At 43.3% G+C, this 115,343-nt stretch carries 93 protein-coding genes, 2 tRNA genes, 2 pseudogenes and 2 riboswitches (1 of these 99 cut by a window edge); of the genes and pseudogenes, 23 read left to right on the top strand and 74 right to left on the bottom strand.

Annotated elements, in window-relative coordinates:
• Window positions 1-269: 269 nt before the first annotated feature.
• The 18 genes and pseudogenes from gnpA to MUB50_RS03150 form a co-directional block, all read right to left on the bottom strand.
• Window positions 270-2,432: a 1,3-beta-galactosyl-N-acetylhexosamine phosphorylase gene (gnpA, locus tag MUB50_RS03230; RefSeq protein ID WP_118513352.1), complete on the bottom strand. Its 2,163-nt coding sequence runs from the start codon at window positions 2,430-2,432 to the stop codon at window positions 270-272.
• A 32-nt stretch (window positions 2,433-2,464) separates the two neighbouring features.
• Window positions 2,465-3,580, bottom strand: coding sequence for a phosphotransferase enzyme family protein (locus MUB50_RS03225; protein WP_244790066.1), 1,116 nt, complete (start codon window positions 3,578-3,580; stop codon window positions 2,465-2,467).
• Between the two features lie 76 nt (window positions 3,581-3,656).
• Window positions 3,657-5,681: a beta-galactosidase gene (locus tag MUB50_RS03220; RefSeq protein ID WP_118624435.1), complete on the bottom strand. Its 2,025-nt coding sequence runs from the start codon at window positions 5,679-5,681 to the stop codon at window positions 3,657-3,659.
• Window positions 5,682-5,882: 201 nt separating this feature from the next.
• Complete coding sequence (locus tag MUB50_RS03215; RefSeq protein ID WP_174235849.1) at window positions 5,883-6,713, bottom strand: carbohydrate ABC transporter permease; 831 nt, start codon at window positions 6,711-6,713, stop codon at window positions 5,883-5,885.
• On the bottom strand, window positions 6,706-7,605 hold the full coding sequence (locus MUB50_RS03210) for a carbohydrate ABC transporter permease (protein WP_022426329.1): 900 nt from the start codon (window positions 7,603-7,605) through the stop codon (window positions 6,706-6,708). Before MUB50_RS03210 ends, MUB50_RS03215 begins: the two co-directional genes overlap by 8 nt.
• Before the next feature lie 90 nt (window positions 7,606-7,695).
• Complete coding sequence (locus MUB50_RS03205) at window positions 7,696-8,985, bottom strand: ABC transporter substrate-binding protein (RefSeq protein ID WP_138277284.1); 1,290 nt, start codon at window positions 8,983-8,985, stop codon at window positions 7,696-7,698.
• A 320-nt stretch (window positions 8,986-9,305) separates the two neighbouring features.
• Window positions 9,306-9,818, bottom strand: coding sequence for a hypothetical protein (locus MUB50_RS03200; protein ID WP_138277283.1), 513 nt, complete (start codon window positions 9,816-9,818; stop codon window positions 9,306-9,308).
• 87 nt (window positions 9,819-9,905) lie between these two features.
• Window positions 9,906-10,841: a helix-turn-helix domain-containing protein gene (locus tag MUB50_RS03195; RefSeq protein WP_244790064.1), complete on the bottom strand. Its 936-nt coding sequence runs from the start codon at window positions 10,839-10,841 to the stop codon at window positions 9,906-9,908.
• A gap of 157 nt (window positions 10,842-10,998) precedes the next feature.
• Window positions 10,999-12,099 carry a glycerol dehydrogenase gene (locus MUB50_RS03190; RefSeq protein WP_173753297.1) on the bottom strand — a complete coding sequence of 367 codons (1,101 nt, stop codon included), beginning with the start codon at window positions 12,097-12,099 and terminating at the stop codon, window positions 10,999-11,001.
• Between the two features lie 174 nt (window positions 12,100-12,273).
• Window positions 12,274-15,480, bottom strand: a complete 3,207-nt coding sequence (locus tag MUB50_RS03185; RefSeq protein ID WP_244802495.1) for a hybrid sensor histidine kinase/response regulator — start codon at window positions 15,478-15,480, stop codon at window positions 12,274-12,276.
• Between the two features lie 232 nt (window positions 15,481-15,712).
• A riboswitch (cyclic di-GMP riboswitch) is annotated at window positions 15,713-15,803 on the bottom strand.
• Between the two features lie 199 nt (window positions 15,804-16,002).
• Window positions 16,003-16,917, bottom strand: coding sequence for an IS3 family transposase (locus tag MUB50_RS03180; RefSeq protein ID WP_244802494.1), 915 nt, complete (start codon window positions 16,915-16,917; stop codon window positions 16,003-16,005).
• Window positions 16,914-17,198 (bottom strand): transposase, encoded by a 285-nt coding sequence (locus MUB50_RS03175; RefSeq protein ID WP_244802493.1) that lies wholly within the window; start codon window positions 17,196-17,198, stop codon window positions 16,914-16,916. The genes MUB50_RS03180 and MUB50_RS03175 overlap by 4 nt, the downstream gene beginning before the upstream one ends.
• 244 nt (window positions 17,199-17,442) lie before the next feature.
• Window positions 17,443-17,724, bottom strand: a complete 282-nt coding sequence (locus MUB50_RS03170; protein ID WP_244802492.1) for a DUF4368 domain-containing protein — start codon at window positions 17,722-17,724, stop codon at window positions 17,443-17,445.
• Between the two features lie 25 nt (window positions 17,725-17,749).
• Window positions 17,750-17,926 (bottom strand): annotated as a pseudogene (locus MUB50_RS03165) (IS110 family transposase); the annotation flags it as partial.
• Between the two features lie 400 nt (window positions 17,927-18,326).
• A complete protein-coding gene (locus MUB50_RS03160) occupies window positions 18,327-18,884 on the bottom strand; it encodes a hypothetical protein (RefSeq protein ID WP_244802491.1) in 558 nt (185 codons plus the stop codon).
• A gap of 70 nt (window positions 18,885-18,954) precedes the next feature.
• Window positions 18,955-19,083, bottom strand: coding sequence for a hypothetical protein (locus MUB50_RS16930; RefSeq protein ID WP_280520125.1), 129 nt, complete (start codon window positions 19,081-19,083; stop codon window positions 18,955-18,957).
• Window positions 19,084-20,041: 958 nt separating this feature from the next.
• On the bottom strand, window positions 20,042-21,400 hold the full coding sequence (locus MUB50_RS03155; protein WP_117804271.1) for a sensor histidine kinase: 1,359 nt from the start codon (window positions 21,398-21,400) through the stop codon (window positions 20,042-20,044).
• Window positions 21,401-21,404: 4 nt separating this feature from the next.
• Window positions 21,405-22,106 (bottom strand): response regulator transcription factor, encoded by a 702-nt coding sequence (locus tag MUB50_RS03150; protein ID WP_117804272.1) that lies wholly within the window; start codon window positions 22,104-22,106, stop codon window positions 21,405-21,407.
• Between the two features lie 153 nt (window positions 22,107-22,259).
• Between MUB50_RS03150 and MUB50_RS03145 the strand changes: the two genes are divergently transcribed.
• From MUB50_RS03145 to MUB50_RS03120, 6 genes are read left to right on the top strand one after another with little or no spacing between them, the layout of a single operon-like run.
• Window positions 22,260-23,024, top strand: coding sequence for an ABC transporter ATP-binding protein (locus MUB50_RS03145; RefSeq protein WP_117804273.1), 765 nt, complete (start codon window positions 22,260-22,262; stop codon window positions 23,022-23,024).
• The gene (locus MUB50_RS03140; RefSeq protein ID WP_117804274.1) at window positions 23,021-23,746 is read left to right on the top strand and encodes an ABC transporter permease; all 726 of its coding nucleotides are present in this window, start codon (window positions 23,021-23,023) and stop codon (window positions 23,744-23,746) included. Before MUB50_RS03145 ends, MUB50_RS03140 begins: the two co-directional genes overlap by 4 nt.
• A gap of 15 nt (window positions 23,747-23,761) precedes the next feature.
• The gene (locus MUB50_RS03135; protein WP_117804275.1) at window positions 23,762-24,526 is read left to right on the top strand and encodes an ABC transporter permease; all 765 of its coding nucleotides are present in this window, start codon (window positions 23,762-23,764) and stop codon (window positions 24,524-24,526) included.
• Between the two features lie 4 nt (window positions 24,527-24,530).
• The gene (locus MUB50_RS03130) at window positions 24,531-24,827 is read left to right on the top strand and encodes a hypothetical protein (protein WP_117804276.1); all 297 of its coding nucleotides are present in this window, start codon (window positions 24,531-24,533) and stop codon (window positions 24,825-24,827) included.
• A gap of 10 nt (window positions 24,828-24,837) precedes the next feature.
• A complete protein-coding gene (locus MUB50_RS03125; RefSeq protein WP_117804277.1) occupies window positions 24,838-25,320 on the top strand; it encodes an anti-sigma factor in 483 nt (160 codons plus the stop codon).
• Window positions 25,321-25,333: 13 nt separating this feature from the next.
• The gene (locus MUB50_RS03120; RefSeq protein WP_117804278.1) at window positions 25,334-25,681 is read left to right on the top strand and encodes a response regulator; all 348 of its coding nucleotides are present in this window, start codon (window positions 25,334-25,336) and stop codon (window positions 25,679-25,681) included.
• A gap of 306 nt (window positions 25,682-25,987) precedes the next feature.
• On the opposite strand, the gene MUB50_RS17340 is transcribed toward MUB50_RS03120, so the two are convergent.
• Entirely contained in the window at window positions 25,988-26,119 is a 132-nt protein-coding gene (locus MUB50_RS17340; protein ID WP_442863180.1) for a winged helix-turn-helix domain-containing protein, read from the bottom strand.
• A 402-nt stretch (window positions 26,120-26,521) separates the two neighbouring features.
• Here MUB50_RS17340 and MUB50_RS03115 point away from each other — a divergent pair, with 402 nt between their 5' ends.
• The 3 genes and pseudogenes from MUB50_RS03115 to MUB50_RS03110 all read left to right on the top strand — a co-directional run bounded on the left by MUB50_RS03115 (window position 26,522) and on the right by MUB50_RS03110 (window position 28,601).
• Entirely contained in the window at window positions 26,522-26,959 is a 438-nt protein-coding gene (locus MUB50_RS03115) for a plasmid mobilization protein (RefSeq protein ID WP_117804280.1), read from the top strand.
• Window positions 26,931-27,353: pseudogene (locus MUB50_RS17335) on the top strand (relaxase/mobilization nuclease domain-containing protein); the annotation flags it as partial. The gene MUB50_RS03115 and the pseudogene MUB50_RS17335, both read left to right, overlap by 29 nt.
• Window positions 27,354-27,431: 78 nt before the next feature.
• Entirely contained in the window at window positions 27,432-28,601 is a 1,170-nt protein-coding gene (locus MUB50_RS03110) for a hypothetical protein (RefSeq protein ID WP_442863182.1), read from the top strand.
• 62 nt (window positions 28,602-28,663) lie between these two features.
• On the opposite strand, the gene MUB50_RS03105 is transcribed toward MUB50_RS03110, so the two are convergent.
• The 4 genes from MUB50_RS03105 to MUB50_RS17330 all read right to left on the bottom strand — a co-directional run bounded on the left by MUB50_RS03105 (window position 28,664) and on the right by MUB50_RS17330 (window position 42,650).
• On the bottom strand, window positions 28,664-29,488 hold the full coding sequence (locus tag MUB50_RS03105) for a YodL domain-containing protein (RefSeq protein WP_117804282.1): 825 nt from the start codon (window positions 29,486-29,488) through the stop codon (window positions 28,664-28,666).
• A complete protein-coding gene (locus MUB50_RS03100; RefSeq protein ID WP_117804283.1) occupies window positions 29,485-29,718 on the bottom strand; it encodes a transposon-transfer assisting family protein in 234 nt (77 codons plus the stop codon). The genes MUB50_RS03105 and MUB50_RS03100 overlap by 4 nt, the downstream gene beginning before the upstream one ends.
• The gene (locus MUB50_RS03095; RefSeq protein ID WP_244790056.1) at window positions 29,715-34,457 is read right to left on the bottom strand and encodes a DUF3849 domain-containing protein; all 4,743 of its coding nucleotides are present in this window, start codon (window positions 34,455-34,457) and stop codon (window positions 29,715-29,717) included. Before MUB50_RS03095 ends, MUB50_RS03100 begins: the two co-directional genes overlap by 4 nt.
• Window positions 34,458-34,529: 72 nt before the next feature.
• Window positions 34,530-42,650, bottom strand: coding sequence for an Eco57I restriction-modification methylase domain-containing protein (locus MUB50_RS17330; protein WP_442863356.1), 8,121 nt, complete (start codon window positions 42,648-42,650; stop codon window positions 34,530-34,532).
• Between the two features lie 97 nt (window positions 42,651-42,747).
• Between MUB50_RS17330 and MUB50_RS03080 the strand changes: the two genes are divergently transcribed.
• Together MUB50_RS03080 and MUB50_RS03075 are read left to right on the top strand one after the other, a co-directional pair.
• Window positions 42,748-43,011 (top strand): type II toxin-antitoxin system prevent-host-death family antitoxin, encoded by a 264-nt coding sequence (locus tag MUB50_RS03080; protein WP_117804286.1) that lies wholly within the window; start codon window positions 42,748-42,750, stop codon window positions 43,009-43,011.
• On the top strand, window positions 43,008-43,340 hold the full coding sequence (locus MUB50_RS03075; protein ID WP_244790052.1) for a type II toxin-antitoxin system RelE/ParE family toxin: 333 nt from the start codon (window positions 43,008-43,010) through the stop codon (window positions 43,338-43,340). Before MUB50_RS03080 ends, MUB50_RS03075 begins: the two co-directional genes overlap by 4 nt.
• 38 nt (window positions 43,341-43,378) lie before the next feature.
• Here MUB50_RS03075 and MUB50_RS03070 read toward each other — a convergent pair whose 3' ends face one another.
• The 13 genes from MUB50_RS03070 to MUB50_RS03010 all read right to left on the bottom strand — a co-directional run bounded on the left by MUB50_RS03070 (window position 43,379) and on the right by MUB50_RS03010 (window position 64,104).
• A complete protein-coding gene (locus MUB50_RS03070; protein ID WP_244790050.1) occupies window positions 43,379-45,463 on the bottom strand; it encodes a DNA topoisomerase 3 in 2,085 nt (694 codons plus the stop codon).
• Window positions 45,464-45,531: 68 nt separating this feature from the next.
• Entirely contained in the window at window positions 45,532-46,185 is a 654-nt protein-coding gene (locus tag MUB50_RS03065) for a CD1107 family mobile element protein (protein ID WP_244790048.1), read from the bottom strand.
• Window positions 46,163-46,480: a DUF4315 family protein gene (locus MUB50_RS03060; protein WP_244790046.1), complete on the bottom strand. Its 318-nt coding sequence runs from the start codon at window positions 46,478-46,480 to the stop codon at window positions 46,163-46,165. The genes MUB50_RS03065 and MUB50_RS03060 overlap by 23 nt, the downstream gene beginning before the upstream one ends.
• 20 nt (window positions 46,481-46,500) lie before the next feature.
• A complete protein-coding gene (locus tag MUB50_RS03055; RefSeq protein ID WP_244790192.1) occupies window positions 46,501-48,948 on the bottom strand; it encodes a C40 family peptidase in 2,448 nt (815 codons plus the stop codon).
• On the bottom strand, window positions 48,929-49,732 hold the full coding sequence (srtB, locus tag MUB50_RS03050; protein WP_244790044.1) for a class B sortase: 804 nt from the start codon (window positions 49,730-49,732) through the stop codon (window positions 48,929-48,931). Before srtB ends, MUB50_RS03055 begins: the two co-directional genes overlap by 20 nt.
• Window positions 49,729-52,329: a VirB4-like conjugal transfer ATPase, CD1110 family gene (locus MUB50_RS03045; protein ID WP_117804293.1), complete on the bottom strand. Its 2,601-nt coding sequence runs from the start codon at window positions 52,327-52,329 to the stop codon at window positions 49,729-49,731. The genes srtB and MUB50_RS03045 overlap by 4 nt, the downstream gene beginning before the upstream one ends.
• A complete protein-coding gene (locus tag MUB50_RS03040) occupies window positions 52,283-52,693 on the bottom strand; it encodes a PrgI family protein (protein ID WP_117804294.1) in 411 nt (136 codons plus the stop codon). Before MUB50_RS03040 ends, MUB50_RS03045 begins: the two co-directional genes overlap by 47 nt.
• Before the next feature lie 45 nt (window positions 52,694-52,738).
• Window positions 52,739-53,611 (bottom strand): VirB6/TrbL-like conjugal transfer protein, CD1112 family, encoded by an 873-nt coding sequence (locus MUB50_RS03035; protein WP_117804295.1) that lies wholly within the window; start codon window positions 53,609-53,611, stop codon window positions 52,739-52,741.
• Window positions 53,612-53,635: 24 nt separating this feature from the next.
• A complete protein-coding gene (locus MUB50_RS03030; RefSeq protein WP_117804296.1) occupies window positions 53,636-53,851 on the bottom strand; it encodes a Maff2 family mobile element protein in 216 nt (71 codons plus the stop codon).
• Window positions 53,852-54,039: 188 nt separating this feature from the next.
• Complete coding sequence (locus tag MUB50_RS03025) at window positions 54,040-55,854, bottom strand: VirD4-like conjugal transfer protein, CD1115 family (RefSeq protein ID WP_370810286.1); 1,815 nt, start codon at window positions 55,852-55,854, stop codon at window positions 54,040-54,042.
• 139 nt (window positions 55,855-55,993) lie between these two features.
• Complete coding sequence (locus MUB50_RS03020) at window positions 55,994-56,521, bottom strand: PcfB family protein (RefSeq protein WP_117804297.1); 528 nt, start codon at window positions 56,519-56,521, stop codon at window positions 55,994-55,996.
• 392 nt (window positions 56,522-56,913) lie between these two features.
• Window positions 56,914-62,922, bottom strand: a complete 6,009-nt coding sequence (locus MUB50_RS03015) for a SpaA isopeptide-forming pilin-related protein (protein WP_117804299.1) — start codon at window positions 62,920-62,922, stop codon at window positions 56,914-56,916.
• A gap of 180 nt (window positions 62,923-63,102) precedes the next feature.
• Window positions 63,103-64,104, bottom strand: a complete 1,002-nt coding sequence (locus MUB50_RS03010) for a radical SAM protein (protein WP_117804300.1) — start codon at window positions 64,102-64,104, stop codon at window positions 63,103-63,105.
• 414 nt (window positions 64,105-64,518) lie between these two features.
• Here MUB50_RS03010 and MUB50_RS03005 point away from each other — a divergent pair, with 414 nt between their 5' ends.
• Window positions 64,519-64,857, top strand: a complete 339-nt coding sequence (locus MUB50_RS03005; protein WP_117804301.1) for a hypothetical protein — start codon at window positions 64,519-64,521, stop codon at window positions 64,855-64,857.
• Window positions 64,858-64,860: 3 nt separating this feature from the next.
• The gene (vapD, locus tag MUB50_RS03000; RefSeq protein ID WP_117804302.1) at window positions 64,861-65,226 is read left to right on the top strand and encodes a VapD family protein; all 366 of its coding nucleotides are present in this window, start codon (window positions 64,861-64,863) and stop codon (window positions 65,224-65,226) included.
• Window positions 65,227-65,275: 49 nt separating this feature from the next.
• On the opposite strand, the gene MUB50_RS02995 is transcribed toward vapD, so the two are convergent.
• From MUB50_RS02995 to MUB50_RS02930, 14 genes are all read right to left on the bottom strand, one after another.
• Window positions 65,276-65,701 carry a sigma-70 family RNA polymerase sigma factor gene (locus tag MUB50_RS02995; protein WP_117804303.1) on the bottom strand — a complete coding sequence of 142 codons (426 nt, stop codon included), beginning with the start codon at window positions 65,699-65,701 and terminating at the stop codon, window positions 65,276-65,278.
• Window positions 65,701-66,345 (bottom strand): sigma-70 family RNA polymerase sigma factor, encoded by a 645-nt coding sequence (locus tag MUB50_RS02990; protein ID WP_158565826.1) that lies wholly within the window; start codon window positions 66,343-66,345, stop codon window positions 65,701-65,703. The genes MUB50_RS02995 and MUB50_RS02990 overlap by 1 nt, the downstream gene beginning before the upstream one ends.
• Window positions 66,346-66,560: 215 nt before the next feature.
• Window positions 66,561-66,914: a helix-turn-helix domain-containing protein gene (locus MUB50_RS02985; RefSeq protein ID WP_181988433.1), complete on the bottom strand. Its 354-nt coding sequence runs from the start codon at window positions 66,912-66,914 to the stop codon at window positions 66,561-66,563.
• A gap of 52 nt (window positions 66,915-66,966) precedes the next feature.
• Complete coding sequence (locus tag MUB50_RS02980; protein ID WP_158565827.1) at window positions 66,967-67,110, bottom strand: hypothetical protein; 144 nt, start codon at window positions 67,108-67,110, stop codon at window positions 66,967-66,969.
• Window positions 67,107-67,271, bottom strand: a complete 165-nt coding sequence (locus MUB50_RS02975) for a hypothetical protein (protein WP_158565828.1) — start codon at window positions 67,269-67,271, stop codon at window positions 67,107-67,109. Before MUB50_RS02975 ends, MUB50_RS02980 begins: the two co-directional genes overlap by 4 nt.
• A 76-nt stretch (window positions 67,272-67,347) precedes the next feature.
• The gene (locus tag MUB50_RS02970; RefSeq protein WP_117804306.1) at window positions 67,348-67,632 is read right to left on the bottom strand and encodes a DUF6809 family protein; all 285 of its coding nucleotides are present in this window, start codon (window positions 67,630-67,632) and stop codon (window positions 67,348-67,350) included.
• Between the two features lie 2 nt (window positions 67,633-67,634).
• On the bottom strand, window positions 67,635-67,988 hold the full coding sequence (locus tag MUB50_RS02965) for a DUF6050 family protein (protein WP_117804307.1): 354 nt from the start codon (window positions 67,986-67,988) through the stop codon (window positions 67,635-67,637).
• Between the two features lie 2 nt (window positions 67,989-67,990).
• On the bottom strand, window positions 67,991-69,112 hold the full coding sequence (locus tag MUB50_RS02960) for a DUF6017 domain-containing protein (RefSeq protein ID WP_117804308.1): 1,122 nt from the start codon (window positions 69,110-69,112) through the stop codon (window positions 67,991-67,993).
• Window positions 69,093-69,995, bottom strand: coding sequence for a ParB/RepB/Spo0J family partition protein (locus MUB50_RS02955; RefSeq protein ID WP_117804309.1), 903 nt, complete (start codon window positions 69,993-69,995; stop codon window positions 69,093-69,095). Before MUB50_RS02955 ends, MUB50_RS02960 begins: the two co-directional genes overlap by 20 nt.
• A complete protein-coding gene (locus tag MUB50_RS02950) occupies window positions 69,988-70,770 on the bottom strand; it encodes a ParA family protein (protein ID WP_117804310.1) in 783 nt (260 codons plus the stop codon). The genes MUB50_RS02955 and MUB50_RS02950 overlap by 8 nt, the downstream gene beginning before the upstream one ends.
• Window positions 70,771-70,788: 18 nt before the next feature.
• Window positions 70,789-70,956, bottom strand: coding sequence for a hypothetical protein (locus MUB50_RS02945; protein ID WP_181988432.1), 168 nt, complete (start codon window positions 70,954-70,956; stop codon window positions 70,789-70,791).
• The gene (locus tag MUB50_RS02940) at window positions 70,943-71,416 is read right to left on the bottom strand and encodes a DUF6075 family protein (protein WP_117804311.1); all 474 of its coding nucleotides are present in this window, start codon (window positions 71,414-71,416) and stop codon (window positions 70,943-70,945) included. Before MUB50_RS02940 ends, MUB50_RS02945 begins: the two co-directional genes overlap by 14 nt.
• Before the next feature lie 279 nt (window positions 71,417-71,695).
• Window positions 71,696-73,063 (bottom strand): 23S rRNA (uracil(1939)-C(5))-methyltransferase RlmD, encoded by a 1,368-nt coding sequence (gene rlmD / locus MUB50_RS02935; RefSeq protein ID WP_244790042.1) that lies wholly within the window; start codon window positions 73,061-73,063, stop codon window positions 71,696-71,698.
• Window positions 73,064-73,066: 3 nt separating this feature from the next.
• The gene (locus MUB50_RS02930) at window positions 73,067-74,014 is read right to left on the bottom strand and encodes a 3'-5' exoribonuclease YhaM family protein (RefSeq protein ID WP_118514797.1); all 948 of its coding nucleotides are present in this window, start codon (window positions 74,012-74,014) and stop codon (window positions 73,067-73,069) included.
• A 306-nt stretch (window positions 74,015-74,320) separates the two neighbouring features.
• Between MUB50_RS02930 and MUB50_RS02925 the strand changes: the two genes are divergently transcribed.
• From MUB50_RS02925 to MUB50_RS02915, 3 genes are read left to right on the top strand one after another with little or no spacing between them, the layout of a single operon-like run.
• Window positions 74,321-76,702, top strand: coding sequence for an endonuclease MutS2 (locus MUB50_RS02925; RefSeq protein WP_118514664.1), 2,382 nt, complete (start codon window positions 74,321-74,323; stop codon window positions 76,700-76,702).
• Window positions 76,703-76,718: 16 nt separating this feature from the next.
• A complete protein-coding gene (locus tag MUB50_RS02920) occupies window positions 76,719-77,420 on the top strand; it encodes a response regulator transcription factor (protein ID WP_015524367.1) in 702 nt (233 codons plus the stop codon).
• Complete coding sequence (locus tag MUB50_RS02915) at window positions 77,417-78,826, top strand: sensor histidine kinase (protein ID WP_244790040.1); 1,410 nt, start codon at window positions 77,417-77,419, stop codon at window positions 78,824-78,826. Before MUB50_RS02920 ends, MUB50_RS02915 begins: the two co-directional genes overlap by 4 nt.
• Before the next feature lie 101 nt (window positions 78,827-78,927).
• On the opposite strand, the gene trmL is transcribed toward MUB50_RS02915, so the two are convergent.
• The 3 genes from trmL to MUB50_RS02900 all read right to left on the bottom strand — a co-directional run bounded on the left by trmL (window position 78,928) and on the right by MUB50_RS02900 (window position 81,907).
• Complete coding sequence (gene trmL / locus MUB50_RS02910; RefSeq protein WP_118514668.1) at window positions 78,928-79,428, bottom strand: tRNA (uridine(34)/cytosine(34)/5-carboxymethylaminomethyluridine(34)-2'-O)-methyltransferase TrmL; 501 nt, start codon at window positions 79,426-79,428, stop codon at window positions 78,928-78,930.
• A gap of 80 nt (window positions 79,429-79,508) precedes the next feature.
• On the bottom strand, window positions 79,509-80,117 hold the full coding sequence (locus MUB50_RS02905) for an AIR synthase-related protein (RefSeq protein WP_244790038.1): 609 nt from the start codon (window positions 80,115-80,117) through the stop codon (window positions 79,509-79,511).
• A 104-nt stretch (window positions 80,118-80,221) separates the two neighbouring features.
• Entirely contained in the window at window positions 80,222-81,907 is a 1,686-nt protein-coding gene (locus MUB50_RS02900; protein ID WP_244790036.1) for a B12-binding domain-containing radical SAM protein, read from the bottom strand.
• Window positions 81,908-82,225: 318 nt separating this feature from the next.
• Here MUB50_RS02900 and MUB50_RS02895 point away from each other — a divergent pair, with 318 nt between their 5' ends.
• A complete protein-coding gene (locus MUB50_RS02895) occupies window positions 82,226-82,906 on the top strand; it encodes a Crp/Fnr family transcriptional regulator (protein ID WP_021651802.1) in 681 nt (226 codons plus the stop codon).
• Here the strand turns inward: MUB50_RS02895 and MUB50_RS02890 are convergent.
• The 3 genes from MUB50_RS02890 to MUB50_RS02880 form a co-directional block, all read right to left on the bottom strand.
• Complete coding sequence (locus MUB50_RS02890) at window positions 82,903-84,726, bottom strand: DUF6020 family protein (protein ID WP_244790034.1); 1,824 nt, start codon at window positions 84,724-84,726, stop codon at window positions 82,903-82,905. The genes MUB50_RS02895 and MUB50_RS02890 overlap by 4 nt on opposite strands.
• Before the next feature lie 101 nt (window positions 84,727-84,827).
• On the bottom strand, window positions 84,828-85,130 hold the full coding sequence (gene trxA / locus MUB50_RS02885) for a thioredoxin (protein WP_417030033.1): 303 nt from the start codon (window positions 85,128-85,130) through the stop codon (window positions 84,828-84,830).
• A 43-nt stretch (window positions 85,131-85,173) separates the two neighbouring features.
• On the bottom strand, window positions 85,174-86,082 hold the full coding sequence (locus MUB50_RS02880) for an NAD(P)/FAD-dependent oxidoreductase (protein ID WP_244790032.1): 909 nt from the start codon (window positions 86,080-86,082) through the stop codon (window positions 85,174-85,176).
• A 250-nt stretch (window positions 86,083-86,332) separates the two neighbouring features.
• Between MUB50_RS02880 and MUB50_RS02875 the strand changes: the two genes are divergently transcribed.
• On the top strand, window positions 86,333-87,517 hold the full coding sequence (locus tag MUB50_RS02875) for an iron-containing alcohol dehydrogenase (RefSeq protein ID WP_244790030.1): 1,185 nt from the start codon (window positions 86,333-86,335) through the stop codon (window positions 87,515-87,517).
• Window positions 87,518-87,647: 130 nt separating this feature from the next.
• Window positions 87,648-87,720, top strand: a tRNA-Phe gene (locus MUB50_RS02870).
• A 110-nt stretch (window positions 87,721-87,830) separates the two neighbouring features.
• On the opposite strand, the gene MUB50_RS02865 is transcribed toward MUB50_RS02870, so the two are convergent.
• Window positions 87,831-88,910 carry a 3D domain-containing protein gene (locus tag MUB50_RS02865; RefSeq protein WP_244790028.1) on the bottom strand — a complete coding sequence of 360 codons (1,080 nt, stop codon included), beginning with the start codon at window positions 88,908-88,910 and terminating at the stop codon, window positions 87,831-87,833.
• A gap of 162 nt (window positions 88,911-89,072) precedes the next feature.
• On the opposite strand from MUB50_RS02865, the gene MUB50_RS02860 reads away from it, so the two are divergent.
• Entirely contained in the window at window positions 89,073-89,762 is a 690-nt protein-coding gene (locus tag MUB50_RS02860) for a lysozyme family protein (protein ID WP_244790026.1), read from the top strand.
• Between the two features lie 166 nt (window positions 89,763-89,928).
• Window positions 89,929-90,001, top strand: a tRNA-Gly gene (locus MUB50_RS02855).
• Window positions 90,002-90,207: 206 nt separating this feature from the next.
• On the opposite strand, the gene MUB50_RS02850 is transcribed toward MUB50_RS02855, so the two are convergent.
• The 11 genes from MUB50_RS02850 to MUB50_RS02800 all read right to left on the bottom strand — a co-directional run bounded on the left by MUB50_RS02850 (window position 90,208) and on the right by MUB50_RS02800 (window position 103,156).
• The gene (locus tag MUB50_RS02850; protein ID WP_244790024.1) at window positions 90,208-91,392 is read right to left on the bottom strand and encodes a phosphoribosylaminoimidazolecarboxamide formyltransferase; all 1,185 of its coding nucleotides are present in this window, start codon (window positions 91,390-91,392) and stop codon (window positions 90,208-90,210) included.
• A 38-nt stretch (window positions 91,393-91,430) separates the two neighbouring features.
• The gene (locus tag MUB50_RS02845) at window positions 91,431-92,144 is read right to left on the bottom strand and encodes an IMP cyclohydrolase (protein ID WP_138277255.1); all 714 of its coding nucleotides are present in this window, start codon (window positions 92,142-92,144) and stop codon (window positions 91,431-91,433) included.
• An 86-nt stretch (window positions 92,145-92,230) separates the two neighbouring features.
• Window positions 92,231-92,312, bottom strand: a riboswitch (ZMP/ZTP riboswitch).
• A gap of 97 nt (window positions 92,313-92,409) precedes the next feature.
• The gene (locus MUB50_RS02840) at window positions 92,410-93,126 is read right to left on the bottom strand and encodes a peptidoglycan recognition protein family protein (RefSeq protein WP_244790022.1); all 717 of its coding nucleotides are present in this window, start codon (window positions 93,124-93,126) and stop codon (window positions 92,410-92,412) included.
• A gap of 112 nt (window positions 93,127-93,238) precedes the next feature.
• Complete coding sequence (guaB, locus tag MUB50_RS02835) at window positions 93,239-94,693, bottom strand: IMP dehydrogenase (protein WP_118514690.1); 1,455 nt, start codon at window positions 94,691-94,693, stop codon at window positions 93,239-93,241.
• Window positions 94,694-94,761: 68 nt separating this feature from the next.
• On the bottom strand, window positions 94,762-95,265 hold the full coding sequence (locus MUB50_RS02830) for a DUF6106 family protein (protein ID WP_118514692.1): 504 nt from the start codon (window positions 95,263-95,265) through the stop codon (window positions 94,762-94,764).
• 113 nt (window positions 95,266-95,378) lie between these two features.
• The gene (gene groL / locus MUB50_RS02825) at window positions 95,379-96,998 is read right to left on the bottom strand and encodes a chaperonin GroEL (RefSeq protein ID WP_138277254.1); all 1,620 of its coding nucleotides are present in this window, start codon (window positions 96,996-96,998) and stop codon (window positions 95,379-95,381) included.
• A 47-nt stretch (window positions 96,999-97,045) separates the two neighbouring features.
• A complete protein-coding gene (gene groES, locus MUB50_RS02820; RefSeq protein ID WP_015524351.1) occupies window positions 97,046-97,330 on the bottom strand; it encodes a co-chaperone GroES in 285 nt (94 codons plus the stop codon).
• Window positions 97,331-97,627: 297 nt separating this feature from the next.
• The gene (gene codY / locus MUB50_RS02815) at window positions 97,628-98,413 is read right to left on the bottom strand and encodes a GTP-sensing pleiotropic transcriptional regulator CodY (protein WP_015524350.1); all 786 of its coding nucleotides are present in this window, start codon (window positions 98,411-98,413) and stop codon (window positions 97,628-97,630) included.
• A gap of 146 nt (window positions 98,414-98,559) precedes the next feature.
• Complete coding sequence (gene topA / locus MUB50_RS02810) at window positions 98,560-100,632, bottom strand: type I DNA topoisomerase (RefSeq protein ID WP_118514696.1); 2,073 nt, start codon at window positions 100,630-100,632, stop codon at window positions 98,560-98,562.
• A gap of 75 nt (window positions 100,633-100,707) precedes the next feature.
• Complete coding sequence (dprA, locus tag MUB50_RS02805) at window positions 100,708-101,595, bottom strand: DNA-processing protein DprA (RefSeq protein ID WP_118514802.1); 888 nt, start codon at window positions 101,593-101,595, stop codon at window positions 100,708-100,710.
• A 25-nt stretch (window positions 101,596-101,620) separates the two neighbouring features.
• On the bottom strand, window positions 101,621-103,156 hold the full coding sequence (locus MUB50_RS02800) for a YifB family Mg chelatase-like AAA ATPase (RefSeq protein WP_118514698.1): 1,536 nt from the start codon (window positions 103,154-103,156) through the stop codon (window positions 101,621-101,623).
• Between the two features lie 220 nt (window positions 103,157-103,376).
• On the opposite strand from MUB50_RS02800, the gene MUB50_RS02795 reads away from it, so the two are divergent.
• Window positions 103,377-103,592 carry a helix-turn-helix domain-containing protein gene (locus MUB50_RS02795; RefSeq protein ID WP_015524345.1) on the top strand — a complete coding sequence of 72 codons (216 nt, stop codon included), beginning with the start codon at window positions 103,377-103,379 and terminating at the stop codon, window positions 103,590-103,592.
• A gap of 103 nt (window positions 103,593-103,695) precedes the next feature.
• Here MUB50_RS02795 and MUB50_RS02790 read toward each other — a convergent pair whose 3' ends face one another.
• The 6 genes from MUB50_RS02790 to MUB50_RS02765 form a co-directional block, all read right to left on the bottom strand.
• Window positions 103,696-104,454 (bottom strand): hypothetical protein, encoded by a 759-nt coding sequence (locus MUB50_RS02790; protein WP_118514700.1) that lies wholly within the window; start codon window positions 104,452-104,454, stop codon window positions 103,696-103,698.
• A gap of 60 nt (window positions 104,455-104,514) precedes the next feature.
• Window positions 104,515-106,473, bottom strand: coding sequence for a fructose-1,6-bisphosphatase (locus tag MUB50_RS02785; protein WP_118514701.1), 1,959 nt, complete (start codon window positions 106,471-106,473; stop codon window positions 104,515-104,517).
• A 98-nt stretch (window positions 106,474-106,571) separates the two neighbouring features.
• A complete protein-coding gene (locus MUB50_RS02780) occupies window positions 106,572-111,065 on the bottom strand; it encodes a PolC-type DNA polymerase III (protein WP_118514703.1) in 4,494 nt (1,497 codons plus the stop codon).
• Complete coding sequence (gene ispG, locus MUB50_RS02775) at window positions 111,065-112,129, bottom strand: flavodoxin-dependent (E)-4-hydroxy-3-methylbut-2-enyl-diphosphate synthase (protein ID WP_118624366.1); 1,065 nt, start codon at window positions 112,127-112,129, stop codon at window positions 111,065-111,067. The genes MUB50_RS02780 and ispG overlap by 1 nt, the downstream gene beginning before the upstream one ends.
• An 84-nt stretch (window positions 112,130-112,213) precedes the next feature.
• The gene (locus tag MUB50_RS02770) at window positions 112,214-113,362 is read right to left on the bottom strand and encodes a toxic anion resistance protein (RefSeq protein ID WP_244790020.1); all 1,149 of its coding nucleotides are present in this window, start codon (window positions 113,360-113,362) and stop codon (window positions 112,214-112,216) included.
• 71 nt (window positions 113,363-113,433) lie between these two features.
• Window positions 113,434-114,669 (bottom strand): 5-bromo-4-chloroindolyl phosphate hydrolysis family protein, encoded by a 1,236-nt coding sequence (locus tag MUB50_RS02765; RefSeq protein WP_118624362.1) that lies wholly within the window; start codon window positions 114,667-114,669, stop codon window positions 113,434-113,436.
• A 149-nt stretch (window positions 114,670-114,818) separates the two neighbouring features.
• On the opposite strand from MUB50_RS02765, the gene MUB50_RS02760 reads away from it, so the two are divergent.
• On the top strand, window positions 114,819-115,343 hold the 5' portion of the coding sequence (locus tag MUB50_RS02760) for a branched-chain amino acid aminotransferase (protein WP_244790019.1). The gene runs 501 nt beyond the window's last position; 525 of the gene's 1,026 nt are visible here — the first part of the coding sequence; it begins with the start codon at window positions 114,819-114,821; its stop codon lies off the right edge, out of view.

Raw genomic sequence — 115,343 nt, 5'->3', positions numbered from 1 at the left:
ACTGCTTTTTCTGCTTTTATTTTTCGGAGAAAAAGCACTCTTTTTCTGCAAAACAGGGTTTTGATCTTTTTGTTCATAAATCCCTCCTCTTTGTAAGTAAAATTGTTTGTCAGCAATAACAAAAAGCTGCTATAATAGATTTTCTCTATTGTAACAGCTTTGTTTTCCTACTTTTGGAATGGATTTATTATATTATAAGTTTTTTCTCTGTCAACGCCCTCAGACAATTTCACAGCTTTTCTTTATCAGTAAACCTGTATCCTGCTTTCTCAGATCTGATACCAACGAATCTCATTAGCTTCCAGATGAAGGTCAAAGCTCTTTCCATCCCCTGTGTAAACCGTAGTATCCTGTGGCTCATAGGTGTTGTTTACCACACAATACTTTTTATTTTTCACATAAGCATGTACTTCCACATTATAATTGGAAGAAAACCAGCAGAAAAGCTCATTTTCTGCTGCGGCTGACCAGAGCACCGCACGATAAAGGATACGACTGTTGCAGAAGCTGTACGGAAGTCCGCTGATGTAAACACCTCTGCCTTTTCCGAAGGTTTTTACTGCCATCTGGACTTCCTGATTCTTCTGGATAAGAATCTTTGTATCCGGAAGTGCGAAGATATTCTTTTTCCCCTCACCGAAATCTACAGTTTCGTCTGTATCCTCCAGGATAAAATGATCTTTATGCTCTTCCCAGTTGTATTTATCTGTATTAAGATTAAATCCTCTTTCTTCCTCTACACCAAGAATATCATCCAGCTGGAAGAATTTTCCCTGCCACTGATGAGCCGCTGGCTCGCCCACTCCAATGAATCCGCCTCCATTATAGACAAATTTCCGCACAGCTGTAAGAATCTTCGGATCTGCCCAGTTCTCGCCACCGGACTGCGCAGTGTCCGCATCACCTACATTGATGATCACATCAAAATCATTCAGCAGATCTTTATCCTGACGGATGTCATCAAAGCTGATAAAGGACACATCAAAAGGCGCACCACTTAATGCCTCGATGATTCCGAAATAGGAATAATTCTGCTTGTAATAGATGGCATGATGTACCATATGGTTTCCCCAGGAGCGCATTTTTCCCCAGCAATTTAAAACTGCCACACGTTTTACGCAGTACGGTGTGGTTCCCCGGATGTTGTCGTAGAGCACACGGAATTCCTGGCAGACTTCCTTGATATACTGTACAAAATCCGGAAATTCCAGAGCCAGCTTCAGATAACCGCCATATCCAATCCTCTGGATCGGGCTTCGAAGGATGGCTCTTCTTGCAGTCACCCAGTTTACTTTTGCCTCTTTTACAGGATCCCCTCCCTCATGGAAGGTATCCGGGAAAAAGTACGGCAGAAATCTTCCCTCCGTATATTTTACATGTTTAATATCACTGAACAAACGTAAGGTCGCACCGTTTCCAACGCTTCCCACTACCGCATCCAGCCCGATGGAAGCAAACTCATCCATAAAGGGCTCCATTCCGATCCAGTGATCGCCCATGAACATCATGGCTTCTTTTCCATATTCATGAACAATGTCTACCATTTCCTTTGCAAGCTTCGCCACTTCCCGTCTCTGAAAAGCCTGGAAATCTTTAAATTCTTTTGATGGGATCCGATAAGTGTTGTTCATGTATCCCTGATCAATGATAAACTCCGGACGGAACTTATATCCCACTTCCTGCTCAAACTGTTCCAGGATATATGGACTCACCGAAGCGGAATATCCGAACCAGTCTACATATTTTTCCCGTGCCATCTCATCAAAAATCAGTGTGAACTGGTGAAAAAAGGTAGTAAATCGTACTACATTCACATAATCATGGGAATCCAGAAATCTGCGGAGGCGATCCATAGAATGCGCACGTGTTGCAGGCTGACGCACATCAAAAGTGATCTGAGGCTCTACATCCTTCCAGTCATTGACAACTGCATTATACATATGTACCGGATCCCACATGATATATGCAAGAAAGCTTACCGTATACTCATGAAACTCTTTCGCCGGTCTGATCACAACATTTCCGTTTTTTTCATCGTATGACCATTCCTCTGTACTGACAACTTCCCCGGTAGTCCGGTCAATGACTTCCCACCATCTTCTGATATCATCTCTTGTATTCACCGCCAGCATATCCGGATACAGATGATCCATCAGATGGATCTCCAGAGTATCCGACACTGCCGTGTGAAAAGATGTCATGATATACATCTGCTGGATTTCTTCCGGATGAGCCTTTGCCCAGGCATTATCCTTTCTGGTGGTATAATAAGTTGCATAAATCTTTGCGCCGGTTTTCTTCAGCTCTGCCGGAAATTCTGTTCCATCACAGTCACGGATGGCATCTGCCCCCCATTCGTCCAGCATTTTCAGTGTCTCCGGAATCACATCCAGATCTGTCGGAATAGTCACTCTTCCTTTTGTTTCGCTCATCGCTTTACCTCCATTGTAAAAACCTCTGTTTTTTATTTCTGATATTTTTTCACGATCGTCTGCATAGTGTCCCATTTCTGTTCCATATCTGCCACCAATTTAAACTGTGTGCGGCAGCGGTCCAGATTATGTTCTTCCCGGTCGATTTTAAAATAATGATCTCCCTCCAGATAATCAGTAAGAAAGCGAATGCCGCATTCATAGGTCATCACCTTAGCTCCCATGGGAAGCATTTCGATCTCTTTTGCACTAAGCTTATCTCCACAGCTTTCCAGAAAGCCTTTTACATAGATTTCATAGAGTTCCATATCACAGGATACTTTGCTTAAATCTTTCTCATCCTCCAATGCAGTGCTGGCCCCGAAACGAATGGAATCCCCAAAATCATTCATGGCAAGTCCCGGCATAACCGTGTCCAGATCCACTACACAGATTCCCTTTCCTGTTTCCAGATCGATCATAACGTTATTCAGCTTCGTATCGTTGTGCGTTACCCGAAGGGGCACCTCACCTTTTGCCAGAAGCTCACCGAATACATTTGCCAGGTACTCATGCTGAAGCGCAAATGCAATCTCTTCTTTTACAGATTCGGCACGATGGCAGCTGTCCTTCTCTATGGCATTTTTCAAAGTCTGAAAACGTTTCTTTGTATCATGAAAATCCTTTATCGTTTCATGCAGAGTCTCTGCCGGATAATCTGCCAGCATTTCCTGGAATTTTCCAAATGCAACTGCACTTTCATAAAAATCCTCCGGTTTTTCCGCCAGATCATAGCTTACTGCATCGGTAATAAAAATATAAGCTCTCCAGCATTCTCCGTTTTCATCTGTCAAGAATGCCTTCCCTTCTTTCGTTGGAATCAGGTTCAGAACCTCCCGTTCCGGATCTCCTTCCTTCTGAAGAACTTTCTTTTTCAGATGCCCAGTGACTCCGGCAATGTTCTCCATCAGTTCTTCCGGTTTCCGAAAGATTTCCCGATTGATCTTCTGAAGGATCACCTTAATGGACCCCATCTCTCCGATCCGATATCTTAGCATATAGGTTCCGTTAATATGCCCGCTTCCGCAAGGGCCGCACGAAACCAGTTCTCCGGTAAATGCAAACTGATCCGCTATTCTTTTTATCTCTTCTTTTGCTGTACCTTTCATTTTACCTTCTCTTTCCCAGACAACAGTAAAAAGCATACCGTCCGAAAACAAATATGCTTTATACTTTTTGCTGTGATCATTTTTTCCGCTTTAAGATCCTGGTGGCAAGCGGAGCCACATTTTCATCCGATGATCCATAGAGAACTTCGTAATCCCCCGGAACAGAAACTGTTTCTGTCTTTTCTCCGAAGTTCTGGATAAACAGATATTCCGTATCCTCATTTTCTCTGGTTGTCACAGAAATACATTCCGGTATAAATGTAATCGGCATCTTCACGCCTGCTTCCTCTGCTGCCCTTCCCAGAAAGTCCTCATAAAAAGCCGCTTCCATATCTGCCGCCACATAATAAACATGGCCCTTTCCGTATTTCTTGTGAGTCAGCACCGGATACCCCTGATAGAAATCCCTTCCATAACGCAGCAGCACTTCCGCATCGGAAACCTTTGCAAGCTCGCAGAGATTTTTACAGGTATAGCTTTCTGTAAGTCTGAGATGATTTCCTGTTTCCGGAACACCTACGTTTTCTTCCCAGTCATAAAGTGCATCGATCTCTTCCGTACGGATACCGGCTGCCTCCATCAGTCCGTGAGGGGTTCCCTCAAGATAGCATTTATCTGTTTCATCTACAATTCCTGACCAGTAGGAAAGTACCAGAGTACCACCATTTTTTGCAAAAGTGCGTAGCTTTTCGGCATATCCGTGATAAAACATGTAGGCCATCGGTACCGTTAACAGACGGTACTGGGACAGATCATGTTCCATATTGATGATGTCTGTATTATAGCCTTTTCTTCGGAGGGCACGATATTGTTTCTGCACATTTTCCTGATAATGCATATCCTCGTTTCGAGGTCCCTGCGCATCCTTCAGCGCCCAGTCATTTTCCCTGTCATAGAGAACAGCCACCGGAGACTTCGTCACGCTTCCAGCAGTTTCCCGGATCTGCTCCAACGCTTCTCCTACCTCTGTCACTTCGCGGAAAATACGGGTATCATCCCCACCGTAGTGATCGATCACCGCACCATGGAATTTCTCAGAGGCTCCCTGACTCTGACGAAGCTGGAAATACAGAACACTGTCTGAACCATGAGCAACTGCCTGCAGAGAAGCAGCCAGATGTATTCCTGGTTTTTTCAGCTTGTTGACAGGCTTCCAGTTGGTCGCAGAGGGACAGGATTCCATCAGAAGAAACGGTGCTTTCTTGATGCTTCGCATAAGATCATGCTGCATGGCTCCGTCCAACGCTGTGGTATAATTGTCTTTTTTATGCCAGCTTGGGTAATTATCCCAGGATGCAATATCCATAACATCCTTAAATTTTTTATAGTCCAGTCCGTTGTAGTCATACATCAGATTGGCGGTTGCCGGAAGCTCGGAACCACCTGCACGGATCGCAGAAATTTCATGCTTCATAAAATCCACAGTCCTGTCTGTAACAAAACGTTTCCAGTCCAGGGTAAGTGCATGAAGAGCATTTTCCCCTTTTGGCGAAGGACTTTCGATCTGATCAAAGCTGTTATAGGTATGGCTCCAGAATGTTGTGCACCATCTGGAATTTAAATTTTCGATGGTTCCGTATTTTTCTTTCAGCCATTCCCGGAATTTTTCCTGGCACAGAGGACAGTGGCATTCTCCGCCATATTCATTAGAAATATGCCACAAAAGCACTGCGGGATGTTTTCCGAAACGTTCAGAAAGCTTCTTATTAATATTGTAGACTTTTTCCCTGTATACCGGAGAAGTATAACAGTGATTATGTCTTCCACCGAAAAATCTTCTTGTGCGGTCCGAATCCATGCGAAGAACTTCTTCGTATTTATCTGCCATCCATTTCGGTCTTGCTCCGGATGGTGTGGAAAGTATCGTATAAATTCCTTCTTTATACAGATTATCGATCACCTCTTCCAGCCAGTCAAAATTATATCTTCCCTCTTCCGGCTCCAGCACTGCCCAGGAAAACATTCCCATGGAAACGGTATTGATATGGGCTTTTTTGAAATATTCGATATCTTTTTTCAGAATATCCGGTCTGTCCAGCCACTGCTCAGGGTTGTAATCGCCGCCGTGCAGATAATGGTCATATCTGATCTGCTCTGCCATTTTTTTATCTCCTTATAATTTGATTCGCATCAAGCGGACAAAAGCATCCGCTGCGCTGCGAAGCTTTATCCCAGACAACTGCTCTGGTTAAGAAAAGGATGCTGCATAATCCAGTTAAAGCATATTATACAATATACCTAAAGATTTCAGCAGCATCCTTTTTGTGTCAAACGGGTATTCACAATCCACATTCGGTTAAGATTATTTTACAGCTCCCGTAATACCCTCCGCAAACTGTTTCTGCAATACAAAGAATACAATCATAGTCGGAATGGAACAGAATAATACACCGCACATCAGCATACCGTAATCTGTTACATATCCTGTGATCAGATTGGCGATCAGCATCGGCATTGTCATCGCCTTATTATCTGTCATGATTACCTTCGGCCACAGATAAGAATTCCATGCATTCATAAATGTGATAACTGCTGCCGCTGCATAAGTAGATTTCATAGTCGGGATAAACATCTGGAAAAAGATCCTTACCTCGCTTAATCCGTCAATACGTGCTGCTTCAATGATATCAACAGGAAATGCTCTGGCATTCTGGCGGAACATCATGATCATAAATGGTGTGGAGATGATCGGGAGAATAAAACCTACCGCTGTATTTAAGAGTCCTGCTTTTGAAAACATCTTAAATAAAGGAACCATCGTTGCAACCTGCGGAATCATCATGGCAAGAAGTAGGATGGAAAACAGTCTGTCTTTCCATCTGTCATGATATACCTCAAAGCCATAACCTGCAATAGAACAGATCAGAAGGCAGATCACTGTGGTAAGAGCTGCATAAAACAGAGAGTTTCCAAGAGCTCTCCACAGCGGCTGCTGTGCAGTCAGGTTTTTAAAGTTCTGCATAAAATATGTACCCGGAAGGATCCGACCTCTGGATACATCTGTGGATGTATTGGTTGCCGCAGAGATCATCCAGTACAGCGGAAATACAGAGATAAATGATACGATGATCAGAAAAATATATGTAGGGATCAATCTTCTCTGAATTGCGGATTTGTTCTTTTTCTCAGTCACGTGTATCACCTACTTTCAAATTGATAAAGGCCAGGATCGCTACCATGATAAATATGATAAATGACATTGCTGCCGCATATCCGAAGTTTGGCACGTTGATGAAGCATGTATTATAAACATAATGGGACATTGTGATGGTTGAGTTCGCCGGGCCACCTTTTGTCAGGTTGACAGACTCATCAAACAACTGCAGTGTACCATTGATCGACATAATAAATGTCATGATAATTGTCGGTTTCAGAAGTGGTACGGTAATTTTCCAGAAAGTCTTCCAGCCATTGGCACCATCGATCTTTGCTGCCTCGTATACAGAATATTCAATATTCTGAAGACCTGCCAGATAGAACACCATGTTATATCCTGTCCATCTCCAGATCAGTGCGATGATGATCACGATCTTTGCACTTGTGGAGTTACCCAGGAAGTTATAGCCAGTTGTTAAAATTCCAAGTTTGATCAGGATACTGTTGATCAGACCGTCTGTTGCAAACATAGAACGGAAGATCAGAGAATAAGATACAAGAGATGTTGCACATGGAAGAAATACACATGTGCGGAAAAAACCTTTAAATTTCAGATCCTTGTTATTCAGAAGCTGTGCAAGCAGGATCGCAAGGACCAGCATGATCGGTACCTGAATAATAAGATACAGGAACGTATTGACGATGGACTGCTGGAATACCTTATCCATCATGATACGTTTATAGTTACTGAAGATCGGATCCGCAAACCTCATATTTGCTCCGGCACCTGTCTGTAAAGAGATAATAAATGCACGGATCATCGGATAAAAACTCATGACAGCGATCATGATCGTTGCCGGTGCCAGAAAGATCCAGCCCGCCGCTCTCTGTTTCGCCACCAGAGACATGCCACTTTTTTTGGAATTCACAGGAACTCCTCCTTTCAAACATCTAAACCTTTACATAAGACAGGGGACTGCATGCAGTCCCCTGCTCTGTATTTCATTAATATTTCAGCTTTACTCTGTCATCTTGAATGCCAGTGTATCCTGTGCCTCCTGAAGTGCAGATTCTTTGTCTGTACCATTTACGATATTGACAACAGCTGTATTGATGCACTCTCTTGCCTCATAATGATAAGGAGTTTTTGTGAATTCCGGAATATGTGAAGAGTACTCTACAATTGTTGAGAAGATCGGCTGGTTATTGAAGAACTCGCTTGGCTCATTGTAAACCTCAGACTCACCAGCCGGCAGGTAGCAGGAAATCGCACCTGTCTCCGGAAGGATTGCATCATAGAAGTCTGTGCTGGAACCAAATGTGCTTGCAAGGAAGTCCTCAGCAAGCTCTACATTCTTGCAGTTGGATGTAATGTACCAGGAAGATCCACCGTTGTTTGCATAGTTTGTAGCTGTATCAACGCCGTCAACCTTCGGCATTGTTGTGATCTGCCACAGCCCCTTCTGATCCTCTGTTCCCATCAGCGTAGCTGTGATCCAGTTACCGTTAACGATACCGGCAGCCTCTCCGCCTGTGATCGTGGAGATATACTCATCCCAGTTATTTACTAATTTAACAACATTGTTCTTTACAAGATCCACATAAAGATCTACACATTTTTCTGCTACATCATTGCCAACGATATAAGCCTCTCCGTCATCATTTACGAAGTTTGCTCCACAGGACTGGATCATCATCATCAGAGTATCGCCGCCTGTTGCTTCACTTGTAAGGAGATATTTACCGGTTTTTTCATGAACGTCTTTACCGATCTCCATGAATTTGCTCCATGTGATATCTGTAAGGTCATCAATGGTATATCCTGCTTCTTTCAGAATATCTGTACGATAGCAGGCAATTGCTGCACCGTTATCAAACGGAACTCCGTAATGTGTGTCATCTACCATAGAGTAGGACTGTTTCAGTTTTCCGAAATCATCCCAGTTGATATCCATATCTTTCAGATCTGTGAATGCGTCTGGATAACTCTTCAGATATTTCTGATAGCTGTTATCCTGCATCAGGACGATATCCGGAAGTGTACTGTAATCTCCGGCGTTTGCAGCTGTTGTAAGCTTGGTCTGGCAGTCATCGGAAGATGTCTCAACAACATCAACCTTAAATCCCTCGTGATCCTTTGCATACTGCTCACCGGCAATGTTCATAGACTTAATATTGAAATTCTGGTCCCATGCCCATACAGTCAACGTGTTGTCGTCATCACCCTTTGCATATACTGCTGTAGTTGTTGCGGCAAAAGACATTACCATGATACCTGTCATTAACATTGCGAGTAATTTTTTCTTCATTTACTTTTCCTCCTTTATTAAGCACTTCCCGTTTGCTTATGAGTAGATTATAGCATCCGCATTCCGGCCATAGTTTGCAGAACCGTTCATATAATATGCAATTTCAACCATTTTATTGATTATGCACTATTATCACGCTGTATTTCCATAAAAAATATGCACTTTGAGGATTATCTCTTTTCGTGTTCGTCAGAACGCAAAAAAAAAGCCTCCTTTTTCGACATTATACGAACATTTTTCGTCAAAAAAGAAGGTTTTTGTTTCTATTTCATAAAATTTCATATTGTTTTTCATACATTTTTCACAAACATTTGAATGTATTATGCAAAATAAACCTTTTCAGGAAACTGTGTTTTCATCGTATGCAGCATTTCCTCCGTCAGATCAAGAAGAAGTTTTATTTTGCGTCCATTTTCCCGGATGATCATTGTATAGTAAGGTACATCATCTTCATAAGAAGTATAATCGTATTTTTTCAGTTTCTCCGTTCCGGTATTCTTTTTATATTTTGCCACTTTTTCATGATAGTGAGGTACGGTCACTTCCATTTCCTCAAGATTCAGCACGTGAGCTGTTTTGCGATATTTTTTGCCATAGATCACATCTATAGTCAGTTGTCCGTTTTCCATGGTATATTCATAGTCTCTCTGGCTGAATATGTCATAAACAAAATAAAGCAATGCCAGAAGAAATCCCGGAAGCATGAATGCCTGAGAGATCGTGATACCCATCAGTACAAAAATTGCCGCAAAGATCACCATTACTTTTCTGAGAGCTCCTGACATATGTTTCTTTTTTCTGGAGACCTGCTCCACAATCCTGTAATCGTACATTTCTTACCTCTTTCTATCTGCCTGCTCCGCATACAGTCTGATATTTCTATTCTGTCGTGTCAGATCCACAGATCTGGTTTTGTTGTTTTACCAGCCTTCCTCTGAATGGATGTCAAACTTAAGAAGCTGCTGTTCATAGTTCTCCGGACGTTTTCTCCACTCCAGAGGTGTCATTCCCGTAACCTGGCGAAAATTCCGGTTAAATGTGGAATTGGTGGTAAAACCACACTTATGTGCTATATCTGCAATTGGCTGATCTGTTTTTTTCAGATAATCACAGGCCGCCTGGATACGGATCATATTGATATATTCCAACGGGCTCATCTTCATGTAAGTCGTAAATATCCGGCGCAAATGAGTTTCACTGATATGACAGTATTCTGCCAGTTCGTCAATACGAATATCCTCCATGTAATGATCAGAAATATAATCCTGGGACCTGGAGATCATATCCATGACTTTCCCTCTGCCTTCGCTGTAACGTTCTTCGCCTGAATCCCGGTTTATCCTTGCGATTTCCACAAGAAGCGATGCCAAAACTCCCTTAGCTTCTTCCAGATAAAATTCCTCTCCATCCCGCATGATATCCAGAATCTTAAGGATCTTACCTGCCATGGATCGGTTTTCTTTTTCATTCAGAAAAAGCGATCTGGAGTTGATCCGCTGAACGATTTTTTCTCTTTTTACTGAATTATTAATAAATTTATCCAGGAATCCTTCTACATCAATAAAAAGATACTCCCAGCGGCTGATAGTTCCAATATCACTGTTTGTGGTATGTGGATAATTGGCTGGGATCACCGAAAATATCCGGTCATGAAACTGTACCTTATCCTCTCCCAGTATCATAAATCCCTGTCCTTCATAGCAGAACCCGATTTCCAGATAATTATGAAAATGGAGATAATCGATATCGTTCCCATAATTCTGGACCCACTTCTGTCCGAGCAATGCAAGGATGGGACTCCCCTCCGGCATCTTATAATATCGCAGCTCCATTTTGGGTTTTCGTTTTTTTGCCACAGATATTCCTCCGTATGTTTTCTGTTCCGATATTTACTGATCTTTCTGTTATATTACAGCCATACATAAAAAAAAGCAACCTGCAGGATAACAATAATTAATAACTCTTGTTTCTGCAGATTGCAATTTTTATATCAGCTATTTACTTTTTATCTGTTTATTCCTCATCCAGGTAATATCTTCCATATGCATCTGCCGCTTTGATTGCTGCAAATACAGTTTCCGGTGTAACTTCAAATGGCATGTTGTGAAGTGTATCATTCTCCGCACATGCAGTTGTGGCAACTTCCATAAGCTGCTCATCCGTTACCTTCCCAGCTCCAAGCTCTGCCAGAGTAACAGGAAGTCCTACTTCAATGCACCATAAGATGATCTCTTCCAGATCTTCCTGAGGAATATTCTCCAGTACCAGCTGTGTGATGGTTCCGAATGCGACTTTTTCTCCATGATACATATGATGGCATTCTTCCAGTACAGTAAATCCGTTATGGATCGCATGTGCACCTGCAAGTCCTGCACTTTCAAAACCAATTCCAGAAAGAAGTGTATTAGCCTCAATCACTTTCTCAACTGCCGGTGTGCATACTCCTGCTTCCAGAGCTATCTTAGCTTTTACACCCTCATCCATCAAGGTATTAAAGCAAAGTTCAGCCAGTGCCATGGCAGCCTCTGTTGTCTTACCTCCCGCACAGGAAGTCGCGCCGCTTCTCTTGCATGCCCTTGCCTCAAAATATGTTGCCAGTGCATCTCCCATACCAGCCACAGTAAGACGAACCGGTGATTTGGCGATGATATCTGTATCCATCAGAACAAGATTCGGATTTGCCGGAAGAAACAGATATTTTTCAAAAACTCCTTCTTCTGTATAAATAACAGACAAAGCACTGCAAGGGGCATCTGTAGATGCGATCGTCGGACAAATAAATACCGGTGTTCCCGCATAGTATGCAACTGCCTTCGCTGTATCAAAGATCTTTCCTCCACCAATACCAATGGTAAGATCACACTGCTCATCTTTTACGATCTTTACCAGACGATCGATCTCACTGTTACAGCATTCTCCGTTAAAATAATCAAAAACCACCTCACAGGAACTCTCAGCAAAGCTCTCTTCGATCGTTTTACCAATTCTTTTATATCCGCCTTTGCTGATCAGAACCAACGCTTTTTTTCCGCTCTTTGCAGCATAAGTTCCAAGATTCTTCATTTCTCCCGCGCCCTGTAAATATTTGGACGGACTGATTAAAATTTTCGCCATTTTTATATTTCCTTTCTTTGTTTTCAGAAGTCAGCCTCCGCATCCGGCTTTTGCATTTATATTATAATTGCTGTATTTTTTTATTGCAAGGAGTATTTGAGGATTTATACAGCATCACCTGGTTACTGTTCACTCTGTTCCTAGTAATATACTTTGTGATCACATGAAAATCAGTTACAGCCAGCTTTCCAGAACAGCATTCAGCTTATTCATATCCAGCGGTTTCGCGATATGTCCATTCATGCCTGTATTTTTGGCCAGCTGTACATCTTCTGCAAAAGCATTGGCAGTCATGGCAACAATAGGCAGTTTTCCCTTTTCACCCGGAAGGCTCCTGATTGCTGCAGTTGCCTCATAACCATTCATGACAGGCATTTGGATATCCATAAAAACAAGATCATACAATCCTTCCGGAGAAGCTTCCACTTTTTCAACTGCAATTTTCCCATTTTCTGCCGTTTCCACTTTTGCACCTGTCATCTGTAAAATTTCACCAGCAATTTCTCTGTTCAACTCATTATCCTCAACCAGCAGAATCCTTTTTCCCGTGTAGTCTGATTCTGACAGCTTCTCCAGATAATTTCTTGCTATTTTTTCTTTTCTTCCTGAAGTAAACTGCCGCAGTGTTGCCGTCAGCCGGGAACGGAACAGCGGTTTTGCAATAAAAGCATCTACACCTGCAGCCTTTGCTTCTTCTTCAATTTCGCTGAATTCATAGGATGTCAGTACAATGATGGGGATCTCTTTTCCTATCCGTTTCCGGATCTGTCTGGCAGTTTCTATACCATCCATCTCCGGCATCTTCCAGTCTAAAATAACAGCAAAGTAATCATCTTTCAACTCATGCCGTGCATAACAGCGCTCAACCGCTTCCCTGCCAGAGAGAACCCATTCACCCATAATACCGATTTCCTTTAATGTTGCAACTGTACTTTCACAGCATGTCCTATCATCATCCACAACCAGGACCGGCAGATTCATCAGATCTCTGTCCTGTTCTTTTTCTTTTTCCTGAAGCTCCAGATAAATTGTTACTGTGATTTTAGTTCCCTTGTGCAAGGTACTGTCCACTTTAATAGTGCCATTCATCAGGTTCACAATATTTCTGCTGATTGCCATTCCCAGACCAGTTCCCTGGACTCTGGTTGTCCGGTGGTCATCCGCGCGGCTGAACGGCTCAAACATGATTTTCTGGAATTCCGGTGACATACCGATCCCATTATCCTCAATCGTAAATTCATAGCATCCAAGTTCTGAAAATCCATTTGGCTTTTCCTCTATGGAAAAAATAATATTCCCGCCATCCGGTGTATACTTGATCGCATTACTCATCAGATTCACAAATACCTGCTGAATTCTCAAGCTGTCACCACAGACAGCCTCATGTTCAATATGATTGATGTGTATATCAAAATTATGTTTATGTTCATCAAGCACCGGTTTCGTGAGTGTAATAAGATTATCTACCAGCTCTGACAGATTGAAATCTTCCTGTGCCAGTGTCATTTTTCCACTTTCAATACGTGCCATATCCAATACTTCATTGATCAGCCCCAGCAGATGGCGGCTTGATTCTGTGATCTTGCCGAGGCATTCAATGACTCTGTCCTGGCTCTCAACATTTGCTCCTGCGATTGCTGTCAGACCCACAATCGCATTCATTGGTGTCCGGATATCATGGGACATATTGGAAAGGAATTCTGTTTTCGCACGATTTGCATTTTCTGCGGACCGGTAAGCCTCTTTCAGTGCCTGACGGGATTCAATCTCTGCTTTCTTCTCCTGTGTCACATTCATGGATGCCAGCAATACCTTTTCCAGCTTTCCATTCTTCCATTCCAAGGGAATATAAGAAGCGATTTTATAAGTCTTTTCATCCAGGCTGCAATACTCAAACTTATAAATATCATTTTCACTTTTCAGTTTTTTCCGAATATTATCCGGGGCTATCAGGATATCTATAGCTTCCAATGGTTCCAGTGTCTTATATTTTTCAAGAACCTGCATCTGAAAATCATGATAAAATCCCAGAGGTTTATATATCATCTGTCCATTCAGATTGTAGAATTCATATCTGTCATTTTCCAGATCACAGACAACAAAGCGGTCAACCAGACGCACTATGCTCTGGATCAGCTGCTCCATGGAAGCATTATCTGCTGCCATCTGCAGATGCCGTGCGCTCTCTACCTTTGTCTCTGTGATATCACGCAGAAAGATCATGGCATATTCTGAATCCTCTATTTCGCCACGTATGACCACATTGCGGACCCATCGTTCTTCTCCATTCAGAGTGATACGGCACTCTAAAGCCAATTCGGTTTCCAGCCCCTTCAGCCTTTCTGCAATATAACCACGGTCGTAAAAAGAGGATACCGCCTTCTTATCTGTCTCCACAACATAGGAATCCACAAAATGCCGGATCAATTCATCCCACGTATGACTCTGTTCAAAGACGGTCATCAGGGACGGTTCAACCTTAAAGGTATCAAAAGTATTCGCTTCCAGATTCACATAATACTCGCACAAATCTGCTTTCGTAAAAGCCCGGTGGAAAGCAGCAGATTTTTGTGCCTGCATGATTTCTTTTTTCTCCCCATCAATGTTAATAAAAATCCCGGCAATCCTGCTGGCAGAACCATCCAGACGGCGTATTACTTCTGCCGATGCCCGAAACCACTGGTATTGATTATCCTTCATTCTCATACGATACTCTACCTGGTATTTTATCTGGTTCGTCTTATCCTTAATTGCCGCCTGAAGCTGCACCATTACTCTTTCTTTATCCTGTGGATGCAGAAGACCTGACCAGGATTCCAGTTTATTCGGAAAGTCCAGGGTGTCATGATAGCCAAGCATTTTTCGAAATTCATGACTCCAGTTTGCATTCACAATCTCACTGTTTTCGTCACAGTCAAAATACCAGAAGCCGGAACAGATAGCCTCATTGAGCAGTGCCAAATTTATATGATCCCAGTTGACCTGTACGGACATAACCCAGATCTGTCTGCCCGCCTCATCTGTCGCATCCTCTTTACAAAGCCGTACATTATTCACTGTACCGTCTGCTGCAAGGATCTGTGCTTCCCCTGTTCCGTGAAGCTGCAAAAAACGGTCTCGCTCCAGTATATCTTCCTCGTCATAAAAGAAGTTTCTCAATGAGCCTTTTGTCTGTTCCATGAAAGTATCGAATGTATATCCTGTACTATGCAACAGCAGATTATCCACAGACAAAATAGACAGGTTTTGGTCATAAGATCCTGTCATTATACCTACCCCGCCATTATTTTCCAGTGTTTTCTGTACGGCCTGTGACATGGCCTGTGTCTGCCCCGTTACAGTCTCACCTAAGGAATATATTTTGTCTTCATAATTTTTCATTTTATAAAAGTCCTCTCTCCGTCTTATGCCTTCTTCATCCTGCTTTTATCTGTATACAGAAAACCTGTCCCTGCTAGTTTTGTTACCCATTTTTGCATACAAAAAGGACATCTGCCAAAATCTGCCAGTGTCCCTACTATATTCTTTAAAATCACACATCTATATAGTATAAAAGGTATCGGAATCTCTTCTGTTCAAACATCTTCTCCATATATTATGATGATATGGAAACAGTGGCAACCGGCTGACATGGTCAAACTTTCTGACTTTAGTCCCTTCTGGCTTTGCGCCCCTGCCTTTCAACAGGTTTGCCTTTAAAATAATTTTCATTTTTTCCAAAAATAAAATACCATGTGGTTTTTCTTACGTCAATAATATTTTGGTGGAAAATTTACATATATTTTAACCGAATCAAGTAACTCCCCTGTGGAGATTGCGAAAAGCAATAAGCAGTGGGTGAGGACCTGCTTTGGTCCTATGTCAAGATTTAGTACACGTTAAAATGAGAAATTTCTCCCCATTTTAACCTGCCAGAATCTCAGCCTCAGTGTGCGTTCTTTCATACACTCGTTCGAATTCGTTTGGCGACATATAGTTGCAATGGCTATGAATTCGTTTCGTATTGTAGAAAGCTTCCAGATATTCAAAAATCAACTGGTATGCCTGCTTATAGTCGCGAATTTTAAAGCGATTGAGCCATTCACGTTTGATAATAGAATGAAAGGATTCAATGCATGCATTATCCCACGGAAAAGCTTTCTTCGAATAACTGCGCTGCATATTTTCGGTTGCTTTTTTATATTCCTTTGCAACATATTGGCTGCCACGATCCGAATGGATAATTAATGGTTGATCGATATTTCGGCGAGCTTTGGCTTTGTTTATAGTATCAATCACGCAAGATACTTCCATTGTTTCTGAAAGCGTCCAGGCTATGATTTTTCTGGAAAATAAATCCATAACACTGGTCAGATAGACAAATCCATCTATTGTCCAGATGTAGGTAATATCCGAACACAAGACTGCATTCGGACGATCAGGATTAAATTGCTCATCAAGGATATTTTGTAATTCAGTGCTGAAATCGGAATCTTTTGTGGTGATCGTCCATGGTTTGCTCCACTGAGCACGGATCCCCATTTGGCGCATATATGTACCAACGGTTCTTTCCGAAATGACTTCACCAGTTTTTCGAAGTTCTACAGTGATTTTCGGAGCACCGTAGTTCTGCTTGGAATCATCATAAATATCCTGTATTTTTGCTTTTACAGCTTCACGACGTTTTTCTGTATCAGAAGGTATGTGATGGAGCCATGCAAGATATCCTGAGCGAGAGACACCTAAAAATTTCAACATTCCGGAGACGGAAACCCGGCGTCCAGCCTTTTGGGCAGCTTCCGTCTTCTCAGACACTTCAAGATAAATGGCTTCCGTCATTTTCCCAGAATGTTGATTGCTTTTTTTAACACATCAAGTGCTTCTTGGGCATCACGTAATTCACGTCTGAGACGGGTAATTTCCTTCTGCTCATCAGATGCATAATTACCAGAACCACGAACAGGAATATCACCTGATTCCCGGAAGTCTTTCAGCCATTTTGTTAATGTGCTGTATCCGATGCCAAGATTTTCTGCACATCCACGTACTCCGAGATCTTTGTGATCCTGATAGTACTGGACTGCATCAAGTTTAAATTGTTTGTCATGTTGCTTTGCCATATGAGCTTCTCCTTCAGCATGCCTCTATTGTATCATGCTTATGTGTATTTGGAATTTCTTATTTTGGCTTGCATTTTTCGTTATTACGGATTCTTCTTTCCTCAATCTTCTTAGCGTACTCAGGATTCTCAGCAACTTTCTTTTTAAGATTTTCCCGATAACGTCTGTTAGATTCTCTCTGTCTTTGTAAGAGTGCTTCATATTCGGCTGCTGCCTCTGGATCAGTATCTTTATTCTCTTTAAGCTATTGTCTGCGGTCTTTTGCACTTTGAGAGATTTGTTCCAGTCTTTCTTTTTTACGTTTCGCTTTGACTTTTTCTTCTTTCCTGGCTTTTTCAATTTGCTTTATTTCTTCTTCCTTAACTGGTGCTACAAATTGTCCAATGAAATTGAAGTAAATATCAATACGCTGAATACATTTCCCTCGTCCTCCGGTTGCTTCATGAACCACGATTTTTTCAATGAATTCATTAAGCATCGGGGTTGTCAGTTCTTCAATATGCTTATACTTGTTTACCAGTTTCACAAAACGATTGGCCTGCGCCTGCTTCCTTAAATGTCACAAATCCAGCCTCTGTGTTACTAAATTTAAAAGGTTTCTTTGAATACTCGATTCCTCTGTAATCAAAAGCTCTGGCGTAGTGCGTCTCACTTCCGACATCAATTCCAAGTACCAAAGTTTTTTCTGTAATAGCTTCAATTTTTGCGTTCTGTGTGTTAGACTTCATTGTAGATACCTCTCTGTTCAATAAGATTTTTACTAACCTGCCAGTCAGTAGTCTTATTGTACTCTGAGGTATTTTCAATTTTCAACATCCACGATTTTTATTATACAGGAAGCTCCTTCCTTATCTGCACCGATTGGATTCAGGGTGGAACCAACAGCCTGTGTAACAAATACTTCATAAGCACTCCTTTCCACTTCTGGACATTATGTCCAAAAGTTTTGTAAACACAAAAAGGGGCAGCTACAAATCTTTGCGGTCTATAACTGCCCTTACGCTGTTGTAAATTATCATATCATTTATCAAGTATCAAGATGTTTATAATTTCTCTACTTTGCGTTGTCCAAGTTCATATCCTTTCCTCTATACTTCCATACAAAAAACTTTTTCATAACAACTTATATCAAATAACTCCATAATAATCTGGATCTAAAATAAATTCTCCTTCTGTTTTATCAAGCCACTTTTTTGCCATATTAATAGCATCAACTAAACATTTTGCAAATTTTTCTATTGCCGCATCGTTTATATACCAAGGGGATACTAAGAATCTTTTATCAATCTCCACCATTGTGCCCGCATATAGTACTTTTCCCGAATCAGTTCCCATCTTTTTTAATAACAAACAGGAATTATTAGGATTATCTGGATTCAGCTCTCTTCCTGCAACTACATTCAAATATGGAACAGGTTCTAAAACAGCGCTATACAATATATTTTTTGCCCTATCAGATATAAGATATTGATATCTTCTTACCCAATCAATCAGTTCCAATACTAAAACAGCCCATTCAACTTGATATACATTTGATGTAGTAATTGCAGAAAAAATAGCTTCGCCCTTTCTTTTCACTTCTTCTAAATCATTATTTGCAAAGAATCCCAATACCTTATGATTATCGGATAATATATCTATAATTTTCTCTTCTGTAAAATTCAAGACCTCAGGAACTTTCGCCAAACTATATGTCGCCAAACGAATTCGAACGAGTGTATGAAAGAACGAACACTGAGGCCGAGCTTCTGGCAGGTTAAAATGGGGAGAAATTTCTCATTTTAACTTGTACTAAATCTTGACATAGGACCATCTCATGTGCTTCGCTAATAAAGCGAATGTTCTCTTTCTTGTTACTTACTGCTCCTAACGCTGTGTTGTTCATAGTGAACCTCCTTCTGAAATTGAATTCAAAAAGACACTCCATTTCTGGAATGCCCCATAAAAAATAGGGACACCCGCTTTTAACAAGTATCCCTATAATCTATCAATGATCTGATAGCTCTCTATTCATTTTCATATTCAAGATTCTTTGTGTTCCCCGTACTGAGGTCTAACGCAACAACAACGGTTACTTTCTTCACAAGGCTCTTTTCTTTGTGATTTTCACCTATTTTTCTGAAACTGAAAAACTCCACAAAGTGCGTAAATTCAAGGATTTCTACATATTTTTCCTTTGTAGCAACACCACCGTCTCCACATGCATAGCATATGAGAACATGTCTTCTCCAAAATCTGTTCCTATTTTCTGAATGTGTTTCCTTAAAGAATTTCAATGGTTTATAAAGATTATTAAGAATGCTCTTTGATTACCCAAAAGTCCATTTACCGGCATGTGAATTTCATCAAAACGTTTTTTGCTTAGTTTTCAAACAGAAATTATGGCAATTCTGTCAAGCGGTTCACGTTCAATTAACTTGAATTCTAATTTTGGGGCTATACTAAAGAGAATAGAAGAATCAGGAGCATTAGTAGTATCATATAAAACGCCTCCTATACTAAACTGAGAGTGGTGTTGTAAAGCAACCTCAGAGTTTAGTATAGGAGGCATTCCTAATGGACATTTAAAGTTTATCGTACATTGTATTCTGAATGTTAATAATTTCTATGACGAAAGGCAATACTCTTTGCACATTTCATGCTCATAGCAATATACCATATCTTTAAAGAATGGTATTGTTTTCAAGAATCTAAGAATAAACTATTATAACCAGTTTAATAAAAAATGCAAAATTAATCCATATTTAAGTATAATCTGACCTTTTGAAGGTTGTGATGAAGGGTTTAATCTTTTTGCTTATCTCGGAAGATTGGTTTTACAGGAATTTAAAATCTCCCTTTTTTCAGCGCGGAAAAATTAAAGCAGCTTCGCATCCATGTAGAGAAACATTAGCAAGTTTAAAACTACCATTATGAACTGCTGCAACTTGTTGGACAATCAGCAATCCAAGCCCATGCCTCAAATCAAGCCGATCATCTATGCTTTCCATATAATGCGGTTTTTCTTCCAACTCTTGCAGCTTTTCCTCAGATAACCCTGTTCCGTTATCTGTAACCGACAAGATAAGCTGACTTTTTGACACTGCAAGAGAAAGACAGATATCACAGCCCTGCGGATTGTGTTTCATGCTGTTCTGGACAAGATTGTTCACAGCCCGTGAAATCAATCTGGCATCACATTCCAAGACGACATTTTCGGAGTCAGGGGCAATCTCAATTTCTATATTGTAGCTATCAGGGATTCCCGTGTTCAATAGATCTGCCACATAAGTTCGCAACAGCTTCGATAAGCGAATCACCTCTTTATGAAGCGGCTGCATCTCATATTCCAACTGCGATACTAAATTCAAATCCTGTACCAGCTCTTTGATTTTTACACTTTGCTTCCGTACTATTTCCGCCTGTTCCCGAATGCTCTTGCTGGCAGCTTCACTTTCTGCGATACGGCCCGCATATCCCATAATCATGGAGAGCGGTGTACGGATATCATGGGAAACGCCGCTGATCCAGTTCGCCCTTGCTTCATTTTGCCTATTCAAAATGGAAGAAGCCTTGTTTACGCTGTTTGCAATTTCCGACAGTTCTCCGCTGATATGAAGTGAAACCGGCTTTCCGTCTGCCAGAGTTTCCACAGCGGATACAATCGGTTCGGTATTGTGAACGATTCTGCGTTTGGAAAAGTAATAAGCTAAGAAGAAACATAGCACATCCAATCCCAGCATTCCCGTAACAAAGATGGGAAGCCGTCGAAGTGCCGCAATGGAATAGTAATTGCTGGTGAGTTTTGTATAGCTGTCTGTGGGATAACCCAACACCAACAGCCCATCATCGGTGTTCCATACAAAAACCGGGTAATCCTCAATATACCCTTTTGAAAATAGTGCGACATCTTGAATGGTGTAACTTTCTGGCACATTGTCCGGCAAATCAACCGACCAATAACATTGTCCATCTGCGTTCAGGTAGATTGCCCAAATATGATTCTGCCGGAGTTTTTCCACTACATCATTCGATAATTGTTCCGGCGTAGCGGCAGCAGCAGTCATTTCCAACATAAATTGCGGGGATGAATCTCCATAATCCTCGGTTACGATCTTTTGAAATGTCAGACCGAATATCACCGCGTTAAGAAACAGCAGTATCAAGATAAAGACAGCGAACGACACAAGATATTTAGATATATAACTTCCGAATGATCTCATGGCATCACTTCCTTGCTATCAGCTTATAGCCCAAACCTTTAATGGTTATCAGGGACACGGGTTTTGATGGATCGGTTTCAATCTTTTCCCGGACGCGCCGGACATGGGCATTGAGGCTGTTTTCGTAACCAAAAGGATTGTCTCCCCAGAGGGCTTCACAAAGCGCATCTACGGTAACAATCTTTCCAGCATTACGAGCAAGCGTTTCAAGTAAAATGTGTTCTTTGGCTGTCAGGGAGATAATCTCGCTGTCCTTATGGACTTCGGCCCGGCTGAAATCAATCGTACACCCATTTAAAACAAGCAGAGGCGAATCCTCTTTGTAGGTTCGCCGCAGCACCGCATAGATACGCAGTAATAATTCCTGCGGCATAAAGGGCTTTGAAATGTAATCGTCTGCCCCAAGCCCCAATCCTGATAATTTGTCTGCTGCCTCGTCCTTTGCTGTTAGGAAAATGATCGGCACATTGGTAAAAGTGCGGAGCTGCTGCATCAGAGAAAAACCGTCCCCATCCGGCAGCATAACATCCAAAACAATCAAATCAGGAGTTTCATTTTTTGCTGTCATAACGGCTTCTTTTACCGACATAGCGGTTAGGATAGTTTCAAATCCCGCATCTTTCAATATATCTGTTACCATATGCAATAACTCCTGCTCATCATCTACTAACAGAAGTCTTTTACTATGCAAAAAAGAATTATCCATAGCATTCTCTCCATTCATCATTTTTTCTCAATTATATCACAATAAGATCATCCTGCGAATTCGTCCTGCAAAAAGTAAGGTAAAAGTAAGGATAAGAGAATGTAAATGTCAGGTTGAAGTTATATCATAATAACACCGAAAGGAGATGTTTTTATGGATTATATTATTACAACGGAGCAGTTGACGAAAAAATACAAGAACTTTACTTCAGTCAACAGTGTTTCGCTTCACATTCGCAAGGGCAGCATTTATGGTTTCCTCGGCCCCAACGGTGCGGGAAAATCCACGACCATGAAAATGCTACTGGGCCTAACCGCACCGACAAAGGGCAGCTTTACCATTGATGGGAAACATTTTCCGAATGATCGGATTGCTATTCTTAAAGAGATCGGCTCTTTTATCGAAGCGCCATCTTTCTACGCAAATCTCACCGGGCGGGAAAATCTTGATATTATCCGCCGCATTTTGGGACTTTCGAAAGCCGATGTGGAAGATGCTCTGGAGCTGGTAGGACTGACCGAATTTGGCGACCGGCTGGCAAAGAAGTATTCGCTCGGAATGAAGCAGCGATTGGGCCTTGCCGGGGCGCTGCTGGGGCGTCCACCGATTCTAATTTTGGATGAACCCACCAACGGCCTTGATCCGTCCGGCATCCACGAGATCCGTAATTTGGTAAAATCCTTGCCCGACCTTTACGACTGCACGGTGCTGATTTCATCCCATATGCTGTCTGAAATTGAATTGATTGCGGATGACATTGGAATCCTCAACCACGGGCGGCTGCTGTTTGAGGGCAGCATGAATGATCTACGTCAATACGCCATGCAATCTGGCTTCGCTGCAGACAATCTGGAAGATGTGTTCCTTTCTATGATTGAGAAAGACAACATGAGCAGAAAGCAGAGGGCAAAATTATGAAAACACTGTTAATCGAACTTCGGAAAGAAAAGCGAACCGGCGTGATTCCCGTGCTGCTAGCTGTTGGTATCTTGGGAGCCGCCTACGCATTTGTCAACTTCCTCGTGCGGAAAGACACACTTCTGAATCTGCCTCTGGCCCCGATGGATGTCTTATTAACACAGCTCTATGGTATGATTATGGTGCTGAATTTGTTCGGTATCGTGGTTGCTACTTGCATGATCTATAACATGGAGTTCAAGGGAAGTGCCGTAAAAAAGATGTATATGCTTCCCGTCAGCGTCCCGGCCATATATCTGTGCAAATTCCTGATTCTGACAGTCATGTTTTTGATTGCAATCATGCTGCAAAACCTAGCACTTGCACAGATTGGCATGACAGATTTGCCAAATGGAACATTTGAAATGAGTACACTGGTACGCTTTGCCGGATATTCTTTTCTCACATCCATGCCGGTACTATCGTTTATGCTGCTGATTTCTTCGCGCTTTGAAAATATGTGGGTGCCGCTTGGAATTGGCGTCGCCGGTTTTCTAAGTGGTATGGCCCTTGCAAATTCGGGGCTAGCGCTTTTGCTGGTGCATCCTTTTGTGATTATTCTGAAACCCGCGGTTGCCATGAACGCCCAGCCTGATCCAACGGTTGCCCTTGTCGCATTGTCGGAAACACTGTTGTTCCTTGCTGTGGGCTTGTGGCTGGCAAAGTACAAACGCTACGAGTAAGGAGGGATAATAAAAATGAGCTTTTGGGATTTACTTAAAATCGAGTTTATGAAAGTAAAACGTTCCAAAATCATACCCCTGATTTTCATTGCACCTTTATTAGTGGTGGTTTCCGGTGTTGCGAGTTTAAGCAATTACTTTACACCAGAATACACCAATGCATGGCCTGCCATGTTCATTCAAAGTGCGCTTGTTTATGCCTACTATCTGCTGCCGTTCAGCATGATTGTAGTCTGTGTAATGATCACAGGGCGTGAAACAGGAAATAACGGGATTCTGAAAATGTTGGCGTTGCCAATCAGTCGCTACACACTTTCCATTGCTAAATTCTGTGTACTTACCTTTTATCTGTTCATGGAGATGGTAGTGTTTCTTGTCGTGTTTGTAATTGCTGGATTGATTGCAACACAGACAATGGGAGTAACAGAAACCTTGCCACTCCTGTATCTTCTGAAATGGTGCTTAGGGCTGTTTCTAACCATGCTGCCATGCATTGCAGCTATGTGGGCCATCACCGTGCTGTTTGAAAAGCCGCTTCTTTCTGTCGGATTGAATTTGCTGCTTGTGATTCCCGGAGTATTGGTTGCAAATACGCCGCTGTGGATCGTCTACCCGTACTGTTACAGCGGTTATCTCGTTTCCTGCTCTCTCCATGACTTTACAGCAGAAACTTCCGATGCCGCTTTCTCAATGTTTCCGTTCCTGCCGTGCGCGATAGTCGTGTTTGGTCTGTTTTTCGCGCTGGCTGTCACCCAATTTGGGAAAAAAGAAATGAGGTAAGACTATGGAAAAGAAAAAACTTCAATCAGTTAGTATCGCTGCGCTTATTGTGAGCATCCTTCCGCTGGCAGCTCTTGCCCCGTCGTTCCTGCACCTTTCGCTATCGGACGGAATCCGAACCGCTTGGGCCGGGGCCAATATCGTTTTTGTCCTGCTGGGCCTGATCCTTTCGGTGGTATGTGTGCGGAGCAAGGAAAGCCGCAGCGTTATCAATATCGCATCCACAGCGATCAGCGTTTTTTGGGCGCTGCTGATGGTGGGAATTGTTGCGCTTGCCATGTTCCTTACTTTCGTTCAGTGAGAAAATTGCTATGCGGAAAATTATCGGATGCTGCCTGGTTGCTGTTTCTTTGTTATCCTGTACTGCCTGCTCCGGCCTCAATAGGTTAAGTGAAAATCTCAAGGATGGAGCAGAGCAGTTAAGTGACGATGTGGTGATCGGGATAAGCAATGCTCTCATAACGCCTTATCAGTCCTTTGAGGGTAGCCGGACTTCGGACAACGATGCTTTTCGAGCCACCTATAACGCTTCTGTAACTGGATTTAACGGACAGGATATTTTAGTTGCAGACACTAAACTCAAAGAAAATGAGTGCCGTAAAATTGTGATCCGATACAAGTTTGATTCTCTTGATGGGGACTGTAAGCTCATTTACATCTCCCCAAACTTGAAGGAACAAGTGCTTTCTGAATCTGCCAGCGGAAGCGTTACCGTTCAGCTTCAAACAGGAGCAAACTACATCGGAATCACCGGCACAGACTATTCAGGAGCTATCCATATTACCGTGGAATAAGAGGTAGAATGATATGAAACGAATATTAATAGTAGATGATAACACGGAATATCTGGAAATCCTATCATCCGTATTATCGGGTAAATTTGATACGATTAAGGTCACGGGTGTCAAGGACGCATTGGATGTACTTCAAACAACCACAATAGATGCCGTTTGTTGCGATTTTAATATGAAAGATGGAACAGGATTGGATTTACTTGAAAAAATCCGTCAAAATGGTTTAAAAACACCATTTCTGCTTATGTCTGGCGATGACAGTAAGACATTAGAACAAAAAGTCAAACGGTACTATGGTGATTTCTGCTGCAAAACAGATTTTGATTTAGTTAAAAAAATAAACGCTTTAGTCAATAGCTGAGACAAATGTAATCTATTATTTACTGACATGTCGCATTTTTTGCAACGGTCTCGCGGTACCTTTTTCCTATCACTAACATGCCACTGTCTCGTCTAAGCACATGTACAATAAAACTACATAGAACTTTCACATTCGCACGTTGGCCTATGACCTATCGTGCGAATTTTTTCGGTTACGGTTACAGCGGTTCTGACCTTTAGGCAGATGTTTTTTCTAATGGAGAACTCATTATAAACGAATTACCGTATAAATCCGTATCTGCTGTCCTATTTTGGAAATCCAGCTGATTCATTTCCTGTAACATCTTTATCTTAGCGTATTGCTATCCACATAATCATCCCTACAGTTCCAAAGTTTTGCCCAAATTTGCCCTGAGGGAAGCACCTCTCCAGACTTTTCCATCAGTAGACGCAGAAGTCTATATTCGTCCACTGTCAGTTCAGTTTTCTCATCGCATTTACATCCCCCGCTCTTTAAAATCTAGATAATAACGTCACTCGAGTTTAATTCCGTATCAACACTCTTTATGATGCGAATATAATGCTGACTTCCGGGAATCAATTCCAGTTTTTTCTAAACCAGAGCAAGATTCGCCCGAGTAACTCAAAACTCACTTCGTGATTTTTGTTTACCTGGCGATCTTGATGGGGATTTCGCTCCCCATTCCCTCGAACAGTGCACATTTTCAAATATGCAGATTAGCTCCTATAAAAATAGTCGCAGCGTGATTGTCTCCATCACGGAAAATCAGAAACATTTTCTCTATAAAACCTTTCCCCACACAATTCTCCAATTGGCTTATTTATATATATCACTAAATTAGTAGGGGGAGGGATAAAAATGGCAAGACCAAAAAAAGAAAAGGAATTGAAACATCATCATCAGATTATGCTCCGTCTCACAGATATAGAATACGAACTGATTTCAACCAATGCCCAAAACGCACAGCTTCCATTGGCTGTATATGCCCGGAAACAGCTTATGAATAAAAAAGTGATTGTGAAATATGAAATTGTAGCAGATCTTCCAGAAATAAAAAAATTGATTGCAGAGTTTGGAAAAATCGGCAGTAATTTAAACCAAATCGCCCGTTACTTCAACTTTGGCGGTATTCATTCACAGGAAATGCGGAAAGAAATCAACCAATGCATTGCTGATATTTATGAAATGAAATATAAAGTTTTAAAAATGACTGGAGACTTTACTGCCTTTTCATCACCTGCCCAAAATCATTCCAAGGAAAACTCACATGGCAATACTAAAACACATAGCAAGTAAAAATGCAGATTACGGAGAAGCCCAACGCTACCTTCTTTTCCAATACGATGAATATACAAACAAACCGGTTCTTGATGAAAGCGGACGGCTGATTCCCCGTAAAGAATACTATCTTGAAGGAATAAACTGTGATCCTTTTACTTTTGACATAGAATGTAAAGAACTAAATATGCAGTATCACAAAAATCACTCTTATAATGAAATCAAGTCACATCATTATATCCTCAGTTTTGATCCGCAAGACTGTGCAGATCACGGATTGACTGGAGAACAGGCTCAGGCTCTCGGTATGGAATTTGCCAGCAAAAACTTTTCCGGACATCAGGCACTTGTCTGTACACACACAGATGGACATAACCACAGTGGCAATATTCATGTACATATCATAATCAACAGTCTGCGGAAACTGGATGTAGAGCCACAGCCTTTTATGGAACGTACCTGTGACAGCCGTGCCGGATATAAACATCATTTGACAAAAGATTATCTGAAATATCTCCAACAGTCTCTTATGGATATATGCCAGCGTGAAAATCTGTATCAGGTGGATCTGCTCTCTCCTGCTTCCAAGAAGATTACAGAAAAAGAATACTGGGCGTCCAGAAAGGGGAAAAAAGCCCTGAATAAACTGAATCAGGAAATCCTTGCCGATGGTTTAACACCAATGAATACCCGCTACCTTACACAGAAACAATTTATCCGTGAGGCTGTCGATGATATTTCTACCTCTGTCCACTCCTTCTCCGATTTCAAGAGACGATTATGGGAAAAATATGAAATTGAAGTATTTGATAAAAGAGGACGTTTCAGTTATAGACATCCAGAACGTGAAAAACATATTTCGGAGCGAACACTGGGAAACGATTATGGAAAAGCACATTTACTTGAAGTATTCGCAGCTCATACTGTTCGTCCTGAAATCCGCAAAAAAATAATTCCCTCTGAACAAAATCCTTGTCAGAAAGGTTTTGATTCCATGCCTGCCGACTTCCTGAGATCTTCTTTTGAAAAAGAAATGGATACCGAAACACTTAAAATATTATTTATCAAATCTGACCTCCAGCTTGTCGTCGATCTGCAGAACTGCATAAAGGCTCAACAAAATCAGGCATACGCACAAAAAGTAAAAATTTCCAATCTTCAGCAAATGGCAAAGACCGTTGCCTATATAGAGGAACATCATTTTGATACAAGAGCCAATCTACAGAATGAATATGATGATATTACCATACAGCTATCTCAGGCAAGGCGTACTGTAAAAAAAACTGAGGCTGACCTGCATGACATCAATGAACAGATTCACTACACCGGTCAGTATTTTTCCAACAAATCTGTCTTTACTCAAATGCTACAGTCAAAGAACAAAAAAAGATTCCGGCAAGAACATCTAACCGAAATCGAAACTTATGAAACCGCTGCCAGATACTTAAAAACCAAAAACCCTGATGGAAAAATGCCATCTATGAAACACTTAAAAGCAGAAAAGGAGAAACTACTCACACAGAAAAATGCTCAGTATGATACTTACCGTTACTTTAAAGATTACCAGCAAGAGCTGCGTACTGTTTGTACCAATGTAGATACTATTCTAGGAAAAGAACCAGTGAGAACCCAGGAAAAATGGAAAGCATCTGAATTATAGAAGAGTTCATAATATGAAAACACCCCGGCCAGCAACCTTGAATCTGCTGACTGGGGTATCCACTATTTCCTGTTACGCTCCAAATCCTGTAGCTGCTGTTTTCCGCTTCTGGCAGCTATCTCCTTTTGCTTTTGATGCAATTTTCTTAATACGGATTCCCGTTCCTGTTTTTTCTTTCCGGAAATATTATTTATCCTGCCGTCAATCATATTATAGTTTTGTTCTTCTGTCAGTTCCGCACTCCGAAGATACTCGCCATTCTCATAATATTTCTGATACGTTTCCAGCTTCGGCTTTTCTATGAAATTTTCTGAATGTGAAGAGTTAAGAAATTTTCTGATCTGCTGGATTGTCTGCTCATCAAATCCCCTGCTCTCCTGGGAAACAATTTCTCCCTCTTGTGATACAACCAGGTATTGTGCAGAATTTTTGTAAGTATCACTCTCCATCAAAAAGAACTGTCTGCCGTCAATAATAATTTCATCTGCAGCAATCCAGTTTCCTTTTTTACCTTCCACATGAAAATCTGTCGTTTCCATAGACACCATAGTACTGGAAGAATGCAGCCGTATAAATCCTGCAATCGGCACTAATCTCTCTTTATCTATATAATAAGCAGAAACAGTCCCTTCATGATTATACACAATCACATCACTGGTACTCGGGGAATGGTATCCTTTAAAATTCTTCGGCATCTTTAAAGACAGCCGCTTCCAGATAGCTTCTATCGTATCATGTGGAAGAGCTGTTGTCAGATAAACCTGATCATAATACTCTACACGTACAGCAATTCCCTGTTCCTTTATACTCTGATAAGACCGGAAAGCAAGTTTTCTGCCCTGTGCATCCTGTTTCAACTGATAAACTGCAAACTGGTTTAACTTCATTCTTCCTCCTCCGGCTCCTGCTTATACTCCTCCAGATCAATCCTATGATAATCCATATCTGTGATCCGTTTCAATTTCTCAATGGTCTGGAGAACAAGAGAATATATTTCCTGGTCTTCTTCCACATGGGGAATGATTTCTTCAATCCTCTCCATACTTTCTCTGCGGTTTCCTGCATCAAACATTGCCATAACCAACAGCTCGTTTTCTTCAAATTTTACGTTTCTCATAACTCCTGTTCCCCTTTCTTTTTCGTATGCGATTTTTCATTATGTTTTGCCTGTTCCTGTGCCTTTAGCTTTGCCTGACGTTCCCGGAGTGCCTGCAGAACGGATTCCTTTCTGCTGTTATTTCTCTGTTGTGGAATTTCTTGTCTGTCTACTTCATTTTTCTCAATCACCGTCTGTCTTTCCTTGTTTTTCGACAAATTTTTATCAGTTTCCTTTGTCGTTTGATTTTCAAGATACGTTTTTACATCTGTTACAGCCTTTTGTACAAGAGGACTCTCCCTATAGTGTGGAATCAGATCAATCATGTCTGTCCTGATCTGTCCAGCTGACATCAGCTCATACTCTGCATTATCATAAGCACTTCCATCGTGTAAGACAAAACCAATTCCCTTGATTCCATTCATCCGCTCTGCCGGTATTTTTTCATAAACAGCCAGTGCTTCCTCTAAAGTAAGATTCTCATGGTACTCTCCCAACACTGGAAATTCCATACATTCTGCAGCATAAAATGAAATCGTTGCTTCTGTTTTTTCCGATTCGCACCTTATTTCTGCATTGCTATTTCCCAGAACCTGCTCCATTCTTTCTATCAATCTTTTTGCATCTTTTACATTTTCCGGAAGATCATCATTCTCGTCTGCCGCTATTTCCGCAAGCCATTCTCTAATACCATCTTCTTTCCCCGTTGTAAGTGCCGTATATATACTTCTTACATTTTCTTCTCTATCCGTAACAGAATCATCATATTCATATTGGTCATAGTCATAGGAAAACTGATCTATATCGGCAGCCAGTTTTTCCACTTCTTTATCATCCAGATATTTTTCTGCTATTTTCAAATAATCTTCCAGTGTACCAGTTTTTTCTTCCGAAATCGGGTTAATATCCAGTTTCAAGCCGGCTACAGACATTCCAACTTCATTCAGGCAATTAAAAAATGTATCTTCCCTGATGTTTCCAGCATAAGAAAGAACAACATCCAAATCTGAATGATCGGTATATAGTCCTTCTCTTGTCCGGCTTCCATAAACTCGTGCCCCAAGCAGCACCACTTCATTCTCCAATCCCATTTCTTCCAGTTGGGCCTGTGCAAGGCAGAGGACCGTTTCTTCTATTTCAGCACAACTCTTTCCTGCAAATGCTTTTTCCGGTTCAGTCTTTTCTGAGATAAGTGGTGGTTTTGATATTGCCGGCATTTCTATTTCCCTTTTATTAATGACATATTTCCAGTTATCATACTGCGATTCTTTCAAAATACCCTGTGCTTCTATGAGAAGATTCTGAGCAAATTGCAGTTTCACTCTATTATCTGCACCCGCAATAGCAACTGCCAATAATTTATTCCCTTTTTCAGAAAGTCCATCCCAAACCCTTTCTCGTTGTTCTTTGGTCATAGAACTCTTTTCTCTTTCCATCAACTCAAAGCTGATTTCTTTTAAATCATATACGGAAACTGCCTGCTTACTTTTTTCTTGAAAATCGAATACTTCTGCTTCACCAGCTAATCTAATTTCTAATTTAGATAATTCTGCTTCTGACATTTGATCCCATATATCATCGCCATCTGTGTGAATAGAATAAATGTCCTCCACTTTACCTCGATCAGATAAAGGACTATAAAAATACTCCCTCTTTCCTATTGTATATGTAAGTACTCTCGGATTACCATTGATGGAACACTCAAATGTATAAATGCTTTCTCTTGAACTGGAATCATATTCCCGGCTTTTTCCCCGCAGATTGGTCACGGTATCTGCTGTAATATTTTTTTCTTGTTTTGTGTGTTCCATATTCTCCACCTGTTCAAGCAGCTTTTTCTCAGCAATTTCTTCTGCTTTTTCCAGAAATTCCTCACTGTTAATGACCTTACACTCATCAATAGATGAACGAAACTCATCAAGCATGATTTCCTGCAAAGCACTTTTAAATGTCAGTTCGGAATCAGAATATAAACCGCCATCCAATTCTTTATATTCTTCATCATAAAACGTATAGTCATATCCATCCGATACCGTTTGCACATATAAATATTTTCTTTCGTTCTCTAACCAATATGCAGCATCCTTATCACATGTCTGAAGATATATCTGCACCTTTTCCGTAGCTTCTTCGGTTTCCGGATTCATCCATTTCTCACTCGGAGGATTAAAACCAATATATTCCACTTCATCAATACCATTTTCACAAGAGAGCAAATTTCTTCGCATCGGAGGTTTCTCTGTACTTTCTATACCAAGATATTTGTTCAGATGCCCTGGTAACTGATGATATGCCTGAATTGCTTCTTCTATATCCACAAAATACCGGTACTGCTGTCCTGTTTCTGTACCTTCTATATCACTTACAACATAATACCTGCGAATAAATACTTCTATTTTCTCAAGTTCTGCAATCTTTTCACGAACCAGATCAGTAAAACCATCCAGTATTGCCGGATGACTTTCCACTACATAATCAAGATTCGCATTCACCCCACGGTTGATATTTTCAGGCACAAAAATAGTTTCTGCCCATTCTTTATTTTTCCCGGAAAAACGTCTATCCCACGATTTTTCCTGTATTGTACAGGCAAGTATAAAAGAGCATCTCTCCAATCCATATTTTTCAAGAACAGAATCCGCCGCATTACGGTTCAAATGCATACCATCAAAGTTTTGACGGATTGTTTCTTCAATCGCACCTTTACATTCAATATTAAGTTTCCTTGAATCAAGGTACGCATCTGCTTCCCCATGCTCCATTGCATATGTCAGACTATGAATATATAACGGCGAAAAACTTGTTTGTCCATCTGCGATATTTTCCTGTTTTTGATGCCAGTCAATGCCTTTTTCTTTAAAAAACTCTCTGATTGCTTCCATAGCACCCTGATCAAATCCATTCTCTAAATCCTGTGCTACCAGCTCTCCATCTGCATTTAAAATAACCGCCGCCACAGAATCTCCATATTCATTGTGACGCATCAAATAAAATATTTCATTTTCAATTTCCATCTTATCAACCGTATGCCATAACCCCTCATGCTGTTCTATTTCCACATCGGTTGTATCAAGTGTAATCATGGAATCTTCCCTTTTACGGTTCATTTCTGCTTCCTGGATTCTCTGCTGTACAAAATCTGGCAGCTCCTTAAAACCAAAACTGTCCACATAATATGCTTTTGCTTCTCCATTTTTTTGTACCACAACCACATCGCTGACAGAAAGAGAATGTCCGGTATAATTTTCCGGATGATTGATGTTAAAAGTCTGATACAGGCTGTCCAGCGTATCATTCTCCGATAACAACCCTCCATAAATGTACGCATAATCTGCCCCCTCTACATTCATACCGTTCGAAGCCACAAAATCCATTCCCATAAACGCATACTCTCTTCCTTTGGTATTACCGGCAATCTGATAAATGGCATAGCGGTTATCTGTACCGGAAAGATAGAGGGATTCATTTGCTCTGCCTATGGCATTTTCAGTTTTTTTACGTTCCACAGTCAGATCATGCTCGGACATTTCCGACTGGTACTCAGGGATACGCTGCATCCCTCCTGTCATATTCAATTCTTCCCCAATCCTCAAATACCCCTGTTCCGGGATATTCAACGGGACAACAGTCAGGATTGTTGCTGCATGATTGACCGTTACATTCTTTTCAATGGTAAGAGGATAGCCCGGATCATAATCAGCTCCACGCAGCTCATAGCGATAAATCCCCTCTGGAAGTGATTCCAAATCCACACGCTCATTTACAAACAGTGCCGGTACATCAAATAATTCCACTCTTTGGTATTCTTCAAAAGATAACCCTGATGTTTCCTGTTCTGAATATGTTTTTTCTAACGGATGTTCCTTCTGTAAAATTTGAAACTGCTCCGTCATATTTTCGATAAAATCTCCCGCTGTTTTTCTGATCAAATCCATGGATGTACGAAGTTCCTTCATATCTCTGTCACTGCTCCATCCGGCAATATACGGAAAAGAATATTCCGAAGAATCCAGTCCCAAATGCTGACATACAATATAAGCAACACTTTCCGCTTCTACTTCTTTTGTCATTTTGTCTTTTTCAATGCCCTGTTCCTCCATCAGATCCCTGTCATGCAAAAGAGCATGGGTAACTTCATGGATGGCTGTTTTCATGGTCTGGCTTTCACTCATCCCGCTTTTAATTACAATCTCCTTATCCGTATTGTGATAATATCCATGGGATGTCCCCTCAATTTCTGCAAACCGGATTGGTACCGGAGAAACATTTCGGATTGCTTCCATAAATACCGTAAAATCTGCAACTTGCCCTGTCAGATCCGCCCCTCCCAGATCAGGTAAAGGCTCCCCCTCTGTCTGTGAAACATCAAATACAGTAGCCACTTTAAATCTGGGAATCACATGCTCAATAATCTCTGTTTCCGGTTGTCCATTCGCTTTTAATATTGGTTCATTTGTTTCTGGATCAATCTTTTCTACTTCTTCCTTTTCCCTTATCGGGGCGGGAGAGATAATCTGAATCCCTTTCTCCCCACGCAGCACATGTCGGTTGAATTTCTTCTGCCATGCCTGATACCCGGCCACCAGAGTAGCATCCGGTCTTTGCATTGTGATCAAAAGTGTATTGTTAAAACTGTAATTATGGAATTTTGCCATCGTGTTTAAATATTCCCTGTAACGCTCAGATGTAAAAAGTTCCTGAACACCCTGTTCCAGCCGTTCTGTAATTTCTTTCAGCTGTTCTTCACGTTTGTTTGCCATGATTACCTCCTCCTTCTAAAGTTATAAAAATCATCCCGCCACATGTAACCTGCGACGGGATATATGGTTGTTTTACAATTCCTGTCCTCTTCTGTGGGTTTTGGACATTTTCTTCTCTTTCTGTACAGCTTCCACCTGCTTTGCTCTAAGTTTCTGCAAGACAGATGGTTTTCTTTCTTCCTCCGTCATGCAGGACGCATCTGATACTCTCCCTGCCAGATTGGAATATCGTCTCGGAACATCCGCAACTTCTTCATCCATCCCCAGGGTATCCGATGAGCCTTTTCCATCCATATCCAGCAAAATATTTAACTCTGACAGCCGTTCCAGTTTCATAGCCAGTTCTTCTTCTTGAGCAAAAGGATGGGTAACTTCTTCCTTTGCAGTGGCAAGCTGTTCCTGTAGTGTTTCTAATTTTTGCTTCGATTCCGCAAGATGCTTTTCAATATTTCCAAAAACATTTTGAATCCTTTGGACATTTCCCATGGCATCTTTTCCCATCTCAATGGAATAACTGCATTTCCCCTTAATCGTCAGTTTAAACTGCTGGTTAAACACATCATAACTGGAAGACAGGGAGAATCCCTGATATTCCCCGACAACCCCTTCTGTATGGACTGCCTTTAAGCCCGCACAGGCAGCAATCAGTGCCGTTCCTGCTTCTTTTTTGTCAACAAAAGTCTTTCCACCTATAACCATGGAAAAAGCATTTTTCTCCTGTTCTAAAATCGGCTTTGCAGTTTCCAGATCAGCTGCCAGTCCGGAAATACGTTCTTTCATGGATGTAATCTGCATCGGATACCGGTTTGCAATATCTGTCTCCAGCCGATAGATCTGACTTGTGTGGTTTGCCTTCATCAGCTTCAGTTTACTGACTTGAATATCCAGATCCATCTTTTCTTTTATGTAAGGGTTTCCTGTAGCAAGAGCTTTAATCTCCGCATAAGAAAGCGCTGCATCATCCACATCCTCACAGGCACGTACCGGGGATTTACTGGTCATGATCTGTGAAATAAATTTCTGCTTATTCTCTAAAATCTGCCACATATACGAATCAAATGTATTTTCCGTGACATAACGGAAGATCTTAACTTTCTCATTTTGGTTTCCTTGGCGGAGAATACGACCTTCCTGCTGTTCCAGATCAGATGGTTTCCAAGGGCAGTCTAAATGGTGAAGAGCAATGAGCCTGTCCTGTATATTGGTGCCAGCACCAAGCTTCGGTGTAGAACCAAGAAGTACACGCACATCCCCTGCCCGTACCTTTGCAAACAATTCTGCTTTTTGTGCCTCTGTCCCTGCTTCATGGATAAACCGTATCTCCTCCCGTGGAATGCCTTTTTCCACCAGTTTCTCACGGACATCATCATATACATTAAAAGAACCGTCATTTTTCGGTGTCGAAAGATCACAGAAAACAAGCTGTGTTGACTTTCTCTCTGAAGTCTCCTTCCATATGTCAAATACATTTTTTACACAGCGGTTTACCTTACTATCCTCTTCATCCGGCAGCATGTCGTTGATGAGTCGCTGATCCAACGCACATTTTCTTCCATCGTTCGTAATCTTCAGCATGTTATCGTCTTTTGCATCCACAACACCGCCTCTTACCATTTCTGCACGGTCTGCAAAGCTGCTTACCATTTCCTTCTGAATTTCACTGGGTTTTAATACTTCATTGATATATTCTGCTTCCGGCACTGGAAGGTTTAACATATCCGCAGTTTGTACATCTGCAGCTTCTTTAAATAGTGAAATAAGTTCCGGAAGATTATAAAAACGGGCGAACCGAGTTTTTGCCCGGTAGCCCGTTCCCTCTGGAGATAATTCAATCGCCGTAACAGTCTCCCCGAAAGAAGCTGCCCATGCATCAAAATGTCCCAATCCCATCTTCTGGATCGTATCATACTGCAGGTAACGCATGATGGTATATAACTCCGTCATACTATTTGAGATCGGGGTTCCTGTTGCAAACGTCACACCCTTACCTCCTGTAATTTCATCCAAATACTGGCATTTCATAAACATATCCGAAGATTTCTGTGCGTCCGTCTGTAAAATACCTGCCACGTTCCGCATTTTTGTATATAAAAAAAGGTTCTTATAGTAATGTGACTCGTCTACAAACAGACGATCCACACCTAACTGCTCAAAGGTAACAACATCATCCTTTCTTGTCTGGTCATTTAGTCTTTTCAGTTTTTCCTGCAGCGTTTTTTTCGTTTTTTCCATCTGCTTAACGGTAAACCGGGTACCATCTTCCCTTGCCATATCCTCAATCGCAAAGGTAATATCTGCGATCTGACGGTTGATTGTCTCAATCTGCCGTTCTTTTGAAAGAGGGATTTTTTCGAACTGGCTGTGCCCGATAATTACTGCGTCATATTCCCCGGTTGCAATTCTGGAGCAGAACTTTTTTCGGTTTGCCGGCTCAAAATCCTTTTTCGTTGCCACAAGGATATTTGCCCCTGGATAAAGCCTTAAAAAATCATTGCCCCACTGTTCTGTCAGATGGTTTGGCACAACATACAGATTTTTTTGTGCAAGCCCCAGACGTTTACTCTCCATACCAGCAGCAATCATTTCAAAGGTTTTCCCTGCCCCGACACAATGGGCGAGCAAGGTATTCCCTCCATAAAGAACGTGAGCAATGGCATTTTTCTGGTGGGGCATCAAGGTAATCTCCGGTGTCATGCCGGCAAACTGAATATGGCTTCCGTCATATTCACGGGGCCGGGTGCTATTAAACAGTTCGTTGTATGTCCTGCAAATATCCTCCCGGCGCCGTATGTCTTTAAAAATCCAGTCTTTAAATGCTGATTTTATCATTTCCTGCTTCTGCTGAACCAGCATAGTCTCCTTTTTATTCAGGATACGTTTTTCTACGCCATCCTCCATGACCGTATCATAGATTTTTGTATCTTTCAGATTCAGGGCATCTTCCAATAAACGATACGCATTCGCCCTGCCGGTTCCATAGGTTGCCGTAATCAAAGGATTTCCAAAATCCTGTGTTTTCCCCGAAATATTCCATTGTCCATTGATCTTTGCATAAGTGACATTGATAGATTTTCCCAACCGGTATGCTGGCGTATGGAAAATCTCAGCCATAAACCGATTGATGTATTCTGCCTTGATCCATGGAGCACCCAGACGAACCTCTATCTCCGACGCATCCAGTTCTTTAGGCTGCACCCTTCTCAATGCTTCTGCATTGATCTGGAAAGATGGATCATGTTCTGCAGATGCTTCCGCCATCCGCAGTTTTTCACGAACATTCCCGGAAAGGTATTCATCCGAAGTCTCCCATTTCCCATCTAAAGGATTTTTAAAGATTACACCTGCCAGTTCTTCTATCACTGTTTCTTCTGAAGAATCCATAAGCTGTGCCATAAAAGGAATATCAACTATTGCTTTCTCACCGATACATACAGCCAATGCTTCGCTTGCAGTGTCTACAGAAGTAACAGGTTCCGCACGTTTGATCGTTCTTTTGGTAAAAATATCCGCTTTCCGTTTCAGTTCCCCATTCTCATCCAATATCTCCAAAGAAGATAAAAGACAATAACTGCTATCCTCATTAAATGCTCTGCGGTTGGCATTACTGCTGATCAGTCCATACTGGGAGGTAAAGCTGTCATATGCTTTGTTCAGTTCTTCTTGTACCTTCTGGATTTTCTCTGTCCCTTCTCCATCCATCTGCAGCTCAATCAATTTCTGTGTGATGTTCCGAATCTCTATCATTCCAAGGACACGCTCTGCGGTCACTTTCGGCAGCTCCACCAGATTCATTTTGGAGTTCTCCCGATAATAGACTTTTCCCTCTATATTTGTAAAACTGAAATTTTTGACACTAAGATCAGCAGGGACAGAGACTGTCTCATCCTCCAGTTCGGAATCTTCCAATTCCCTTTCTTCAATGTTGCCATGAATATGGCGGACAGCCTCTCTCAACTGATCTTTCAGCCTTCTGTCAGGGAGGGCTTTTACCGTAACCTCCTGTTTTCCATACTGGGTGCTTTCTGTTACAAACTCTCCCAACACCATTTCCGGATGCTCTGTGAAATAAGAATTAACCACATAACCCTCTGGTGTCGTTCCAAGTTCCACCCACCCCGGTTTTTCCAATGATATACGGTCACGTTTCTGAAAAAACAGGATGTCTGCAACAACTCCTGTGTTCGCATTTCTCATAAACGCATTATTTGGCAAACGGATCGCACCTAGAAGTTCTGCCCTGTTTGCAAGATATTCCCGTACTGCCGGACTCTGCTTATCCATAGTCCCGCTTGACGTCACAACTGCAACAACTCCTCCCGGACGTACCAGGTCGATGGATTTTGCCAGAAAATAATCATGGATCATAAAATTATAACGGTCATATTTCCGGTCAGTGACTTTATACGCACCAAATGGCACATTCCCGATCACGCAGTCAAAAAAACTCTCTGGGTACTCCGTCGTCTCAAACCCCTGGACTGCGATTTCATTCTTCTGGTATAACTGCTTTGCCATTCTTCCTGAAATACTGTCCAGCTCCACACCATACATCTTTGAGCCTGCCATGCTCTCCGGAAGAAGCCCCATAAAGTTTCCCACTCCACAGGAGGGTTCCAGGATATTCCCATTCTTCAGCCCCATATTTTCAAGTGCTTCATACATTGCATGAATGACTGTCGGGGAAGTATAAAAAGCGTTTAACGTAGATGCCCTTGCCGCCTCATATTCTTCTTTGGTCAATGTATCGTATAATTCCCTGTATTCTTCTGCCCAATCTGAATTTTCTTTATCAAAGGCGTTAGGGATACCTCCCCAGCCAACATATCTTGACAACACTTCCTGTTCCTTGGGCGTTGCAAGTCGGTTTTCTTCCTCCAATTTTTTCAACAGATGGATTGCTTCCATATTTGCTTTAAATTTTGCTTTCGGACCGCCTGCACCGAGATCATCATCGGTAATACGGAAATTTACCCGTTCCGCTTTCCCTTCCTGTTTTTCTGGCTTCCATTCTACAGCATTCCCTTTTACTTCCGTTTCCCCCGGAACGATTTCTGAACCATCTGAAAAGTCCTCCAACGGAAGATGACTTTCCTGTCTTTGTGCATTGATCTCCTCTGGTGTCATTACTACAGAAGTCAATTTTTCAATTTCAGATTCAAAACGGTAGCGTTCATTTGCTGATATGCGTTCCATCACATCTGCGATAAGCTGCATCTGTGCCGGCGAAAACTCCGGATTCAGTAACAGCGTAATATCCATCCCATTTTCTGCCGAAGAATAGATTACATCCATCTGCTCAGGAGAAAACTCATCAAAGGAAGTCCCTGCCTTTTCCATAGCCTCTAAAACATGTACATCTATTTGTTCCTCCACGCTTTCATAAAATCCCGCATCGGTATCCTCTGTTCTATCTGCTTCTTCCAGCCCTTGTTCTCCGTTTAGTTTTTGTTGCATCTCTGGTTGAACTTTCGGCGTTATTTCAGGTTCCGGTTCTGATTTCATAAAATCAAACAAGTTCATCTGCCTGCCGGTTCCTTCTATTTCTATCTCCTGCTTCTTCTGTGGAAAAATCGTATAAGTTCCTTCTATGTACTGATGAATTTCTGATAAAATCTGCACACGGTTCTCATATCCATCAAAATCCAACGGAAGCTCGGCAAGTGCGTCATCCATGCCTGCAACAAGCTGTTCTGCTGAATCTGGATCTTCCAATATCCCCGGAAGTTCTTCTCTTGCCTTCTCATAAAAAAAATCTTCTTCAAAGGGACGCTCTATCTCTTCTGGCAGGCGGGCATAAAAACTGATCACACGGTTTGCCATCCGTTCCCGTTCATAGGAGGGCATCCTTGTATAATCCCCCGCTTTTAAATAGCTGTCATGATCGATCAAATACTGGACACGTTTTGCAACCGCAGGCCACTTTAATAGAATGCTCACATCTGGATTTCCATAATCCCCCCGTTCCAGTTTCACCCCTTTTCCGTTGTATTCTGCATGGGAATGATCCGCACCGCTGAGTGCATGGCTCTGTCCTCCAATCCCATATTGCTCCTTAATAAACTCCGCCTTTTCTTTTTCTGATTTATCCTGAATAAAAAAGGCATAGGTTGTCAGCCTTCCATCCGAATAAGTCCCGCCACGGGAAAGGAAAGCATCTATTTCATCCTGCGTGATAAAAATTTCATGTTCCTGCCATTGAAACCCTTCCCTTGCCTGATAGGGAACCGCTTCTTTCGCAAATTTCTGAAATTGTGCAGATACTCTGTCCGGATGGTAATAATGGAAACGCATAATTTCTTTATCCATTTCATATGCTTCTGCAAGTCCTTCCAAACGTTCATTAAGGTCTGTAAGAAATTCCGGCTGCTCCAACAAATTTCCGATACGCTCAACCATCTCTGGAAAACCGCCATAAAATATCTGGTTATCTTCAAACACAAGTTCTGATACGCCTTCTGCCATATCACGCTGCATATACGCCAGTACCTCTGCATGTTCTTTGACTGCATTTGCCCTGGCAGCTTCCAAAACAGACTGTGGTGCATATTCACCCTGGCGTAAAAGCTGGTGAATCCGTCCGGAAACTTCCTCCCATGATAAAAAAGCCTTATCCAAGATCTGGTCGTGTATGGTGTGTCCAACTGCAATCTGCATCCCCAGTTCATCATACCAGACAGAATATTCTTTCCCGCCTATCACAAGGCCAATACCGCCCTCACCGTATTCCCTCCGGACAAATTCTGTGTATTCTTCCGGTGTCTGTTCTATCATAAAATTATAAATCATACGAAGATGGCTTCTATCTTTGTTACCGCCCTTTCTCAAAACTTCATCCACCACATCAGAAGGAACGGAAATTTCTCCGGCATATAGAGCTGCCTGCCGTTCTTCGATAGATCGTATCTGCTGTTTTACTGTAGGCAGTTCAGGCAAAGATAAAGCAGAGGCAATTTCTTCCTCTGCTTCACTCAAATCCCGTTCTGTTGTTTCTTCGATTAACTGTACACCAATTCCTTCAAGATGCTCTCTTCTGCCATCGCTGTCAGATTGTTCATGTGGGCTGCCCACCTCATCTGATCCAGTTCTTTGTCCGGTGCCGGATAAGTCTTCAGGAGATTTTCCATCAGGACTTCCATCCTCTCCTGTGCTGTTTTCTCGATCTCCATCAGGTGGCTGTTCAGCTTCCCGCTCAGCAGCATACTCTGATACCAGTTCTTCTTGTGTTCCTTCAGATAAGTCCTCCGAAGCATCCCGTATTTCCCGATGGTCGTCGGTTCTTCCTCTATGGTCAGGTTCGGAAACAGATAATCTCCTTTGCGATGATATGTCAGTTCCATTCTCTTGTTCTCCTTTCTCTTTACTTTCACGAATTAACGTGTTGAATTTCTTATTGTTATTATACACAGGATTTTGCGAAAAAGCAAGCTGTTGGGACAATTCTTCCTGATAAAATTTTCTGACTGTCCTTCCTATATCCCTCAGCACGGTTTCTGCCGACTCACAGACAGCATTTCCAAGGAATGCCAGTACCCGCAAATCATTAAAGTCTGTAATCCCTACAAAATCCTCTGCTTCCAGATATTCCATCGGCTCAAGACCACACCGCCTTGCTAATGTATAAAAAAGACTGTCCACCATCAGGTTTCGGAAATTCACACGGATAGAATCCGCATCCATCTCCTCCAGAAAACTGCCTTTCACCTCATAAAAAAGTCCGTCCATAGCTTCCTCCAGATTTTCCTCTGTCATTTCAGAAGCTACTGCAAGCAGGGCATCTCCAAGCCCTGTTGTATCATATCCTGCCACCCCATAAGCGTCGGTGAGATATTCCAGCAGTCTGCCTTCATACCGTTCTTCCATCTTCCATAGATATGGTGTCCTTCCTCCCCTTACCATATGGGTATCTTCTATATCAAATACATAGCGGAGTCTCTGTCTCGGACCAGTATCGTCGATCAGGGCTATCCCCTTCGCCCCACGGTTTACCCACCGTCCCATTTTCTCATTCCATGTTTCCAATTCCGCACAGGCAGTAGCCTGTGGATGCTGTGCGTGGATCAAAAGATTATCTGCAAAAGGATAGCGGTACAATTTTGCCGCTGTATCCAGATACGCCATCCAGTCTCTTGGAGAACTTGCCACATCCGAAGCGGTTTCTTCTGCTAAAACCCTTATATCATTTATTTTTGCCATATATTCCCTTCTTTCTTTTTGTTTTTTCTCCTGCACCCGTTGACTATATAAAGAAATTTAGTTATAATTTTGTTATAAAGAAAAGGAGGTGCAGGATATGCCAACCATTCGTTCCAGTGCTGATCTACGGAACAGCTACAATGAAATTTCTACATTTTGTCATAATTATTCCGAACCGGTATTCATCACCAAAAATGGGAAAGGTGATCTTGCAGTCATGAGCATCGAAGCCTATGAAAATCTGGTCGGTAAGTTTGAGTTATACGGGCTTATCCAGGAAGGTCTTACCGATATTGCAGAAGGTAAAACCCGCCCGTTTTCCGAAGCCATGTCTGATATAAGGAGCCGCAGGAAAAGGTGAATTATCACATTCACATCACACATACAGCGGAACGGGATATGATAAGTGCTGCCGATTATATTGAATTTACACTCAAAAATCCGGAAGCCGCTGACCATCTGCTGGATACTGCAGAGGAAAAGATCAATGCCCTTTCCCAGTTTCCGCAGAAATTCCCATTGGTCGATGACCGCATCCTTTCTTCCTGGGGGATTCGTTTTACCATCGTAAATAACTATCTCGCTTTTTACCGCATTTCAGAAACAGAGAAACTGGTAACTGTTGTCCGTTTTTTGTATGCCAAAAGTAACTGGGCATCCATCCTGAAAACAGGATTCCCATTACAATAAGACAAAACAAATGTCTCCGCCCTGACCGGCGGAGATTTTTATTCCCTTTTACTTTTTCCTTTGGGAAATTCTAGGTGGAACTCTGCCTTTCCATCCTTCGTTCCCATAATCAGATACGCATTAAAGTATCTGTCCTTTTTGACAGAATACAGATCTTTCACAAATACCCTGCCTTCTTTCAGAAGTTCCGCTGCCATACGTTTATCCATTTTTTTCCTCATGCTGGCAAGAAAACGGTTTTCTTTCCAAAGTGCAAAGGAACAATCCCGACTGTCACAATAAAAATTATGTTTTCCTTCATAAACCGGACTCTGGCATACAGGACAGATACCGATTGCTTCTTTGTCCTGAAACTGTCTGCGTTCTTCTGAAGATATGCTCCTGCAGTCCACAAGAATTTCTTCCAGAAGCTTTATGATCCCCTCCATAAATCTTTCACTGTCTGCCTTGCCTTTTTCAACCGCAAGCAACTCATTTTCCCACTGTGCTGTCATGGCTGCTGATTTCAGTTGTTCCGGCAGGATAGATACCAGTTCCCTTCCTTCCATAGTAGGAAGAATCTGCTTTCCTTTTCGGACAGCATAATGGGAAGATACCAGTTTTTCAATGATCGCAGCCCTGGTTGCCGGTGTGCCCAGACCTTTTTTCTCTGTTTCTTTTTCAAAATCTTTATTTCCGGCAGTCTCCATTGCTGCGAGAAGTGTATCTTCACAAAATGGCTTCGGCGGTGCTGTAAAGCACTCCTTACATGCTGCCTGTATCTCCGGGAACACATGACCTTTTTTCAGATATTCCGGGAATATTCCTTCTTCCTCTTCATCCTCTTTTTCTGCCCCTGCTGATACTTTTTTCCGAAAAGCTGCTTCTACTTCTTTATATCCCATCTGCTCTGTTCTTTTTCCCTTTGTATGAAACTCATGTCCGGCACAGGTAACCGTAATTTCTGCCTGCTCATACTGGAAATCTCCTGCCACAGCTTTTAACACCTGCATGGAAGTCAGATATAAAAGACTCCTCTTCTTTTCCGAAAGCCCTGTCCACTCTGCTTTCATTGCCTGCTTTGTCGGCAGTATCGCATGGTGGTCTGTAACTTTTGCCGGATTGACCACACGCCTTACATCCGCATAAAAGGAAAAATCAAGAAATTCTTCCATCATATCCCCTGCAAGTTCCAGAAGTGTTTCCTCCATATCACTGGTCACATACCGGCTGTCTGTCCTCGGATAAGTAAGCAGCTTTTCTTCGTACAATTCCTGCAGCGTGTCCAGTGTTTCTTTTGCCGTATAACCAAACAGACGGTTTGCTTCTCTTTGCAGCGTTGTCAGGTCATATAATTTCGGCGGCAAACCTCTCTTTTTTTCACGATTTACCTCTATGACCTCTGCGGATTTTCCACTGCATAATGCAGCAAGCTGTTCTGCTTCTGTCCGGTCTTTGATACTTTCCGAAACAAATATCATATCTCCAGCCATCAGCCTGACCTTATAATAGGTTTCCTTTACAAAATGCTCGATCTTTTCCTGGCGTTCCACCAACATGGCAAGTGTCGGCGTCTGCACTCTTCCAACCCGGAAAGTTTTGCCATAAGTCGTAGTAAAAGCCCTGGTTGCATTCATACCTACCAGCCAGTCTGCTTTTGCACGGCAGACAGCCGCCTCTGCCAGATTTTGATATTCTGTCCCGTTTTTCAAATGGGCAAAGCCCTCTGAAATGGCAGCATCTTCCATAGAACTGATCCACAACCTTTTGACAGGAAGCTTACTGCCTGACAATTCATAGACTCTCCGGAAGATTAGTTCTCCTTCCCTTCCTGCATCACAGGCATTTACTACATATTCCAGATCTTTCCGGTTCAAAAGCATTTTTAATACCTCGAACTGTTTCCTGGTACTTTGTGATACCAGAAGTTTCCAATTTTCCGGCAGAATCGGAAGGTCCTCAAACCTCCACTTTTTATACGTTTCCCCGTAAACTTCCGGCGGTGCATATTCTGCAAGATGCCCGACACACCAGCTTACGATGCAGTCTCTTCCCAAAAGGAATCCATCCTTCTTCTGATAAGCTCCGATCACCTTTGCCAAAGCCTGTGAAACACTCGGCTTTTCTCCAATTACCAAATACATAACATATCCTCCTTCACTAAAATAAGGGCAGCCTTATTGGACTGCCCGTTTCCTGTCATTCCATATCCTTATTCATCCTCATCTTCATTGACCGTTTCCAGACCATCCCCTATTTCAAGGTTTTCACTGGGTGCTTCCTCTGTTTCCTTTTTGGAACGTATCTTCAGAAAATAAAAACCACCAAGTCCCAGGAACGCTACAAGACCGATCACACCCATCATGTTTTTACTGCCATCCTTCTGCGGCTCTTCTTCCTTCGGCTTTTCCTCTGGCGGCTGTTCTGTTTCCGGAATCACTACACTCGGCTCTGTTTCTGGTTCCTTTTTCTCAGATTCGTCTAAAAATTCCTGCAGGTCATTTTCATCAATCGTAGAAAGCATATAAACATTCTGTGTGTTCTGTGCCTTGTCTACCACCAGATAAAAAGTGTTGTTATTGGCTGTACGGATTGTATAAAACTCTTTGCTGGAATCCTTTGTGATATGGTCTACGACTTCTCCATTTCCGGGTACAGAAAAAGCATCTTCTGGTGTAACTTCCTCTTCTTTCACAACTGGTTTCTCTTCTGCCGGCGGTGCTTCTGTCTGCTGTGCCTGCTTTTCTGCTTCTGCGACTGCATTTTCATCCACATTCGCATATGCGGTCACTCCGTTTGCCCCAAACAGACACGCAGCCGTTACTGCCATAAGAACCAGTATCTTACGAATTTTCTTCCATTTCATATCCTAAATCCTCACTTTCTGATGCTTCCTGCACCATTTCTTCTTTCTCCTTATCCAGATCCATTTGATCCGGCACCTTACCTTTTGCGATTACAAGGGAACCCTCCTGCAGTCCGCAGAGCAGTTCAAATAATTCCCTGGGCGGAAGTTTCATCCCACGGATACTTTTGATGATCTCCATATCTTCATCCTGTTTCTGCATTGCCTGCACATTCCTCAGATGCTCCTGAAGCTGTGAAATCTTTTCTTTTGTTTTCTCTGTTTCATCCAGATAGCGTTTTAATTTTTTGTTCACTGTACCCTTTCTCCTTTCCATCATGGCAAACGTCCGAACGCCATGAAATGCTGTTGCCAGTAAGACGTTTCAATACTGGTATATTTAATAGGATCGCCACAATGGATCATCATGCCGTTTCCTACATAAATTCCCACATGGCTCGCTCCCGGCGTATTGTATGTACCCTGGAAAAAGATCAAGTCTCCCGGCTTTGCCTGTGAGGAAGGAACCTGTGCACAGCACCCCCGCAGTCCGTCTGCAGTCTGCCGCCCTACATTCCATCCATTCCCGCAATTGTTGATCACCCAGCTTACAAAACCGGAACAGTCAAAACTGGTACTCGGTGATGCACCTCCCCATACATACGGGTAACCGAGATATTTTTCTGCTTCACGGATCATATTTGCAAATTTTTCATCCGATAATGCCTCCGGCGGTATTTCATAACCAAAGCCACCTCCGCCAGATGGAAGGGACTGAATATCAAAAAGATAAGAACGGTTTCCATAGGTGTGATTGTAGAGGTCATATCGCTCTTCTTCGGCATCTGTCATACGGTTTCTCAGCACTGTATCCAGATCATGGTTGGTAAGGGTAACATCCATACGGTTAATTTCATGTGTCTGCGTCACTTCCACCTCCCGGTTTCCATTATCGTCTGCAATAAAGGCTTCCCATGTCTGGTGTCCATGTGCAGACGCCGTTGCATGATCGCCATAATAAACATCGAACTGAACACCGTACTGGTCAAAAGCTCCTGTATCCTCTACGGTGTACTCCACTCCATTCATCACAACTTTTGTCCCCATAGGTACAAATGGATTGGATGCATCCACTGCAATCGTATGGTTTGCTGTAGGATAAACACCGCTTGCAGTTGGTCCGCCTGACCACTGACCACAGCAGATGGAACAATTACAATAACCGCTGGTCACTACATTTCCAAGGGATTCTCCCACCCGCACTGTCCTTGTTTCTGTCACAGTTTCCCTGTGCGACTGTGTACGGATGGAATATTGTTCTTCAAATATCTCCTGCAGCTCCTCTGCCACCTGAGCATAGGTAAATTCACCATATTTCACTGTAAAATAGGAAATCAAATGATATGGGTTATGGCTGATCTCATCAATGTTATAACGGTATTCATCGTGTCCCTCATGGCGGTTCTCCATGCTGTTGATCTGTTCATTCAATGCCGCTTCCAATGCCGCATAAGCATTTTCCACTGCATAAATATCAGCATCCGTGCTGGCATAAGTTGTCCCTACAAAAGTAGTTCCAAATCCCTGTATCCCTGCCCCGCAGCTTGCAAGGGAAGTAGACATCAGGGCAAATAGAAGAGCAAAAATACCCAGTCCCACAAGCAGACCGCTGTTCCTTTGGAAAATCTCTTTCGCTACCTGTCTTGCCTTTACTGTCATACTTTGTACTGCTTTTACTGTATGTGCGGACTTCTTTCCATCTTTTGCAGCTTCATAGGCTTCTGTAATACGCCGCTTCTGCCAGAATCGTTTTATCTGTGCTTTCTTCTTTGCTTCACTCTGTGCTGCTTTCCCGGACATCCTTTCTGCTTCTTTTCCGCCCTCTGACATTCCAAAATGAAGAGTCTTCGGTCTGCCCTCCGGCATCTGTTTTTCCTTGAGACGCCCTGCATAAGACGAATGCTTTTTTCTCCTTTCCTGGGCATTTTTCAGCACTTTTGCCGCCTGCTCCGCTGCAAGTTCACTTTCCATCACACCCTCTATTGCTGTATTATCAGAAGCATCTTCTTTGATTTTTCCACGGAGCTGTGCCTTTGCCGCCATTGCAGTCACACTGGCAGCTTTTTTTCCGATCCCTGTTCCTGCACCTTTTACAAAACCTGTATCTTCATCATCAAAGGAAAGACGGCTGCCTTTTTTCTTCCCATCTTGTCCTGGATGTTCATGGGATTTTTCTGCTTCCTCTCCATCATTCGAAAAATTCTTTCCTTTATTAGAAGCCGCTTTCTTTCCTGCATATTCCTGAACCAGACGTTTTTTCCGGTTATGAATAACCGCTTCCTTTTTCTCCTTATATTTTTCATCAGAAATTTCTTCTGTTTCCTGAAACTGTTCCATCCGTCTGGAGCTTTCTCTTATGGATTCTTTCTTTTCCTTTATTTTTTGATCCGATACAGGCTTTCTCTGTCTCATTTTGGACAAAGAAGAAACCGCCCTTTCAGGCGGTTCGCACTCTTTTTCCCTGTACAGTTTTTGCGTTTCATGTTCCTCTGGCTTCTGTCCGTTTGTTTCCTTTTCTCTATAAAGTCTCCTTTTTCTATTTGTGGAAATTTCTTTTTCATCCCCAGTATCCGATTTTTCCTCCGGAGATCGTATTTTCGGGGGTGCTTCTGCCTTATGGCTGATTGATGTCAGGCTCCCATCTGACAGACTTTCTTCCATAAGTCCATCCCTGCTCATTTTCTGAACCTTTTTCTCCCTGGCTCTATATTCCTTCCCTGCCATCTGCATTTCCCCCTCTCCTGTTGTCATTAATCTGCTTCGCTACAACCACCATCCTTCCATTCTTCTGTGAATACTCACAGGTTGATAACGTCAGAAGCTTCTCACCATACTCCGCCTGGCAGTCTGTCTCATAAAGGGAACGTTCCTTACATTCTGAAACAAAAGCATCATACTCCTGCTTTTCATCCGCTTCGGCAAATGAATAGTAGGCAAAGCCACTTTTGGTATAAACCGATGTAGAAAATGCCGCCATGATTTCATATTTCTCATTCCCATGAAGTGTTTTCAGGGAAATATATTTATGTTCCTGGTAGAAATCTTCTGATTTATAATCCTCCAACGCCGCAAACATTTTCCCACTGTTCATGTGATGACCATATATGATCAGATTGTCACAGGCATCCGGATCACAATGCTCTGCTACAAATAAGGAACCATTTGCTGACCATTCTCCATAAAAATCACGCTTGAGATAGTAGTTCTTATCCTGTGGGCGGTACATAACCGGATAATCAATAACCGTTCCCTCTACCGCAAGCCACGCAACACAATCGGGATTTTCTCCGTGCAGGGCAAGCAGTCCTTCATCCACCGCTTCTATAGGATTGCCCTTTTCTTCCTGAAAAGGCTCTGTCCTTGTCGGCTTTTCATAAATATTCCGTATCGTTTCATAAATCTGGTTGTCCTTTTTCTCTTCCATATACATCCCCATCAGGGAATAAATACTAAGTGTAAGCAGCACAATGGAAGAAAAAAGAAGCAAACCAGCCAGCCACTTTTTCATTCTGTATCCTCCGCTTTGACTTCTTCTGTTTTCTCCTGCTTTTCAAGGTCAGACGGTCTGGTTGTCATATAGCTGTACAGCTTCAATGACTTGTCGAAACGGTCAATAAATGGAATGATTACATTGCCATAAAAAATCAAGCCTTCGCCCTCTCCGCTGTTTGTCACATAGGAAAGCTGATGTGGGGAAATATTAAGCTGTTTTGCAAGAATCTGTCTGTCCCCTGCAGCCTGATTGAGCATATAGATAAAGTCACTGTTTTCAAAAATATTTTCAATTTCCCGGCTTGCCAGCAGGTCTTTAATATTCTGCGTGATCCCAGTCGGGATACCTCCCCACTTTCTGAAGCGCTTCCAGATTTCCACGCTATATGCTGCAGTCTGTTCTTCTTTCAGAAGCAAATGGAACTCATCTATATAATATCTGGTGGACTTATGGGCACAACGGTTGATCGTTACCCTGTTCCAGACCTGATCCTGTACAATGAGCATCCCCAGTTTTTTAAGCTGCTTGCCCAAGTCTTTGATGTCAAAACAGACAATCCGGTTATTCAGTTCCACATTCGTCTGATGGTTAAATACCTTTAAGGAACCATTGACGTAAATCTCCAATGCAGTCGCAATCCTCTGGGCCTGCACTTCTTCCTGTTCACGCAGACAACGGTACAAATCTCCCAATACCGGCATATTTTCCGGAATCGGATTTTCAAAATATTTCTGATAGACAATGGGCAGGCAACGGTCAATGACTGACTTTTCTTCTGCTTCGATCCCGTTCCTGCTTCCCATGATCAGCTCGCACAGGGAGAGGATGAAATCACTTTTTACCCCTAATGGGTTATCATCATCCGAATAATCCATATTGATGTCCATAGGGTTGATGTAATCGTGACTGGTAGAAGAAATATGGATTACCTGCCCTCCCAGTGCATGGACAAGTGGATAATACTCACCCTCCGGATCTCCGATAATAATGTCATCCTGCGTAACAAAGAACGCATTTGTAATCTCACGTTTTGCAGAAAATGACTTTCCGGAACCCGGCGTACCAAGGATCAGTCCATTCGGATTTTTAAGTTTCTTTCTGTCCACCATGATCATGTTATTGCTGAGTGCATTCAATCCATAATACAGGGATTCCCCTGCCATAAAAAGCTCCTGTGTAGTAAATGGAACGAAGATTGCCGTAGAAGTTGTCGTGAGTGCCCGTTTGATCGGAACATGGTTCACACCAAGGGGAAGGCTGCTCATCAGCCCTTCCTCCTGCAGATAATCCAGCCTCCTTAACACGCAGTTAAATTTCTGTGCAATTCCCGCAGTCTGAAATACAGCATTTTCAAGCTCCTGCTTTGTTTTCGCTGTATTAAAAAAGAGCGCTGTTACAAGGAACATACGCTCATTTCTGGACTGGAGATCTTCAAGCAGCCGTTTTGCTTCCCCTCCATAGGTATTGAGGTCGGAGGGGATGATGTCCATATCATACCCGGAACGTACTGCTTTTTTCTGTTCTTCAATTTTCATACGGTTAATATCTGTAACCTTACTTTTCACCAGCTTGATTGCCTTCATCTGGTCTACAGACTGCACATGGAGATTGACGATCAGGTTTTTATCCATATCCAGAAATTCTGCAAGCATTTTATCAGTCAGCTCCGGTGCAAGGATCTGAAGATAAGATACCGCCCCGATGGTGTTCCCCATCTGGAATGTCTTTCCATCCTTAAACACAAAACTGGTAGGTGCGATAAAGTCCTTTGTCCCAAGCCCAGTTTTTACGAGCTGGCTGTAATCAAACCGGAACGGTACATTATTCTCCGGATTAAAGGTTTCATAGAGAATTTGCAGCCGTTCCTCTCCATTTAAAGGATAAGCAGTCACGCCAAGCACCTTGAAGTTATTCAGAATATCTGCTTCGATACGCTCCAGCTTTGGCTTTGCTTCACGGATATTCTCTGCTTCAATAGAAAACGTGATATACTTCGTCTTGACCAGACCATTATTCCCTTTTGCCAACTGGTTCTTTAACATCTGTGCATATTCCATACGCACTTCATCAAACTGGTCATTCTGTGGCTGGATACGGATCACCTGTTCAAATTCCTTCATACTGCTTTTATGGTTGATAAAAGAAAGCTGGAAATGGATTGTGCTGTCAAAATAATTAAGGAAGTCACACCAATTCTCAAAGATTGCATTTTTATCCTCATTCTGTGCCAACTGATAATTCAAGTCGTAGAAACGGATACATTTGGAATAAACCCTGTCCTGAACCCGGCAGATTCCATCCTTCCCCATTTCTTTATATGCAATAGTTTTCTGGACAGACAGGCTCTTCTCTCTTTCCCTTTTTTGGGAGGATTTTGTATTTCCCGCTGTTTTTTTGCCTGCCGGCTTTTTCTGTTCCAAGGGATAGTTTCTTCCGCCTCTCTTTTTCTGCCGTTTCAGTTGTTTTGCTTCTTCCTTTGCCTTACGTTTCTCCCTTTTTCTCTGCTCTTTCTTATTGATCTTCTCCCACTTTAAATCCTCTTTTCTACGGAGTTTCTCTTCTTTTTTAAGTCTTTTTTCTCTTTTTCGGAGATGCTTCTCCCGTCTTGTCATGCTTCGTCCCTCCCTTCGTTTTCCTGTTTTCTTCCATATGGTCCGGCATTCCCCCTTCAAATAGATTCACGGTTTCGTACCTGCGGACTGACGGCCGCAAAATTTTTACCCGGATGATATTGGATAAGATCTGTTCCAGGTGCATCCCATCCTTTTCGTACATGGCAAACAAAAATGCCGGGAGCATCAAAATCACCATGCCTGTGGCGGCATTGCTTGTCCCAAGTGTGTTTCTTGTAAGAAAATAAAAAGGGATGCCCAGTGCTGCCCCCAGCAGGATGCAGATAATCTGGCGTTTTGTAAGGTTGAACGCCACTTTATTTTTTACTTTTGTCAAGTCCTTTGGAACCTGCACATAAGCCATTTTCAATCACTTCCTTCCATACAACTATCCTTTGCCATTCATTTTTTAATGGCTGTTAAAAATACTCTTACTCAGGCTTCCTGTTTTCATCAGGCTGAAACATAAAATTACTGTATATGCTGCCACCCCAAAAAGTGCCGAGCTTAGGTCACCAGACATTTGCAGACCAGATACCAGTACCGCATAAATTCCAACACAAACCATCATCAGAAATGCCTGGAATGCAAGTGCAAACAGCCCCCGGAAATAATTTAACCCGATCTGCCCCCATTCCTTATTGGACATAGTTGCAAACGGGATTGGTGCAACGGAAGTGTAGAGGTAAATTTCAATCATACGCCCATACATGATGACCGTAATCACAACAGACATAATCTTCATACCAAAACTGACAATCAGCGTTTCCAGTGCCAACACAACAAGATCCCCAATCTCCATCGCTTCCATTGTTGTCTCTATATCCGCAATCGCTTCACTGATGTCAATGGCTGTATCCCCGCTGATCACCCCGGCGGCTGAGTTGACCACCGACTGCCCTACGTCAAAAACAGCCATTGTAATAGTAAACGTATTGCTTACCAGATACACAGCGATCCACATTTTCACAAAATACTTGAAGAACATCCAGGTATCAATTTCGTGCATATTGTTGCGTTCTGTCAGCATGGAGATCAGTTCATAACAAAGGACAAATGTAATGATCATCCCGGCAATAGGAATGATCACAGAATTTGAAAGCCCCTGTATCATGTTAAAAATGCTGCTGTTCCACCCCTGCGGTGTCTGTCCAACCTGAGCCGCTATCTGTCCCGTTTTATCATTTACATCCGTAAACATGGTGGTCAGGTTGGACTGTACCATACCAGTCAGTAATTCCCTCATCCACTCCTCGATTGCTTCAAAAATACTATCGAACATGGATGTACTCCTTTCCTTTCAGATTTATCCGAATAGCCCGGAAAGCAGCGGAATCAACTGAGTTCCGATAAGGATAACCCCGCCTCCACTCATAAGCTGCTTGATTCCCTGTGATTTTGCACCCGGATTATCGTTGCCGTAACCTTCCATCAAGTTAATAACACCCCATACACCTAAACCTGCACCAATCGCCACAACAAGCGTCTGCAGAATGGTAATTGCTGAACTAAAAAATTGCATATCGTTACCTGAAATCCAGATTATTCATGGTTATTGCACAGGATTAAAAAAGCCGCTGTACTCTGCGGCGACTCTGTCTCTGGATTTCTTTTCCTTTCTTATTTTTTGTAATTCCTGTGCTTATGTTTTTATTTTTTCTTACAGGCTCCGCCCTGACTGGCGGACGAAAATGCTGACATGTTCTGTACTTAATCTTCCCCATCATCCTCCCACATCTCAAATTCATCATTGACCGTCATTACAAGCTCGTGCTTTAAATCTTTTTCCACATCATAGGTATTCCTCTTGTCAAAATCTGCCAGTTCCCGGTACTGCTTATGTTTGGTTATGTCAAATTTATCACTAAAAAACGGACGCACACCACGAAGTTGCAGGATACATTTATTTCCGTCCATTACCGCCAGTTCATCCCGGCTCATCAGTTCTTTTCCTGTTTTTTGGTAATTCAGACCATAAGATCGGCTTTGCCCACGGGTATCGGAAGTATTGTACAGATCAATGGTTTCCTTCCCCAGCGTTTCCGAAATTTCCTTTAAAGTAGAACCTTCCTTTCCTCCCAGGAACAGCATCGTATCACAATTCCCCAGAATGGTTTCTGCAGCATCCTTATAAATTGTCTTTAACTGGCTTTGTGACTGCAAAATAATAGAAGCCGATATTTCACGGCTTCTGATTGTGGCAATCAACTTATCAAATTTTGGAATCTGACCGATATTAGCAAACTCGTCAAGCAGAAGCCTGACGTGATAGGGAAGCCTTCCCCCATGCACATCATCCGCCCGGTCACATAATAAATTAAATAACTGAGTGTACATGATTGCTACGATAAAGTTAAAGGTATCATCCGTATCAGAAATGATTACGAACATCGCAGTACGCTGATCCCCCATCATATCCAATTCCATCTCATCATAAGAAGTCAGCTCTCGCAGTTCTGCAATATCAAAGGGAGCAAGTCTTGCACCGCAGGAAATCAAAATACTTTTTGCTGTTTTTCCTGCCGCCAGTTTGTATTTTTTATATTGGCGTACTGCAAAATGCTCCGGCTTTTCCCTCTCCAGTTCCTCAAAAAGTTCATCCACTGCATTTTTAAATTCTTCATCATCCTCCCTTGCTTCGGAAGCATTGATAAATTCCAGTAAAGTAGAAAAATTCTGTTCTTCCTCCGGTGCTTCATAGTAAATGTAGCCGATCAGGGCACAATACAAAAGCCTTTCGGCTTTTATCCAGAAATCTTCCGAAGATTTTTCCCCTTCTCCTTTGGTATTTGCAATGATTGTATTTACCAGTTTCAGAATATCCTTTTCGGAACGGATATACATAAACGGGTTATAGTGCATACTTTTTTTGAAATTGATCGTGTTCAGTACCTTGATTTTATAGGGTTCATACACTACATTCCCCTTACTGTCCCGGACAGGCTTCCCATCTTTCATTTTGGGGGAACCTTTCTTGAGCATTTTCCCACACTCTACCAGGATCGTGCCCTTCGGATCAGTGACCACATAGCTGACGTTTGGTGACATCTGCATCAGATTCGGTTTCACATAAAAGCGTGTCTTACCACTGCCGGAGCCGCCGATCACAATCACATTTTTATTTCTCGCATACTTCGGATGTTTCGGACGGCTGTTCATGGTAAGCCTCTCTGTCTGTGTAAGAAGTACGTTGTTTTCAAAAACAGGATCAATAAACGGTTCTATGTCCTTTGCCGTTCCCCAACGGGCAGAACCGTATTCCTCTCCCTGCCGGAACTTCTTTGCATTTTTCCCTTTAAAATACACAACCAGACGGAACGCTGATGCTCCTATGATACCTACTGTAATATCCTGCAGATGCAGGCTCGGAAAAGGATTCTGAAATGCAAGGGAAAAATTCAGAAACAAATTCATAAGCTTCCTTACCATACTGTCCCCTGTGCAGTAACGGTATAACCAGGCTTCCTTTTCTACCAGATAAAAAATGATAAAATAGGGAAAATTCCTTATGAGCAGCGTTTTCATATCAAGCCTTCCAAACTGCTCTTTTACTTTTCCCTGAACCATGGCAAGCCACGCACTTCCACCGGTCTTTTCCGAAGGCAGCTTTCTCTTTGCTGCCTTCCCCTCTCCGTTCTTTCTTTTTAACTGCTGTTTTCTCATCTTATAGGCTCTGCCCCCTGTCTTTCTGTTTTGTTTTTTCTCTCTCACGCTGTTTTGCTGCTTTCTCTTTCGCAAGAGACAATCTTTTGCGGATGGAAACCCGTTTGTTCTTATTCAGTACCACGCCGCTGTATTCCTGGAATGCTTTTGTCATAACATCCACATCTTTCGCCTTAAAAAAGACCATATACTTTGGCGGTTCAACAGACTTATCTTTCCTCAGGCTGTAATCAATCCCGTATTTCCGGGCAACTTTATCAAAAGATTTGATATTATTGTCCGTCACTTCAATATTAGTAAGCTGGCTTCCCTGATCCATCAGCTTTTTTAAAGTCTGCTTTCCTCTTACCGGGGCATTTTTTTCAGCCTTCTCCTGTGCTGCCTTCTCTGCTTTCTTATGTTTTACCTCCTGTTTATGCTTTTCCCTGTCTGAAAGATACTTCCGCATCAACCCTTTTAAAACATCCGCCGTCATTTTCGCACATCTGGTACATAAGGCAATCGTTTTCTGATTCACTTCTTCCTGCATCTTATCTGCCGGATTTTCCGGCTCCCTCCTTTCTCGCAGCTATATCCAGACAGGTATGTCACTGCTTTTTCATTTCCATCAAAAGTTTTACCATGCAATAACCGATACACGGAAAATGTTTCCCGTATGGGCAGAAATCGCAATTCCCGGTTTTCTGCTCTTTTATATCTTTTTGTCCTTCTGGAAGCAAATAAAAGCATTCTTTTCTGATACATCCGCCTTTCTTTCCGCCCCACCAGTAACACCATTCGCAATCTTCCGGCTTATCATTTGCATACTGCGGGCTACCCATCTTTCCACTTATCCTTTCTGCTCATCCAGCACCTCCATTAAAAAAAGGCGCATACAGACTTCTCCTGCCTATATACGCCCTTCCCGATCATTCAGTTTTCTTATTTTTTCTTACGTTTCAGATACCAAAGGGAACTTCCTGTCCCCGCACCTGCCAGCAGCAACAGGAACATCCAGACAAGGGGGTGTCTGTCGTCTCCTGTCTTTGGAGTATCCGGGACTGGTTTTTCCGGTTTTTCCTCATTTGGTTTTTCCGGTGACGCTTCCTTCTTGTCTTTCATAACAACTTTCTGGATTTCTCCTGTATCTTCCACCGTAAATCTCACATCCTCTGCTACAAGATAGCCCTCTGGTGCCGCTTCCTCATGCAGTGTGTATTCACCGATTGGAAGTTTTTCCATATAATAAGCCTTCTCACCGGATGTCCAGCTTTTTACGGTTTTCCCATTCTTATCCAGGATAGTCAGCTTTGCTCCCGGAAGTTCTTTTCCAGTTGCAATGTCCTGTTTTGAAATCTCTACCTTTGTCACATCATCCTTCATTTCCTGTTTCTGCACTTTTGCTGTATTTTCAACAGTAAATGTAATGCTCTCAGCAGTGACATATCCATCTGCCGGTTTTGTCTCTGTCATGGTATAAGATTTCCCAACTGCCAGCCCTTTGATCACATGTGCTTCTTCTCCTGAAACCCACTCGTCTACCATGTTTCCATCTTTATCCTTCACACAAAGATGTGCCCCTGGAAGCTCTTTTCCTGTAGTAAGGTCCGTCTTTGTAAACTCCATTGTGGTCGGCTCATTCTCAAACGTAAATTCATAGCTGACCTCTTCCTGTCCGGCTCCTGCATATGTAAAAGTAAAATCCTGTTCTTCCTCTGTTGCCACAAATCCCTCTGGGGCAGAAAGTTCTTTTACATAATATCTTCCATCTACCGGCAAGTCTGCCCTGAATACGATCTGACCTTTTTCATCCGTTGTCTTCTGCTCGATCAGGCTCTCTGCTTCCATCAGCACATTGCCATCTTTATTTTTGATGTCATCTCTGGTATAAAGTCCGAAAACTGCTCCTGCAAGGACACGTTCCCCGTCTTTTTCTTTCTTGAGGATAGATACCTGAACCTTCTGGCGTCTGTTCTGCCACTCTTCCTGAAATGTAATTACCGGCGTATCCTGATCCCGATAACTTAAATCCACATATCTCGGTTCTTTATCCAGTACAAAACCATGTGCAGTTTCTACTTCTTTCACATAATATCTGCCTGCCGGGAGATTTTCCATCTGTGCAATCCCATTATCGCCTGTAACAATTTTTCCTACCAGTTCATCTGCTTTAAAGTAATCCTCGCTGACACCATCTGCCGCATGAATATCCTCTGCCGCATAAACCTCAAATGTTACTTTGCTTAAGTTTCCGGAAATATATTCAAAAAGATGTTCCACAGCTCCTTTTACCTGATCCAGAAGCGTAATTTTATCAAGAAACTCCCCTTTTTTGTTGACGATCAGAAGTCCCGTAGGCACTTTGTCTTTCATTTCCACTTTCTGAATTTGAGCAGTATCATCCACCGTAAAAGTTATTTCTTCAGCTTTCAGATACCCGTATGGTGCAAATTCTTCCCGAAGTATATAGTTTTCCCCCACAACAAGACGTTTGATACTGTGGGGTTTCCCTTTTTCCGAAGTCCACTCATCCACAATATTTCCATCTTTATCAATTACTTTCAGGCTTGCTCCATCCAGTTCTTCTCCTGTGGTAATATCTGATTTTGTAAACGCAAAGGCTGTCGGTTCATTTTTCTTTACTGCTTTTAAAGTAACTGTTGCAATCTCCTGTCCCTGATAAGAAGCATCAAACTCCAGAATTTCATCAGAAGTGACATACCCAACCGGAGATTCCAATTCTTTTACAAAATACTTTCCAAGCGGAAGATCCAGAGTACAACGTGCAAGACCTTTTTCATCAGAGGTCATTTCCTGCAGAAGTGTTCCTGCCTCCACGATTACCTTATCATCCGCCAGAATATCATTTTTGTTATAAATTCCGAAAACCGCCCCAGATAAGACCGCTTCATTTTCAGCATCCTGTTTTTCCACTGTAATTTCAACTTTCTGCCGTTCATTTTTAATGGTCACTTCCTGCTCAACTACCGGCGTATCCTGATCCACATAAACAAATGCAACTTCTGAAGGTTCTTTGTCCGTCACGAATCCGTCCGGGGCTGTTTTCTCCATTACATAATAAGAACCCAGCGGAAGATTATCCAAAGTTGCTTTTCCATCTTCCCCTGTTTTCATTACACCTACAAGAGAATCCTTTGCATAAACAAGGATACGGTTTCCATCGGAATCTTTCTGGAAATCCGGCGTAAAAATATCTTCTGCCGCATATACTTCAAATTCTACATCTGCAAGATATTTTTCTTCATACAGGAAATCCTTGTCATATCCAGCAAGCATCTCTCCTTTTTTATATACTGTGAGTTTTCCTTTTACCGGATGGTTTTCATAAGAAACTTCAATCACTGCATCGCCGCTGACTGCATCCATCTGGTAAGCAGTATTGGAATCCACTTTGATCTCCACAAAGTTTTCATTTATGGTATAACCGTCCGGGGCTGTCACTTCCTCAATACGGTAATTTCCAATTTTAAGATTCTGAGGAAGGATCAGGTAGCCCTGACTGTCAGTGAAATAGGATTTATGGATGGTTGTAACCGGATAAGTCGTTACCTGTTCCACATACTTTTTATGATCCATGTCATAAATTTTAAATTCTGCACCGGCAACCAGTACGGGCTTCTTCGTTTCATCGTCTTTTTTGATGATCTTCAGCTTTGCTGCAAATTCCTTATCCAGAAGCACTCTCCATACCTGCGGCTCGTCCGGATGGTTTTCATGGATCGTCACCGTAAAATCCTGAACCGGCGTATAATTATGTGGTGTGGTAGTCTCCCTCACAATATAAGTTCCATATGGAAGCGGAATGCTGCAGGCATAACCCTTTTCATCCGTAAACATTTCTGTTGCCCCATCTGCACCGATCACAACAGGTTCTGCCGAATCAAAGTCATAACTTCCATCCGGTTTCTCTTTCAGACTGCTTTTTAAGTAAGCCGTAAAGCCTGCTCCCTTTAACAGTGCTGCATCCGTATCCCCGTTATTCGCTGCTTTGATGATCTGGAACGGCTGCTTCATAACCTGTTCTTCCGATTCCACGTTACGCTCAACTGTTTTTACCGTGTCGCCTTCATAGCTGCAGTCCACTTCATACTCTGTTTCATCCAGAAGATAGCCTGCCGGGGGAGTGATCTCTTTCACAAAATACTTTCCTAGATACAATTCCCCAATCTCTGCCTTTCCCTCTTTGTCTACGTTAAATGCTGCCACCTGTGTTCCGGCTTTATGAAGGACACCGGTGCTTCCATCCGGATGCACAATATCCTCTCTTGCATACAAACCATAGACAGCACCTTCAAAAACAGCATCCCCCTGTGGTGTACTGCCAGTCTCTTTGTCTTTCTTTACCAGAGAAATCCGGGCATTTACACGTTCGTTTTCAAAAATATGGGTAAAGGAAATCGTTTCCTCCCTGTCATTGGTATAATCAAACCTGAATGTAAATACTTCTTCGCTGTTCCTATAATATTTTTCAGGTGCTTGAAGTTCTTTCACATAGTAGGAATGATTGATCGGCAGTTCTGACTGATATGCCCCATTTCCATCTGCCCCTGTTGTAACCTTTTCAATCAGCGTATCTTTTGGGACTACCGTTTTTCCAGATACATCCTGAATATCCTCCCCGGCATACAGACCATAAATTCCTCCGGAAAGCGGATTTTTCGTCAGACCATCCTGCTTTCTGACAGAAACATTTGCTCTTTGTCGTTCATTGACAAAGGAGACACTTCCAACTGCCACTTCTACATTTTGTCCTGAATAGCTTAATGTAACGGTTTTCGATTCTCCTTTACAGACAAAGTTTTCCGGTGCCTTTACTTCCGTAACCTCATATGTTCCAAGATGCAGGTTTTTCAGGACTGCACTGCCATCCTCCCCGGTTGTAAGGTTTTCTTTTACAAGTTCCCCTTTTTTATAAATAAGCGTACCGTCTGCCGCTTTTATATCTGCTCCAGCATAGACGTTGTAAACAGCACCTTTTTGTCTCTGCTTTGTATAAGTAAACACCACTCCGTTTTCCGTAACAGAAGCCCCTGTCAGCACCTCACCTTCTTTATAGACAGTAAGATCTGCAAGCTGCTCTTTATCTGTCACAACCTTATTTGTAGGCTTTCCAATCACCAGATTTATCCCATATGAAGTTCCATCCAGAACATAACCAGCCGGGACAGAAATCTCTTTTAAGTAAACGGTTTCCTGTGTCTTTTCAATCGTGATAGAGGATGCACCTTTTTCATCTGTTGCAGGCATTGCAGTGATCAGGTTTTTCCCTGCCTCATCCCTGTAGATTCCATAAACTGCCCCCTTTATCAGTGCATTGCTTCTACGGTCTTTCTTTACAATACTGACGGTTGCCATCTTTACCCATTCCACTTTAAAATCTACATATTTTTCATCATCCACACCTTCTCCAAATACCAGTGCCAGATCCTGTGTCCCCGAACCGGTTGTGATCTTATAAGCCGAATAGTCTTTTGTGATACTGCCCTTCATAGTTGCAGACCATGATCCTTTCACATCTTCTGCCTGTGTCAGCGGCGCACTCAGATAAAACTTCGTACCACCGGACACTTCCACGCTTTCTCCTTCCTTACTTGTCTTCCCGGTTGTCACATTGTGGAATTTCACACCTGACGGAAGTTTCATGGTGATCGTCTGCTGTGCATCTGCACGGAATGTAACCTCTTCTGTCCTCTGTCTGTTTCCCTCGATATACGCTTTCACATTTCCATTGGAAAAAGACATTTCTACATCTGGAATATCCGATTGCTTGACACAGTAATCATAAAGTTCCATAGCCAATGCCTTTCCTGTTGCATTGGCACCGGAAAAAGCATCACTGCTCCCATTTGCATAAGCCGCTGCAAGATGGGTAATGATAAATCTTTTTCCTGCTGAAAACTCCGGATATTTCTCTGCAAAGAAACCTTCATTTCCACTTGCTTTCGTTCCGTAATAACATACTTTTGCAAGCGTTTTTCCATCTTGCAGCCTTGTAATGGTATAAGTTCCATTTCCTGGTCCCGGTTTGGATGGCTGTACACAATATGCTGTTGCCTTGACATTCCCAAAGGAAACAGTATAATGACAGGTCAGATAACTTCCAAGACCATAATCTGCATAATGATACCATTCCCCTGCTGTTACCGTTACCTGTTGTGAGGCTTTTGCAGAAAACAGGTTTACACTTCTGGCAGTAAACTGAAGGCTCTCCCCCTCTTCTAACTCCAGAAGGTTGACTCCCTGCTCTACTGCCTGCAGCATGACAGATCCAAGAGACAGCCCTGTTTCTGAGTCTACTGTTTCCTGTGTTTCTGCTTCTTCCAGCTCCTGATCCAGCTCTTCCTCAGAATGAATCTCCGTTTCTGGTTCTGTGCTGTTTTCTTCCGGCAAGCCTGTTTCCATCTGGATATTTTCTGTCATCTCTGCATGATCTGGATCTGCATCCTCACTTTCTTCTTCCGCATCGCCAGAGTTTTCTCCTGATGCCGCTTCCGCACTTTCTTTTGTCTGTACTACAGCAGCCCCTTCTTTTACAATCAGTTTTCTGCTGATCTGATATTTTGGATGGTCTGTTTTCTGCGGCTCCACATAGTAAACTGCCGTATAAGTATCCTCATGGTCTGTAGTAAATGTTTCTCCCTGTTCATTGAACGCTTCTTCAAAAGTCACTTTTACCTTTTTTCTGTCTGCAATCTTAATGCCGGAAAAATCCGCTTTTACATCAAGGGAATACCCTACCCCGATTTCCAGGTCATGGGCAGTCACTACTTCATCCTCATCCAACTGATCCTTTACCTCTTCATAAAGAGGTGGTTTTTCCTTTGCTGCATCTCTTTCAGCCGCATAAATATTTACTGGCTGAAATACGGTAGAAATAAGTGTAACTGCCGTAAGAAAGCCAGATACAGCCCGCTTCATTCTTCCTTTCATCCTTAAACCTCTCTTTCATTTTTTTCGTTACTGTTTTTTCATGATTCCATGCTATGTTTTCACTGGCACCCTCTCCTCTCGCTCTTTTATAAATTTGTATCGTTTTATCCTTAAATGTCCCGATAACAGTACATAAATACAGCGGTAAGCTCACGTTTTTCAAAAGCATTACCGCCACATCTATCTATTGTTATTCCTAATATCTCCCGGTACCGGTTTTCCCTTTTCAATCCACCTTCTATATGGCTCGTACTCTTCAAAACGTGGACATTTTGTTAAAATCTGTATCTGTCCGCACCACCGCTGCATATGCTGGCAGACCTTAAATGCCTGTAATTCTCTCTTTGAATATCTTTTTGCAGCATCCGGCAACCAGCGTCCGTTTCTGTCCACAAATTTCTGTTTATCATAGATCATTACAAATGGCATATATCCCATCGCCCGTAGTGTATAAATCCGGTAAAGATCCTCCTCCATACTACTCCAGTAATTTGTCAGCACATATACCCTGCACTGATTTTTTATTTTCAGACCGGATTCTTTGAAGAAACGAAATTTTTCTTCTAACAGTTCCCGTGGATCATCCCATGCAAAATGATAATCCTTTACTCTTATTTTTCTTAATACCTCAATAATTTCTTCATTCAAAAACCGGACATCCATCCCACCGTTAAACTCCACCTCCGCACCGGATGCTGCTAACTGCTCCAAAAGCTCCATCCGTTCTTTGCAGGCAAGCAGGTTCTGATCGAGGAGAAGGATTTTTCTCTGGTTGTGCCAAAACTCTGCAAGATCTGCCGCTTTCCTGCTGATACATCCATCCTTTTTCGGTGTGATACAAAATCCATGATTCTTCCTGGGACATCCCCTGGTCAGGAATCCATATGCTGTGTCTTTTGTAAATTGAGGATACAAACTGTAATCCGGATAAATATGCTCAATCTGGTCTGGAAGTGTATTTTCCAGATCATAACCACTCCCTCCCCGGAAAATAATTCCGGCTTTTGGAAGTTCCGGCTCTTTTGTTTCCGTAAAAATCTTGCTCACGAACAGTACCTCATATTCCCCATCTTTTTTGGCAAACTCTACATTATTCCCTTTCGCCTTGTAATAAGCCGAAAGTTTCATCAATGGAAGATTTGGAAAATGGTAACTGTCACAATCAATAAGTCCTATCTTCATAGCGTCCCCCTTCCTTTTTATTTTTGCTGTATAACAGCACATATATATGGCGGTAACTGCTTCTTTTCAGACCAGCCACCGCCATATCAATCTACTGTTATTTTTAGGTTTGAGCGTTTTCCTGTGTTCTTCCCGGACACGTTCCTGCTCCGGTTCCTGATGTTTCCGCAGCGTCATGGTTTCCCACCACTGGCAAGGCACGCAAAATGCACACACAATGCTAGGTATCTATCCGGGCAGGGTATGAAATTTTCAAGGTTCAGGAAAGGTCAAAAGAAAACCCCTTCACTAACTGCATAGTGAAAGGGGTAAAATTAAACGGGGATATGAAATTTTTTGAAAATAATTTTTGAGAGATTGTGAAACTGCCTTTCTGATGCTATAATAAAAGCAACCGGAAAGGAGGCTGTTTTCATGTTAAAGATGATGATTTGTATGGACAATGAAAAGATAGCTGCTGAACAAAAATACCATTTGGAAAGCATTTATAATACACTCAATAACACATTCCATAACGCCGGGCTTCTCCGCATGGAAGATAACTCAGGGGCATTGGTGTACCGTGACTGCGGACGTGCAAAAGACTTCAGTCTGTTTGGGAAAATTGTAAACCTCCTGAAAAAACAGGCATGGTTTATGGACAATGTATCTGTCTGGCGGCTGTACGACAGCGATGATTCTGATAATCCAGACGATTTCAATGAAGAAGATCTGCTTACGCATTACCGGAAAAAACAGGCAATGGGGGCTTGATCTTTGGAAAGAAAATATTTTAAGGCATTGAATTTTGACTTAGATACGCACCAGTTACAGGAACACTACCCCGGAGCCAATTATCGGCAGGCTTATGATGATTTACGCCGTTTCTTTAAACGGCATCATTTTTCCCACAGGCAGGGTTCCGGGTACATATCTGATGAAAAATTAACAACGGCAGATATTTATGATTTGATGGATGATCTCAGCCAGCAACTCCCATGGATTGGACTTTGTGTCAATAAAATTGATGTAACAAATGTGGGCCGGCAGCATGATCTGACGGAACTTCTGAAACCATCTGAAGAAGTCACCCTGGATGATTCCTTATTGCTCATCCAGCCAAATGATACCGACACCAAATAAACCGAAAAGACAGGCAGAGCTATTTTTTGCTGGCTCTGCCTTTTCCCTTTTATACTTTTTCTAATATTTCCCTAAGTTTCTGCAGCACTGCTTTTTTTCTGTTTGTAATCGTTTTTCTACTGTATCCAAGCTGTGCCGCTGTTTCTTTTACTGTTTTTTCTTCATAGAACAACAAAAAAATCAAAAGCCGTTCTTCTTCTGACAAAGCCAGAACCCCCTGTCTCAGCCATTCTTTCTTTTCTTTTTCGATACAGGCTTCTTCCGGGCTATTATCCCATATGTTTATTCTTTCCTGTACAAGCTGCCCTATTGCCTCCAGACTGCATACACCATGTTTTTTCTGCTTTTCTATCTGGTATTTCTCTCTGCGTCTGGATTGATACCATTCCAGGTAAACCTCCTTTGTTACTTCCACCAAAAGACCATTGGAATAAAGCACATACCGTTCCCGTTCTTTTGGTTTTTTCCCACGCATCAGGCATTCCTCCCTTTTGCTGCCCCCTTCCTATCCAAGGAAGGGTATTCTCTAAGTATCCTCTGCCTTCCCCTGATCAGAAGCCACGACACTGCCGGAACTGTAATCCCCATCTCTTTTGCAACCTCTTTCATGGTTTTTCCTTCTACAGCATAAGCTTCCATAACCCTTCTCTGGCGTCCTGTCAGACAGCCCAATACCTTTCTGATCATTTCTCTTTGTATCACACAGTCAAAAACAGAATCCTCTGCATCAGCCAATTCCTGCCAGTCCTCCGCAGCGAAATGGTAGGATACGGTATGGTTCTGTTCCTTTGTTTCCAGATTCCGGAACAGACGGTCCTCCCCTTCCAATACCAGACGGATATACCATGCCTCTTTTTCAAAAAGCCTTGCAGACACGGTACAGACATAAGGTGGGAATCCATAACAATAATCCCCACACGGATGTACCGGGAAAACAGTCGCAGATCCATCCGCTTCATAAAGGGCATACCCATTGGGATAAACCGTGATTGCTGCTGTTTCATTGATTTTTCTTTCCATAATGCTCCTTTCATTATTTTTCAGATAATTTGCTGTTGGGATTCTCTGCTCCGGAACCGGGCAGCCAATGAGTTGTTTTAATTCCTGCAGTGTTACCATATCTACCATCCTTTTCCCGGATGGCTGGAACTGTACCGCACAGGCAGAAAAAAACAATTCCAGCTCACCCGTTTTTTTTAATGGGAGCCGGAATCTTCTTCTACAGCCTGTACGTCGTCCGTTCTCATGTATTTATTTTAGAAAAAAACAGCCCTGTTTTCCTCAACCGATAAGTGGAAAACAAATTATTTAAACACACAATACGCAGAAATTCCTTATCTTCTCTCTAATCCATCAATCAGCGTTTCCATTGTCTTGACTACAATCTCCTGTTCTTTTTCCTGCAGCTTCCATATTCTACGGCACACATTTTGTATCTGATGGCTTTCCTGCGGTGACTGTCCAACAGTATCTAATAAAGTATCTGCACCCATGCATAAAACTTCCACCAGCTTTCGGAACGTCTCCACAGACATTGCCATCTGTCCTCCTTCAATCCTGCTCACTGTGTTGGAATTGATTCCCGCCCGTTCTGCCAGTTCCTCCTGTGATAGTTTCAGTTCTATACGTCTGCTGCGGATACGTATTCCCAGTTCCATCAGTTCTCTGGATTTAACACGGTTTCCCAACACAATACCCTCCTGCAACATGTTCCAACTTTGCGACACTGTGACGCAAAGTTTATTTTATTTTCTTTGTTTTCTCTTGTTCTTGATGCATAATCCCTGTCATTTTCTCATCCGCCCTTTTTCCTGCAATGACCATTGGATATAGCACCAATCCTCCTAGTACCTGCACAACCAAAAATATTTTAAAAAAAATCATGTATTCTTTGTTCCTTTCTGTTTCTTCCTATATTCCCGTTCCTTTCTTCTCCACTCTTCACTTTTCCATGGTCCTGAAAAAAGGGTAGAAAGAAGAAAAATAATATCTACTGCCAGCATCAATGCTGCCACCACTAAAAATGCAATTTCAAATACAAGCATCTTCCATCCTCCTGAGATAAATTTCTCGAATCAAAAAAGCAACCAAATTCTCATTTAGCTGCCTTTTTTTAATCCCCTATTCTGTTTTATCCTTCCCGGTCAGAAAGGCTTCCGCCGTCAGCCGTGTTCCCAGTGCCATTCCCTGTATAAAACATTCCTCATTCTCCAGAGTTGCCAACAAACTGAAATACTCCTTGTAGTTTTCCAACAGGTCTGCCTGCTCTTTTGTAAGCTCTTTTTTCATATCACTTTCCAGTTCATCCAACAGGTGCATAGTATCTTTGTATTCCTGCTTCTTTGGACAGCACATTTCCCTGGGCATGATTCCGTCCCGGAATAACTGTTCCATTGTCCATCCCATCCTCATTCCTCCATTCCTGATTTTCTTATCCTGCATACCCACACAATACCTGCATATATTCCCCATATCAAATAGACAGCTGCTTCCGCCAGTTTCCACAGCATGACCATACTTCCGACAACACCTCCAATCAAAATTTGGAATACCAGAAATCCCAGTGTCCCTCCCAGATCGGTTCGTCCCGGTACAATCCATACCAGCATTTTCCCTATTCCAAAGGGAATCCCCATCAGCAGAACCAGCAACCGATAATCACATTTCCCCTGCTCCATACAGAACGGACGCAGTAGAAAAAACAGGAGTATTGCTGCCAATACCGGATATACCACTTTGCCAGCAAATTTATGTGCGGTCATTTTCATCCACCTCCATACAGGTCATGGTTGACCTCTGCGTGATAATAGTGATCCATTGTCATTACGGAATTATAAAGTGTGGTCAACAAATATGCTTTAATATTTCCGACCTTTGTTGTGTTGTTTTTCAGGCATTCCGTAACATATTCGATATGCGGATACCGAAGCTGCATAAAGCGGCTCTTTACAATCTCAGCCGGCCTGTCTGCTCCGGCGATCCGTACCATTTGCCCTTTCGGGAGCATCATGGCTTCTACCATCAGTTCTACCAGTTCATCAACCTCTTCCTTTGTTCCATATCCCCTGTGTTCAAAAGCTTCGTAAGAAATATTTTCACGGATCAATGTGCGGTAAGCATTCATCCTCTCTATCTCATCCATCGTCTCCTCTTTCGTTTTACCTGCAGCATAAGATGGATAAGATAGATAATCCTCAGTATCACTAATATCCGTCTTGCTAAAATCAGTATCACTATATTCAGTGTTATTATTATCAGTATTATTAGAGTATGATTTTGGAACTTCTGGAAGTTCGATTTTCATACTTCCTGAAGTTTGATTTTCACACTTCTTGAAGTTTGATTCTGGAACTTCTTGAAGTTTGATTTTCATACTTCTTGAAGTTTGGTTTTCACACTTCTTGAAGTTTGATTTTGGAACTTCTTGAAGTTTGATTCTGGAACTTCTTGAAGTTTGATTTTCATACTTCTGTGTATTTTCAAGGCTTTCCTGGCTTTTTTCTTCTGTTTCTACCGTTTCTTTCAGCATGAAATTCTTCACATAAATTACATTCGCTCTGCCAAGTCCCAGCCTTTTTTTCTCAATCAGACCAATCCCTTTTTCAGAATCAAGCTCTGCAAGGTTCTTGACTGCTTTCTGTCTTCCGCATCCCAGTAGTTCCATGATCTCCTCTATGGTAAAAATAATATATACCCTGTCCTTTTCATCAAACCATCTGTTTTTAATACTGAGGCTCATACGATCCAGCATCAGACCGTATAATACCTTTGCTTCACAGGACAGTTCTTTAAAGCACTCTGCCGTAAACAGGACTTTGGGAACACGGTAAAAACTATACTGTTCCGCTTCCATGCCCCGAAAATACTCAAACTGTATCTTTTCCATTTACCGGTTCCTCCTCTCCCATTTCTTTTTTCCACTGCTCCAACAGCCTGTAGATCACTTCTTCCATCTCTGTTTTTGTGTATGAAGGTGGAAAATAATCACGAACCTTCTTTGCCGGGATTGTAACGCCCTGGCTGCCCTTTTCTTTTCTGATAAGGACTGCAAACACTCTTCCTTCTGTCAGCTCTCCGCTCTCCTGCATGGTCTTTATCTGCTCTGCCTGTGCCTTTGACGGGTATACACCGCAATCCGCAACCGCACCTGCTACCCAACCTTGTGCTTCCTTTGTCAGATAAGACAGCTTCTCCCCTGCCATCATGGGTATTTTCCCGCTATCTACTGCATCCAGAAGTTCTTTTACAAGTTCCGCCAGACGGATATACCTCTGTACGGTTCTTCCGCTGTCACCAGCAGTTTCCCCCACAAGGACTGCCGTATTTTTTCCTTTGCTTCCCTGGTGTTTCAATGCTTCATACTTCATTTTATAAGCATAGGCTTTTTCACTGGGCAGTATATCTTCCCTCTGGATGTTCGTATCCACCATGATTACTGTGGCTGTATCATCATCCATTTCCCGGATGATCACTGGCATTTCAGAAAGACCTGCCAGCTCACAGGCCCTCCATCTACGATGTCCGGCTATTACTTCATATCCTCCTGCCGGATATGGACGGACAATTCCCGGCATCAACACCCCATATTGTTTAATACTTTCTACCGTCTCCTGCATTTTTTCATCATCCGCAACACGAAACGGATGGTCTTTAAAAGTATGTAACTGGGAGAGGGGAACGGTTGTCACCCTTTCCCCTGAATCTAAAGAAGCTGTGCCAAACAGATCATCAAAAGAAGTCAGCTTTACTTTCTCTGCACTTTTATTCATTGTCCAGTACCTCCTCCGTCAGATAACGGTATCCCTCTGCTACGATTCCTTTCGGATCATGACGGTAAATGCTCTTTCCCTCTGCAGGTGTTTCTGCGGCTCTGATAGACATGGGGATGCAGTTCGTAAAAATATGTATCTGGTTTCCATAAACCTCCCATATCTTCCGGGCAATATCCCTTGCAAAATTTGTACGGCGGTCTACCTTTGTAAATAAGATTCCCATAATGGAAAGCTCTGGATTCAGTTTCCTGCGTACTCTTCCTATGGTTTTAATAAGCTGCTGAAGCCCTTTGACCGGAAGATATGTTGCTTCAACGGGTATCAGAACACTGTCTGCCGCTACAAGGGCATTAATCGTTATCATACCAAGGGATGGCATACAGTCGATCAGGATATAATCGTAATCCTTTTTCTGGGCGGCAAGATACTGGCGTAATACCATTTCCCGACTCATTACATTCACCAGGGCAGTTTCCACCCCTGCCAATTCAATATTTGCAGGGATAAAATCAATCCCTTCTTCATGCCGGATCATTCCCTCCTGTGGTTCCAGCTCTTCGTCATTGATTACTTTTTCCATGATATTTGCAAGTGTGACCTCCAGTTCATCCGGCTCCTGTACTCCCAGGCTTGCAGCCATGCTTCCCTGTGCATCTGCTTCGATTAATAGCACTCTCTTTCCTGCTCTTGCCAGTCCAATCCCTAAATTTACACATGTGGTGGTTTTTCCCACTCCGCCTTTCTGGTTTGCGATTGCGATAACTCTGCACATATTACTTTCCTCCGTCTTTTATTTCTCTTCTTTTTCTATTTCCGCATAAACACGGACATATTGATCTGTTCCCTTGTTTTTAAACGGCTTCGACACATCCTTCACTTTAATCTCCCCGTGCCGTTCCATGAGTCCCTTGAACCAGCGAATATCCTTTAAGGTTCCCTGCATCCTAATTTTCAACATAACTATCCTCCCAATCCACATAAAAGCAATACTCCGGATAGCGTATTTTGACCGCTTCCCAAAAATACCGAGCGTAACCACAGCAGAATAATTCCTCTACCGTATAAAGACTGCACTCCTGTAATTGTCCTTCCAGATCAGAATCTTCAAAATTATAAATACTGGGTGTTCCGTTGCAGTAAAGATTAAATGCCATCCGGATAATTTTTACACTGCCGCTGGTCTGCCAGCCTTCCTGCAGACACTCTGGTTTCACACATCCTGTCTGAAAATCATAAATCTGCTTCACATGATCTCTGGTGTCACGGTCAATTCCAAGGCAATAGACCAATGCTTTATGGTACACATCCTGATACCGGCATTTTGACAGGTACTTTTGATAAAATTTTTCATGTTCCTTGTTCTTGAAAGTAATTGTGCAAGTTGTTTTCTGATTTGCTCTTACCGCTGTGCTTCTCATGTTTCATTCCTCCTGATTTTTAATTTTTAAAAGAACATTCATTCACAAATGTTCAAATATAAAAAATAAGGACACCCGTATTTAACAGGTATCCCTATAATCTATCATTTATCTGATAGCCAAATATTCACTTTCATATCTCAGGATTTTTTGTGTTCCCCGTACCGAGGTCTAAGGCTACAATCACCGTTACTTTATTTACAAGTACCTTTTCCTTATGATTTTCACCAATTTCATTGAAACTGAAAAACTCCACAAAGTGCGTAAATTCAAGGATTTCTACATATCTTTGCGATGTAGTCCCACCACAGTCTCCACATGAACCCCTTGCGGAAACATATCAGTAGTAGAAACCCGCGTCAGGTCATAATCCTCCGCACACAGCACCTTCAGATCCCTCGCCAATGTCGCACTGTCACAGCTCACATACACAACCCTCTCCGGCTTCATTTTAAGGATCGTATTCAGAAGTACCTCATCACAGCCCTTCCGTGGCGGGTCTACCACGATAACGTCTGCATAAACGCCATTCTTCTCATACTCTCTCGGCAGCACTTCCTCTGCTTTTCCGACAAAAAACTCTACATTCTCAATGCCATTGAGCTTCGCATTCTCTCTTGCATTGTCAATGGCCTGTGGTACGATCTCCACGCCGCGGACGAATTTTGCTTTCTGGGCCAGGAACAGGGAGATAGTTCCGATTCCGCAGTACAGATCCCAGACAGTTTCATTTCCCGTAAGGCCGGCGTACTCCAGAGCCTTTCCATACAGTTTTTCGGTCTGGATGGGATTGACCTGGAAAAAGGACAGGGGAGAGATCTGATAGGAAATATCTCCGATGCTGTCCGTTATATAGGACTGTCCCCAAAGGAGGCGAAGCTGATCACCCAGGATCACATTGTTCCGTTTTTTATTAACATTGATGGTAATGCTGGTCATTTCCGGAATTTCACAGAGTGATTCCACAAGAGCCTTTTCTGCAGGGATCTTATCTCCGTTTAAGATCAGACAGACCATCATCTCATCTGTATGGAAGCCATAACGAATCATAATATGACGTACAAGACCTTTTCCCGTAGTCTCATCGTAAGGCTGTACATGATATTTTTCCATGTGTCCGATCACACGGTCCAAAACCTCTTTATTCTGTTTCACTCCCAGAATACATTCCCGGTTATCAATGATGGAGTGGGTTCTTCCTGCATAAAAGCCTGTGATGATCTTTCCGTCTTTATTTTTTCCTACCGGAAACTGTGCCTTGTTTCGATAATGATAGGGGTCTTCCATCCCCATGATCGGTTCCATATCAAGATTCTGAAAACCTCCGATTCTTTCCAGATGTCCACGAACCTTTTTCTCTTTAAATTTCAGCTGCTGCTCGTAGGATAATGCCTGAAGCTGGCATCCTCCGCACTGGCGGGCAATAGAGCAGGCAGGTTTCACACGGTATGGAGACGGTGTGATCACCTCCATCAGGCGGCCATAGCCATAGTTCTTTTTTGCCTTGATGATCTTGGCTTTGATCCGGTCTCCGATCACGGCGTCTTTCACAAAAACGGTGAAGCCATCGGCTTTCCCGATACCTTCACCGTCAACTCCGCAATCCTCTATATCTAAAGTGAGTATATCGTTTTTACGGAATTCCATGTATTAAATATCTCCTGTTCTTCTTAAATTGGACTCAAAAAGCCGGTTGAAACCAAGCCATTCTTTTTTGCCTTTGTCTGCGTGGAAAATTTCTGTCAGTGTCTCCATCCTTGCATCTGTATTGTCTGCCAGATTCAGGGCAACTGCCTCTGCAAGTGCCGGTTTCTTGGGAGAACCGTACTCCAACTCACCATGATGTGCAAGAATACAGTGGATCACCTGATTCTCAATCTTCTCCGGAAAATCCGGAATCTCTTTTGCAAGATCATGTACCATCTGTGCCCCGATCACAATATGTCCCAGAAGCTGTCCCTCATCTGTATAATCATTCATCGGAAAAGCAGAAAGCTCCTTAGTTTTACCCACATCATGAAGAAGTGCAGTTGTGATCAGAAGATCACGGTTTAAAACAGGATATGCATTCGCCATGTAATCACAGAGACGTGTCACTCCAAGAGTATGTTCCATCAATCCACCGATAAAGCCATGATGTACGGTCTTGGCCGCAGAATGTCCCTCAAATATCTTCATAAATTCCTGATCTTCTACAAAAAGCTTCTTCAGAAGCTGGGAAAGATAGGGATTCTTCACACTGTTGATAAGCTCTCGCAGCTGGCTCTGCATATCATCCACACTGTTCTCACTGGTAGGAAGATAATCTGCCGGATCATACTCCCCTTCTCCTGCCTTGCGTGCTCTCTTGATATTCAGCTGCATGGCGCCTGCAAAGCTTGTCACATCTCCCATGATCTCAATGTAATCAAGAGCATCAAAATCATCAATTCCCAGAGAATTGGGATCCCAGATCTTACCATCGATCACACCTGTTTTATCCTGAAGGATCAGATTCTCATAAGGCTTGCCATTCTTCGTTGTAGCTGCCTGTTTCTGTTTGCAGAGATAGATCCCGTTTACTCTGTCTCCTTCATGTAATTCATTTAAAAAACGCATAAATTCTTGCCTTTCTGTTCTTTTTACTTTCAAAGCGGACATACTTACGAACGCATCTACTTCACACTTTGCATTCACAACCAGTCTTTCTTTACGATCTCTGGCTGTACCCCGGTCCGGGCTTCCCTGCATTTCTGCGCGGTTTCCATTTACTTCCGGGCTTTATTCAGTATCATAACACATTTTACTTTCCTTTGCTATGGAAATCATGTAAAATAGGAAACGAAGTGTTTTTTTGCATATCCTGTGTTACGCAGAAAAACACAGAATCAACAGAAGTAACAAAAAGGAGTAACTACAGCAACAATGAACAAAAAAGCATACAAAGCACTTGAATACTATAAAATCATAGATCTGCTCACAGACAAGGCCTCCTCCCCCATGGGAAAAGATCTCTGCAGGAAGCTTACCCCTTCCACGGACATTGATGAAATCCGGTCCATGCAGTTACAAACACACGATGCCCTTGCCCGCCTGTTCAAAAAAGGCGGCATTTCCTTCGGCAGTGTCAAGGATATCCGTGGCACATTAAAACGTCTTACTGTGGGAAGCGCTCTGAATGCACCGGAGCTGCTTTCTGTCTGCAGTCTTCTCGAGAATACCGGTCGTGTAAAGGCCTATTCCAGAAATGATCGTGATGACGGAATGACTGATTCCCTTGATGGAATGTTTGCGGCACTGGAGCCTCTGACGCCCCTCAGTACAGAAATCCGCCGCTGTATCCTTTCTGAGGATGAGATAAGTGACGATGCCAGCAGTACACTTCGTCAGATCCGCCGCAGCATCAAAGCCACCAACGACCGGATACACACCCAGCTTTCTTCTCTGGTTGCAGGAAGTGCCAGGAATTATCTTCAGGATTCCGTTATCACCATGCGTGACGGTCGCTACTGTATCCCAGTAAAAGCTGAATATAAAGGGCAGGTTCCCGGTATGATCCACGACCAGTCCGCCACTGGCTCCACCCTTTTCATTGAGCCCATGGCTGTCGTCAAGCTAAACAACGACATCCGCGAGCTGGAGCTGAAAGAGCAGAAAGAGATCGAAGTGATCCTTGCATCCTTAAGCCAGCAGGTAGCTGCTGAGCTGGAGGCTATTCACGCAGATCTTTCCATCATGGTACAGCTGGATTTTATTTTTGCCCGTGCTGCACTTGCCATGGACATGAACGCCAGTGAACCTATTTTCAACACAGAAGGCCGGATCCGGCTTCGCCAGGCCCGTCATCCACTGATCGATAAGAAAAAAGCCGTTCCTATTGACATCCGTCTCGGAGATGATTTTGACCTCCTGGTTGTCACCGGACCAAACACCGGTGGTAAAACTGTTTCTCTGAAAACCGTAGGTCTTCTTACCATGATGGGACAGTCGGGTCTCCATATCCCGGCGCTCGATCGTTCCGAACTTGCACTTTTCCGCGAGGTTTATGCTGATATCGGAGATGAGCAGAGCATTGAACAGTCCTTAAGTACCTTCTCCTCTCATATGACAAACGTGGTTTCCTTCCTGAAATCCGCAGATCAGGATTCCCTGGTCCTCTTCGATGAGCTTGGTGCAGGTACTGACCCTACAGAGGGTGCCGCTCTTGCCATTGCGATCCTGTCACATCTTCACGAGCAGGGTATCCGTACCATGGCGACCACCCATTACAGCGAACTGAAGATCTACGCCCTCTCCACTCCGGGTGTGGAAAATGCCTGCTGTGAATTCGATGTAGAAACCTTACGTCCGACCTACCGCCTTCTGATCGGTGTTCCCGGAAAAAGTAACGCATTTGCCATTTCTTCCAAGCTGGGGCTTCCGGATTTCATCATCGACAAAGCAAAGGAACAGATCAGCGAGCAGGATGAATCTTTTGAAGATGTTCTGACATCCCTGGAGCAGAGCCGTGTCACCATCGAAAACGAGCGTGCTGAAATTGCCCGTTATAAAGAACAGGTAGAAGATCTGAAAAAATCCCTTCAGGAAAAAGAAGAAAAGCTTGATGAACGTAAAGAGCGGATTCTCAGAGAAGCCAATGAACAGGCACATGCGATCCTCCGCGATACCAAGGAATACGCAGATCAGACCATGAAGCTTTTCCATAAATTCCAGAAGGATCACGTAGATACCGCTTCCGTGGAAAAAGAGCGCCAGAACCTGAAAAAACGTATGTCAAAAGCCGAAACTGGAATGTCTTCCAAACAGCAGAAGCAAAAGCCAAAAAAACAGCTGAAACCATCCGATCTTTCTCTTGGCGATACCGTAAAGGTGCTCAGCCTTAATCTCAAGGGAACAGTTTCCAGTCATCCGGATTCCAAAGGATATCTCTTTGTGCAGATGGGTATCATCCGTTCCAAGGTTCATATCTCCGATCTGGAGCTTGTGGATGAACCGGTGATCACCACTCCGTCCATGCAGCGCACCGGTGCCGGAAAGATCCGTATGTCCAAGGCAGCCAGCATTTCCACAGAGATCAATCTTCTTGGAAAAACCGTAGATGAGGCAGTTGCAGAGCTGGATAAATATCTGGATGACGCCTATATCGCACACATGAAATCCGTCCGTATCGTTCACGGAAAAGGTACCGGTGCCCTCCGCAAAGGTGTCCACAATTACCTGAAGCGCCAGAAGCACGTAGCTTCCTTCCGTCTCGGCGAATTCGGAGAAGGCGATGCCGGCGTGACCATTGTAGAATTCAAGAAATAAAAAAGGAGCTGAAACCATGGCTACAAAACAGAAAATCCTCATTGTTGACGATGACAACAACATTGCAGAGCTGGTTGCTCTCTATCTCACAAAAGAATGCTTTGAGACTAAGATCGTAAATGACGGCGAGGAAGCCCTGAAGCAGTTCCATATTTTTCACCCGGATCTGATCCTTCTGGATCTCATGCTTCCGGGCATTGACGGATACCAGGTATGCCGTGAGATCCGTCACACCTCCGATGTACCGATCATTATGCTTTCCGCCAAGGGAGAAACCTTTGACAAAGTCCTGGGACTGGAGCTTGGAGCGGATGATTACATCATCAAGCCTTTTGACTCCAAAGAGCTGGTGGCACGTGTCCGTGCGGTACTGCGCAGATTTCATGTAAAATCTCCGTCTGCCGCGCCAAAGGAAAAATGTGTTTCCTATCCGGATCTGGTGATCAACCTAACCAACTATTCTGTAACTTATATGGGACACCAGATTGATATGCCGCCAAAGGAGTTGGAGCTTCTCTATTTCCTGGCAGCTTCTCCCAATCAGGTTTTCACAAGAGAACAGCTTCTGGATCACATCTGGGGCTATGAATACATTGGTGATACCAGAACCGTAGACGTTCACATCAAACGTCTCCGTGAAAAGATCAAGGATAACCCAAACTGGGCTCTTTCCACAGTCTGGGGAATCGGTTACAAATTTGAGGTAAAGGATTCATGAAACTGCATCTTTATACTAAACTGCTGATCCTGTACTTTATGCTGGGCGGAATCTGCTTTCTGCTGCTTTCCTCCGGCGGCTCCTACCTGGTAGAAAAAAGGCTGGAGCGCTCTACCGGAGAGTCTCTTTACCGCACTGCCAGCCAGCTGGTTTCCAAAAATGAACTTCGTCAGGCTGTAAAAAGCCCCAAAAACGAATCCCTCATCCTGGCTCTTTCCTCAGCAGCAGCCTTTCAAAATGCAGATTTCTGGGTTATGGATACAGATGGGACCGTTCTGATAAACACAAACCAGCAGTCCTCTGATTCCGGTGCTATCACCGTCAGGAGCTTCCGGCCGGAAGATTACGAAGATACTTGCTATTCTTCCGGTACGTTTTACGGGACATTAAAAACCGCACAGTTAAGCACAGTTGTTCCCATAAAAGATACAGATCTGGTGATCGGTTATCTGGTGATCCACTATCCTATGAAAAACCTCTACGAAAGCCGCAGCAATATCGTAGAGGTTATGGTACTGATCTTTATTGTGATCTATGCACTGTTTTTCAGTTTTCTTCTGATCTATTTTTACAGGGTCCATAAACCTCTGAAAGAAATCTTAAAGGGTGCCCTGGAATTTGCCAACGGAAATCTTTCCTACACGATCCCCGTAGATTCTGAAGATGAGATGGGATATCTTTCCCACTCCCTGAATTACATGGCAGACAAGCTGAACAAAAACGGAGAGTATCAACGGCAGTTCATTTCCAATGTGTCCCATGATTTCCGATCACCTCTGACCTCCATCAAAGGCTATGTGGAAGCCATGCTGGACGGTACCATCCCACCGGAAATGCAGGACCGTTATCTAAGGGTCATTGCTTTTGAATCCACCCGTCTGGAGAAGCTTACCCGAAGTCTCCTTACCTTAAACGAACTGGATGTCAAAAAGCGTATGATGCATATGCGGCGTTTTGATATCAATGAAACGATCCGTACCACAGCCGCCACCTTTGAAGGAATCTGTACGGAACGAAACATCCGTCTGGAGCTCTTCCTTGCGGGAAAAGAGCTTTTTGTCCGTGCAGATATGGAACAGATCCAGCAGGTACTATACAATTTATTGGACAATGCAGTAAAATTCAGCAGTGACAATTCTTCCATCACACTGGAAACCACCGTCAACCATGGCAAGGTTTTTGTCTCAGTCAAAGACCATGGAACCGGAATTCCAAAGGAAAGTCTTTCCAGGATCTGGGACCGTTTCTATAAGATCGATGTCTCCCGTGGAAAAGACCGCAAGGGTACCGGGCTTGGCCTTGCCATTGTAAAAGAGATCATCAACGCTCATAAACAGAATATCAATGTGATCAGCACCGTAGGTGTTGGAACAGAATTTATCTTTACACTGGAAAAAACAAAATAAAACATCAAAAAACCTCTGGTCCGGAAGGCTGTAAAAGAAATATCTCTCAATATCTCCTACAGTATTTCCAGATCAGAGGTTTTTATTTACTCTTTGCAGGCTTATTTCCAGTCGTAATTTCTCAGATGGCCTTCCAGATTCATATGCGTAAAATTATGCTGTCGCAGCGCCTCATAAAGCACAATGGCAACTGAATTGCTTAAATTCAGGGAACGGATATCTCCGATCATCGGGATCCGCACGCAGGTTTCCTGATTGTTTACCAGAATATCCTCCGGGATTCCCGCACTCTCCTTGCCAAACATAATGAAACAGTCATCCTCATACTGCACATCTGTATAAGTCTGAGGTGCCTTAGTGGTTGCGTAATAAATCTTTGCTCCCGGATTCTTTTTGAGAAAATCCTCGTAGTCCAGATATCTGGTCACATCCAGTTGTTCCCAATAATCCATACCTGCACGCTTGATGGCCTTTTCATTCAGGCGGAAACCAAGCGGTTCGATCAGATGCAGCCTGGTTCCTGTTGCCACACAGGTTCTGCCGATATTTCCTGTATTTGCCGGAATTTCCGGCTCATGGAGCACAATATTCAAAACTCCCATTTATTATTTTCCTCTTTTCTACATAACATTAAATATACAAAATATGCATTCGCAATCCGCTTCGCTGCTTGCTCATGAAATCAAAAGCCAAGCTTTTTGATTTCATCTTCTGCCGGCCGTTCCAGATATCTGGCATTTCCGCCGCTGTAAAGAAGCCTGTCATTTCCGGAATCGGTCTGTCCGATCACTGCTGCCATGATCCCCTCTCGCCGCAGCTGCTGCACAAACGCATCGCCTCCACGGATTCCCAGAAGAATACTTCCGCCGGAAAGGAGCTTGTACGGATTCACATCAAAGATCTCACAGATCTCTATGGTTTCCTGTCGGATGGGTACACTCCGAAGATCTGCACTAAGACCTACCCCGGATGCCTCCGCCATTTTCCAGAGGGCAGCAAGAAAGCCACCTTCTCCCATCAGATATCGGGCACTGGCTCCGGATTCTTCCGCCATTTTCCAGATCTTATTATTCTCTTTTTCTGTTCCTATTCCGTAAACCTCCGGAAGCTTCACAACATCCTCTAGAAACCGTTCTGCAAAAACATCCCGCAGTCTGTCATGATAATTCTTTGTGATCCATGCAGTTCCTTCTGCAGCCACAGGGCCTGCCACGATCAGCTCATCTCCCGGCATAAGCCGCCCGTCTATTTCTGCCTGAAGCGCCTCCAGTGCCTTTTTTCCAAGTTTCATAACTGCCGCCTTAATAAATGATAAGCGAAATCACAGTCGGAACTACCATTGCCAGTACCAGAATAACTGCGATGATCGCTGTGATCACTTTCCTTTTTTTCGGATCAAACATTCCCATAATTATTATTCACCTCATCTGTAATATCCGTTAATTGTGCATTGTTGGTCAAAGGATCCCTGTCTGTATAATCAAAAAGAAGCCTCTTTCCATCCCGGAACACCTCGATATGGGCGGTTTTCGGGATTTTTTTTGCTTTCCGGTAATCCCAGATCTGCCGCTCATACGGCTTCTGGTCTGAAGCAAAGGATGGCCTGCTCTTTAAATTCTCTCGAAGATACAGATCGAGGAGCATTACATCGGAAAGTGCTTCCGGCGGGATCTCTTTCTGTTCTCCGGCAAACTCCATAAGAATCTCATAGCGCCTCATTCTGGAATGAGAGATCTCCGAGTAACCTTTTTTCTCATAAAATCTGCCAAGTGCCTCATACATCCGGAAAGGATCGTCAAAATACTTCTCCAGAAATACAAGGGTATTTTTGAACTGCCCACTATTATAATACACTTCCACCATACTTTCCACCATTTTCAGCCTTAAAATCTCCCCGTAGGTCAGCCAGGCTGTGGAAAGTACCTCATAGGGTTCCCGATCCTTGTAAAGAATCTGATATTCCCCTGTCATTTCCATCATGTGTGATCCCTTCAGCACCTTCAGAAAACCAAGCTGAAACTGTTCCGGACGCAGTGCGTAAACATCGCAGAAGGACTTGTGGAAGCTGTCGTATCCCTCATAGGGAAGTCCTGCGATCAGATCCAGATGCTGGTGGATATTTCCAAAGCTGTGGATCTGCTCTACAATCCCTTTCAGCTTTTCAAAATCCATGGTTCTCCGAATGGCTTTGATGGTCTGAGGATTGGTGGACTGTACACCAATCTCCAGCTGGATCAGTCCCGGACGCATGGTTTTCATCAGCGCCAGCTCCTCCGCACGGAGAAGATCTGCTGAAATCTCAAAATGAAAATTGGTGATCCCGTTATCATTCTCCGTAATATACCTCCAGATCTCCATGGCATGGTCATGCTTGCAGTTGAAGGTACGATCCACAAATTTGACCTGAGGAACTTTATTATCAATAAAAAACTGCAATTCCTTTTTTACAAGCTCAATATCACGGAACCGAAGCTTCTTATCTATGGAAGAAAGGCAGTAGCTGCAGGAAAAGGGGCATCCCCTGCTGCTCTCATAATAAATAATGCGGTTTTTAAACTCTGTAAGATTGCTGTATGCAAACGGAACTTTACTTAAATCCATCAATTCCCGCCAGCCCGTGTGTACAATATCCCTGCCTTTGTTTTCATCACGAAAAGCCACTCCGCGGATCCCGCTCAAAGTTTCCGGTTTTCTTTCTATATAATAACCTGCCAGTTCATGGAAGGTTTCCTCTCCTTCTCCCACCATCACTCCAAAAAACGCAGGATTCTTTTTCAGAAATTCCACCGCATCGTAGGATACCTCCGGGCCTCCTGCCCAAAGCTCCACCTGTGGAAGGATTTTCTTAAGATCCGGCACCAGCTCCCTGACAAAGGAAATATTCCAGATATAGCAGGAAAAGCAGACCACATCCGGCTGCTCCAGATAAATATCTTTTAAAATGTCATCCCTGATCTGATTGATCGTATACTCTTTGACCACAACCCTGGAGCTGTATTCTCCGGAACAGGATTTCAGGTTATATACCGCAAGATTGGAATGGATATATTTTGCATTGCATGCTGCAAGTAAGATTTTCAAATTTTATATTCTCCTAACTTCTGTCGGATAATTTCTTTCCCCGGCAGTTTTCATTATTTCTCTGTTGATCCTTTTCGCTTTATGATTATAACGTTCCCTCCACCGGATGTAAATAGAAAAACAGGGGTTAGAGACATACCGCGCGAATTTATGCGATCAGCATAAATTCTGTGCATCGCGAAGCGTGTTGCTGAGAACGGAGTGAACAGTAACAAACAGGGATTTCCCTCCTGCCACAAAAATGCCGTTTTTGTTGTATTTCCATCCAAACAGCGTTAAAATGAGTACTATATATTTTTATAAAGGAGTAATCTTTTTATGGATCGAAACAGCTGTCTGAATTATTTTCAGGCGTTTCCCTTCTGGGAACATATGACTGAAGAAGATCGGAATTTTCTTCTTGATAACATTCGCGAGCTTCATTACCCGGCAGGTGCTGCCATACAGTCTGAAGAGCGCCAGTGCCTGGGAACTCTTTTTCTTCTGAAGGGAGTTCTCCGCGTTTATCTACTGTCCGCTCAGGGAAAAGAGGCCACCCTGTACCGTTTAAGGGACAGTGATATCTGCACTCTTTCCGCCTCCTGCATGCTTTCTGCCATTACATTTGATGTACAGATCGATGCAGAAACAGACTGTGATCTGCTTCTGCTTCCGGCAGTTCCTTTTTCCCGGCTGATGAAAAACAATATCTATCTGGAAAACTTCATCTACAAACGGACAACTGAACATTTCTCAGATGTGATTGCAGGAATCGAACGGACATTTTTTATGACCCTGACTCAGAGGATCGCAGCCTTTCTTCTGGATGAAGCTGCAGATACCGGTTCCGATGAGCTCGCTCTCACACAGGAAGCCATCGCCCGCTCCATCGGAAGTGCCAGAGAAGCTGTCAGCCGCAGCCTTAAAAAAATGAATAAAGACGGCTCTATCCAGATCTCACGGGGATCGATCCGCATTCTGGATAAAAGACGTCTTTATGAAATGATGAATACTTTTTAATTTGAAGATGTTTTAGGTGCCGGCTGCAGAATCCACCAGAACAGCATCGGCATAATAGTCATTACCGGCCACATATAACGGATCAGTCCATTTACCGGAGAAACAAGACATATCAGTATATTCAGCACCGGTATGGCAAAGATCAGGAGTTTTTTCCATTGTTTCTTCACCAGAAGATACCCCATCAGCAACAGAGTAAGCCAGGTATACGTTCCTGCACTTAAGATAAGTCCCAGGCCAGGTGTGCGCATCCATAATTCATCATAAAGCCGGAATATATACTGGATTTTTTTTGGTCCAACATAACTGACATCGATCCCGGCTTTCTTCTGATACATTTTATCTATGTAGAACCGGTACACGCCCTGCTGTCCTCTTCCCATATGGAACGGATCATTATAACTGTAAATATTATTCAATGTTGCCTGGATATATACTCCCGGATGACGACGGAACATGGCAAACCAGGCTTTAAAATAATCCTTCATGTATCCATCCAATTTAGGATCATCATCATTATCTCTGAACCTGAATGTAATTTTCACAGGATCCGACAGTTCCGGATTATACTTCTCGGCAAGAACATCATAATCCAGGATCCTGTTGATCGCTTTCTTCTCACTTGCGGTTACATCATCCGGATATTCTCTCAGATATCGGGCAGTCTGCTGAAACGGTACCGAAAGCATTTCACATCGGGATCCAGGTGCCACGCCAAGGGCAGGTGCTGCCCCCTTTTCTACACCCAGATAACAGGCAAAAACACAGACAGCCACAATAAATGCATATTTCCTCGCTCCCTTTACCAGGAAGAAAAACAAAAGGATCAAAGAAGGCAGGACCAGATGAATGCCATTATTTCGGGTAAGACAGACACTGATTCCCAGAAGAAATAAATATACTGCCTTTCTCTTGGAAAAGGAATGACAAATATCTATATACACTGCAAAATACAAAGTAATGACTGCCGTATACAAGCCATCTTTGATCACTGCCTGCGCATAGCTTCCAAATATGGGAACAAATGCAAACAGCAGAACAGTACCAAAAAGTATCCATTTTGGAGCCTTCCATCTGTACAGATAGCGGACTACCGCACTGTAACACCAGATTTCCACAGAAGTAAACACAATGACGATCAGAAATACTCCAAAATTATAACACCAGATAGTTTTTCCAAGTGTCAGCAGTCCACCCATGATCATCGTCAGAACCCATGGATGATGATTGTCCAGCGGCATAGCTCCCAAAAATACATCCAGCTGCCGAAATCCATCTGCCGGGATCGAACCCGGGAGAAATGCCAGGATAAACGGTGTCCATCCAATGATCATAGATATCTTTGCCAGGCGGAACCACATTACCTCTTCCTCTCTGGCCGGGATACGCCCGCAGGCCTTTCGGAAAAACTCCATCTCAGGAATCCTCCAGAAATAAGTGATTCCCATATCACAGATAATATAAAATCCTATAAAACATCCGGCTGAGATCAGGATCTGTTTCTTTGCGCCAAACAGAAAATCCCAGTTTCCATTTGTAAAATAAGAAGTTCCAAGAAGCATTCCCGCTGAAAAGATCACTGCCAAAACATGTGCCTGCCAGTTTCTGTATTTCCGGTAGCCCTCCCATCCTTTCACGTATAAAATAAGAAGCAGGATCCATGCAAGTAAGCTCGTGCATCCCAATCCATTATAAACATTGCTCATTTTCTCTGCAGAAGTATTGCCATCCATTGGAAGACCCGTAAAAGAAAAGGCCAGCGCTGTGATCATTGCCGCGATCACAGGCACTGCATTCTTTTTTATTATTTTCTCATCCATATTTTATTAACCCTTGTTTAAAATTTTCAGTAAGCCAACAATGCTCTGGAAACCATTTCGGTTCCCAGAGCTGTATCTGTTTTTTCTGTTTTCTGTTTTGGTTACTGAAGCGCTGCCTCAAGCTCTGTCTTTGATGTCAGTCCCACAAAACGTGCGGTCTCTTTTCCTCCTTTGAATACCAGCAGTGTAGGGATACTCATGATCTTGTACTGCTGTGCCAGTGATGGCTCTTTGTCTACGTCAACCTTGCCAACTTCATATCCGGCTTCTGCAAGTTCTTCCACGACCGGAGCCTGGCGTCTGCATGGTCCGCACCAGGTTGCCCAAAAATCTACCAGTACCGGCTTTTCTGCATTTAATACCTCAGTTTCAAAATTGTCTGTTGTAAAAACTTTTGCCATGATAAAATTCCTCCTTGATCCTGTATTTGTTTTTTTTAATTTCAGCTTATGCCTCCGCTTTCAAAAGCTTCCGCACATACCGACAGGCAGAAAGTCCTGCCTGGGCACCGTCATGAACAGCTTTTGCCACCTGGAGAAGTCCACCGGTGCAATCACCTGCTGCATACAGCCCCGGAACTGTAGTCTCCATCTCTTCATTGATCCGGATATTTCCTTTTTCATTCAGCTCCGCGCCGATCTGGCGGGCCATCTCCGAGCTTCCGGCTGTACCAAGCGCTACAAAGACTCCCTCTGCCGGCACAAAAGAATCTTCTCCGGCACCTGCCTCCTGCATGGACACATCACTTTTCAGGCGGATGCCTGAAACACGTTCATCCCCTTCGATTGCCTGGATCTTCATGGTATTAACCGGAAGCTGATTTTCTCTTGAAAATTCCGGTTTCTTTCCATCTGTAAAGATCGTCACACGGGAAGCGGTATGAGAAAGTTCTTCTGCTTCATGAAGAGCAAAATCACTGCTTCCAAGCACTGCCACTTCTTTTCCTCTGTAAAAAAATGCGTCACATACTGCGCAGTAGCTGACACCTTTTCCCTCAAATTCCTTTACTCCCGGAATCCTGGCAGAAGCTCTCCTGCTTCCGGTTGCCAGGATCACACTGCGTGCCTCAAAATCTCCTGCGGTAGTTTTCACCTCAAAAGTATCAAAACCACCCATTCCCACAACCTGGGCATCCAGGATCCGTACTCCAAGTGCTCTTGCCTGGGCAAGACCTCTTTCAAAAAGCTCTCTGCCGGACAATGGCTGCTCCAGTCCGTAATAATTCTCGATCTTCTCTGCTTTTTCCAGTGAACCGATCCCTGTATTTATAATCAGTGGATTCATATTTCCCCTTGCCGCATAAAGTGCTGCCGAGATCCCGGCCGGACCTGCTCCTATGATAATGATATTCTCCATTTCAGACACCTGCTTTCTTCTTCATTTGGATCTGTTCTATAATATACGCTTCGCATTGGTCTGTTTCTGTGATCAGGTCACTTTTCCTTCACAGAAGTCATTATACCACATTCCCCAAAAATTACACCCTTTTTTCAATAGCTTTTATTTGCGTCTGTTTCTCTTCTATGCTATTATTATAACGTCTTTAAACCAATTAAATGAACCAAGATGATACCCCTGCGGGATCATAAAAAGGAGCCTAATCTCTATGAGAAATTTTGAATATTTTACCCCTACCCGGGTTATTTTCGGGAAAGATACACACCTTAAGATCGGCACTGTTCTAAAAGAGCAGAACTGCAGCAAAGTACTGATCCATTATGGCAGCCACAGTGCAGTAAGCTCCGGTCTGATCGATGAGATCCGATCTTCTCTGGATGAAGCTGGTATCTCCTATGTCACTCTTGGCGGTGTGGTTCCTAATCCCCGTCTCTCTAAGGTACGTGAGGGTATTGAGCTTTGCCGCAAAGAACAGGTTGATTTTCTTTTGGCTGTTGGCGGTGGCAGCGTTATTGATTCCTGCAAGGCCATCGGCTATGGACTTGCCAATCCGGATACAGATGTATGGAACTTTTTTCTCCGCACCGAAACCCCAAAAGCCTGTCTTCCCGTAGGCGTTATCCTGACGATCGCAGCTTCCGGAAGTGAAATGAGCGGATCCTGTGTGATCACCAATGAAGATGGCTGGCTGAAACGGAGTAGTGCCCGCAACGATCTGTGCCGCCCACGTTTTGCTATTTTAAATCCTCGACTCACCTATAACCTGCCACAATATCAGACCGAAAGCGGCTGTGTGGATATCCTGATGCATACTATGGAACGGTACTTTGTAAATATCGAAACCATGGAGATCACCGACAGTATCAGCGAATCTCTGATGCAGACCGTGATCTATAACTCCCGGATCCTGATGAAGGAGCCGGATAATTATACTGCACGGGCAGAGATCATGTGGGCCGGCAGCCTTTCCCACAATGGACTTACCGGCTGCGGAACAGGCGGTGGTGACTGGGCCTGTCACCAGCTGGAGCATGAACTGGGCGGCACCTACGATGTAGCTCACGGAGCTGGTCTTGCCGCTTTGTGGGGAAGCTGGGCACGTTACGTTTATGATGCAAATCCGGAACGCTTTGCCCAGTTTGCAGTCAATATATTTGACATTCCCTGCAGTACTGACTTCAACAAAACTGCCCTTGCCGGCATTGAAGCCATGGAAGATTATTTTCGTTCCATCCAGATGCCTACCAGCCTTCATGAGCTTGGTCTTGATCTTACAGAAAAGGAGATCCATGATCTGGCGTTTAAATGCAGCTTTGAAGACACCCGTACCATCGGTGTGTTCAAACAGCTGAACATGAAAGATATGGAAAAAATCTATCTTGCTGCCAGATAAATCTGTAGCCATAATATTGCAGATGTTTTTTTGAAAATCAGATTTTTCAGAAAAACATCTGCTTTTTTTATTTTCCCCTTGCATTCTCTACATAAATGTGTTAAAGTAACAAAGTACTCGAAAGAGACATGCCCAGATAGCTCAGTTGGTAGAGCAGAGGACTGAAAATCCTCGTGTCGCTGGTTCGATTCCGGCTCTGGGCATTATTTTTTTACTCTGATCGCAGAATAGCCTCTGCTGGTCAGAGTTTTTTTATACAAAAAAACTGCTGCAAATCCCTTATGGAATGGAATCTACAGCAGTCTTTTTCTGATCACTGAAGCAAATATACTTCTGTATAAAACACACCCTTCTGCTCTGCTTCGGAATGTGTTGCCACATATACGTCGATACAATTGGTCCGGATTGCTCCTCCACAGTCCTCTGCAACATAAACCTGGCCATTGATCACTACTTTGGAACCGTATGGGATCTGACTCGGATCCACTGCGATCGTACGGTTGGTAGTGGCCGTTACTCCTGTGGAAGTAATTCCATTCGCCCATGGTCCGCAGCAGATGCTGCACGGACAATAATGCGTGATCCGGAATGTTCCCAGTGGTTTCAGTGTCGCGTCAGAAGATACTGATACCGGTGTTCCGATCTGTACGCCAGCTGCGGTACTTCCGGAACCACCTGTGGAAGTTACACCATCCACTGCATCCGCAAAAATCCCTTCTCCGGAACTCTTGGTAAGGGATCCTGCTTTTGTGTTCTTTTCCTGCTCTGCCTTGGCCACTTCCGTAGCCTGATAACCTTCCAGACAGCTGGTCGGAATATATCCGACGTGATCTGAACCACTGTCATCTGTGTAAACGATCCTGCTCCAGATAGCATCTACCGTACCTGTTCTTTTCAACTCATCATCCTGAAGGACCTCTCCTACAACCTCTCCGTCTTTCTTGCCGGGATAATCCAGGATATCACTGTCCTGTGCCGCTGTAACTGTATCCGTAAATTTATTTACGATCTCTGTATCACTGAGCACGCTGTCCGAAACATAACCGATGATCTTGTCCGCACCTTTCTTTTGGAAGGTCACCTTGCTCCAGCCATTGTCACAGACTGCAACTCTTTCAAGCTTCGTTCCCAGGATCACAGAACGCAGCTCTGTACCACTGTCTCCCGGATTGGACCGGATTAACGTATTTTTCGCTGTAACATAAAGCGTATCATTCTTCGCCAAAACATTTACTGTATTTCCCGCCCCATCATCAATCTGAAACTGCTGAGGTGTTTTTTTCTCCTGTGTATATGTATCCAATGTTGCTTCATATCCCAGTACCTCTGCAGATACTGATGCAGGGAAAAGCATAGAAGCACATAAAATAACTGCCAGAAGCTTTTTTCGCATGAAATCTTGCCTCCTTTTTTCCGGCATTCTACGGTTTGTCCCGACTATCATAGCATATCAGATCATATTTTGCAATTTCACAGGACAGTCTTCAGAAATTTTTAACAAAAAGATCATATTTTTTAACTGGTCAAATCTATCCGTAACGGATACAATACATATATGAATACAAAACACAAGAAACCAACCCTTACTAAAAAACAACGCCACAGACTCCGTGTACAGCAGGTACGCAGGCAAAAGATCTTTCTGACATGTCTTTTTCTGCTGATCGTGGTCTGTATCCTTCTGCGTTTTCCCAGATTTTCCGGCAGGCAGGAGGAAACCCCTCAGATCAATGCAGCCTGTGAAGCTTATCGCGATGAGGTTTCCAGCGAAGCAGCACAATATGATATGTCCGACTATGTAGACCTTCTCCTGGCTGTGATGATGCAGGAAAGCTCCGGGCAGGGTACCGATCCCATGCAGTCCTCAGAAGGAGCCTACAATGCCAGATATCCTCAGCAGCCCAATGGTATCACAGATCCTTCTTACTCTATTTCCTGTGGCATCCAGGAACTGAAATATGCTCTGGATAAAGCCGGCTGTACCGGTCCGACTGATCTTTCCAAAATCCGTCTGGCTCTGCAGGCATACAATTTCGGAGCCGATTCCTATTTTGCTTATCTGGAGGAGAACGATCAGACTGTGTGGACGGCCCAAAGTGCCCAGGCCTTTGCCCAGATGGCAAGCGGCAACACACAACGTGATGAAGATGATCCCCTTCACGATCCTGCAGGTCCATGGGACTATGGTGACCAATACTATCCGGATCATGTTTTGCGCTATTACCACTTAGACAATAACTCATAAGCCACCGAAATATTGTCATATACAAGGTCTATTTCAGATGTCTGGAATAAACTTTATATGTTGTATATAATTTCAAAAAAATTCCAAAAAACATTTGACAGAATATAAAATCTATGCTAATATATGTCTTGTCGCTGAGGGAAATGCTTGAAGCGATAAGGCATATGCGATAGTGGCGTAGTTGGTAACGCGCGACCTTGCCAAGGTCGAGACCGCGGGTTCGAGCCCCGTCTATCGCTCTTTAGAACTCTGATTTTTCAGAGTTCTTTTTTTTGCTGATTTATACCCGCTTTCAATCATATGGATATTCACAGCCTGTTGAAAACTATCCTTCTTCAATCAAAAAGTCCCGAATCTGATTTCTTTTTTCCAGAAATTCAGATTCGGGACTTTATATTTTTTATCTTTTATTTCAGCCGCTTATCATGGTCACGATATATATCTTTTAGTGGTGGAAAAGGCGGATTCCAGTAAATGCCATCACCATTCCATACTTATTACATGTATCGATAACTGCGTCATCACGGACAGATCCGCCCGGCTCTGCAATATATTTTACACCGCTCTTATATGCGCGCTCAATATTATCACTGAACGGGAAGAATGCATCGGATCCCAGGGTCACGCCGGTAAGACCATCCAGCCATGCTCTCTTCTCTTCTTTTGTGAACACTTCCGGCTTCTCTGTGAATGTCTTTTCCCACGCACCATCTGCAAGGACATCCATATATTCCTCACCAATGTAAACATCAATGGCATTATCTCTCTCCGCACGTGTGATCGTGTCTTTAAACGGAAGCTCCAGTACCTTCGGGCACTGACGGAGATACCAGTTATCTGCTTTCTGGCCTGCAAGGCGTGTACAGTGTACACGGGACTGCTGTCCTGCACCAACGCCGATAGCCTGTCCGTCCTTAACAAAGCATACGGAATTGGACTGTGTATATTTCAGGATGATCAAAGAAACCTTCATATCTCTCTTGGCTTCTTCCGTAAGCTCTTTATTCTCTGTTACAATATTGGAGATCAGCGCATCATCAATTGCCAGCTCCTGGCGGCCCTGCTCAAAAGTAACTCCAAATACCTGTTTGTGCTCCAAAGGTTCCGGAACATAGTTTTCATCAATCTGGATCACATTGTAATTGCCTTTTTTCTTCTGCTTCAGAATTTCAAGAGCCTCCTCTGTATATCCAGGTGCGATCACACCATCAGAAACTTCTCTCTTGATGAGCATTGCGGTATCTTTGTCGCAGATATCAGAAAGAGAAATGAAATCACCAAATGATGACATACGATCTGCACCTCTTGCTCTTGCATATGCACATGCAAGCGGAGAAAAATTCTTCCAGTCCATATCGTCTACCCAATAGATCTTTGCCAGTGTCTCATTCAGTGGGAGTCCGATGGAAGCACCTGCCGGAGATACATGCTTAAATGAAGTTGCTGCCGGAAGTCCGGTTGCTTTCTTAAGGTCACGTACCAGCTGCCAGCCATTAAAAGCATCCAGGAAGTTGATGTATCCTGGTCTTCCGGAGAGTACCTGGATCGGAAGCTCACTTCCATCTGCCATATAGATCTTTGATGGTTTCTGATTTGGGTTACATCCATATTTTAACTGTAATTCTTTCATGAAAAAGCTCCTCCGTTCTCTGTGATATCCCTATTTTCTTATTTATTCTTGTTTACAATCCTGGATTCATATTTTCCTGTCTCAATGTCAATAAAACGAACAAAGAGAGAAACTTTATTATCCTGGTTCAGGCTCTTCCAGAGGAGATCCGCAAATTCATCAATATCGCTTGGGATCTCTACCAGCTTCGGCTCTCCCTCGAAACTTGGAAGTGGATTTCCATCACATTTATAAGTATGGATAAAACGTCCCTGTCCTGCTGCCGCATTCTCATAGGCGAATGTATAACGAAGACAGGAATCCGGATTTCCGTTATTGCTCTTTAAAATAGACATCGCATAATTGAATTTACCGTTTTCAACATGAAGAACGCCTGAAATACGAGGTGTATAGTTCGGCGCATCCGGCTCAAACTCTCTGCTGCGGAGAGACTGTTCAAAGGTAAGCTGTCTGTCCATTCCCTCATAGATCGTATCTGTCTGATCACCATTTGTTACAATGGTCTTATTTCCAAGGACACGTACCGGTGCATAGATGATCAGGCTCGGGTCTGTAAGCTTGGATGGATCAAAAGCCTGTGTACGGATTCCTTCCCCATCCTCAACAAAAATACGGTTTCTGCTGTTCTCGCTTCTTCCCATAATAAAATATGCAGTAACTGCATGTTTCCCGTCAGCGGAACGTCCGATCACAATTCCTCTTCCCGGATAGGAATTTTCTTTCAGTTCTTTTTCAAGTGAAAATGTCGTCATTTTTCACAGTCCTCCTTGTCTAATGTAAGGCCCAGGGCTTATCCCAGGATATGAACGGTAACAAAAAACCGCCTGGACACCCCTTATCAGGCTGCCCAGGCGGTCGGCTTCTCACTTCACTGCACTCCCTGTAGGTGATCCTACTTTCCGCCAGTCATGCAGCTTCTGCTGTTATACTACAATACTTCTTCTTAATTTTCAAGCCCCTATTTTCAGAAATTATTTTTCCAGACTTCTTGTTGCTCACAAAATAAACAATAACACTTTATTTCCCCTGTAATGCATAATCTGTCTGGATCTGTGCGGCAATGTCTGATTTCATCTGGATCCATGCATCGAGATTCTCCACGTAATACTTCGGACAGTCTTTACCTGTAACATCATAATGACGGATCACCTGATCCGAAGTCAGCCCAAAGCGTGTACAAAGCCACGCTGTCAGCTTTACCGTCGAATCATAGGTTGCTGTATTAAACTGCCCTGTTTCATCCGGATGGCAGCATTCAATGGATATGGTATCTACATTTCTGGAATTTGTGGCATAGGATATTTCCGAGGTAGGAATACATTGTACCACTTCTCCCTCCAACCCTATCACAAAATGACTGCTGACTTTGTTGTCCTGTGTTGTCGCAAGATTTTCAAAATAATTCCGGTTGGATACGGCAGTAGATCCCGGATTGGCCGTATAATGAATGGCTATATAATTTACCTGTTCGATAGAAATCTGTGGTCTGGAATAGGAATTCGGTGTCAGAAGCTCCACATCAATAAAAGGCGCTCCTTCTGCCTGCCATTGTTCCGGCCCGCCATTTCCGCTGGCATTCCCGGATATTTCTTCCTGTCCGGACTGAGTTTCACTCTGTTCCATGCGCATCTCCAAAAATGCGTATCCTAACACACACGCAGCAAAAGCAACGATCACAATGATAAATATCAGCACAACCCTTTGCAGGATCTTGATCGGATTCTTTTTTCTCAAAGACTTCTTTTTTCTTCTGGAAGACTCGGAGGAAGTTTTCTTTACGGAAACAGGCCGCCCGCTACGGGACGGCCTGGGTGACTTTTTACCGGTCTTACCTTTTTTTCCTTTATTATTCATCTACACTGTAGTTTGGAGCCTCTTTTGTGATGTGGATGTCATGTGGATGTGACTCTTTAAGAGATGCAGCTGAAATCTTGATGAATCTGCCTGTTGTCTTAAGCTTCTCAATATTCTCTGCTCCACAGTAACCCATACCGGATCTTAAACCACCGATCAGCTGGAATACGGTATCCTCAACGTGTCCTTTATACGCAACACGACCCTCAACACCCTCCGGCACAAGCTTCTTGGCATTCTCCTGGAAATAACGGTCTTTGCTGCCATTCTCCATAGCTGCGATAGATCCCATTCCACGATATACTTTATATTTTCTTCCCTGGTAAAGCTCGAATGTTCCCGGGCTCTCATCGCATCCTGCGAACATACTTCCCATCATGCAGACATTGGCACCTGCTGCGATGGCCTTGGTGATATCTCCGGAATATTTGATACCGCCGTCTGCAATGATCGGGATTCCGTAGCTGTTAGCCACTTCATAACAATCCATAACTGCAGTAACCTGCGGAACACCAATACCTGCAACAACACGTGTTGTACAGATAGATCCCGGTCCGATACCAACTTTGACTGCATCTACTCCGGCCTCGATCAGAGCCTTGGTAGCTTCGCCTGTTGCAACATTACCTGCGATTACCTGAAGTTCCGGATATACTGTCTTGATCTCGCGGACTGCTTTTAAAATGTTTTCTGAATGACCATGTGCAGAATCAATTACGATCACATCTACATTAGCCTTCACAAGCGCATCAACACGTGCAAGCACATTTGCTGTGATACCAACCGCAGCACCACAGAGAAGTCTTCCCTGTGCATCCTTGGCTGCAAGCGGATACTTAATCTGTTTCTCGATATCCTTGATGGTAATGAGTCCTTTTAAATTAAAGTCATCATCTACAATGGGTAATTTCTCCTTACGGGATTTCGCAAGGATCTTCTTGGCATCCTCAAGTGTGATTCCTTCCTTAGCTGTGATCAGTCCTTCTGAAGTCATGCACTCCTTGATCTTTCTGCTGAAATCTGTCTCAAATTTAAGATCACGGTTTGTGATAATACCTACCAGTTTTCTGCCTTCTGTGATCGGAACACCGGAAATACGGTATTTCGCCATCAGATCATTGGCATCCTTCAGTGTATGCTCTGCTGAAAGATAAAACGGATCGGTGATAACACCGTTCTCAGAACGTTTAACTTTGTCAACCTCTTCTGCCTGTGCCTCAATGGACATATTCTTGTGAATGATACCGATACCACCCTGTCTGGCCATAGCAATTGCCATTCTGTGCTCTGTAACTGTGTCCATTCCCGCACTCATCATGGGGATATTCAGCTTTACTTTCTTGGTTAAATACGTTGAAACATCAACCTGATTCGGAATTACTTTAGAATAAGCCGGAACCAGCAGGACGTCATCAAACGTAATGCCTTCACCAATAATAGTACCCATTGCATTTCCTCCCTTTGTGTAAGATATTTTAAATTTGTGAACTAGTGTAACAAAAAACAAGATTCATGTCAATCCAAAAAAACTTTACTCGGTGCAGAATTTTTCATAGTATTGGCAAGTTCATCATCCAGCTCCAGGATCACCTTGCAGGTTTCTCCGCTGTCTCTTACGATCATGGCATAGCGCTTATGATCCTCAATACCTGAGGAAAAGTCTATGGTTTTCATCTTCTGATTTCCGTTGTAATAATCCATTCTGTGGGATTTCAGAGGTGCCACAAGATCAGCCTCCGCAAGCTGGAGTGATTTTACTCTTTTTCTCTTTGACTTGGACATGATCATATCAATATCCAGTTCCCCGTTAACAAACAGATATTCATATTCCAGGTCTGTTTTCGGAATTACAAAATAACATGCAACACCAAGAGCGATAGCCGGAACCAGAAGAAGTGCATTCAGCACCAGACCTCCCAGAACCATGATCACGGTCAGTGCAATAAGACCGTATTTTACAACAAGATCCTTCCCTGTCTGTTTCTTCTTTACCAGAAGTTCTGAATATAAGTCACTCATTTGCTTCTTCCTTTCGTAATTTACTGATTTCTTTTGATTATAACACAAAAAGAGAGCCGCGTCCATGACGCAGGCCCTCTCATTTTGTAAATTATTTACCTGCCTGATTGAAATTACATCATTCCCATTCCCGGGTTTGGTGCCGGAGCAGGAGTATCTTCCTTGATCGTGGAAACTACAGCTTCTGTTGTAAGGAGTGTAGATGCAACGCTTGTTGCGTTCTGCAGAGCACTTCTTGTAACTTTAGCCGGGTCAAGAATTCCGTTCTCAACCATATTTACATATTTCTCATTCAGAGCATCGAAACCAGTTCCAACCTCAGACTCTCTTACTTTGTTGATGATAACAGAGCCTTCCAGTCCTGCATTTGCGGCAATGTGGAACAGCGGAGCCTCAAGAGCTTTCATGATCACAGCTGCACCTGTCTTCTCGTCTCCCTCAAGTGTTGCAACAAGTTTTGCAACTTCTTTGGATGCATGGATGTAAGCGGATCCGCCACCTGCGATGATACCTTCCTCAACAGCTGCTCTTGTTGCTGCAAGAGCATCTTCCAGACGAAGTTTTGCTTCCTTCATCTCTGTCTCAGTAGCAGCACCTACACGGATAACAGCTACGCCGCCAGCCAGTTTTGCAAGTCTCTCCTGAAGTTTCTCTTTATCAAACTCAGATTTTGTCTCCTCGATCTGTGCACGGATCTGAGCAACACGTTTTGCGATGTCTTCTTTATCTCCAAGACCGTCAACGATAACGGTGTTCTCTTTTGCAACTTTAACAGATTTTGCACGTCCAAGCTGCTCCATCTTAGCTTCTTTCAGGTCAAGGCCAAGCTCGTCGGAGATTACCTGTCCGCCTGTCAGGATTGCGATATCCTGAAGCATCTCTTTTCTTCTGTCGCCATAACCAGGAGCTTTAACAGCTACTACCTGGAATGTTCCTCTCAGTTTGTTAACGATCAGGGTTGTAAGAGCCTCACCCTCAACATCCTCAGCGATGATGAGAAGTTTTGCACCTGCCTGAACGACCTGCTCAAGAAGCGGAAGGATCTCCTGAATATTGCTGATCTTCTTATCTGTGATCAGGATGTACGGATCATCAAGAGTTGCCTCCATCTTCTCCATATCTGTTGACATGTATGCGGAAATATATCCACGGTCAAACTGCATACCTTCTACCAGATCAAGCTCTGTATGCATTGTCTTGGACTCCTCAACAGTGATAACACCATCTTTGGAAACTTTCTCCATAGCGTCTGCAACAAGCTGTCCAACCTGCTCATCACTTGCAGAGATTGCAGCTACATTAGCAATCTGAGCTTTTCCGTTGATCGCCTGGCTCATGTTTTTGATTGCTTCTACTGCAACATCTGTTGCTTTTTTCATTCCTTTTCTGAGGATAATCGGGTTTGCGCCTGCAGCCAGGTTCTTCATTCCCTCATGTACCATTGCCTGTGCAAGTACGGTTGCTGTTGTAGTACCATCACCAGCTACATCATTTGTCTTGGATGCAACTTCTTTGATGATCTGGGCACCCATATTCTCAAATCCGTCCTCAAGCTCAATCTCTTTTGCAATGGAAACACCATCGTTTGTGATAAGCGGAGCACCGAAAGATTTGTCAAGGACTACATTCCTTCCTTTCGGTCCAAGTGTCACTCTTACTGTATCTGCAAGTTTATTTACACCAGCTTCAAGTGCTGCTCTTGCTTCTGCGCCATATTTAATCTCTTTTGCCATGATAAAATGACCTCCTATTTATATTGATATACGATAAGATGTTTATATTATTTAATGATTGCCAGGATATCTTCCTGCTTTACAATAATATAATCAGTTCCATCCATCTTTACTTCTGTTCCTGCATATTTGGAATAGATAACAGTATTTCCGACTTCTACTTCCATTTTTACTTCTTTCCCGTTTACAACTCCGCCAGGTCCAACTGCAATAACCTCTGCCTGCTGTGGTTTCTCCTGTGCCTGTCCCGGAAGCACAATCCCGGATGCTGTTGTTTCTTCTGCTTCAACCTGTTTTAATACTACTCTGTCGCCTAAAGGTACTAACTTCATGATCTATGTTCCTCCTTTATAAGTTCCATCTTCGTCTGCTAGCACTCACTTTCTACGAGTGCTAATCACTATGGCTATATTAGTGAATTTCACATATTTTCGCAACCCTTTTAAGATATAGTTTTTCTATATTATTCTAATTTTATCTCTTTAATACTCTTTTTTTCTCTTGTTTTCTTAATTTCATTATTTATTTTGATTTTATGAAACAGACAAAAAAGAGACTCCCACGATAACGGGAAGTCTCTTTTGTCACGTTCTTTATCTTATATCAAGCATCTGACAGTGCTGATCACATTATGCCTTCTTGCTTCTCTGTGCTTTTATCTCCTCAAGCTCATCAAAGATCACTTCATTAAGAACTTTAATGTAAGTTCCCTTCATACCGGATGAACGGGATTCGATCACACCTGCACTCTCGAATTTACGCAATGCATTTACGATCACAGATCTGGTGATACCTACACGGTCAGCGATCTTGCTGGCAACCAGGATACCCTCATCCCCATCCAGCTCATCAAAGATATGGATGATCGCCTCAAGCTCTGAGAAGGACAGTGTACTGAATGCCGATTTAACGATCTGCTGTTTTCTGTCTTCTTCCGCGTTCTCATCATGAACCGCACGCATCATTTCCAGGCCTACAACTGTTGTACCATACTCGCTGACGATAATATCTTCAATATCATAGGGATGATCATTGCGGTACATGAATAACGTTCCCAGTCTCTCACCTGCAATATCGATCGGATTCACGATTCCCTGATAATTTCCGGGTACATGCTCAAAGCCAAGTGTCTGGAGATTGACATTCTCCTTTGTGGAAAGAACACCAAGAAATCTCTCATTTAATAACGGGTCGATATGTCCGCCAATCTTGTCATCGATCAGCTCTGTGATCTCATCCACACCCGGGCAGATACTGACTCCCAGAACCTTACCTTTCTTACTGAGTACCAGGATATTGGAACTTAAGGTTTCCATGAGCACCTGACAAATGTCGTTAAACACTACCTTGCTTGAGCTGCTGTTATGCAGAAGCTTATTGATTTTTCTAGTTTTATCTAGCAACTGAACGCTCATTTTTCCTCCTTTCACTTTCGTACCTTGAAAGAAATCGTTTTTCTAGTCTAATATTACACGTTATTCTGGAAATTTACAAGACATTTTTATATTTTTTTTATTTTTAACGGGATTTTCTGAAAATTAATAGAAAAGCATTTTTTCGATCAATCTTCATCTTTTGGTTTTTGTTCCACATATCCACAGGTTTCCTGGCTACAAACCAGTTTATTTCCCTTTTCGAGCATATAATTACCACATTTCGGACATTTCTTTGCAGAAGGTTTCTGCCAGGACATAAAATCACATTCCGGATTATTCTCACATCCGTAATATTTTCTGCCTTTTTTCGTTTTTTTCATGACAATTTCGCCGCCGCACTTCGGACATGCAACACCGATTTTCTCATAATATGGTTTTGTATTACGGCAGTCCGGAAATCCGGGACATGCAAGAAATCTTCCATGAGGACCATACTTGATCACCATGTTGCGGCCACAGTTGTCGCAGATCACATCCGTAACCTCATCCTGTATATCAACTTTCTCAAGTTCTTTTTCAGCCTCATCCACATCATGCTTCAGATCCGGATAGAAGTTACGTACAACCGTTTTCCACTGTACAGTACCAGCTTCCACGCAGTCCAAAAGCCCCTCCATAGTTGCTGTAAAGTTTACATCCACAATACTTGGAAAAGCCTGTTTCATAATATTATTAACAACCTCTCCAAGCTCTGTGACGTAAAGATTTTTCTGTTCCTTGGATACATAGCGTCTGCTGATGATCGTTGTGATGGTCGGCGCATACGTACTTGGACGTCCGATTCCAAGCTCTTCCATGGTCTTTACAAGTGACGCCTCTGTGTAATGTGCCGGCGGCTGTGTAAAATGCTGCTCCGGCTTCAGCTCTTTCAGCTTCAGCTCCATACCCCTCTCCAGACTTTGACTTAAAACATTGCCCTTTTTGTCATCGCCCTCTTCTGTGTACACAGACATAAAACCATCAAAGGCAACCTTGGATGCCGCAACCGTAAACACATACTCACCTGCTCCGATCTTGACAGACGTGGTCTCATAACGTGCCGGTGCCATTCTGCTTGCCGCAAAACGTCTCCAGATCAGCTGATATAAACGGAACTGATCCCTGGTCAGGGATTCCTTCACCAGAACTGGTGTCCTCGCAATATCTGTAGGACGGATTGCCTCATGAGCATCCTGTATCTTCTGTCCGTTTTTGATTGCCTTCTCTGTCTGAGAAACATAATCTAAACCATACTGCTCAGAAATATAAGTTCTTGCTGCTGCATCTGCTTCCTCTGAAATTCGAGTGGAATCTGTACGCAGATAGGAGATCAGACCTACCGTACCACTGCCTTTTACATCCACACCTTCATATAACTGCTGTGCCAGGCGCATAGTCTTCTGCGTAGAAAAATTCAATGTCTTGGCAGCTTCCTGCTGCAGAGTACTTGTGGTAAACGGAAGGGGAGCGTTCTTGATCCTCTCACCTTTTTTTACTTCTGTGATCTCATATTTACAGTCTTCCAGACTTTTCAGAATCTCATCCATTTCCTGACGGTTTCTGATCGGAAGTTTTTTATCCGTTCCATAGAACTTGGCTATCAACGGCTTCTTCTCACCCTTTACCTGAAATTCACCCTCCAGGCTCCAGTATTCTTCAGGAATGAATGCATTGATCTCATCTTCTCTGTCACAGATGATACGCAGTGCCACAGACTGTACACGGCCTGCACTTAAGCCTCTTTTTACCTTGGCCCAGAGCAGCGGACTGATGGTATAACCTACCATACGATCCAGCATACGCCTTGCCTGCTGTGCATCTACCAGGTTCATGTCCAGTTCCCTGGCCTGCTTGATGGAAGCCTTAACTGCTGTTTTTGTTACCTCGTTAAATGTGATCCTGTGCATCTTTGCAGTATCTGTCTTCAAAGCCTGCATCAAATGCCAGGAAATTGCTTCTCCCTCACGGTCAGGGTCAGTTGCAAGATAGATCTTATCTGCTTTTTTTGCTTCTTTGCGAAGTTTTGCAAGAAGCTCACCCTTTCCACGTATTGTAATATACTTCGGTTCAAAATCATTGTCCACGTCAATACCAAACTGGCTCTTTGGAAAATCCCTCACATGACCGTTGGACGCTTCTACTGTATAATTTGCCCCCAGAAATTTCTTTACTGTCTTCATTTTAGCAGGTGACTCTACTATCACCAGATTTTTGGCCATTTTACCTCTCCTAATCTCATTCTGCCTTCCTGTCCGGCTTAAAAGCTCCTGCCAAATCTCCGGGCAAAAAAGCATTTATTCAAGTCTGATATAATACTGTCTCCCGGTTTCCTTCACAAGCCCCATCAAAATAAGCTGTCCCAGGATCCCGGCTGTTTTTCCCGGTGAAAAACCGGTTTTTCTTATAATATGATCCAGATTTTTTGGTCGTAAATCGAGACAACTATACACCAAATCCAAATCCGTTGCAAGTCCTAACTTGCTTTTTTCAGACAAATTTGTCTTTTTTTTCACAGATAATCCCCACTCATCCAGAAGTATTTCCGGAGAGTATGCAATTCCTGCTCCGTCGTAGATCAGCTTGTGACAGCCTCTGCTCAGAGCATCATTTACTGCTCCCGGAATGGCATATACCATCTTCCCCTGTTCCAGTGCACAGGCAGCTGTGATCAGTGAGCCGCTCTTTTCTTTTGCTTCCACCACAAGCACCAGATCTGCCAGTCCGCTGATGATCCGGTTCCTTGCCGGGAAATAATATGCCCTGCCTTTGGTACCTGGTTCATATTCGCTGATAATCCCTCCGTTTTTTTCTGGGATTCTCCGGTAAATACCTCTGCTGGATGAAGGATAACAGATATCCACACCGTTTCCCAGAACCGCAAATGTCGGGGTACCACCTTCCAGAGCACCTTTATGACCCTCAGCATCAATGCCGGCCGCCATACCGCTGATCACCTGCACCCCATGTTCACTTAAGAATTTTCCGTAATTAAATGCCTGTATCCGTCCGTAAGGACTGCATAGTCTTGCTCCTACGATTGCAGCTGTAGGTTTGTCATCATCCGGAAATCTTCCAATATAATATAATTGTTTTGGCATGCCAGAAAGTTCCTGAAGTCTTGCCGGATAGAGACTGCTATCCTTACTGGCACATTGTATCCTTGTTCGCTGTATTTCTTCCATATAAAATACCTTCCTTTTTTCTGTTTTATGACCAGTATTTCTTGTCATATGCCCGGTAAGCCAACGCTTCGCAGATATGTTCTTCCTTTATCTTTTCGGAAGATTCCATATCTGCGATGGTCCTGGCCGTTTTCAGTATCTTATGATATGCTCTGGTACTGAATTGAAACTGCTCATATGCCTGCTCCAGAAGTTTGTCTGCCCCTCCCGTCATTACACAGTATTTTTCCAGTTTTCTTCCGTCAAGCTCCCCATTGAAGCAAAATTTTTCCTCTTTGTAACGTTCTCTCTGAATCTCCTGTACTGCTTCCACCCTCTTTCTTATTTGCGCAGAGGATTCCCCGGGAATTTTCTTTTTCATTTTTGAAAAACTCACTGCCGGAACTTCTGTGCAGATATCAATACGCTCCAGAAGAGGCTGGCTGATCTTTCCAAGATAATGCGCGATCTCCCCCGACGTACAACGGCATCTGTTCATATCCGGGTAAAATCCGCAGGGACAGGGATTCATTGCTGCCGCCAGCATAAAACTGGCCGGAAAAATATAAGTTCCGGCAGCTCTGGACAAATGGATTTCTTTATCTTCCAGCGGCTGACGCAGGATCTCCAGGCTTTTTCTGGAAAATTCCGGCATCTCATCCAGAAAAAGCACACCTCTGTGTGCAAGAGTGATCTCCCCCGGTCCCGGTATCCTGCCGCCACCTGCCAGAGCCTGAGGGGAACTGGTATGATGCGGACTTCGAAAAGGCCTCTGCCGGATCAGCGGATCTTTTTCCGTGAGAAGTCCTGCCACACTGTATACCTTGGTGATCTCCAGGCTTTCCTCAAATGTCATCTCCGGCATAATAGTAGGCAGACGTCTTGCCAGCATGGTCTTTCCGGATCCTGGCGGTCCGATAAAAAGAATATTATGAAAACCGCTCACTGCGATCTCGGCCGCGCGCCGGGCTCCTTCCTGCCCGCAGATGTCCGTAAAATCAACATTTGGTTTTTCCGGTTTATTTTCTGTTTTTTCTTTTTCCTGATACTCATTTGTATAAGTGTTTGGGTCTCTCAGACATCGGATCATGTCATTCAGACTTTTTACTCCAAACACCGGCATATCCTTCACCAGATTCCCCTCCCGGATATTTTCCTCCGGAATAACACAAAAGCGTAGGCCCAGCTCTCTTGCGCGGATCACCCGTGGCAAAACTCCGGCAACCCCATGGATTCCTCCATTCAGACTGATCTCTCCTACGATCATAACTCCTTCCAGAAGATCCGGCTCCAGAATTCCGGCAGCCGCAAGTACTGCAGCCGCCACAGGCAGATCAAAACCAGCTCCCTCCTTTTTCATATCGGCAGGTGCAAAATTTACAGTTACTTTTTTTGGTGGCAGACAAAGTCGGTTGTTCTTAAATGCAGTCCGGACTCTTTCCTGGGCCTCTCTCACCTGGGCAGAGGGAAATCCTACCATAGCAAAAGAAGGCAGACCATCACTGACATCTGCCTCAACCTGGATCTCACGTACTTCCATTCCGTAGATCGCTGCTGATAAAACACTCGCAAACAAATACATTCCTTTCTGCGAAAAAACGAATCCCGATCTTCCATCTTTTCGTCTTTTCATATCAGGCGGATATTTACAATCCGCATTCGATTAAAAACAAGGGAATTTTCAGATAGACATTTTCTGAATTTTAGAAGATAATAAATTTAGTATAGTCCATTTTGCTCCCTTTTGCAAGGGTGCATTTCGTTCTGTTTTATACTTTCAATAGAAAGAAGAGGTGAGCACAATGAAATTTCAGCGTATTCAGGATTTACGTACAGACGCGGATCTGTCCCAGCGAGAATTAAGTGAGATTCTTCATATCAGCCAGCGTTCTTATTCCCATTATGAAACGGGATCCCGTAATATTCCTATCGAAATGCTTATCCGGCTGGCAAATTATTACGACACCAGCATCGATTATCTCGTCGGCCGCACAGACCGCAAAAAAATGATCAAATAAAGAGATCCCCGGAAATGTGGAACAGTTTCGGGAATTCCTGTATCGGGATTCCCTGATTGCCAAAATCCGGGGATTCTTTATTTTACCGTTTTTTATTTTTTGATTATTCCGTATAATAGGTTTCTTCTTCTCCGTAGGGAATCTCATATTCTTCTGTATTTTTATCAGAAGAATCTTCACTGCTTTCGCTGTAGGATTCCCGTTCATAGGAACTTTCGTTGCTTTCATTATAGGAAGCATCTTCTTCGGAATTTTCGGATACTTCCAGGGATGGCTCCTGCCGGGTCATAATAGACTCTGTTTTCGGATAGGTTAGAGATCCATCTCCCCGTTCATATGTTTTTACCTTCACATAAAGCTCACCACTTTTATCGAAAACAAACTCTCCCTTTGCCTTATTCCCTTCGGAATCCTTAAAACGGAACTGAGTAGCATTTCCTGCTACCTCCGCAGTCACATCCGCTTCTGCAGTCATTGAAGGATCTTTTCCATTCACTCTCTTATAGGTAAAGGAAATGGATTTCAGACTGATATCATAAATATTGATTGTTGTCAGCCCGTCTTCGCTGTACCAGATTCCCTGATAATTTTCCGGTTCAAATGCCGGAAGGATTGTCGGAACCGGTGTCAATGACGGTGTCGGTGTCGCTGTCGGAACTGGTGTTGCTGTTGCTACTGGTGTTGCTGTCACCTCCGGAATACTGTCCAATGCAGCCAATGCGGCCTCTCTTCGTTGTTCTTTTTCCACCTTATCCCTATGGGAAACATACAGCATCCCTCCCAGTCCTGCCAGAATAAACAGAATGATCAACAGGATCAGAACTGCTCTCAGCTGTTTTTTTCTTTTTTTGTTTTTTCTCATCTGCATCACCTCTGTTTACTGTAGCATACAGGAAACTCTTCTTGTATTTCTCAATTCTGCTTATTTTTTCTCTTTGATGATACCTTTTCTGTAAGCTTCCAGAAGCTGGATCAGCTCACTGATCCTTTCCTTCAGAGCAGTTCCGGTATCGGTGTCACCTACCAGTGTACGTTTGTTATTGTAATGAACCGCCACCCTGTTGGAAACAATATCCTGCTCCTTGGCTACCGCTTCTTCCGCAGAAGTAAAAGGCTCATGAGCAGACAGGATCAGCCCGTAGGAGTTATAAACCAGTGTATAACCGGCAATTCCCGTAACTTTCTGATATGGTCTGGAAAAACCGCCGTCGATCACAAGAACTTTGCCATTGCATTTTACAGGACTCTCTCCCTCACTCTGGTGAACCGGCACATGCCCGTTGATGATGTGACCTTTTTCCGGGTCCAGTCTGAACTCACGGAGCAGATCATCTACAATTTCCTCATTTTCCAGAAGATGATAGTAGGCATTTTTAGTTTCTTTATGTGTTTCCTTATCTTTAACAAAATAACGTTCAAAGGTGGTCATCTTGTCTTTTCCGAACAGCGGTGAATTCGGAGCTGCCCAGATATACCACATAATATCCCTGCCTTTACGCTTTTCATCCTCATTTACAGAAAAAAACGCCCTGCGCACATAAGTCTCAAGAACATCGTACAGTTCTTTTCCTTTGTAGGTTTTTCCATAAATCTGGACTTCTTTCAGACTTCCATCCTCATTAAGCGGAATACTTCCATGGAACAGAAGATTCCCATTATAAGTTTTATAAAGGCCTCCCTTGTCCAGAAGAAGCCGGACATGATTCTGCAGTTTCTCACAGTTTCGGAAAGCGGAATCCAATCGTTCCATTACATCCTTTTCCTCTGTGGTAAGTTCATATGGTTTTTTCCAGTCAATAGTAGGAAAAGCTGTATCGGTCAGCGGATATTCTTTTCCGTTCGGAAGTGTGATCGTTCCCTTTTTCGGATCGATCCTATGAAGCAAACAACGATTTTCCATATGGAATTCTTTGTGCCGGCGAATCAGCTGTCCCTCCAGCTTAAACTGGATAATGGCAATAGCCTTGTGCATTTTCCGTCCAAGCTCTTCTTCCAGAATACTGTAGTTATTGGCATCTCCCTTCATCTCAAAAGCAGTACATGGATCATCCTTATAAGCCTCCATTGCAAAAGTTGCCAGAGGCATAAGATTGATTCCATATCCATCCTCAAGAATATCCATATTTCGGTAACGGATGCTGTTCCGGATCACCGTTGCAATGCAGGCTTTCTGTCCTGTAGCAGCTCCCATCCAGACCACATCATGATTCCCCCACTGGATATCCAGCGAATGATATTTCATCAAACGATCCATGATGAAATGCGGGCCCGGACCTCTGTCATAAATATCTCCCAGCACATGAAGATGATCCACAACAAGACGCTGGATCAGTTCTGCCAGGGCAATGATAAAATTCTCTGCCCGGCCGATCTCAATGATCGTATTGACGATGGCATCGTAATATGCTTCTTTGTCCAGAACTTCCGCTTTCTCTGTGATCAGCTCCTCGATCACATAGGCATAGTCTGCAGGAAGTGCCTTACGGACCTTGGAACGGGTATATTTGGATGCCGTTGTCTTGCATACTTCGATCAGACGATAAAGTGTGATCTTGTACCAGTTCTCCATGTCTTCTTCCTGCTTTTTTACAACTTCCATCTTTTCCTTCGGATAATAGATCAGTGTGGCAAGAGAACGTTTGTCGCTGTTGCTTAAGGTATGTCCGAATACATCATCGATCTTTTTTCGTACAGCCCCTGATCCATTCCGAAGAACATGAGAAAACGCATCGTATTCTCCATGGATGTCCGACATGAAATGCTCGGTACCTTTCGGAAGGTTTAATATAGACTGCAGATTGATGATCTCTGTTGAAGCTTTTGCTATAGTAGGATACAACTCCGCAAGTCGCTGCAGGTATCTTAATTCTTCTTTTTTCATAGTATCTGGTATCCTCCTGAGAGTTCTCACTGCCAGATCAGCCTTTAGGATAAACGGCAGTATTTTTTATTTATTGTAAGCCCTTCCGGTATCATATATCAACCCGTAAAATCAAACAGTGACATCTGATTGGACTGCGGGATATCTCCGAAAAGATCCATGTCATCCATTAGATCGATAACGGTCTTGCTGACCTTGGTACGGTCACGGAAATCATCCTTGGAAAGGAATCTGCCTTTTGCGGCAGCATCCACAACTGCCTCTGCTGCCTTATCTCCAAGACCCTCTATGGTATCCAGAGCAGGCATCAGTTTATCTCCGATGATCTGGAACCGGTGTGCCTTTGCCTTATAAAGATCGATTGGTACAAAATCAAAACCTCTGGCATACATTTCCTGTACGATCCTCATATCCTTCAGTGTATCCTGTTCCTTCTTAGATGCTTCATCACCTTTTTTCCGGATCTCCGCCATATAATATTCCAGACGTTCTTTTCCCATGCACATCAGTTCATAGGAAAAGGATGTGGCACGGATACTGAAAAATGCTGCATAATAAGCCAGTGGATGAAACACTTTATACCAGGCGATACGATACGCCATCATAACATAAGCTGCCGCATGGGCTTTCGGGAACATGTACTTGATCAGCTTACAGGACCAGATATACCAGTCCGGAACATCATGCTCTTTCATAGTCTGGATCCATTCCTCACGAAGACCCTTTCCCTTACGGACACTCTCCATGATGGTAAACGCCAAACCACTTTCCACTCCTTTTCCGATGAGATAGATCATAATATCATCTCGCGTACAGATTGCTGTGGAAATGGTAGCTGTACCATTCTGGATCAATACCTGAGCATTTCCAAGCCATACATCCGTACCGTGAGAAAGTCCGGCAATACGTACCAGGTCGGAAAAATATTTCGGCTTGGTATCGATCAACATCTGCATGGCAAAGTCTGTACCAAACTCCGGGATTCCGAGGCATCCCAGCCTGCAGCCGCCGATATCCTCCGGGCTGATCCCCAGAGCCTGCGTTCCCGCAAACAGGGACATGACATCTCTCTGGTCCAGCGGAACTGTTCTTGCACTGATGCCGGTCAGATCCTCCAGCATACGGATCATGGTCGGATCATCGTGTCCAAGTATATCAAGTTTCAGAAGATTTCCGTCAATGGAATGGTAATCAAAATGTGTGGTGATGATATCACTGTTCACATCATTGGCCGGGTGCTGCACAGGTGTAAATTTCTCAATCTCCTCACCCATAGGCAGTACGATAATACCTCCCGGATGCTGGCCAGTGGTACGGCGGACACCGGTACAGCCCTTCACGATACGGTTGATCTCACAGTAGCGCTTGTGCTGCCCCCGTTCCTCATAATAGTTCTTCACATAACCAAATGCAGTTTTTTCCGCAAGGGTACCAATGGTACCCGCCTTAAATGTCTGCCCTTTTCCGAAGATAACCTCTGTATACCGGTGGGCATTGGCCTGATATTCACCGGAGAAATTCAGGTCGATATCCGGCTCCTTATCACCTTTAAAACCAAGGAATGTCTCAAAAGGGATATCAAAACCTTCCTTGTTCATCCTGGTGCCGCATTTCGGACAGATCTTATCCGGCATATCACATCCTGCCATACCCGCGTATTTTTTCACCTCAGGGGAATCAAAATCACTGTATTTACAGTCTGGATTCGGACAGAGATAATGAGGCGGCAGAGGGTTTACCTCCGTGATACCGGACATGGTCGCTGCCAGAGAAGAACCTACAGAACCACGGGATCCAACCAGATAGCCGTCCTCATTGGACTTCCACACGAGCTTCTGTGCAATGATATACATTACCGCATAACCATTGGAGATAATAGAATTCAGTTCCCTGTCCAGACGGTCCTCCACGATCTTCGGCAACGGATCTCCGTACATTTCGTGGGCCTTCGTGAAACAGATATCCTTAAGATCCTGCTCGGAGTTCTCAATGACCGGTGGAAATTTATCCGGATGGATCGGTGATATCTTCTCGATCATATCCGCGATCTTATTGGTATTGGTGATCACCACCTCTTCCGCCTTTTCACTTCCCAGATAGGAAAATTCCTCCAGCATTTCCTCCGTTGTACGAAGATAAAGCGGAGCCTGGTTATCTGCATCAGAAAATCCGTTTCCTGCCATGATGATCCGTCGGTAAACCTCGTCCTGGGGATCCATAAAATGCACATCACAGGTGGCAACCACCGGTTTTTTGAACTGCTCTCCAAGTTTTACGATCTTCCTGTTTATCTCTTTTAAGTCTTCCTCAGAATTGATCATATCGTGCTTTTCATCCGCAAGCATAAACGCATTGTTCCCAAGAGGCTGGATTTCCAGATAGTCATAAAAATTTACCAGTCTGGCGATCTCCTGATCCGGTGCATTGCGAAGAAGTGCCTGATAAAGTTCTCCTGCCTCGCAGGCACTTCCCACCAGAAGGCCTTCCCTGTATTTTTCCAGCACACTTTTTGGAACCCTTGGTCTTCTGTGATAGTACTTTAAATGGGACTGACTTACCAGCTTGTACAGATTGATCCTTCCGGTTTCATTTCTTGCAAAAACAATAGCATGGTATGTGGGCAGCTTTCGGATGGTATCCGGCGAAACCGCACCCTGACTGTTCATCTCATCCACATCAAAAATATCTCTTTCTTCCAGCATCTTTACAAACCGCACAAAAATCTCTGCGGTACATGCCGCATCATCCACAGCTCTGTGGTGATGATCAAGAGAAACACCTACTGCCTTGGCTACCGTATCCAGTTTAAAACGGTTCAGGGCAGGAAGAAGGAATCTGGCCATACCAACAGTATCCACATAAGTAAAATCATCCGAAATCCCCTGCCGTTTACAGTTTTCAATAATAAAGCTCATATCAAAGTCCGCATTATGGGCCACCATCACGCAGCCCTCACAGAATTCCAGGAATTTCGGCAGTACTTCCTCTATCACAGGTGCATCCAGGACCATGGAATCATTGATACTTGTCAGCTGCTCAATGCGGAACGGAATGGGCACTTCCGGGTTTACAAATGTGGAAAAACGATCTGTGATCTGTCCTTTTTCCACTTTTACCGCGCCAATCTCAATGATCCTGCAGGTCAGTGCTGAAAATCCCGTAGTCTCAATATCAAAAACAACAAAATCACCATCCAGCCGCTGCCCTTTGGAATTGGTGACCATACCCTTCAGATCATCTACCAGATACGCTTCCATTCCATAGAGCACCTTAAAATCAGACTCCTTTGGAACACAACCGCCCCAGGCATCAAAGCAGTGATTTGCCTCCGGGAAGGACTGCACCACGCCATGATCAGTGATAGCGATAGCCTTATGTCCCCACTCATAAGCACGTTTTACCAATGCCTTTGCATCGCTGACACCATCCATATCGCTCATCTTGGTGTGACAGTGAAGCTCCACACGCTTCTGAGGACTGGTATCCATTCTTGTGCTGGTAAAATTGGCGATTTTCTTGATACCTGTAATATTTCCAATAGTAAGCTCGCTGTCAAAGCGGTCAATGGTGGTAACTCCCTTCAGTTTCAGGAATGCGCCTTTTTTTACACTTTCTGTCACTTCCGGAACCTGCTCGTTACGCAAAAACATCTTCACAACAATACTGTCCGTAAAATCGGTCACAGGGAAGATCAGGATCGTTTTTTCATTTCGGATCTCACGAGCTTCCACATCCATAACCTGACATCGGATGATAACCTCACCCATCTCACCGGTAATGCTCTCCAGCGGAATCGTTTCTCCATCAAAATCTCTGCCGTAAACCACATCCGGATTGCTGTCCCTGCGGAATCCGAAGCTGCCGCGGAAATCTCCCTTCTGAACCTTCTGCTGTTTTTTGTCAAAAGATTTCTTCTCGTTTGTCTTTTCGCCCTTATTATCTCCTGAGTTTTTCTTTGTCTCTTCCTTGGCTGCCTCCTCCTGCTTCGGTTCACGCTCCTGATCACCGCTGAGTTTGGCATGCTTCAGGACATTTTCCACTTCCTGTTTGATTTGAAGTGCAGCATTTTTCCGGTATTTACTCTCTTTCACTTCCACAAAATCCAGTTCCACTTTCAGATCCATACCGCAGCGTTCACAGAAAACCTTATGAAAATATTCAACAAGTATTTCGCTTTTCTGTCTGGAAATAACCGTATCCGGAAGCTCCATACGCAAGGTATCTTTTCCTGTAAAAGTGATTTTTGATCTACGGAACAAATTGTACTCCAACATATTATAGTTGCGCAACTCCATCTCCATACTGGAACGGTAGCTTTCCAGAAAGTTCTCCGGTGTATACTGCTCGGAAAGATGAAATTTTTCCACAACTGTTACAGTCATGGGAATCCCCGGAAAACACTGCCGTTCGATCTCATCCTCCAGCGCAAAAATATTCTTCTTGTGTATCCAGCGGCTGCTTTCGATATAAACCCTCAGATGAGTTCTTCCGGGGTTCATGGAAACCTTTGTCACAAATACCATGTCCAGAAGTTCTTCCAGCTCTTTCTTCACTTTAAGATGCGGAAATACATCAAAAAAATCTTTCTCCATTATGACTCCTGCTCATTCCAGATAAGAAGTTCCTGACGAAGTGTATCCAAAAGATCCGTTTCCGGTACTTTTTTTACAACCTCTCCATGCCGGATCAGAAGACCAACACCATCGCCTCCTGCAATTCCAAGATCTGCTTCCTTCGCCTCTCCCGGCCCATTTACCACACAGCCCATAACCGCAACCTTAATATCAAGAGGAATATCCTGTACCATAGTCTCTACCTGGTTTGCAAGACCGATCAGATCGATTTTTGTTCTTCCGCAGGTCGGACAGGAAACAACCTCCACGCCTCCTTTGCGAAGTCCCAGCGTTTTCAGGATCCTTTTGGCTGATTTCACTTCTTCCAGCGGCGCGCCTGTCAGAGAAACACGGATGGTATCTCCGATTCCCTGATACAGGATGATCCCAAGTCCGATAGCTGATTTGATATTTCCCGAATACAGAGTTCCTGCTTCTGTAATTCCCACATGAAGAGGATACTGTGTTTTTTCTGCGATCAGTTCATGGGCTCTGGCGCACATGAGAACATCAGAAGATTTGATGCTGATCACAAGATTGTCATATCCCATCTCTTCAATGATGCGCACCTTATCAAGCGCACTCTCCACAAGTCCTTCGGCTGTGACACCGTGATATTTTTCCACCAGTTCTTTTTCAAGGGAACCGCTGTTTACTCCTACACGAATAGGGATATTCCGTTCCTTTGCTGTATCCACAACTGCCTGGATCCTCTCTTTGGAACCGATATTTCCCGGATTGATACGGATCTTGTCCGCACCGTTCTCCATGGCTGCAATGGCAAGGCGATAATCAAAATGGATGTCCGCAACCAGCGGAATATGGATCTGTTTTTTGATCTGGGATAAAGCCTCCGCGGCTTCCATAGTAGGAACTGCGCAGCGGATAATATCACAGCCTGCTTTTTCCAGAGAAAGGATCTGCGCAACCGTTGCTTCCACATCTTCAGTTTTCGTATTGGTCATGGACTGGATAAGGATCGGATTTCCTCCTCCGATAACACGATTTCCAATTTTTATTACTTTTGTATGATCTCTGTACATAAAAATCTCCTTTATGAATCCTGAAAGGCAGGTGTCTTCAAACGCCCTGCCTTTCCTTTCCGAACTATCTTTTTACTCTTACTCCTAACGTCGGATCTCCAGCAGCTTTGTTTTCAGTTCGTTTTCCATACGTCTCATATCTGCCTCTGCTGCCTGACGTTTCTCACGGCCTTCCTGCTGGATCTTCATCACATCATCCAGTGTCTGGATCAGTTCCTGATTGGTTTTTTTCAGAGTTTCAATATCTACAATACCTCGCTGGGACTCCTTTGCAGTTTCCACAGATGCCAGGTGAAGCGTTTCCGCATTTTTCTTCAGAAGTTCATTAGTAAAATCCGTAACCTGCCGCTGTGCCTGTGCGGCTTCTGTGGAGTGCGCGATCCCCAGAGCCAGCACCATCTGGCTTTTCCAGAGAGGAATGGTATTTACAATGGTTGTCTGGATCTTCTCGATCATCGTCGTATCATTGTTCTGGATCATGCGGATCTGCGGTGCAGTCTGCATGGAAATGGTTCTGGTAAGCTCCAGATCATGAAGTTTTTTTTCAAAGCGGTCACATTTGCTTTCCAGATCATTGGCAGCCTGTGCATCTTCCGGGAGTCCGCTTACCGCTGCCTTCTGATGCAATTCATTAAGCTTTCCCTCCCTGACTTCCTTAAGCTTCTTTTTACCCGCAAGAATGTACATGGAAAGTTCTTTAAAGTATGCAAGGTTCTGCTCATACATTTTGTCCAGCACGGCAGAATCTTTCATCAGACGCATCTGATGCTGCTCCAGAGCTTCCGTGATCTTCGTCACATTTCCCTCGGCCTTTGTGTAACGGTTTTTCAGAGTTTCCACCTTCGCTGTCTGTTTTTTGAAAAAGCCGAAAAACCCCTTTTCCTCTGTGGCATCAAAATCCTTCAATTCTCCTACCACATTTGCAAGAAGCTCCCCTGCCTCCCCAAGATCCTGTGTCTTCACATTTACCAGCGCTGCATCAGAAAAATCTGCCATCTTCTTCTGAGTGCCGGCTCCGTACTGCAGGATCTGGTTTGTATTTTCAATATCGATCTTTGCTGCAAAATCTTCTACGATTTTCTGTTCCTGGGGAGATAACACCGGTTCCTCTACTGCAGGCTCCTGGGGTTTCTCCGGTTCTTTTTTTGTAATTTCTTCTTTTTCTTCCGTGAGATCCGGTTCCAGAGTCAGTACCGGTGCTTCTACCTCAAAGTCTTTAAATTCTTCTCCCATAAGCATTCTCCTTGATCAGCTGTACCTTCCGGCAGATGTCTGTATTCCAGCTTCTTATCTGCTCGTTGTACTTATTTCATTTCCGCATTCTGTTTCATTTTTTCGAAATCATCCTCTGTCAGCCCCTCCTGTGCCAGAACCGTATGCAGCACAGAAATATCTGTGGATACATCCCACGCGGTATCCCGGAATATGGAATCCAGAAGTTTCTCAAAAGCAATATTCAGTGTATCAATGGTTTCTTCAATTTCTTTCTTGGAAGCCGTGATATTCTCGCCTTGTACAGGCTGTCCATCCATATCCTCATAAGCATCCAGAAGCTTCACAGTCATGGGCAGATAGTAATCCATCATTTTCTTAAGATCCGGAATCACCTCCGGATGCTCTCCTGCTCGCTCAAAAATTTTCTGAACGATCATTTCCATCCTGGAAATCTTTTCAGAAATTTCTTTCCCGGGAATGGCGTCATTGCTCTCACGGATCTTTACCAGAAATTCATTTCCTTTTCTCAGGACTTCCTGGGCTTCCGGACTCATATTATCCTCCAGCTGAACCTTAGGATCCGCTTCCTGTTCACGAAGCTCCAACTGCTTCTGTGTTTCCAGATATTGCTGATAGGTCTCATTACTGGTGATCAGACAGGTTCCCTGCTCATCCACATGACCTTCCAGAAACCAGCCCTTCTGGATCATTCTTCTGATATCTTTTTTTACAAATTTCTCGTTCTTTCCTGCTGCCTGGGCAAGCTTCTGAAAATTACAGTAGGTGTGATCTCCCAGCGCACGGATATATTTCTGGAAACGTCCCAGTCTTCCGAGGCGGCTTGTTCCTGCTCCCAAAAGAGCACCACCACCTGCTGCGCCTGCACACATCACTCCAAGCACACCTGCTGCAAGTGCACCGCTGTGTCCAATGCCCATCCAGATCAGAAGCACCATGGCTCCAAGCCCCATGCCACTTAAAAGTATCCCACCGGAAACTGCCATCATCATGCCTTTGAGATTCTCACCGGTAGTCTTTCCGTAGAGCAATTCCGTCTGTTTTCTTGCAGCCTGCTGCTTTGCTTTTCTGCTTCTTCCGTAATAAGGACTCTGATATGTATAGCTTTTCTTACGGAATTCCGGATCAGCACCCGGATCAAACACGGAATTCATCGCATTTTTCAGCGCTTCGCTTCCGGAATCAATGGCCTTATTTACTGTCTGGTTGATCGTATGGCTTAATTCGTGATAGCTGTTTGAATTCACTGCATTATCTACAATATCCTGAATCTTTTTTCCAAGGTCTTCAAATTCGTGATTGTCCATTTTTCCCTCCAGTCCATAGATAATTTTTATTATATCGAAATCATATTAAAATTACAAGCAAATGAAAAAAAGGAACAAAAAACTATTGAAGTCATCACGTAAAAGTTTTACAATGGTAAAAAGTAAAAATTGTAAACGGAGGAATCGTTATGGAAAAAAAGAACATCGACTGGTCCAGCATCGGATTCGCTTACATGCCAACCGACTACAGATACGTGTCTAATTTTAAAGATGGAAAATGGGATGAAGGTGCTTTAAGCACAGACCCTAATATCGTACTCAACGAGTGTGCTGGTGTGCTTCAGTATTCTCAGAGTGTATTCGAGGGTCTGAAGGCATACACAACAGAAGACGGACATATCGTTACTTTCCGTCCTGACCTGAACGCAGAGCGTATCGCTGCATCTGCGGCAAGACTTGAAATGCCGGTATTCCCGAAGGAAAGATTTATCGACGCTGTTGAGCAGGTTGTTAAGGCAAATGCCGCATGGGTTCCGCCATATGGTTCCGGCGCAACACTTTATCTTCGCCCGTACATGTTTGGTTCCAACGCCGTGATCGGTGTTAAACCTGCTGACGAATATCAGTTCCGTATCCTTACAACACCGGTTGGTCCGTACTTTAAAGGCGGCGCCAAACCGATCACGATCCGTGTCAGCGACTATGACCGTGCC

The sequence above is a fragment of the Blautia sp. NSJ-140 genome (genome assembly GCF_022868965.1).
GTDB lineage: Bacteria > Bacillota > Clostridia > Lachnospirales > Lachnospiraceae > Blautia_A.
This window is presented reverse-complemented; position numbering and strand designations above follow the sequence as displayed.

Coding starts and splice junctions, on each gene's coding strand:
- rlmD (WP_244790042.1), bottom strand. CDS start 73,063: ATGGAATTCCGTAAAAACGATATACTCACTTTAGATATAGAGGATTGC.
- groES (WP_015524351.1), bottom strand. CDS start 97,330: ATGAAGTTAGTACCTTTAGGCGACAGAGTAGTATTAAAACAGGTTGAA.
- MUB50_RS02875 (WP_244790030.1), top strand. CDS start 86,333: ATGAGAAATTTTGAATATTTTACCCCTACCCGGGTTATTTTCGGGAAA.
- MUB50_RS02850 (WP_244790024.1), bottom strand. CDS start 91,392: ATGAAAGAATTACAGTTAAAATATGGATGTAACCCAAATCAGAAACCA.
- MUB50_RS02880 (WP_244790032.1), bottom strand. CDS start 86,082: ATGGAGAATATCATTATCATAGGAGCAGGTCCGGCCGGGATCTCGGCA.
- MUB50_RS02920 (WP_015524367.1), top strand. CDS start 76,719: ATGGCTACAAAACAGAAAATCCTCATTGTTGACGATGACAACAACATT.
- MUB50_RS16930 (WP_280520125.1), bottom strand. CDS start 19,083: ATGAACAACACAGCGTTAGGAGCAGTAAGTAACAAGAAAGAGAACATT.
- MUB50_RS03150 (WP_117804272.1), bottom strand. CDS start 22,106: ATGGATAATTCTTTTTTGCATAGTAAAAGACTTCTGTTAGTAGATGAT.
- MUB50_RS03205 (WP_138277284.1), bottom strand. CDS start 8,985: ATGAAGAAAAAATTACTCGCAATGTTAATGACAGGTATCATGGTAATG.
- MUB50_RS03020 (WP_117804297.1), bottom strand. CDS start 56,521: ATGCAGGAAGAAGTGAATCAGAAAACGATTGCCTTATGTACCAGATGT.
- MUB50_RS02795 (WP_015524345.1), top strand. CDS start 103,377: ATGAAATTTCAGCGTATTCAGGATTTACGTACAGACGCGGATCTGTCC.
- trmL (WP_118514668.1), bottom strand. CDS start 79,428: ATGGGAGTTTTGAATATTGTGCTCCATGAGCCGGAAATTCCGGCAAAT.
- MUB50_RS03155 (WP_117804271.1), bottom strand. CDS start 21,400: ATGAGATCATTCGGAAGTTATATATCTAAATATCTTGTGTCGTTCGCT.
- MUB50_RS03035 (WP_117804295.1), bottom strand. CDS start 53,611: ATGTTCGATAGTATTTTTGAAGCAATCGAGGAGTGGATGAGGGAATTA.
- MUB50_RS03010 (WP_117804300.1), bottom strand. CDS start 64,104: ATGAAGATAGGACTTATTGATTGTGACAGTTACCATTTTCCAAATCTT.
- MUB50_RS03015 (WP_117804299.1), bottom strand. CDS start 62,922: ATGAAAGGAAGAATGAAGCGGGCTGTATCTGGCTTTCTTACGGCAGTT.
- MUB50_RS02830 (WP_118514692.1), bottom strand. CDS start 95,265: ATGAGTGACTTATATTCAGAACTTCTGGTAAAGAAGAAACAGACAGGG.
- MUB50_RS02960 (WP_117804308.1), bottom strand. CDS start 69,112: ATGGAAAAGATACAGTTTGAGTATTTTCGGGGCATGGAAGCGGAACAG.
- MUB50_RS02970 (WP_117804306.1), bottom strand. CDS start 67,632: ATGGGATGGACAATGGAACAGTTATTCCGGGACGGAATCATGCCCAGG.
- MUB50_RS02950 (WP_117804310.1), bottom strand. CDS start 70,770: ATGTGCAGAGTTATCGCAATCGCAAACCAGAAAGGCGGAGTGGGAAAA.
- MUB50_RS02845 (WP_138277255.1), bottom strand. CDS start 92,144: ATGACGACATTTTCACTTGAAAAAGAACTGAAAGAAAATTCCTATCCG.
- MUB50_RS03220 (WP_118624435.1), bottom strand. CDS start 5,681: ATGGCAGAGCAGATCAGATATGACCATTATCTGCACGGCGGCGATTAC.
- MUB50_RS03095 (WP_244790056.1), bottom strand. CDS start 34,457: ATGGCAAACAAACGTGAAGAACAGCTGAAAGAAATTACAGAACGGCTG.
- MUB50_RS03200 (WP_138277283.1), bottom strand. CDS start 9,818: ATGTACGATTACAGGATTGTGGAGCAGGTCTCCAGAAAAAAGAAACAT.
- MUB50_RS02865 (WP_244790028.1), bottom strand. CDS start 88,910: ATGCGAAAAAAGCTTCTGGCAGTTATTTTATGTGCTTCTATGCTTTTC.
- MUB50_RS03070 (WP_244790050.1), bottom strand. CDS start 45,463: ATGTATTTGGTAATTGGAGAAAAGCCGAGTGTTTCACAGGCTTTGGCA.
- MUB50_RS03180 (WP_244802494.1), bottom strand. CDS start 16,917: ATGACGGAAGCCATTTATCTTGAAGTGTCTGAGAAGACGGAAGCTGCC.
- MUB50_RS02765 (WP_118624362.1), bottom strand. CDS start 114,669: ATGGACAATCACGAATTTGAAGACCTTGGAAAAAAGATTCAGGATATT.
- MUB50_RS02915 (WP_244790040.1), top strand. CDS start 77,417: ATGAAACTGCATCTTTATACTAAACTGCTGATCCTGTACTTTATGCTG.
- gnpA (WP_118513352.1), bottom strand. CDS start 2,432: ATGAGCGAAACAAAAGGAAGAGTGACTATTCCGACAGATCTGGATGTG.
- MUB50_RS02930 (WP_118514797.1), bottom strand. CDS start 74,014: ATGCGTTTTTTAAATGAATTACATGAAGGAGACAGAGTAAACGGGATC.
- MUB50_RS03190 (WP_173753297.1), bottom strand. CDS start 12,099: ATGGCGAAAATTTTAATCAGTCCGTCCAAATATTTACAGGGCGCGGGA.
- MUB50_RS03120 (WP_117804278.1), top strand. CDS start 25,334: ATGAAACGAATATTAATAGTAGATGATAACACGGAATATCTGGAAATC.
- ispG (WP_118624366.1), bottom strand. CDS start 112,129: ATGTACAGAGATCATACAAAAGTAATAAAAATTGGAAATCGTGTTATC.
- MUB50_RS03030 (WP_117804296.1), bottom strand. CDS start 53,851: ATGCAATTTTTTAGTTCAGCAATTACCATTCTGCAGACGCTTGTTGTG.
- MUB50_RS02980 (WP_158565827.1), bottom strand. CDS start 67,110: ATGATTTTTTTTAAAATATTTTTGGTTGTGCAGGTACTAGGAGGATTG.
- MUB50_RS02780 (WP_118514703.1), bottom strand. CDS start 111,065: ATGGAGAAAGATTTTTTTGATGTATTTCCGCATCTTAAAGTGAAGAAA.
- MUB50_RS03130 (WP_117804276.1), top strand. CDS start 24,531: ATGGAAAAGAAAAAACTTCAATCAGTTAGTATCGCTGCGCTTATTGTG.
- MUB50_RS02965 (WP_117804307.1), bottom strand. CDS start 67,988: ATGACCGCACATAAATTTGCTGGCAAAGTGGTATATCCGGTATTGGCA.
- MUB50_RS02905 (WP_244790038.1), bottom strand. CDS start 80,117: ATGAAACTTGGAAAAAAGGCACTGGAGGCGCTTCAGGCAGAAATAGAC.
- MUB50_RS02995 (WP_117804303.1), bottom strand. CDS start 65,701: ATGCGTGGGAAAAAACCAAAAGAACGGGAACGGTATGTGCTTTATTCC.
- dprA (WP_118514802.1), bottom strand. CDS start 101,595: ATGGAAGAAATACAGCGAACAAGGATACAATGTGCCAGTAAGGATAGC.
- topA (WP_118514696.1), bottom strand. CDS start 100,632: ATGGCCAAAAATCTGGTGATAGTAGAGTCACCTGCTAAAATGAAGACA.
- srtB (WP_244790044.1), bottom strand. CDS start 49,732: ATGAAAAAGTGGCTGGCTGGTTTGCTTCTTTTTTCTTCCATTGTGCTG.
- MUB50_RS03145 (WP_117804273.1), top strand. CDS start 22,260: ATGGATTATATTATTACAACGGAGCAGTTGACGAAAAAATACAAGAAC.
- codY (WP_015524350.1), bottom strand. CDS start 98,413: ATGAGCGTTCAGTTGCTAGATAAAACTAGAAAAATCAATAAGCTTCTG.
- MUB50_RS03080 (WP_117804286.1), top strand. CDS start 42,748: ATGCCAACCATTCGTTCCAGTGCTGATCTACGGAACAGCTACAATGAA.
- MUB50_RS03185 (WP_244802495.1), bottom strand. CDS start 15,480: ATGAAAAATTATGAAGACAAAATATATTCCTTAGGTGAGACTGTAACG.
- guaB (WP_118514690.1), bottom strand. CDS start 94,693: ATGGGTACTATTATTGGTGAAGGCATTACGTTTGATGACGTCCTGCTG.
- MUB50_RS02770 (WP_244790020.1), bottom strand. CDS start 113,362: ATGGGAGAAGAATTTAAAGACTTTGAGGTAGAAGCACCGGTACTGACT.
- MUB50_RS03065 (WP_244790048.1), bottom strand. CDS start 46,185: ATGAAATGGAAGAAAATTCGTAAGATACTGGTTCTTATGGCAGTAACG.
- MUB50_RS02975 (WP_158565828.1), bottom strand. CDS start 67,271: ATGCTTGTATTTGAAATTGCATTTTTAGTGGTGGCAGCATTGATGCTG.
- MUB50_RS03115 (WP_117804280.1), top strand. CDS start 26,522: ATGGCAAGACCAAAAAAAGAAAAGGAATTGAAACATCATCATCAGATT.
- MUB50_RS02890 (WP_244790034.1), bottom strand. CDS start 84,726: ATGGATGAGAAAATAATAAAAAAGAATGCAGTGCCTGTGATCGCGGCA.
- MUB50_RS03100 (WP_117804283.1), bottom strand. CDS start 29,718: ATGAGAAACGTAAAATTTGAAGAAAACGAGCTGTTGGTTATGGCAATG.
- MUB50_RS02940 (WP_117804311.1), bottom strand. CDS start 71,416: ATGAGAAGCACAGCGGTAAGAGCAAATCAGAAAACAACTTGCACAATT.
- MUB50_RS03125 (WP_117804277.1), top strand. CDS start 24,838: ATGCGGAAAATTATCGGATGCTGCCTGGTTGCTGTTTCTTTGTTATCC.
- MUB50_RS02925 (WP_118514664.1), top strand. CDS start 74,321: ATGAACAAAAAAGCATACAAAGCACTTGAATACTATAAAATCATAGAT.
- MUB50_RS03055 (WP_244790192.1), bottom strand. CDS start 48,948: ATGGCAGGGAAGGAATATAGAGCCAGGGAGAAAAAGGTTCAGAAAATG.
- MUB50_RS03040 (WP_117804294.1), bottom strand. CDS start 52,693: ATGGCTTATGTGCAGGTTCCAAAGGACTTGACAAAAGTAAAAAATAAA.
- MUB50_RS02785 (WP_118514701.1), bottom strand. CDS start 106,473: ATGAAAAAAGAAGAATTAAGATACCTGCAGCGACTTGCGGAGTTGTAT.
- MUB50_RS03045 (WP_117804293.1), bottom strand. CDS start 52,329: ATGACAAGACGGGAGAAGCATCTCCGAAAAAGAGAAAAAAGACTTAAA.
- MUB50_RS02790 (WP_118514700.1), bottom strand. CDS start 104,454: ATGAGAAAAAACAAAAAAAGAAAAAAACAGCTGAGAGCAGTTCTGATC.
- MUB50_RS02860 (WP_244790026.1), top strand. CDS start 89,073: ATGAATACAAAACACAAGAAACCAACCCTTACTAAAAAACAACGCCAC.
- MUB50_RS03005 (WP_117804301.1), top strand. CDS start 64,519: ATGTTAAAGATGATGATTTGTATGGACAATGAAAAGATAGCTGCTGAA.
- MUB50_RS02800 (WP_118514698.1), bottom strand. CDS start 103,156: ATGTATTTGTTTGCGAGTGTTTTATCAGCAGCGATCTACGGAATGGAA.
- MUB50_RS02955 (WP_117804309.1), bottom strand. CDS start 69,995: ATGAATAAAAGTGCAGAGAAAGTAAAGCTGACTTCTTTTGATGATCTG.
- MUB50_RS03140 (WP_117804274.1), top strand. CDS start 23,021: ATGAAAACACTGTTAATCGAACTTCGGAAAGAAAAGCGAACCGGCGTG.
- MUB50_RS03225 (WP_244790066.1), bottom strand. CDS start 3,580: ATGAAAGGTACAGCAAAAGAAGAGATAAAAAGAATAGCGGATCAGTTT.
- MUB50_RS02895 (WP_021651802.1), top strand. CDS start 82,226: ATGGATCGAAACAGCTGTCTGAATTATTTTCAGGCGTTTCCCTTCTGG.
- MUB50_RS03175 (WP_244802493.1), bottom strand. CDS start 17,198: ATGGCAAAGCAACATGACAAACAATTTAAACTTGATGCAGTCCAGTAC.
- MUB50_RS03105 (WP_117804282.1), bottom strand. CDS start 29,488: ATGAAGTTAAACCAGTTTGCAGTTTATCAGTTGAAACAGGATGCACAG.
- MUB50_RS02990 (WP_158565826.1), bottom strand. CDS start 66,345: ATGGTAACACTGCAGGAATTAAAACAACTCATTGGCTGCCCGGTTCCG.
- MUB50_RS03135 (WP_117804275.1), top strand. CDS start 23,762: ATGAGCTTTTGGGATTTACTTAAAATCGAGTTTATGAAAGTAAAACGT.
- MUB50_RS17330 (WP_442863356.1), bottom strand. CDS start 42,650: ATGGCAAAAATAAATGATATAAGGGTTTTAGCAGAAGAAACCGCTTCG.
- MUB50_RS02945 (WP_181988432.1), bottom strand. CDS start 70,956: ATGTTGAAAATTAGGATGCAGGGAACCTTAAAGGATATTCGCTGGTTC.
- MUB50_RS03025 (WP_370810286.1), bottom strand. CDS start 55,854: ATGAAAACGCTGCTCATAAGGAATTTTCCCTATTTTATCATTTTTTAT.
- groL (WP_138277254.1), bottom strand. CDS start 96,998: ATGGCAAAAGAGATTAAATATGGCGCAGAAGCAAGAGCAGCACTTGAA.